The sequence below is a fragment of the Paenibacillus sp. FSL H7-689 genome, assembly GCF_000517905.1.
Taxonomy (GTDB): Bacteria; Bacillota; Bacilli; order Paenibacillales; family Paenibacillaceae; genus Paenibacillus; species Paenibacillus amylolyticus.
Genome location: NZ_ASPU01000057.1, coordinates 57,672 through 173,014, shown reverse-complemented (window position 1 = coordinate 173,014; position 115,343 = coordinate 57,672). Strand labels below are relative to the sequence as shown.

Annotated in this window: 89 protein-coding genes (2 of these 89 cut by a window edge); 65 read left to right on the top strand and 24 right to left on the bottom strand. The window is 43.9% G+C overall.

Annotated features, from left to right (window positions below):
* Nucleotides 1-740: the beginning of a response regulator gene (locus C170_RS25695; protein WP_036615627.1), read on the bottom strand. It extends 901 nt beyond the left edge of the window; 740 of the gene's 1,641 nt are visible here — the first part of the coding sequence; its start codon is at nucleotides 738-740; the stop codon falls past the left edge of the window.
* 11 nt (nucleotides 741-751) lie between these two features.
* Nucleotides 752-2,461: a sensor histidine kinase gene (locus C170_RS25690; RefSeq protein WP_036615626.1), complete on the bottom strand. Its 1,710-nt coding sequence runs from the start codon at nucleotides 2,459-2,461 to the stop codon at nucleotides 752-754.
* 146 nt (nucleotides 2,462-2,607) lie between these two features.
* Here C170_RS25690 and C170_RS25685 point away from each other — a divergent pair, with 146 nt between their 5' ends.
* From C170_RS25685 to C170_RS25650, 8 genes are all read left to right on the top strand, one after another.
* The gene (locus tag C170_RS25685) at nucleotides 2,608-3,558 is read left to right on the top strand and encodes an ABC transporter permease (RefSeq protein ID WP_017688355.1); all 951 of its coding nucleotides are present in this window, start codon (nucleotides 2,608-2,610) and stop codon (nucleotides 3,556-3,558) included.
* 15 nt (nucleotides 3,559-3,573) lie between these two features.
* A complete protein-coding gene (locus C170_RS25680; protein WP_017688354.1) occupies nucleotides 3,574-4,452 on the top strand; it encodes a carbohydrate ABC transporter permease in 879 nt (292 codons plus the stop codon).
* A 43-nt stretch (nucleotides 4,453-4,495) separates the two neighbouring features.
* Nucleotides 4,496-8,953, top strand: a complete 4,458-nt coding sequence (locus C170_RS25675; protein WP_036615623.1) for a carbohydrate binding domain-containing protein — start codon at nucleotides 4,496-4,498, stop codon at nucleotides 8,951-8,953.
* 524 nt (nucleotides 8,954-9,477) lie between these two features.
* A complete protein-coding gene (locus tag C170_RS25670; RefSeq protein ID WP_017688352.1) occupies nucleotides 9,478-10,776 on the top strand; it encodes an NCS2 family permease in 1,299 nt (432 codons plus the stop codon).
* Between the two features lie 165 nt (nucleotides 10,777-10,941).
* Complete coding sequence (locus C170_RS25665; protein WP_036615620.1) at nucleotides 10,942-11,919, top strand: alpha/beta hydrolase; 978 nt, start codon at nucleotides 10,942-10,944, stop codon at nucleotides 11,917-11,919.
* Nucleotides 11,920-12,060: 141 nt separating this feature from the next.
* Complete coding sequence (locus C170_RS25660; RefSeq protein ID WP_036615617.1) at nucleotides 12,061-12,828, top strand: helix-turn-helix domain-containing protein; 768 nt, start codon at nucleotides 12,061-12,063, stop codon at nucleotides 12,826-12,828.
* Between the two features lie 13 nt (nucleotides 12,829-12,841).
* Nucleotides 12,842-13,486: a GNAT family N-acetyltransferase gene (locus C170_RS25655; protein ID WP_036615614.1), complete on the top strand. Its 645-nt coding sequence runs from the start codon at nucleotides 12,842-12,844 to the stop codon at nucleotides 13,484-13,486.
* Nucleotides 13,479-14,495, top strand: coding sequence for an alpha/beta hydrolase family protein (locus C170_RS25650; protein WP_036615612.1), 1,017 nt, complete (start codon nucleotides 13,479-13,481; stop codon nucleotides 14,493-14,495). Before C170_RS25655 ends, C170_RS25650 begins: the two co-directional genes overlap by 8 nt.
* 110 nt (nucleotides 14,496-14,605) lie before the next feature.
* Here C170_RS25650 and C170_RS25645 read toward each other — a convergent pair whose 3' ends face one another.
* Nucleotides 14,606-15,958, bottom strand: a complete 1,353-nt coding sequence (locus C170_RS25645) for an MATE family efflux transporter (RefSeq protein WP_036615611.1) — start codon at nucleotides 15,956-15,958, stop codon at nucleotides 14,606-14,608.
* Between the two features lie 136 nt (nucleotides 15,959-16,094).
* Between C170_RS25645 and C170_RS25640 the strand changes: the two genes are divergently transcribed.
* Nucleotides 16,095-16,778, top strand: coding sequence for a TetR/AcrR family transcriptional regulator C-terminal domain-containing protein (locus tag C170_RS25640; protein ID WP_036615609.1), 684 nt, complete (start codon nucleotides 16,095-16,097; stop codon nucleotides 16,776-16,778).
* 46 nt (nucleotides 16,779-16,824) lie between these two features.
* Here the strand turns inward: C170_RS25640 and C170_RS25635 are convergent, their stop codons facing one another.
* Nucleotides 16,825-17,712 (bottom strand): LysR family transcriptional regulator, encoded by an 888-nt coding sequence (locus C170_RS25635; RefSeq protein WP_036615607.1) that lies wholly within the window; start codon nucleotides 17,710-17,712, stop codon nucleotides 16,825-16,827.
* Between the two features lie 157 nt (nucleotides 17,713-17,869).
* On the opposite strand from C170_RS25635, the gene C170_RS25630 reads away from it, so the two are divergent.
* Together C170_RS25630 and C170_RS25625 are read left to right on the top strand one after the other, a co-directional pair.
* Nucleotides 17,870-18,220 carry an SDR family NAD(P)-dependent oxidoreductase gene (locus C170_RS25630; protein ID WP_081746061.1) on the top strand — a complete coding sequence of 117 codons (351 nt, stop codon included), beginning with the start codon at nucleotides 17,870-17,872 and terminating at the stop codon, nucleotides 18,218-18,220.
* Entirely contained in the window at nucleotides 18,210-19,388 is a 1,179-nt protein-coding gene (locus C170_RS25625) for an MFS transporter (protein ID WP_036615601.1), read from the top strand. The genes C170_RS25630 and C170_RS25625 overlap by 11 nt, the downstream gene beginning before the upstream one ends.
* 29 nt (nucleotides 19,389-19,417) lie before the next feature.
* Here the strand turns inward: C170_RS25625 and C170_RS25620 are convergent, their stop codons facing one another.
* Nucleotides 19,418-19,819, bottom strand: coding sequence for a VOC family protein (locus C170_RS25620; RefSeq protein WP_036615598.1), 402 nt, complete (start codon nucleotides 19,817-19,819; stop codon nucleotides 19,418-19,420).
* Nucleotides 19,820-20,019: 200 nt separating this feature from the next.
* Nucleotides 20,020-20,679, bottom strand: coding sequence for a helix-turn-helix transcriptional regulator (locus C170_RS25615; protein WP_036615595.1), 660 nt, complete (start codon nucleotides 20,677-20,679; stop codon nucleotides 20,020-20,022).
* Nucleotides 20,680-20,844: 165 nt separating this feature from the next.
* On the opposite strand from C170_RS25615, the gene C170_RS25610 reads away from it, so the two are divergent.
* From C170_RS25610 to C170_RS25580, 7 genes are all read left to right on the top strand, one after another.
* On the top strand, nucleotides 20,845-22,203 hold the full coding sequence (locus tag C170_RS25610) for an MFS transporter (RefSeq protein WP_036615592.1): 1,359 nt from the start codon (nucleotides 20,845-20,847) through the stop codon (nucleotides 22,201-22,203).
* Between the two features lie 24 nt (nucleotides 22,204-22,227).
* Nucleotides 22,228-22,563 carry a winged helix-turn-helix transcriptional regulator gene (locus C170_RS25605; protein ID WP_051447400.1) on the top strand — a complete coding sequence of 112 codons (336 nt, stop codon included), beginning with the start codon at nucleotides 22,228-22,230 and terminating at the stop codon, nucleotides 22,561-22,563.
* Nucleotides 22,553-22,912: a HesB/IscA family protein gene (locus C170_RS25600; RefSeq protein ID WP_200868521.1), complete on the top strand. Its 360-nt coding sequence runs from the start codon at nucleotides 22,553-22,555 to the stop codon at nucleotides 22,910-22,912. The genes C170_RS25605 and C170_RS25600 overlap by 11 nt, the downstream gene beginning before the upstream one ends.
* A 21-nt stretch (nucleotides 22,913-22,933) precedes the next feature.
* Nucleotides 22,934-23,221, top strand: coding sequence for a hypothetical protein (locus C170_RS25595; protein ID WP_051447399.1), 288 nt, complete (start codon nucleotides 22,934-22,936; stop codon nucleotides 23,219-23,221).
* 196 nt (nucleotides 23,222-23,417) lie between these two features.
* The gene (locus C170_RS25590; RefSeq protein WP_051447398.1) at nucleotides 23,418-24,782 is read left to right on the top strand and encodes an MFS transporter; all 1,365 of its coding nucleotides are present in this window, start codon (nucleotides 23,418-23,420) and stop codon (nucleotides 24,780-24,782) included.
* Nucleotides 24,783-24,852: 70 nt separating this feature from the next.
* Entirely contained in the window at nucleotides 24,853-26,073 is a 1,221-nt protein-coding gene (locus tag C170_RS25585; protein ID WP_036615589.1) for a macrolide family glycosyltransferase, read from the top strand.
* Nucleotides 26,074-26,211: 138 nt separating this feature from the next.
* The gene (locus C170_RS25580; RefSeq protein WP_036615585.1) at nucleotides 26,212-27,441 is read left to right on the top strand and encodes a multidrug effflux MFS transporter; all 1,230 of its coding nucleotides are present in this window, start codon (nucleotides 26,212-26,214) and stop codon (nucleotides 27,439-27,441) included.
* Nucleotides 27,442-27,608: 167 nt separating this feature from the next.
* On the opposite strand, the gene C170_RS25575 is transcribed toward C170_RS25580, so the two are convergent.
* Nucleotides 27,609-28,583: a helix-turn-helix transcriptional regulator gene (locus tag C170_RS25575; protein ID WP_036615582.1), complete on the bottom strand. Its 975-nt coding sequence runs from the start codon at nucleotides 28,581-28,583 to the stop codon at nucleotides 27,609-27,611.
* Between the two features lie 105 nt (nucleotides 28,584-28,688).
* Here C170_RS25575 and C170_RS25570 point away from each other — a divergent pair, with 105 nt between their 5' ends.
* Nucleotides 28,689-29,168 (top strand): GyrI-like domain-containing protein, encoded by a 480-nt coding sequence (locus C170_RS25570; protein WP_036615579.1) that lies wholly within the window; start codon nucleotides 28,689-28,691, stop codon nucleotides 29,166-29,168.
* Between the two features lie 216 nt (nucleotides 29,169-29,384).
* A complete protein-coding gene (cls, locus tag C170_RS25565) occupies nucleotides 29,385-30,824 on the top strand; it encodes a cardiolipin synthase (protein ID WP_036615577.1) in 1,440 nt (479 codons plus the stop codon).
* A gap of 163 nt (nucleotides 30,825-30,987) precedes the next feature.
* Here the strand turns inward: cls and C170_RS25560 are convergent, their stop codons facing one another.
* Genes C170_RS25560 through C170_RS25550 form a run of 3 tightly spaced genes read right to left on the bottom strand, consistent with a single transcriptional unit; the run spans nucleotide 30,988 to nucleotide 34,650 of the window.
* Nucleotides 30,988-32,109: a Ger(x)C family spore germination protein gene (locus tag C170_RS25560; RefSeq protein WP_036615573.1), complete on the bottom strand. Its 1,122-nt coding sequence runs from the start codon at nucleotides 32,107-32,109 to the stop codon at nucleotides 30,988-30,990.
* The gene (locus C170_RS25555; protein WP_036615569.1) at nucleotides 32,106-33,194 is read right to left on the bottom strand and encodes a GerAB/ArcD/ProY family transporter; all 1,089 of its coding nucleotides are present in this window, start codon (nucleotides 33,192-33,194) and stop codon (nucleotides 32,106-32,108) included. The genes C170_RS25560 and C170_RS25555 overlap by 4 nt, the downstream gene beginning before the upstream one ends.
* Nucleotides 33,187-34,650, bottom strand: coding sequence for a spore germination protein (locus tag C170_RS25550; protein WP_036615566.1), 1,464 nt, complete (start codon nucleotides 34,648-34,650; stop codon nucleotides 33,187-33,189). The genes C170_RS25555 and C170_RS25550 overlap by 8 nt, the downstream gene beginning before the upstream one ends.
* Before the next feature lie 232 nt (nucleotides 34,651-34,882).
* Here C170_RS25550 and C170_RS25545 point away from each other — a divergent pair, with 232 nt between their 5' ends.
* Nucleotides 34,883-37,183 carry a copper amine oxidase N-terminal domain-containing protein gene (locus C170_RS25545; protein ID WP_036615564.1) on the top strand — a complete coding sequence of 767 codons (2,301 nt, stop codon included), beginning with the start codon at nucleotides 34,883-34,885 and terminating at the stop codon, nucleotides 37,181-37,183.
* Between the two features lie 111 nt (nucleotides 37,184-37,294).
* On the opposite strand, the gene C170_RS25540 is transcribed toward C170_RS25545, so the two are convergent.
* The gene (locus tag C170_RS25540) at nucleotides 37,295-37,843 is read right to left on the bottom strand and encodes a TetR/AcrR family transcriptional regulator (protein WP_036615561.1); all 549 of its coding nucleotides are present in this window, start codon (nucleotides 37,841-37,843) and stop codon (nucleotides 37,295-37,297) included.
* Nucleotides 37,844-38,111: 268 nt separating this feature from the next.
* Between C170_RS25540 and C170_RS25535 the strand changes: the two genes are divergently transcribed.
* On the top strand, nucleotides 38,112-39,281 hold the full coding sequence (locus C170_RS25535) for an MFS transporter (RefSeq protein WP_036615559.1): 1,170 nt from the start codon (nucleotides 38,112-38,114) through the stop codon (nucleotides 39,279-39,281).
* Nucleotides 39,282-39,372: 91 nt separating this feature from the next.
* Here C170_RS25535 and C170_RS25530 read toward each other — a convergent pair whose 3' ends face one another.
* Entirely contained in the window at nucleotides 39,373-40,254 is an 882-nt protein-coding gene (locus C170_RS25530) for a LysR family transcriptional regulator (protein ID WP_036615557.1), read from the bottom strand.
* A 179-nt stretch (nucleotides 40,255-40,433) separates the two neighbouring features.
* Here C170_RS25530 and C170_RS25525 point away from each other — a divergent pair, with 179 nt between their 5' ends.
* Nucleotides 40,434-41,819, top strand: a complete 1,386-nt coding sequence (locus C170_RS25525; RefSeq protein ID WP_235200833.1) for an MATE family efflux transporter — start codon at nucleotides 40,434-40,436, stop codon at nucleotides 41,817-41,819.
* Between the two features lie 75 nt (nucleotides 41,820-41,894).
* Here C170_RS25525 and C170_RS31710 read toward each other — a convergent pair whose 3' ends face one another.
* Nucleotides 41,895-42,011: an IS3 family transposase gene (locus C170_RS31710; protein ID WP_370511442.1), complete on the bottom strand. Its 117-nt coding sequence runs from the start codon at nucleotides 42,009-42,011 to the stop codon at nucleotides 41,895-41,897.
* A gap of 132 nt (nucleotides 42,012-42,143) precedes the next feature.
* Here C170_RS31710 and C170_RS25520 point away from each other — a divergent pair, with 132 nt between their 5' ends.
* The 9 genes from C170_RS25520 (at nucleotide 42,144) to C170_RS25480 (ending at nucleotide 59,173) form a co-directional block, all read left to right on the top strand.
* Complete coding sequence (locus tag C170_RS25520; RefSeq protein ID WP_036615554.1) at nucleotides 42,144-43,091, top strand: ABC transporter permease; 948 nt, start codon at nucleotides 42,144-42,146, stop codon at nucleotides 43,089-43,091.
* A gap of 13 nt (nucleotides 43,092-43,104) precedes the next feature.
* Nucleotides 43,105-43,974: a carbohydrate ABC transporter permease gene (locus tag C170_RS25515; protein ID WP_036615551.1), complete on the top strand. Its 870-nt coding sequence runs from the start codon at nucleotides 43,105-43,107 to the stop codon at nucleotides 43,972-43,974.
* A 65-nt stretch (nucleotides 43,975-44,039) separates the two neighbouring features.
* Nucleotides 44,040-45,617, top strand: a complete 1,578-nt coding sequence (locus C170_RS25510; RefSeq protein ID WP_036615548.1) for an extracellular solute-binding protein — start codon at nucleotides 44,040-44,042, stop codon at nucleotides 45,615-45,617.
* Nucleotides 45,618-45,710: 93 nt separating this feature from the next.
* Nucleotides 45,711-47,450: a sensor histidine kinase gene (locus tag C170_RS25505; protein WP_036615546.1), complete on the top strand. Its 1,740-nt coding sequence runs from the start codon at nucleotides 45,711-45,713 to the stop codon at nucleotides 47,448-47,450.
* Nucleotides 47,450-49,060 (top strand): response regulator, encoded by a 1,611-nt coding sequence (locus tag C170_RS25500; RefSeq protein WP_036615544.1) that lies wholly within the window; start codon nucleotides 47,450-47,452, stop codon nucleotides 49,058-49,060. The genes C170_RS25505 and C170_RS25500 overlap by 1 nt, the downstream gene beginning before the upstream one ends.
* A gap of 96 nt (nucleotides 49,061-49,156) precedes the next feature.
* The gene (locus C170_RS25495) at nucleotides 49,157-51,388 is read left to right on the top strand and encodes an FAD-dependent oxidoreductase (protein ID WP_036615541.1); all 2,232 of its coding nucleotides are present in this window, start codon (nucleotides 49,157-49,159) and stop codon (nucleotides 51,386-51,388) included.
* Nucleotides 51,389-51,405: 17 nt separating this feature from the next.
* On the top strand, nucleotides 51,406-52,614 hold the full coding sequence (locus C170_RS25490) for an SGNH/GDSL hydrolase family protein (RefSeq protein WP_036615539.1): 1,209 nt from the start codon (nucleotides 51,406-51,408) through the stop codon (nucleotides 52,612-52,614).
* 270 nt (nucleotides 52,615-52,884) lie between these two features.
* Nucleotides 52,885-57,948 (top strand): golvesin C-terminal-like domain-containing protein, encoded by a 5,064-nt coding sequence (locus C170_RS25485; protein ID WP_036615537.1) that lies wholly within the window; start codon nucleotides 52,885-52,887, stop codon nucleotides 57,946-57,948.
* A gap of 337 nt (nucleotides 57,949-58,285) precedes the next feature.
* Nucleotides 58,286-59,173, top strand: coding sequence for a cation diffusion facilitator family transporter (locus C170_RS25480; RefSeq protein WP_036615535.1), 888 nt, complete (start codon nucleotides 58,286-58,288; stop codon nucleotides 59,171-59,173).
* 126 nt (nucleotides 59,174-59,299) lie between these two features.
* Here C170_RS25480 and C170_RS25475 read toward each other — a convergent pair whose 3' ends face one another.
* The 4 genes from C170_RS25475 to C170_RS25460 form a co-directional block, all read right to left on the bottom strand.
* A complete protein-coding gene (locus tag C170_RS25475) occupies nucleotides 59,300-59,770 on the bottom strand; it encodes a ferritin-like domain-containing protein (protein WP_036615533.1) in 471 nt (156 codons plus the stop codon).
* Between the two features lie 106 nt (nucleotides 59,771-59,876).
* A complete protein-coding gene (locus C170_RS25470; protein WP_036615531.1) occupies nucleotides 59,877-60,317 on the bottom strand; it encodes a CBO0543 family protein in 441 nt (146 codons plus the stop codon).
* Between the two features lie 250 nt (nucleotides 60,318-60,567).
* On the bottom strand, nucleotides 60,568-61,944 hold the full coding sequence (locus tag C170_RS25465) for an MmgE/PrpD family protein (RefSeq protein WP_235200842.1): 1,377 nt from the start codon (nucleotides 61,942-61,944) through the stop codon (nucleotides 60,568-60,570).
* 163 nt (nucleotides 61,945-62,107) lie between these two features.
* Nucleotides 62,108-63,067, bottom strand: coding sequence for a LysR family transcriptional regulator (locus tag C170_RS25460; RefSeq protein ID WP_036615525.1), 960 nt, complete (start codon nucleotides 63,065-63,067; stop codon nucleotides 62,108-62,110).
* A gap of 232 nt (nucleotides 63,068-63,299) precedes the next feature.
* Between C170_RS25460 and C170_RS25455 the strand changes: the two genes are divergently transcribed.
* The 4 genes from C170_RS25455 to C170_RS25440 are packed head-to-tail and all read left to right on the top strand — an operon-like array spanning nucleotide 63,300 to nucleotide 67,780.
* The gene (locus tag C170_RS25455; protein ID WP_036615523.1) at nucleotides 63,300-63,857 is read left to right on the top strand and encodes a DJ-1 family glyoxalase III; all 558 of its coding nucleotides are present in this window, start codon (nucleotides 63,300-63,302) and stop codon (nucleotides 63,855-63,857) included.
* Nucleotides 63,858-63,869: 12 nt separating this feature from the next.
* Nucleotides 63,870-64,424, top strand: coding sequence for a DJ-1 family glyoxalase III (locus C170_RS25450; protein ID WP_036615521.1), 555 nt, complete (start codon nucleotides 63,870-63,872; stop codon nucleotides 64,422-64,424).
* A gap of 27 nt (nucleotides 64,425-64,451) precedes the next feature.
* The gene (locus C170_RS25445; protein WP_036615519.1) at nucleotides 64,452-66,353 is read left to right on the top strand and encodes a glucose PTS transporter subunit IIA; all 1,902 of its coding nucleotides are present in this window, start codon (nucleotides 64,452-64,454) and stop codon (nucleotides 66,351-66,353) included.
* Nucleotides 66,354-66,364: 11 nt separating this feature from the next.
* Nucleotides 66,365-67,780, top strand: coding sequence for a 6-phospho-beta-glucosidase (locus C170_RS25440; protein ID WP_036615518.1), 1,416 nt, complete (start codon nucleotides 66,365-66,367; stop codon nucleotides 67,778-67,780).
* A gap of 114 nt (nucleotides 67,781-67,894) precedes the next feature.
* Here the strand turns inward: C170_RS25440 and C170_RS25435 are convergent, their stop codons facing one another.
* Nucleotides 67,895-69,256 (bottom strand): alkaline phosphatase, encoded by a 1,362-nt coding sequence (locus tag C170_RS25435; protein ID WP_036615516.1) that lies wholly within the window; start codon nucleotides 69,254-69,256, stop codon nucleotides 67,895-67,897.
* Nucleotides 69,257-69,610: 354 nt separating this feature from the next.
* On the opposite strand from C170_RS25435, the gene C170_RS25430 reads away from it, so the two are divergent.
* The 9 genes from C170_RS25430 to C170_RS25390 all read left to right on the top strand — a co-directional run bounded on the left by C170_RS25430 (nucleotide 69,611) and on the right by C170_RS25390 (nucleotide 80,641).
* Nucleotides 69,611-71,425 carry a family 43 glycosylhydrolase gene (locus tag C170_RS25430; RefSeq protein WP_036615513.1) on the top strand — a complete coding sequence of 605 codons (1,815 nt, stop codon included), beginning with the start codon at nucleotides 69,611-69,613 and terminating at the stop codon, nucleotides 71,423-71,425.
* A gap of 232 nt (nucleotides 71,426-71,657) precedes the next feature.
* Nucleotides 71,658-71,972, top strand: a complete 315-nt coding sequence (locus tag C170_RS25425) for an ArsR/SmtB family transcription factor (RefSeq protein ID WP_036615511.1) — start codon at nucleotides 71,658-71,660, stop codon at nucleotides 71,970-71,972.
* Complete coding sequence (locus C170_RS25420) at nucleotides 71,969-74,437, top strand: FAD-dependent oxidoreductase (protein WP_036615508.1); 2,469 nt, start codon at nucleotides 71,969-71,971, stop codon at nucleotides 74,435-74,437. Before C170_RS25425 ends, C170_RS25420 begins: the two co-directional genes overlap by 4 nt.
* 253 nt (nucleotides 74,438-74,690) lie before the next feature.
* Nucleotides 74,691-75,509, top strand: coding sequence for a MerR family transcriptional regulator (locus C170_RS25415; protein ID WP_036616076.1), 819 nt, complete (start codon nucleotides 74,691-74,693; stop codon nucleotides 75,507-75,509).
* A 24-nt stretch (nucleotides 75,510-75,533) separates the two neighbouring features.
* Nucleotides 75,534-76,706 carry an MFS transporter gene (locus C170_RS25410; protein ID WP_036615506.1) on the top strand — a complete coding sequence of 391 codons (1,173 nt, stop codon included), beginning with the start codon at nucleotides 75,534-75,536 and terminating at the stop codon, nucleotides 76,704-76,706.
* A 229-nt stretch (nucleotides 76,707-76,935) separates the two neighbouring features.
* The gene (locus tag C170_RS25405; protein ID WP_235200832.1) at nucleotides 76,936-77,520 is read left to right on the top strand and encodes a TetR/AcrR family transcriptional regulator; all 585 of its coding nucleotides are present in this window, start codon (nucleotides 76,936-76,938) and stop codon (nucleotides 77,518-77,520) included.
* 159 nt (nucleotides 77,521-77,679) lie between these two features.
* Nucleotides 77,680-78,549 carry an NAD(P)-dependent oxidoreductase gene (locus C170_RS25400; protein ID WP_036615503.1) on the top strand — a complete coding sequence of 290 codons (870 nt, stop codon included), beginning with the start codon at nucleotides 77,680-77,682 and terminating at the stop codon, nucleotides 78,547-78,549.
* A 29-nt stretch (nucleotides 78,550-78,578) separates the two neighbouring features.
* Nucleotides 78,579-79,631, top strand: a complete 1,053-nt coding sequence (locus C170_RS25395; RefSeq protein ID WP_036615501.1) for an LLM class flavin-dependent oxidoreductase — start codon at nucleotides 78,579-78,581, stop codon at nucleotides 79,629-79,631.
* 56 nt (nucleotides 79,632-79,687) lie between these two features.
* Nucleotides 79,688-80,641, top strand: a complete 954-nt coding sequence (locus C170_RS25390) for an alpha/beta hydrolase (RefSeq protein WP_036615499.1) — start codon at nucleotides 79,688-79,690, stop codon at nucleotides 80,639-80,641.
* A gap of 139 nt (nucleotides 80,642-80,780) precedes the next feature.
* On the opposite strand, the gene C170_RS31430 is transcribed toward C170_RS25390, so the two are convergent.
* Nucleotides 80,781-80,933 carry a hypothetical protein gene (locus C170_RS31430; RefSeq protein WP_235200844.1) on the bottom strand — a complete coding sequence of 51 codons (153 nt, stop codon included), beginning with the start codon at nucleotides 80,931-80,933 and terminating at the stop codon, nucleotides 80,781-80,783.
* Between C170_RS31430 and C170_RS25385 the strand changes: the two genes are divergently transcribed.
* Nucleotides 80,862-81,041, top strand: a complete 180-nt coding sequence (locus tag C170_RS25385) for an ROK family protein (RefSeq protein ID WP_235200841.1) — start codon at nucleotides 80,862-80,864, stop codon at nucleotides 81,039-81,041. The two genes, C170_RS31430 and C170_RS25385, sit on opposite strands and share 72 nt — an antisense overlap.
* Before the next feature lie 194 nt (nucleotides 81,042-81,235).
* On the opposite strand, the gene C170_RS25380 is transcribed toward C170_RS25385, so the two are convergent.
* On the bottom strand, nucleotides 81,236-82,045 hold the full coding sequence (locus C170_RS25380) for a helix-turn-helix transcriptional regulator (RefSeq protein WP_036615494.1): 810 nt from the start codon (nucleotides 82,043-82,045) through the stop codon (nucleotides 81,236-81,238).
* 135 nt (nucleotides 82,046-82,180) lie between these two features.
* Between C170_RS25380 and C170_RS25375 the strand changes: the two genes are divergently transcribed.
* Entirely contained in the window at nucleotides 82,181-83,602 is a 1,422-nt protein-coding gene (locus tag C170_RS25375) for a family 43 glycosylhydrolase (protein WP_036615492.1), read from the top strand.
* Between the two features lie 122 nt (nucleotides 83,603-83,724).
* Here the strand turns inward: C170_RS25375 and C170_RS25370 are convergent, their stop codons facing one another.
* On the bottom strand, nucleotides 83,725-84,639 hold the full coding sequence (locus tag C170_RS25370; RefSeq protein ID WP_036615489.1) for a helix-turn-helix domain-containing protein: 915 nt from the start codon (nucleotides 84,637-84,639) through the stop codon (nucleotides 83,725-83,727).
* A 216-nt stretch (nucleotides 84,640-84,855) separates the two neighbouring features.
* Between C170_RS25370 and C170_RS25365 the strand changes: the two genes are divergently transcribed.
* The 7 genes from C170_RS25365 to C170_RS25335 all read left to right on the top strand — a co-directional run bounded on the left by C170_RS25365 (nucleotide 84,856) and on the right by C170_RS25335 (nucleotide 94,435).
* On the top strand, nucleotides 84,856-85,731 hold the full coding sequence (locus tag C170_RS25365; protein WP_036615486.1) for a fumarylacetoacetate hydrolase family protein: 876 nt from the start codon (nucleotides 84,856-84,858) through the stop codon (nucleotides 85,729-85,731).
* A 21-nt stretch (nucleotides 85,732-85,752) separates the two neighbouring features.
* Nucleotides 85,753-87,219: an alpha-ketoglutaric semialdehyde dehydrogenase GucD gene (gene gucD / locus C170_RS25360; RefSeq protein WP_036615482.1), complete on the top strand. Its 1,467-nt coding sequence runs from the start codon at nucleotides 85,753-85,755 to the stop codon at nucleotides 87,217-87,219.
* A 16-nt stretch (nucleotides 87,220-87,235) separates the two neighbouring features.
* The gene (locus C170_RS25355; RefSeq protein WP_036615479.1) at nucleotides 87,236-89,212 is read left to right on the top strand and encodes a YjhG/YagF family D-xylonate dehydratase; all 1,977 of its coding nucleotides are present in this window, start codon (nucleotides 87,236-87,238) and stop codon (nucleotides 89,210-89,212) included.
* Between the two features lie 62 nt (nucleotides 89,213-89,274).
* A complete protein-coding gene (locus C170_RS25350) occupies nucleotides 89,275-90,909 on the top strand; it encodes a glycoside hydrolase family 43 protein (protein WP_081746049.1) in 1,635 nt (544 codons plus the stop codon).
* A 271-nt stretch (nucleotides 90,910-91,180) separates the two neighbouring features.
* Nucleotides 91,181-92,404: a sensor histidine kinase gene (locus tag C170_RS25345; RefSeq protein ID WP_036615476.1), complete on the top strand. Its 1,224-nt coding sequence runs from the start codon at nucleotides 91,181-91,183 to the stop codon at nucleotides 92,402-92,404.
* Nucleotides 92,401-93,048 carry a response regulator gene (locus C170_RS25340; protein ID WP_036615473.1) on the top strand — a complete coding sequence of 216 codons (648 nt, stop codon included), beginning with the start codon at nucleotides 92,401-92,403 and terminating at the stop codon, nucleotides 93,046-93,048. The genes C170_RS25345 and C170_RS25340 overlap by 4 nt, the downstream gene beginning before the upstream one ends.
* A 115-nt stretch (nucleotides 93,049-93,163) precedes the next feature.
* Complete coding sequence (locus tag C170_RS25335) at nucleotides 93,164-94,435, top strand: alpha/beta hydrolase (protein WP_051447396.1); 1,272 nt, start codon at nucleotides 93,164-93,166, stop codon at nucleotides 94,433-94,435.
* A gap of 220 nt (nucleotides 94,436-94,655) precedes the next feature.
* On the opposite strand, the gene C170_RS25330 is transcribed toward C170_RS25335, so the two are convergent.
* Nucleotides 94,656-95,015 carry a DUF3221 domain-containing protein gene (locus C170_RS25330; protein ID WP_036615470.1) on the bottom strand — a complete coding sequence of 120 codons (360 nt, stop codon included), beginning with the start codon at nucleotides 95,013-95,015 and terminating at the stop codon, nucleotides 94,656-94,658.
* 173 nt (nucleotides 95,016-95,188) lie between these two features.
* Between C170_RS25330 and C170_RS25325 the strand changes: the two genes are divergently transcribed.
* Nucleotides 95,189-95,491 (top strand): immunity 53 family protein, encoded by a 303-nt coding sequence (locus tag C170_RS25325; RefSeq protein WP_235200831.1) that lies wholly within the window; start codon nucleotides 95,189-95,191, stop codon nucleotides 95,489-95,491.
* 41 nt (nucleotides 95,492-95,532) lie between these two features.
* On the top strand, nucleotides 95,533-96,264 hold the full coding sequence (locus C170_RS25320; protein ID WP_036615464.1) for a hypothetical protein: 732 nt from the start codon (nucleotides 95,533-95,535) through the stop codon (nucleotides 96,262-96,264).
* A gap of 264 nt (nucleotides 96,265-96,528) precedes the next feature.
* On the opposite strand, the gene C170_RS25315 is transcribed toward C170_RS25320, so the two are convergent.
* Nucleotides 96,529-97,143: a TetR/AcrR family transcriptional regulator gene (locus tag C170_RS25315; protein WP_036615461.1), complete on the bottom strand. Its 615-nt coding sequence runs from the start codon at nucleotides 97,141-97,143 to the stop codon at nucleotides 96,529-96,531.
* A 176-nt stretch (nucleotides 97,144-97,319) separates the two neighbouring features.
* Here C170_RS25315 and C170_RS25310 point away from each other — a divergent pair, with 176 nt between their 5' ends.
* Complete coding sequence (locus C170_RS25310; protein WP_036615458.1) at nucleotides 97,320-98,057, top strand: SDR family NAD(P)-dependent oxidoreductase; 738 nt, start codon at nucleotides 97,320-97,322, stop codon at nucleotides 98,055-98,057.
* A gap of 128 nt (nucleotides 98,058-98,185) precedes the next feature.
* Here the strand turns inward: C170_RS25310 and C170_RS25305 are convergent, their stop codons facing one another.
* A complete protein-coding gene (locus tag C170_RS25305) occupies nucleotides 98,186-99,058 on the bottom strand; it encodes an AraC family transcriptional regulator (protein WP_036615455.1) in 873 nt (290 codons plus the stop codon).
* A gap of 208 nt (nucleotides 99,059-99,266) precedes the next feature.
* Between C170_RS25305 and C170_RS25300 the strand changes: the two genes are divergently transcribed.
* The 8 genes from C170_RS25300 to C170_RS25265 form a co-directional block, all read left to right on the top strand.
* Nucleotides 99,267-105,650 (top strand): rhamnogalacturonan lyase family protein, encoded by a 6,384-nt coding sequence (locus tag C170_RS25300; protein WP_036615452.1) that lies wholly within the window; start codon nucleotides 99,267-99,269, stop codon nucleotides 105,648-105,650.
* Between the two features lie 284 nt (nucleotides 105,651-105,934).
* The gene (locus tag C170_RS25295; RefSeq protein ID WP_036615449.1) at nucleotides 105,935-107,647 is read left to right on the top strand and encodes a sensor histidine kinase; all 1,713 of its coding nucleotides are present in this window, start codon (nucleotides 105,935-105,937) and stop codon (nucleotides 107,645-107,647) included.
* Nucleotides 107,644-109,050, top strand: a complete 1,407-nt coding sequence (locus C170_RS25290) for a response regulator transcription factor (protein WP_036615446.1) — start codon at nucleotides 107,644-107,646, stop codon at nucleotides 109,048-109,050. Before C170_RS25295 ends, C170_RS25290 begins: the two co-directional genes overlap by 4 nt.
* A 253-nt stretch (nucleotides 109,051-109,303) precedes the next feature.
* Entirely contained in the window at nucleotides 109,304-111,040 is a 1,737-nt protein-coding gene (locus C170_RS25285) for a sugar ABC transporter substrate-binding protein (RefSeq protein ID WP_036615444.1), read from the top strand.
* 61 nt (nucleotides 111,041-111,101) lie between these two features.
* On the top strand, nucleotides 111,102-112,016 hold the full coding sequence (locus C170_RS25280; protein ID WP_036615441.1) for an ABC transporter permease: 915 nt from the start codon (nucleotides 111,102-111,104) through the stop codon (nucleotides 112,014-112,016).
* A gap of 13 nt (nucleotides 112,017-112,029) precedes the next feature.
* Nucleotides 112,030-112,923 carry a carbohydrate ABC transporter permease gene (locus C170_RS25275; protein ID WP_051447395.1) on the top strand — a complete coding sequence of 298 codons (894 nt, stop codon included), beginning with the start codon at nucleotides 112,030-112,032 and terminating at the stop codon, nucleotides 112,921-112,923.
* 22 nt (nucleotides 112,924-112,945) lie between these two features.
* Complete coding sequence (locus C170_RS25270; RefSeq protein ID WP_036615438.1) at nucleotides 112,946-114,574, top strand: glycoside hydrolase family 13 protein; 1,629 nt, start codon at nucleotides 112,946-112,948, stop codon at nucleotides 114,572-114,574.
* Between the two features lie 52 nt (nucleotides 114,575-114,626).
* Nucleotides 114,627-115,343, top strand: the beginning of a protein-coding gene (locus C170_RS25265; protein ID WP_036615435.1) for a glycoside hydrolase family 13 protein. Its footprint extends 951 nt past the window's final position; 717 of the gene's 1,668 nt are visible here — the first part of the coding sequence; its start codon is at nucleotides 114,627-114,629; its stop codon lies beyond the right edge, outside the window.

Sequence of the window (115,343 nt, the reverse complement as noted above, 5' to 3'; positions counted from 1 at the left end):
TAACTCATCGTTGTGGAATGTTTCATGCTTACCAGAACAACAATGTAATCGTGCACGTCACGTGTATGCCAGATATGAAAATGATTATGCATCACTTCACTTATAATATTACATATCGCATATTCCATTAGGGCTAGGTCGCCGTGTGCCATATCGGATAGATGTTTCTCCATACGGATAATCAACATGCCGAGATCTTCTCCTACGGAGTAGGGAAGCTCCAGCAGATCAAGCTTGTCTGCCAGCGTCTTCTGATCATAGACTTTTCCAGTCAGCAACTCATGCAGCATCGTGGATTGAAGCAATGGCAGATGATCCTGAAAGGCGTGTAAGGCTCTTTGATGAGATGCTGCGGTTTCCCACTTTTCTTTAATTCGATGAACAAGACGTTGCACGGATTCGATCAGATCTTCATCACTAACGGGTTTCAGTAAGTAATCAAAGCTTTCCTGCGCAATGGCCTGTTTCGCATATTCAAAGTCGGCGTGACCTGATAACAGAATCGTCTGCACATGAGGCCACTTTTCATGAATCGCTGTAATCAGTGCAATGCCTGACATTTCGGGCATACGTATATCCGTAATTACAATGTCAATGTCGTGGTTGTCCATAATTTCCAGCGCTACTGCACCGGATAATGCTTCATGAACTGTACCGATCCCGCAGCTTTCCCACGGAATGGTCTCTGCCAGCGTTTCCACGACGGAACGTTCATCGTCAACTAATAATATTTGCAGCATGGGTCGTTCACCTACTTGTCTGTATTGTCGTGCCACGTGATGTTAACTTTAATCCCACCCATTGAAGAATGATCATAAGATAGTCCAGATCCTTCACCGTACAGAAAAGATAAACGCTGATGGACATTCCATGTACCACATCCCATATTCTCATCCAGCGGTTTAAGAAGATTATCTCTCAGATGATCAAGTTGTTTCTCAGACATGCCAAGCCCGCTGTCCTCCACGATAATTGTGTACACATCATCCTCGCAGTCCGCATAGATTTTAATCTCACCATCTACCGATTTGGGCTCCAGACCATGAATAATAGCGTTCTCAATAATAGGCTGGAGGGTTAGTCTGGGAACTGTTTTATCTAAAATATCATGGGGCACGTCGATTGTAAAATGCATTCGTTCCAGACGAAGTGACTGGATTTCCAAATAATTTTTGACCATCGTCAGTTCTTCACGAAGCGTGGCTTGATCCTTTTCGGACCTGGTTATGTATCGGTAATACTCTCCCAGATTCAGTGCCATGGCTACTACGGCCTTTTCATTTTTCATTCGGGCCATGTTCTTGATATAGAACAGACAGTTATATAGAAAATGCGGATTAATCTGCGATTGCAACTGTTTGAGCGTGGCTTCCCGACTTCTTAATTTCTCCTCATATACATTCTCGATTAATTCTTGAATTCGTTGAGCCATGATGTTGAAACGTGCAAATAACAAGCTGAACTCATTGCGTGCAGAATGATGAAGCCGAACGGAAAAGTCCCCGGTGGACAAGCGATTTGTCCCTTTCACCAACTGTAAGAGTGGAAGCTGCACACTTCGGTAGAGTGTATATAATACAACAACGCTCATCACGATCAGAACGGCAATTGAAGCGTAAAAAAGATTCCGGCTACTCGTAATCGGTTTCAAAATTTGCTGCATAGGCACATAGTCAATATAATACCAGCCGAGGCTCTTGGATTGAATGTAGGAGACGTAATATTCCGTTTTGTTCAACGTTGTACTGAAGCCACCGCTGGCCTGCAGTTTTGCTTCTTTCAGGGAAGGCAGAATTGCGTTCAAGGTCTCCTTTCCAGAACTATTGCTGATTAATCCATAATCGGGATGGAACATGAACGGGTCGCCTTTATTATTTAACTTGTTTTGATTAAGAAGTGCAGTTAAGTGATGAACTGGAAAACTGATTTTGGTAATCAATCTGGCTTTGCCAGGTCTCGCCATCGCTGTCGTTGGATCGGTAGTGTACCAGATAAACTGATTGTCAGCATAGGTCCAGGATTGCGAGAGAGGCTCCTTAAATTCATCATCCCTGTACGGAATGTAAGCATAATAATCCGTTGATATCACTTTTTGCATCCTTGGGAAGTATAGTGTGATGGTCGAATGCCATTTGCTTGCTGCGTTGTACAGATTCATTTTCTCCAGAATGGCACTTCCAACTTTCACACGTTCATAGGGAATGTCCTTGTAGTCGGGACGTTGATATTCCTGAATACTCGAATCTTGCCCAATAGACATCCCATACAATGACAGTTGGTAAATGTTGGATTCTACTGAATCAGCAAATGTCGAAAGATGATTCATCGTATTGTTCTGAATCTCGTGTTCGATAACACGCACGCTTTCCCGGTTCGAGTATGTATAGAGAAACAGCACCAGAATAAGCAGCATCACAAACAACAGTGTAATTTTGGTAAAGACATTCAAGCGTGTGAACAAAGTCCAACCTCCTTAATCTTATTAAAATATTGATATCGTTGTTGCAATATTAGGATATAGATCACAAATTTCCATTGCTATAATTTTAATATACAAGTTCACGATGACTTGTAAAATACAAAATTTAGAACATGGGGGATGCAGGAGTGAAGGAACATACGTTAGAAACGCCGCATAAACGGCGCTCCACCAGGGTTAAACAGCGCTGGAATATGCAACGGAACTGGACCTTGCATATGATGCTCATTCCAGCTGTATTGCTGGCACTGGTGTTTCAGTACATACCGATGGGCGGCATTGTAATTGCTTTTCAGGATTTCAAACCATACTTGGGATTTTCTGAATCCAAGTGGGTGGGTTGGGATAATTTCAGATATTTATTCTTATATCCGGACGTAGGTCAGGTGATCTGGAATACGCTTGTCATTGCATTTTTCAAAATCATCGCAGGTCTATTCGCTCCATTCCTGTTTGCCATTTTGCTCAATGAAGTACGCTTGACGGCATTCAAGAGAGTAAGTCAAACGCTTGTGTATCTACCGCATTTCCTATCATGGGTTATTCTCGGTGGTATTCTACTCGATATCCTGTCTCCTCAGGGCGGCATGGTCAACCAGCTTGTCGTAGCCTTTGGAGGAGAACCGATCTTCTTCCTGGGAGACGGTACATGGTTCCGAATAACGCTGATCCTCAGTGATGTGTGGAAAGAATTTGGTTTTGGTACGATCGTATTTCTGGCTTCTCTCTCAGGAATTAATCCTGCACTCTACGAGGCTGCCGAGGTGGATGGGGCCAACCGATTTAAACAGACGCTGCACATTACGATTCCGGCATTAATGCCGATTACAATCGTACTGATGACACTCTCTATCGGCAATATCCTGAACGCCGGTTTTGATCAGGTATTCAACTTGTACAATCCGCTTGTGTATGACAAAGGCGACATCATTGACACCTTTGTATATCGACTCGGGATTCTGAACGGGAAGATGAGTTTTGCCACAGCAGTAGGGTTGTTCAAATCTGTGGTTGCTACCATTTTGATTGTTATATCTTACAGAATGGCTTACAAACTAGCTAATTATCGAGTTTTCTAGAGAGGAGAAAAGGGCTTGTATTATAAAACAAAAGGATACCGCATATTCAGCATCGCTAACTATACTTTTCTTGGGATATTATCGATACTCTGCATTTTACCAATTATTCATATATTGGCTGTTTCATTCAGCAGTATGGCGCCAGCATCATCTAACCTGGTTACCTTCTGGCCCATCGGGTTCACAACCGACGCATATGTAAAAACATTCGGGAATTCAAACTTCATCAACTCCTTGATCGTATCACTTAAACGGACTGTAATTGCGACGATCATTGGTATGGTCATCATGCTCTTAACCGCATTTCCGTTGTCGAAGGAAGATATCAGTTTTAAAGGTCGCTCCTTATATACGTGGTTTTTCGTATTTACCATTTTGTTCAGCGGCGGTTTGATTCCAAGTTACATTCTGATCCAGAAGCTTGGCTTGATGAATACAATCTGGGCGCTTATCCTGCCTGGCGCACTGTCCGTGTGGAACGTTATTCTCATGATGAACTTCTTCCGCGGTCTGCCCAAAGAACTTGAGGAAGCAGCTTATTTGGATGGAGCAGGTCATATCAAAACGTTGATTCTGGTCTACGTGCCGCTTTCACTTCCAGCTATCGCAACCTTGTCCTTATTTACGATGGTGTATCAGTGGAACTCCTGGTTCGACGGCATGATCTATATGTCTGATATTAAAAATTATCCACTTGCTTCTCTATTACAGACCATTATTGTTCAGCAAGATCTCAGCAAAATCAACGTCGATCCTTCCATGTTGGAGAATATCTCGCAGCGAACCGTACGTGCAGCACAGATCTTTATCGGCGCGCTTCCGATCCTGATGGTATACCCGTTTTTACAACGTTTCTTCGTTAAGGGGATCGTTATTGGAGCAGTCAAGGAATAGGCTATGCAAATGCAAGGATAACTGAGCTGAGGGAGGAAGAAGGATGAGAAAAGGACTGGCATGTATGGTGGCATGGAGTTTAATGGCTTCTCTCGTTTATCCAGCAACTGCTGGAGCAGAAAGTGTACAGGGTCAAGCGGAGGTGGGAAATGTGCAGGCAAAAAGCCTGCACTTCTCTGTTCCCTATACAGACCTGACGGGGCATTGGTCACAATCTGCAGTTACACGTTTGCAAAACTTGAATTTATTGAAAGGTTATACGGACGGTACGTTCAAGCCCAGTCAGGTCATTAGCCGAGCTGAATTCGTCATGATTCTGGATCGGGCCTTTGGTTTCACCGGTAATGCGGCGACTGGTTCATATGCGGATATGACTTCAGGCGATTGGTACTATGACGTGATGGTACGAGCGAATGGTTCTGGCATCATCGAAGGGACAGACCGTGAACATCTGTCACCACAACAACCGATTACACGCCAAGATGCAGCGGTTATGGTAGATCGAGCTTTTCAACTTTCAGCGGTTACAAATGAAGATAGTGAACAATTGAAATTTCAGGATGCAGATGATATTTCCGGTTATGCAAAGAAAGCGCTTACCTATCTGGTGAACGAAAATATTCTTAAAGGTTTCCAAGGCAAATTAAATCCCAAAGCACTGATTACACGAGCAGAGACGGCAACAATGTTGTCGGCGATGATTGCAGATGTAAAAAGCACTCCTGGAACATATGAGTCCCGGGTAGATGGCAACTTGATTATTAAATCGACGGATGTCACGTTGAAAAATATGATTGTTAATGGAAATCTGCTGCTGGCAGAAGGCATAGGCGAGGGATCTGTTGTTCTTCAGGGCGTAACGGTTACAGGAAGTGTCATCATTAAAGGCGGAGGCAGTCATTCCATCAACATTAACAACTCCAAGCTGAATCGAGTAGTCGTTGACAAACGTGGGGAACCCGTCAGAGTTGCCATTACGGAAGAAAGTAACATTCAGGAGATGCATGTAAAGCAGAAATCCATTCTGGAGATCTCTTCAAACAGCCTGATTGATTCCATGAATATTCATGCAGAAGCGAGTCAGACTCGAATGGATACCAAAGGTACGATCCAAAAATTGAGTGTAGATGCCGATGATGTTGTGATCAACGGAGAGAAAGTAAAACAAGGATTGCGCACATCCATGGTGGGTGAAGCCCAACAACCTGCTTCATCGCAGCCTGGTGGTTCAACAAGTGTGACAAGTACACCCACACCATCTTCTCCAGACGGGCAATCACCGTCTACACCATCAACACCAAGCAATCCGGCTGGCGAAAAACCGGTTCCAGCAACAACGATTCCACATGATCAATGGGAACTGGTCTGGAATGATGAGTTTAACGGACCTTCGATTGATTCTTCCAAATGGACCGTGCAGGATACAGGACTCGTTTATAACAATGAAATGCAATATTACAGCCCGGATAACACTCGCATTACGAAAGATCAGAATCGAAGCGTGTTGCAGATTGAAGCAAAAAAGGGTCCGAAAAACGGTAAAGATTACAGCTCTGGCAAACTGATCTCCATGGGAAAAGGCGACTGGACCTACGGTAAAGTAGTTGTACGTGCGAAGCTTCCGATCGAAAAAGGCATGTGGCCTGCCATATGGATGATGCCAACAGATGAAGCACATTATGGTGGATGGCCTGCCTCTGGAGAAATTGATATTATGGAGCTAATTGGTGGCAAAGAGAGTAATAACAAGGTATATAGCACATTGCATTATGACAGTGTGAAGCCTGACGGTTCCCATGGACATGATCAGGGAAGCCTTACTCTTCCGAAGGGAGAAACTTTCGCTGACGATTATCATGATTTCCAGGTGGAATGGTTGCCGGGTATGATTCGTTTCTATGTGGATGGAAAGCTGCATCATGAAGTGACCAACTGGCAAACGAAGGCCGCGGGCCAACCCGAGTATTATACGTTCCCTGCACCATTTGATCGTCCATTCTATCTGATTCTGAATCTGGCAGTTGGAGGAGACTGGCCGGGGGCACCTGAAAGCAACTTCACTTCTGAAAAGATGAATGTTGACTTTGTGCGAGTATATTCTTACAAAAATCTAGACACATGGCCTGATGTAACAACAAATCCCATCGAGCCTGCGCAACAGCGTGACCCACAAACCGATGGCAATCAAATCTACAATGATCGTTTTGCGGAAGGGTCTGCAGACAATGGAGTGCCTCTTCAGTGGAAATTCATCACAAATGCTGATGGAGCTGGCAGTGTCAAAGTTGTAACGGATGAGCAGAAAGGGAAAGCAGCAGAAGTTACCATTGATGCATCGGGTACTGAAAACTACTCGGTTCAACTCACTCAGATGCCGATGTACATCAAGAAAAACAAAAAGTACAAGATACAATTTGATGCGAAAGCATCTGCTAACCGTACGATCATGTCCAAACTGAACCAATTCGAAAAAAGTTGGACCAATTATTCGGGTGATAACACCTTTGCACTCACGACAGATTGGCAATCCTATGACTATACCTTCAATATGCGGGATGGCACGGATAACAATGCCAGATTCGAATTTAATCTGGGGTTGGATGATACAACCGTTTGGTTTGCCAATGTCAGGCTGATCGAGGTGGGTGAAGCTGATCCGTTAACTGTCGAACGAAACGCGCTACCTGATGGCAACTTTATTTACAATGGCACATTCGATCAAGGCAAGGAGCGTCTGGGATTCTGGTCAAGCAGCATTCAGGACAGTGCGGCAGCCAATATAAGTGTAAATAACTTTTCGAAATTCCCGATTATGGAGCGTCAGCTAGTTGTTGATGTTACTCAAACGAATGGTGATCCACAGCAAGTTTCGGTGAACCAACCGGATTTGAAGTTGGAAGCGAATACAACGTATGGTTTCTCCTTAGATGCCAAGGCAGATACAACGCGAAGCATCGACATTGATGTTGTCAGCAGTAATGGGCATACAGTACAGGTTCATCAAGGACAAAACCTCTCCTTGAACCAAGAAATGAAAACATTCACTGGAGAAATCATCATTGGAGATGGAGCATCAATCGCACAATCCGAGCTAAAACTGTTATTCGGCAGTTCTAAAGGTAAGGTATATGTGGACAATGTTCGTCTGACGAAACGCGGCAAACCTCTGTCAGTGAATGGCTACGCACATGTTCCTGCAACCGAAGCCTGGATGATGCAGGGCTTACAACTGGAGGACTCCGTAGAAGGAGGAAAACATGTCAGTTACATGGATCAGGGAGATCTGCTGCAATATAAAATCGATGTAGCTCACGACGGAGTATATGTTCTGTCTGCCCGAATGGCCAGTGGAAAAAGTGATTCCAAGGTTCAGTTCAGCATTCAGGATGAACAAGGTACAACCGTTGCACAATCAGACCTGAGTCTCGGAGACACGGGTGGATGGCAAGCATATAAAACGGTGTATTTTCCAGAGGTCAACTTGACAGCAGGCAAACCCTATTATGTGAATTTTGAAGGAGCAGATTATAATACACGTTGGGTGGATATTTCACAAAACAAAATTCAGAACAGTGAGCTAACAGCTGATCTGAATCATTGGGAGCTAACTCCTAATGATCTGACAGCCTCACATGACGAGGGCGCAGGATTAACGATTAAATTGCCTGGTACAAGTGAACATTGGTGGGATGCTTTGTTGCAACAAGGTCAGATCAAACTTGATGCAAACAAAACGTACCGACTTACCTTCGAGGGATCTGCTTCCAGTCCTAAATCCATGCAAGCGGTTCTTTCTCAGAATGCGGGGGATTTTGTGAAGTATTTTGAAGAAGAAGTGGAATTAACTGCGGATCAAAAGTCGTATAGTTATACCTTCACCATGGGAGATACCTCAGATTCGGCAGCTATGCTTGCATTTGGATTAGGATATCCGCTTTCTACAGGTGAACACTCGATTCACATCAATAACGTCCAATTATATGAAGTTAATCCGAATGCAGATCAAGGAGGGCAGCCTGCTCATGTTAATCTTATTCCTAATGGAGACTTCTCCAAAGGTAAGGAAGGTTGGTTTACCCATGCGGACGGTAATGCAGCGGACCTTGAGATGCAAGTTAGCAATCAACAGCTTCAAGCCAAGATTGGTCATGCAGGCCAGCATCCATGGGATCGTCAAGTCATCAATGAAGGATTCGGCATACAGCAAGGTTTTAAATATAAATTAACGTTTAAAGCCAAAGCGGAGAAGTCCAGGAAATTGGGATTGGGGATTGGATGGGTTGATGCAACTGCCAACTATGAATGGCATGGGTTTTTTGGGGCACGAGTTGATTTGACTCCAGAAGAACAGGAGTTCACGTTTACATTTGATGCAACAGAAGACAGCTATGCGAATACTCGAATTTCATTTGATCTGGGTAACATTGATGGTGAGCAAGATGGCAACACAACCGTCTCATTATCCGAGGTCAGCTTGATTAATCTGGGTCCTGCCAATTAACTTCTGAATTCTCTATAATTTGTCTTATATGCTTGCCTAATTCTCTTATTACCTATGCACGCAGAATAAAGTTGTCCAGGAATGACATCATCCCCATGGCAAAATCAAATCGCTTAAAGAATTATCCAGCGAATATGAAGAGAAACCTACTACGAATTAAGCAAGAGACTGTCAGTGAACATTGCTGGCAGTCTTTTCTTCATATATTGCAGACATTGAGCGATACGTACTTACTCTATTCTAAAAACGAATGAATGCAAGATATAATGCCTGTATAGTTCGTAAATAACTGTGAACAAATCGTTAATTCATTGACATTGCATGTAATTTTAATTAGAATACGAAATGGACTTCAGGTTGAAAACAGATATGAGTATCTTTATGTTTAGTTTAGAGCTTAGCTGTTGAATCTTTAAATCCTAACAACGAATATAGGAGCGCGAATATTACAATCCTATATGAAGATTAGGATTTTTTGTTTTTAGCTTTGGAGTATAATTTGAAAGTTGGAGGCTGGCTTTACCATGGACAAATGGTTCAAACTTAAAGAACGAGGCACGACCATCCCCACAGAAATTATCGCAGGGGTTACAACATTTTTCACAATGGTATACATAGTTATCGTAAACCCAGGAATACTCAGCAGCACAGGCATGGACTTTAACGGAGTATTCATAGCAACGGTACTTGCAAGTATTGTGGGAACTCTGATTATGGGAATATGGTCCAATTATCCAATCGTCATTGCGCCGGGTATGGGCCTGAATGCATTCTTTGCCTATAGCGTAGTTGCCGGGTATGGCGTATCTTGGCAGGTTGCACTGGGAGCCGTATTTATAGCAGGGATTTTGTTTATTATTTTATCACTGACTTCATTCCGTTACATGTTATTAGATGCAATTCCTGCTAGCTTAAAACATGCCATAACCGCAGGGATCGGATTGTTTATTACAACGGTAGGTTTGCAAAATGCCGGGATTATTGCCGATTCAGAATCGAATTTGATTACGATCGGGAACTTGGCTGAGCCGATGGCTTATCTGACCATTATCGGATTGATTATTACCGTTGTGCTGATGGCTTATAATGTGAAAGGTTACCTTTTCATCGGAATGGTGGTAACAGCGATACTTGCCTGGATCATGGGACTATTCCAAATGCCGGAATCGATTGTATCCATGCCGCAAGGCCTCGCGTCAACGGCTTTGCAACTGGATCTGGCAGGGGTATTCTCGAATGGCTTATATACAATCATATTTACCTTCTTGTTGATCACGCTGTTTGATACGACAGGCACGATGCTCGGCGTTGCTGAACAAGCAGGATTGCTTAAGGATGGTAAATTCCCACGCTCGCGTGGCGCATTATTGGCAGATGCCGTAGGAACAACCTCAGGTGCTTTGCTCGGAACAAGTCCAACATCGGCTTACATCGAATCCAGCACAGGGGTAGCTGCAGGAGGAAGAACGGGGCTGACCGCTGTAACGGTAAGTGTACTGCTTGCGCTGACCTTGTTCTTCACACCGATCGTAAGTGTAATATCAAGCATTCCGGCGATCACTTCTCCGGCACTGATTATTGTTGGATACTTTATGATTAACGTTATCAGCAAAATCAAATGGGATGATCTCGAAGAAGCATTTCCTGCCTTCCTGATTATCATCCTTACTCCATTGACGCACAGTATTGCAACAGGCATCGGCGTAGGTTTCATCTTTTATCCGGTACTCAAGCTGCTTCGTGGAAAAGGTAAAGATGTTCATCCAATCTTCTACATTTTTGCGGTATTGTTCTTCATTCAGCTTGTGTTCCTGGACCACTAAAACTGTCTTATCCTATGGAGAACTGCTCTCAACAAGCAGCTCTCTTTTTTTATGTAGTTCATACTCCGTTCATATTCCCGTCACGAAGGGGACATCTTTCATGGTTACACTATACCTATGTCGCAAGAGCGGCTCTACAGATATAAAGGACAGGAGAAGATGGATATGGCAGAAGCAGTGGATGTAACAACAACGGGGACTAAGGGCCGTAAAAAACGGTACTTATGGTTGAAAATAATAGGTGGTATTGTCGGCGCGCTGGTGCTGTTCATGGGCATCACGTTTGTCGTTCATACGATAAGTAATGGGGCAGAGAAAAAGAAAATCGAATCGTACGGCCAATATGTCAATGTTGATGGGAAGAATATGAATGTATCCATTCAAGGTAGCGGCGAACAAACCATCGTGTTACTTCCCGGACAAGGAACACCGTCACCAGTACTTGATTTCAAATTGTTAATCGATGAATTAACTTCCGATTACAAAGTTGTAGCGATTGAGCCTTTCGGTTATGGGTTAAGTGACCAAACCGAAACGGAGAGAACCACCGAGAATATTGTTAGTGAAATTCATGAAGCTGTACAGCAGCTCGGTATAGATCGTTATATTCTGATGGGGCATTCCATCACGGGACTGTACGCGGCGACTTATGTGAACACGTATCCGGATGAAGTCTCTGCTTTTGTCGGGATCGATAGCAGTGTTCCGAATCAACCTGGCATGGATGTTAAATTACCTTTGAACTTAATGAAATTCTTTCAAAAATCAGGCTTAATGAGAGTACTCAATAAAGTGAGTGGTGATTCATATGCATCACTTGACTATGATGAACATACCAAAGAACAGATGAAGTTGATTTCGAATCAAGTCTCGACAAATCCGACATTAGTAAATGAGCTTAAACATCTGGGTTCCAATTTCAAAAATGGAGAAAAACTCACGTATCCTAGTGATCTGCCAGTGCTTCTCTTTGTTCAATCCAATAACGAGAAAAACCCGCAGTGGATTCCGTTACATGAAGCACAAGCCAAACAATCCGCGCAGGGCAAAATGATCCCAATGGAAGGTTCACATTACCTGCATCATACGAAATACAAAGAAATTGCCGAGGAATTCAAATCTTACATGAAACAAATCCAATAGGATGATTGATTAATAAACTGCGGTACCGAATCTGGTGCCGTGGTTTTTTGTTATCAGGAGAGGCTAAAATAAAGACTTGACCTTAGGTCAGACCTAAGGTTTATGCTTGTAATGTGAAAAACAGCAAAGGTGGTGAATTGGTTGAGTGATGAAATTACGATTAGTGAGCTGGCAAAGCTGATGAAAGTCTCTGTACATCAAATTCGATACTTCGAAGAAAAAGGGGTGTTACACCCTGCTTATATAGCAGAAAACCAATACAGGATGTATGGGGTAGATGAAATTTACCGTCTATCTCATATTTTATTGCTTCGCAAAATGGGACTGTCTGTTCAAATGATCAAGGAATGTTTGAGTAACCTGACAACCGTTCAAATCTCATCATTATTTCGCCAAGCGTTAGCAGACACGGAAGCAGCCATCACTCAGCTTCAGCAAACAAAGCACCTTATCAGCAAGTTGCTGCAGGAGAAAGATCATATTCCACGTGATGAGGATCAAGTGACTTATTATATTGATACTCGTGAGGAGATTCACTTATCCCTGTGGTTCCATATGGAAGCGCAAGAGTACTTGCAAGCAAGGCAACTGATCCAACTTAAAGAAAACATTCCCAATTTATTTGAAGCCGACATCCATTATGCGTACGATGAGACGGACACCGTAGGAATTTATACACAAAAGGAGGGAGCGAACGATTTAGTTTTGCCTAGAGGAAAATACCTTTCTCGTCATGTATATGTACACATTGAAGCTGAACTCAAAGAACATATCAACGAATTTTATGCTTACGCAGAAGATCAGGGCTATCCCTATCACGGTCCACTTATTATGGTAGAGAAATCTTATTTATCTTTATTCACACCAGAAAAGCTTCATTATGAGCTATTGTTACAAATGATCGAGTAGGGGGAGGCACACAGTGACAACTTCCATTCAGATAGAACCCGTTTGTCCCCAGTTTCATCAAGCTGTTGCTGAACTCATGGCTTATGGTTTTGGACACAAATTTCAAAAGATCACTTCATTGTCCATAACTGATCTGGCTTATGTATTTGAACAGTTGCTCAATCATCCGCCCATAGAACAGAGTACTCTTCGAGTCATTGCTCGTGAAAATGAGGAGATTGTTGGCACCATGTGCTTGAAATGGAAGGAAGCAGATAACAGAGTAGCAATAACAAGCGTTCGTGCCAATCCTCATTGGTGGAGCCAGTGCAATAGAGTTGGCATGTGGAAACTGCTTCAGTTAATAACTGGTTTACATCTGCTGAAGCATACTCCTAAATTAGGCGAATGTTATGTGGAAGATCTGGTTGTACATCCACAGCACCAAGGCAAGGGAATTGGTACGCAGTTGCTTCAATGGGCACAGAAATATATGTTGCAATCCAAATCAATGTCATCTCTTAGCTTGCATGTGGCAAGTCAGAATCATCAAGCGATACAGTTATATGAACGCTATCAATTTCGCAAGCAGTATAGCACAAACAGCTTTCTGACCGGCCTGCTCTTAGGCGAAAACCAATGGCATTACATGATTTACAAAGGAGATAGTTATGTTTAATTGGAAAAAACGATACATCTCAGTTATTGTGGCAATCTTACTGATGGTTGGTGCAGGACTGTACATAGTCGATCAAAGTGATTTTGACATGGAGGAACAAACCATTGAAATTCAATCTCCACAGGGTAAGTTAACAGGTACGCTCACGTTACCCAGAAACCATTCAGGCAAGCTAGGTCTAGTACTGTTTATTCACGGTGACGGTCCGATAGACTCTACTCATGGTGAGGGATACAAACCGTTGTGGGAGCGACTGGCATCGATCGGGTATGCATCCTTGTCGCTAGATAAACGGGGAATCGGGGGTTCAGAGGGAAACTGGCTAGATCAAAGCATGGATGATCGTGTTGTGGAGGCACAGCAAGCTATTGCATGGGCGAAAGAACAATCCATCATTGATGATTCCAAAATAGGCGTATGGGGTGCCAGCCAAGCAGGCTGGGTGATTCCTAAGCTTGCTGGGAAAGAACATCTCGCCTTCAGTATCTTGGTATCACCAGCGATAAACTGGTTGGAACAGGGAGAATACAACACACGCAGCCAAATGGCGAAAGATGGTTATTCCACGGAGGAGATTCAAAATCAGGTCGATTATGAAAACCAGATTAAAGAGATTTTAAAGAAACATGGCACATATGAAGAGTACACCAAGATTGCTCGAGAGCATGATCTGATTTCCAAAGAACGCTGGAACTTCATAAAGAAAAATTTTGCTTCAGATGCCACGGCGGATTTGCATCATTTCAAAACCCCGGTACTCCTTCTGCTTGGAGAAGATGATGTGAATGTGGACATTGTTGATACAGAGCAAGCATACCGTAAAGGAATTCAGCCATCTTCCTTGCTCCATGTAAAAATCTTCTCTAATACAGAACATTCGATGTTACCAACCTCTATTGCAGGCTCGGAATGGAAACAATCACTACGATTTCTGTTTGCTCCGAGAAGCATTACAGTGGATGGGTATATGGATGAAATAGAACATATGTTGACCACTTCTTCCTTATAACAGACGGTTTACGATCTCTTCGTATCACCAGATAGATATTTGTCATTTCGAAATGAAAGAGCAGGGTCAGGGAGCGCCCTTATCCTGCCTTTTTGCGTGTTATACGTTAACTACTGTGCCAAATGTTCCAGATCCGGCTGCAATTTGGTCCGCAAAACATATAACATAATGGCCCCAACTAGGAACGCCACGGCATCCGCAATAACGAGCGACCAGATCACTCCATGAAAGCCATTCATTTGATTAGCGATATACAATATAGGAATTAGTGTAATCCCTTGAATTATGGACATAACAAACGCGGCGGTTCCTTGGGCTGTTGCTTGGAAGATCCCCATAAACAAAGAAGTCATTCCTGTAATAAACAAGGATAAGAAGGTTACATGCAGAATGTAGCTACCCATTTCAATTAATTGCGGGTCAGTCGTAAATAAACCAATCAAGTGGTCAGAGATTAGATAAACGATAACACCAAACAGGACGGCTAAGCCCAAAATAGCTTTGATCGTGAATCCAATCGTTTGTTTCATGCGTAATTTGTTCGCTGTGAATGAGAAGGCAATTAACGGCACAACTCCCTCGCACAAGCCCATCAGAATAAACTCAGGAAATTGCAATAAACGTGATGAGATTCCATACCCCGCAACGGCCTGATCCCCATATTCGACAAGAAAAAGGTTAAGAATAAGCGACATTGCACCCAAGAAGACACTCATAACAAAGACGGGAACACCGATTTTGAACACATTGCTCAGGATGTCCTTGGTCACCTTGAACCATTTCAGGGAGACGGTTAAGAATTGACTCTTATAACTCATATGGTAAGCGTAAAATGCACTCGCAACCAAGTTGGAGATGACAGTAGCAGATGCAACGCCAATTACGCCCCAATGGAAGACAAAAATGAATAGTGCATCAAGGATAATATTTATAACAACACTGAGAATCATACCGGTCATAGAAGTCATTGCTGAACCTTCTGAGCGCACGATATTCTCCAGGGTGAAGAATAAGATGACGAAGGGTGAACCCATAAGCATAATCGTGACATACTCTTTCGTAAATCCGAAGGACTCTGGCGTTGCCCCCAGCCCATGAACGATTGGTTCAATCAGCGGGAGCCCAACGGCCATCACAATAATTCCGAGAACTAAACTGCTGTAAAAGGCAAATGAAGATACATGCTTTAGATCATCTACTTTTTTCTCTCCCAGCAAACGGGAGATGAATGTGCCGCTGCCTATACCAATTAAATTACCAAGGGCCATGATGACCGCGAATAAAGGTAAAGTTAATGCGAGTGCGGTTAACATTGCCGTATTACCCAGTGTGCCAAGGAAATAGGCATTCAAGATGGAGTAAATAACACTCATTGACGTGCCTAGCATCATTGGGACAGCAAAATGAGCTACGGCTTTGGCGATTGGTGCTTTTTCAAAGTAATGGAGGTTTTCTGCATCCATGTGGGTCACTACTTTCTTCGTTAATATTGATCTAATCTAACACCGTTAGATTGAACCTTACAGTGTTAGATGTTATCATGAACTTATGAACCTGTAAAGCATAAACTTACACTGTTAGATAAAAGGGCGGATACTGATGAAAAAACAACAGCCTCAGATTTCGGAAGATAAGATTTTGGAAATTTCGTGGGAGCTTCTCGGGGAAGAGGGCATCGAGAAATTCAGCATGAGACGCTTGGCAGACAAGTTGGGGATTCAGGCTCCATCTCTATACTGGTACTTCAAGAGCAAGCAGACACTCTACCAGCGTCTGGCCAACCAGATATCGAAAATTATTCTGGACGAGTTTCATACTGAAGGGGACTGGAAGGAGCAGATGGAGGGGCTTGCGGTGACGGTACGGAGTGTGCTCAGCAGATACCCGTGCTCCACACAGCTCATGATGATGACGTTGCCCCATGAACCGGACATGATCCGCTTCACCAACCGCATGTTGCTCTGCATGGAATCAACACCGCTAGAGCAAGAGCAGAAATTACAGGCCGTTCTTACACTGGTCAACTATGTATTCTATTTCGTACTCGACGATTATCAGCATCAGCGCAATATCTCTGCTGTTATTAAGGACCAGGAAGCACTTCAGGGTGAAGAGATGATACATCTTCTGGATTCTATGAGTGAGAAGGAAGCTGGACTCTTTAGCAGGATGTATAAGAACGGTCTGTTTGAGGTGATGGGAACCGACAGAGCTTTCGAGTTCGGCTTGAAGCTTATTTTGCTCGGGATTGAACAAGTCATAAAGAAACCCACCGAGAATTAAACTCCGGTGGGTTTCTTCTTATACTAACGTTAATCCCTTTATCAGTCTAAAATTTAGCCTGAATTTCTTTTAAAAACAAATCCGCAGCAGTCGAAAAGACCTGATGTTTTTTCCAAACGATATTTAACCCAGATTCAAGTCTTGGCTCTAGAGGTCTGAAACAAAGATCGCTTTCACTGGACGTATTCACTATTTTATCAAGTGTTAATGCATAACCAATGCCTTCTTCAACCATAATGGCAGCATTATATGCAAGATTGTATGTAGTAACGACGTTTAATTTGTCAAAATCTTCGCCAAACCAATCCGCAAACTCATTTTTTGAAAATGTCTGCTTCATTGACTGTCGTGAACAGATCAGTGGAACATGTAATAAATCTGTAGATCGAATCGTATCTTTGGAGGCGAGTGGACTTTCTTTTCTCATGACCACTCCCCAAACATCCTTGTCGGAGAAATTGATATAGTTATATTTGGAGACATCCGCTGGCTGGATTAGAATACCGAAGTCAAGGAGCCCCTTGTCGAGCCGCTCAGTTACATCATCTTCGTTGCCGCTGTATAGGTGATAGCGTATATTGGGATATTTATTCTGAACTTCTTTTGCCACTCTTGCAATCTGTTTCATGGCTTCCGTTTCTCCACCGCCTATATAAATATCTCCACTTATGGTTTCTTCCATGGATTCAAATTCTGCCTCTAATTTATCAACCATACCTACAATTTCTTCAGCTCTATTTCTTAAAAGCATACCTTCATCTGTGAGAATAATACTGTAACTACTGCGAATAAATAATTTCTTTCCCAACTCTTGTTCAAGGTCTTTCAATTGTCTGGACAAGGTGGGCTGCGTAACATGCAAGAAATCAGCAGCGCGTGTAATGCTTCCTTCTCTGGCGACCGTAAGAAAATAACGCAATACTCTAATCTCCATCGTAACTCCTCCTTTATCCCTTATATTCTACAATAAACCTTACAGAAATGCCTTTCAAGCATAACTTGTTATAAGATATGAGTATTTGCTATGTGGTGTATAAACGCTAAACTAAAAAGCAAGGCAACTGGAGAAGAAATTGAAAGGAATGAATGATATGGATAAGACAAAAGTATGGTTTATCACTGGCGCTGGTCGAGGTATGGGCACAACTATTGCGAAGGCTGCTTTAACTGCTGGACACAAGGTTGTTGCTACCGGCCGGAATCCCGATGCAGTGGTTCGTGCGATCGGTGATTCCGAGAATGTAATGGTTGTCCCATTAGATGTTTGCGAGCCTACAGATGCACTTTCCGCAGTTAAGGCGGCAATTGACGAGGCCCAACCGCCGCAACGCTTCATTGCAGGAGCCGACGCGATAGACATTGCAGAGCAGAAAATTGCCAACCTTCAGACAGAGATCAATGCTTACCGGGATCTCTCTAAATCCATGGCATATGACAACTAAACGAAATCACCTGCTTGTATTCATTCTGACCTTTGGGGTATTCAGTATTTTAAATACGGAGATGGGCGTAATCGGAATCTTGCCTTTGATTGCAGAACATTACGAGGTCAGTATCTCAACCGCTGGTTTGATTGTGAGTCTTTTTGCGCTTGCGGTTGCTATATCTGGCCCCATTTTGCCCTTATTATTTTCGGGCATGAACCGCAAGCATGTCATGTTGTTTGTACTTGGCATTTTTATTGTGGGCAGCCTGGTCTCCGCCATCACATCAAACTTTACGGTATTGGTCATTGCACGTGTCGTTCCGGCTTTTTTCCATCCTGTCTATTGCTCATTGGCATTTACGGTCGCAGCGGCGTCAGTCCCCAAGGAAGAAGCGCCGAAGGCAGTGGCTAAAGTGTTTGTAGGCGTGTCGGCAGGCATGGTACTTGGAGTACCCCTTTCGAGCTTGATTGCCACCAGCACATCGTTGTTCTATGCGATGTTGTTCTTTGCCGCGGTAACGATCGTTGCATTTGTAGCAACACTTCTTTTTGTGCCCTCAATGCCAGTTACGAAAAGAATCTCTATGGGTACTCATCTGTATGTATTGAGAAGATCCGTGATGTGGCTTTCCATTGCTGGTGTGATTTTCATGAACGGAGCTGTATTTGGGGTCTATAGTTACCTTGCCGAGTTTCTGAAAACCGTGACAAGATATGACTGGAACTCCGTCAGTGTGTTGTTATTTCTATATGGCTTGGCCAATATGGTTGGGAATATGATAGCAGGGAAACTGCTCGCTAATTTCCCTTTAAGAACGATCAAGATGTATCCCATTGCATTAATAACGGTATACATCTTGTTGTTCACCTTCGGACAATTCAGTGTGCCAACAGCCTTCCTTATTTTCATTTGGGGGATCATAGGAGGCATAGGGGGCAATATCACTCAATATTGGGTGGTATCGGCAGCACCAGAGGCACCCGAACTGTCGAATGGGATCTTTCTAACCTCTTCCAACCTGGGAACAACACTTGGTGCTAGTGTATGTGGACTAATCGTAACTGGAATAAGTACACAATATATTGTAGTTGGAGGAATCGTGTTCCTTATCTTTAGTATCGTAACGAATTACTTCAGAATCTCCATGTCTGGCCGATTCGAGGGTTCCAAAATTGGAGGATAAGAGGCGGATGTAGTGTTAGCCGTTATACATTACCGTTTCGGCATTTTACTCTCATCCATATACAACAGGTTCCAGCGGTGACCGTCCAGGTCGGCAAATCCCGCGCCGTACATCCAGCCGTCTATTTCACCAGGCTTGCCAAAGATGGTTCCTCCAGCTAACTCGACTTTTTTAATAAAAGCATCAACTTCTTCTCTGCTGTCAGCACCAATGGAAAATATCACTTCTGCGCTATGGGAAGTATCTGCAGTTTTGGCACCTGTAAACTTCTCAAACGTTGCATCTGGAAACAGGAGAATCGTTGTTGAGCCTATGACAAGCTGGGCTCTCTCGTTGCCAACATTCTCCCCATGGAATCCAATCTCATTGAAAAAGGTAGTGGATTGCACAACATCTTTCACCGGCAGGTTCATCCAGATTTTTTGTGACATGGCAGTAGCCTCCTAGAGTATATTTTCGACACTCTTACTATACTCTACCTCAATTCAAAATTACATAATCGGGTACATACGATTATGAAGGAGTTAGAAATAACTAATATAATGAAGGATAATTTAGAGAAATCTGCATCGTTCTAATCAGTTCAGAACCCAAACCAAAAGAGCAATCTCCAATGAGGTTGCTCTTTTGGTCATGGCTTATTTTGCCTAACGGTGTATACGCAGTTTCTTCCTCCGGCTAGAATGTATTCTCCCCGTTCAATATGAACATTATCGCCTAGAACTGTTTTGAATAAATGTAACTCATTCTTGCATAACCCGGTACATACCGCGGCCGCTTCACAGATCGGACAATGCTTCTCAATGAATAGGAGACTGCCATCATCCTGCTCCTTAACCTCGGCCATATAACCTTCATTCGTACGAATTTCGGCCAATTTCTCCAATTTCTCTCTGACTCCTGATGCATTTCCAAGCTGCTGAAGATATCGTTCTTGCATATTTTTATTCCGAACATCCAACAGCTTGTCCAGCCCTTCATTACCAAAGGCTTCCTTCATCGAATGGATGAGGCTGACGGATAAATCCGAATATCCGCTTGGAAAAAAACGATTAGCCGCGGGAGTTAATATCCATAGCTTGGTGGGGCGACCCATGGGACGGGCCTCTTCCACAGTGGTTACCAATCCTTCTTCTTTTAGCGCATTCAGATGTTGCCGAATAGCCATTCCAGATAACGAAAACTGAGTGGAGAGAGTGACAACATCCATTCCCCCGCGCTCTTTTAACAGATTAATAATTGCTCTCCGGGTACTGGTCGAGGCATCCTTTTTGGTTTGATTTCCGCTCATGGTGCACCTCCTTTTGAAACAACTGAATCTTCTTGACTAATTACATTTTAAACAAAAATGTTGACAAAGTCAAAGTCTAACTGTAGCTTATACATTATAAACAAAAATGTTTACTAAGTATCCGGATACGATGTATGCATACAAATTTCTTGGAGGTTACATTTCATGTCGTCTAATCATCAAAGTATTTTCAGCCCGCGTTATTTTGCACTAACCATAGGAATTATTTTATCAGTGATGGCCGTTGGATTCGAAGGTCTATCCGTAACCACCATTGCTCCTTCGATTGCTGGAGACTTGAACGGCCTTAGCCTGTTCGGATGGATATTCAGTACATATCTGCTTGCGCAGATTATCGGAACGCTGGTTGTCGGTCGAATCATTGATAAAAGAGGACCTGCAGCACCGTTCACTTTTGCACTTCTGTTGTTTATCGTAGGGCTGATCGCTGCCGCAACCGCAGGCGACATGTATACCATGATAGGATCACGGGCTCTACAGGGTTTGGGTGCCGGAGCTATGATGACTTGTGTGTATACAGCTATATCGTTAAGTTACCCAGATGAGTTACGTGCCAAAATTCTTGGAGCATTTGGTACTGCCTATGTTCTTCCGTCCATGCTCGGTCCATATGTAGCAGGAGTTATCGCAGATCAGTGGTCCTGGCGCTTTGTTTTCTGGGGGATCTTACCTGTGCTGGTGGTTTCAGCATTGCTTAGTTTACCTGCCTTTAGGAAATTGAAAGTGCAGAAGACGGGAGGGGATAGCGGATCTTCATCCACTTGGATGGCGTTACTCTTAACGTTGGGTACAGGGATTTTCCTGGTTGGTCTAAGTAGGCTTCCGAGCATTATGGGATTTGTTTTAGTCGTGATTGGCCTAGTATTGATGATATTTCCTCTCCGTAAATTGCTACCGAAGGGAACACTTACGTTGCGCAGAGGAATGCCAGCTATTTTGGCAACACGTGGATTGTTCTTCGCTGCCTATACTAGTACACAGAATTTCCTCGTATTGGCTCTAATCGATGTGAAAGGAATTACACCTTCTCAGGCCGGATTAATTGTGGCGAGTGCTGCATTAAGTTGGTGTATCATTGCGTATCTGCAAGGACGGTGGGATGCGGCAGATCAGGGCAGTGGACGTCATATGAGAATTATTCTTGGCGTAATGTTACTTGCCATAGGGATTGCCATCGTATTTTGGGTACCTGTTGTGACCGTTACCATTGCAGTTATTGGGCAGATCATTGCAGGAGTTGGTATTGGATTGGCGCATCCGATTAGTGGTGTTGTCGCATTTTCCCAAACGGGGGAAGAAGGCGTGGGCCAAACCTCGGCAAATCTGCAATTTGCAGATTCTTTTACACCTGGTGTAGTGATCGGCATTGGTGGTTCCATTCTTGTCGTGTGTCAGGCTGGCGGTATGTCACTTCAATCCGGCTTAATTGTAGCCATGGGTTTCCATCTCTTGTTGATCGTCACTAGTATCATTGCCAGCACTCGGATCTCAACACGCGGATGAATAAGAAAGTGGGTGTACAGACCATTGTTCACTGAAGACCCGAATAAACTATTTACAGCTTATCGCATCATCGGAACGAAATGGACGATCCATATTTTATGTGCTCTGTCTCAAGGCCCGAAGAGATTTGGTGAAATATTCGATATCATTCCTTCCATTTCCGAAATGATCCTCTCCAGACGTTTAAAGGGTCTTCAACTTGATCATTTGGTCAAAAGAACAATAATGACACGCCATACACAAATTATTTATGAACTTACGCCAAAAGGAGCTGCTCTTGCGGCATTCATACCCTGTCTAATGGACTGGGATACCAAATTTCAAAATGATACCACCGGGAGGAATAAAGATGATCATTGAGGTCAGTGATATAGCATCGGACAAAATCGTTGAGATCTTATCAAGTGCGGATATCCAAAATGCCTTCCTTAGAGTAGGCGTTGATGAAGGGGGATGCAGTGGTTTATCTTATACCCTTATTGTGGATGAACAACAGGCAGAAGAAGACATTGTGTTAAATAAAAAGCAATTTAAGATATTGGTTCACGCGAACAGTATTCCATATATTGATGGTCTTGAGATTGACTATGAAGAGAGCGGAATGTTAGGCGGATTCACCATGAATAATCCAAATGCCAAAGTTTCGTGTGGATGCGGAGCCAGTTTCAGAATGGCCAATTATCGTGGCGAAGTGAAAAAATGTGATTAATGAAGGAAGGAGTGCAGAGCAATGATCTCATTTGTAGTATCTGAACAAGCAATCGATTCATTTAAGAAAGAATGGGAATTGGAAGAGGACCAATATGTAAGGATTTATGCAAAATATGTTGGAGGAGGCTCCGATGCTTTTACAATTGGCATCAATGCGAGTGCTACACCGGTCGATCCCGCTTTGGTTCAATCCATTGGAGGATTTCATTTCTTTGTTGAAAAAACAGATGCCTGGATCCTGGAGGATGAACTTCTCCAAATTGACTGTAATGAAGATGGCATATTTTCAAGCAAAATCTCCTATTGAACATGGGGCACCTATTCTAGACCATAATCTTACTTTTTAAACATTTAACTTTACAAAGTATAACACTTCATGTATATTCAGGAAGTGAAAAGGTTTATTTTACCATAATATCCATCAAATTATGGAGGTGTAGAAGACAAACAACAATCAGATTGGGATTTTTGATGCTCAGTACAGGGCGCCTACAATTGGGATTATGCTGGTTCTGGCAACCGTAGCTTTTGAAGGACTGGCTATCACAACGATTGCCGCGAAAATGGCACAAAGTTTAGATGGCATTCATTTATACGGTTGGATCTTCAGCGCATTTTTGTTATCTCAGCTTATTGGAACTTTGGTTATGGGTCAGCAGATTGACAAGCGCGGTGTTTTTACATCCATGCTGATATCTTTTAGTGTTTTTGTATTAGGAACTGTGGTCTCCGCTATTTCTTTCGATATGCACATGCTTATTGCCGGAAGAGCCCTTCAAGGTTTTGGAGCAGGGGCCCTGATCACGTGCGTTTATACCTGTGTGACGTTACATTATCCAGATACGCTTCGTACTCAAATCCTGGCCGCATTCTCCATGGCATTTGTCCTGCCTACCTTAATCGGACCTTATGCAGCAGGCCTTATAGCTTCCTACATCTCGTGGCGATATGTTTTCTGGATCGTTTTACCCTTGATTGGAATAGCGCTCAGTCTCACATTCCGTTCTTTCCGTAATTTGCAGCTTCAGCAAGATCTGTCAGGTCCAGCGCGAGCAACCGACTCAAAGATTATGTATGCGATTCTGCTTGCGGTTGGAACGGGGCTGTTACTCACAGGACTTGGTATGATAACCGATTGGAAAGGCATAGTACTCACTTTGGCTGGATTAGTCATCATGATCCAACCAATGCGTAAATTGCTTCCAGTAGGGACTTTTTCGGTAAAAAAAGGATTGCCTGCTACTTTGGTATCGAGAGGGCTATATGTTGCTTGTTATTTTACAACGGAAAGTTTTGTGATCTTGGCACTAACCGAAGTGAAGGGGTTATCAGCTGACCTTGCTGGCCTCATCGTAGCAGCAGGTTCTCTGAGCTGGTCCGCCGCAGCGTGGTTACAAGCCAAGCTTGATGCACGAGATCAAGGTCGTGCCCGAAAGGGTAGGGTTATGACGGGCATTGGGATTATGATCGTTGGAACTGTACTTGTGATCATGGCTCTTATTTTGACGGACGGCGGGATTATACTCATCCTTCTCTCACAAATGATTACAGGGTTCGGTGTTGGATTGGCCAACCCTACAACGGCAGCCATTGCTTTACAACATGCCTTGCCCAGGAAAGAGGGCGAAATGTCCGCGAATCTACAATTTGTGGATTCCTTCTATATGGGTGTAAGCATTGGCGTTGGTGGCGCTCTGATTGCCTTGTCCGAAACGTTACAGTGGGGCATATCGACAGGTGTTTTGATCGTGTTAACACTCCAATTATTATGGGTCTTGTTAAGTTTCTTAGCATCACTACGAATTACCAAACTCGTTCATCAAGAACATCATCCAATCAACCAAGTGAAGGACAACATCTCCATGTAACGGATGACGACTGCGTCGTTAAATACATCATGAAGAACGGGGGGACTAATTGCATTGGGAGGTGGGTAAGATGGCACGTGTATTAGTAGTCATTACTCCAGCTGAAGGACATGTGAATCCATCGTTAGGGTTAGTTACTCAGTTGATAGACAATGGTGAGGAAGTCATCTATGTGTGCACGGAGGAGTACCGTTCCCGAATTGAACAAACCGGTGCCCAGATCATTACCTATCCGTTTCCACAAGATGCCTTCTCTCATGATCCGGTGTTGAAACCCCAGGAATACAAGCATCCGTATCAGTTCATTTATATGATGGTAAGTATTATTCGGAGGATCATCCCCAATGTGCTGCAGGTGGTCGAGGATCAAAAGTTTGATTATATGATCTTTGATTCCCTGATGGGATGGGGAGGGACTATTCTTGCAGAAAAACTGGGAATTCCTGCGGTGTGCTCGATTGCGTCCTTTGCTTTTGTGGAGCCTCTGGGATCTAGCTCAGTTCTGAATGAGACGGAGACGAAGGAGCTTTATGAGGCTACGATGAAGATCACAACGGAGTTAGCTGAAGAGCTTCAAGTGAGTATTCCAGCCATGGAAGAGATTCCGGCACATACAGGTCAGTTAAAGCTCGTGTACACCAGCCGTTATTTTCAGCCGCAGGCAGAAAAGCTGGATGATCGTTTTATTTTCACGGGTCCTTCGATCATAACACGTCAAGATGCTCCGACCTTCTCGTTTGAGTTGCTTCGTGAACGGTACCCGCAAACCGTGTACATTGCTATGGGTACGATTCTAAATAAAAATTTGGATTTCTATCAGCTTTGCTTTGAAGCATTAGGGGATCTACCCGTGAATGTTGTTTTATCTTCAGGAAAATACACGGATATGGAGCCGCTGGCGGATCAAATACCTCCTAATTTTATCGTCAAGCCATACATTGCCCAGTTGGACATGCTGCAGCATACCGATGTGTTTATTACACATGCTGGAATGAACAGCACAAGTGAGGCGTTATATTACAACGTTCCAATGGTGATGATTCCATTAACATCGGATCAGCCTCTTGTCGCCAATCGGGTACAGGAGTTGGGCGCGGGTATTACTTTAAATAAACATAACCTCAGTGCAACTAATTTGAGAGAGGCATTAACAGAAGTGCTACACAATTCACTTTATAGACGGCAGGCTTACCTCATTGGTGAATCTTTAAGGCAGGCTGGCGGTTACACACGAGCTGCCGAAATGATCATGAGTCATATGGGTTCAGGCCGGGGGAGTTACACAATTTAAATGGTTTTCCATTCAAAGTCGCTTAATAAGCGGCTTTTTTTGGTTTTAATAGTCTTAAGACTTGACCTACAGTTAACTCTATGTCTTATACTCGATTAGGCTTGCAAATTATATAAGGAATTGGAGATTTTATTTATTATGGCGAAGAGCACGAATTGGAATGTTTTTGGACTGGCAATACTACTAGGTTTATTTTCTACATTAGGTCCATTTACGATTGATATGTATTTACCGGCTTTTCCGGAGATTGCACAAAATATGAATACAACGGCATCACTTGTACAATTTAGCCTTACTGCCTGTTTATTAGGACTGGGTGTAGGACAACTTGTTATGGGTCCTTTGAGTGACGCGTACGGTAGACGTAGACCATTGTTGATCTGTATGGCAGCCTACATTATTTGTTCCTTGGCATGTGCTTTTGCTCCGAATATCGGACTATTAATTTTGTTTCGTTTCACGCAAGGATTTGCGGCATCAGCTGGAATTGTCATTTCCCGTGCGATAGCTAGAGATCTATATAGTGGACATGAACTCACTAAATTTTTCTCTTTGCTGTTGCTTGTAGGGAATCTGGGGCCTTTGGCAGCACCGATTGCGGGAAGTGGGGTTCTTTCCTTCACAACATGGATTGGCGTATTTATCTGCCTTTCATTCTTGGGGATTTTCTTATTAATCATGACAAAGTGGAGCTTAAAAGAAACACACCCCGTCGAAAGACGTATAGTTCCTGACTTCAAACAGCAATTGGGTAATTACAGAATGCTTCTGCGTGACCGCAAGTTTGTTGGTTACATGCTGGCACAGGGAATCATGACGGCAGGGGTCTTTGCTTATGTGGCCGGAACCCCATTCATTTACCAAAATATATATGGAGTTACACCGACGGTATTTGCTATACTGTTTGCTTCAAACGGCATCAGCTTGATCATCGGATCTCAAATCGTGGGTCGATTGGCCAAACGTATCCCTGAGCAGACGCTGCTATTATCTGGACTATGGCTTGCTATAATAGCAAGTGTGGCTGCTTTGGTCGTAACCCTGGCTCATGGTCCACTTTTCGCATTGGTGATTCCATTGTTCTTCTTCGTATGCTCGATCGGCATTACGTCTACAGCGGCATTCCCACTTGCCATGGAGAGTCAAGCTAAGATGGCCGGAAGTGCAGCAGCACTGCTTGGAGTCGTTCCTTTTCTTCTGGGTGCACTGGTTGCTCCTCTGGTCGGCATCGCAGGTGAGGACACTGCCGTCCCGTTAGGACTCACTTTGTTAATGACCAGTATCATTGCCATTGTTACTTATTTCCTACTCGTTAAAAACGTCCCGCAGCATACACCTAATCATGCCCAGTCTAATGCTGACTTCTAGTATAGAAGGAACAGCTCGCCAAGCATTGGCGTGAGACATGAATGAATATGATTCCATTACAAGTCGCTAACACAGCGGCTTTTTTTTGGTTTTCCGTACTGAACCCTCAGCCTGAATTCAGGTAAGGCATTGTTAGATAATGGAGAGACTAGGTAGGAGGGGGCTGCTCACTGCTTCATTTGATATAAGCTTAATCTATCTTGTACAGCATTCAGGGCTTCTTTCGGAATTTCCTTCACCTTGATATCTTCTCCTAGAAAAAGCAACCAATTGGTGATTTCGGTTAACTCTTCTGAGTTATGAACATTCATAAATGCCTTTAGGAGAGCCGTAGTCTGGTATGGATTTGTATAGGCAATTGAAAACTTTAAAGGATGGTATTTTTTGAATTGCGCAATCGCCTTTGGGCCAAGTTCCAGGACAAGGTTGATAACTTCTTCCTGCGTATTTCGTTTGAGTTGTTCTACAATCTTTTTTGTACTCAGTCTTTTTTTCGCCGGGTATGCTTCGACATGGATGAGGTTGTCAACGGATACGATTCGTCTTTTTTCTTCCTCCAAGTCAAAACCTTCAATGATCCAATGGCCTTTTTGATGATGAAGGTGCAAGAGAACAATGGGATAGGATTTTGTTTTCTTCTCTTCTTGGACAGTAACTAACAAATAACGTTCTATAAGAAGAATTTGGATGAGTTTCTCCAAAGTAGGGTGAGGCAGGTCTGATAGATCAAGCAAGTCTGGATTACGGGGATTGGTTCCTTCAAAAAGCAATATTTGATTCAAATGTACAAGGTCATCTTGCTGATTTTCTGAGATAAGGCCCAATAATTTTTCAGCCAAAGATTGACGACTCTTCAGATAAGGAAGCTGTTGATTTCTTGTCGCCATAAAAGCAATGAATAACGCTTTGATTTCATTATCGGTAAACCGTACCGTGGGCAGGAGGGAGTTGTTCATGACAAAATAACCCCCGGCCCGCCCAACTTCAGCGACAAGTGGCATTCCCATGGCTTCAATTTCTCTGATATCTCGAATGGCTGTCGAACGAGAAATATTAAATTCTCGCATGATTTCAGAGATGGTAAAGTGTGCACGGTTATTGATATACCGCGTGATGGTATTAATGCGTTCAACTTTTTTCATTGGGCCCCCTAAACAGTATCATATTCTGACATGATTTAAGGTTATTATAAACCTATCAAGTGAAAACACAAATCAATTGAAAATTGAAAGAGGACGGTGTAAACCATGAGTAATTATCATTTCGAAGAAAAAGAGAGCTTTATCGTGTTAGGTATTGGAACGGATCTTAAGAGCGACTATACAGACTATGTTGGCATCAGCAAGGAGAAGGCGGATTTTTGGTCCACGGTGAAAGAGGATGGAAGCCTGGACAAACTAAAGTCTCTGGCAACAAACGACTACATTTTTGCAGTAAACGAAGCAGTAAATAACCAGATGATGCATTATGCTGGTGTCATGACAGCAGAAACTTTGCCAGAAGCAACGAGAGTAATCCAATTTCCTAAGGGAGAATACCTGGTTGTGAAGGGCGAAGCTGAAACGGCTGATGCGCTCAATAATATGCTTACTGGCATTGCCTTTGGTCAAGCCCTCCCCGTAGAAAAAGATTATGCCTATGTTGGCGGTCCAAATACAACAGTTGAAATGGGAGAGAAAAACCGTTTGGTATATGGTGAAATGTGGGTTCCTGTTGTAAGGAATTAACTTAAGCATAAACATTCAATGCAAAAGAATCCCTTCTTTTAATAGGAAGTGGATTCTTTTTTAGTTCGATGTCTAGTGATTATCATTTAATAGATTTAGTATTCCTCAAGTATGTTATCATATTCTTTGTGATGAAGGCTTCATTCGAGAATAGCTAAGTAATAAGCACTTTTTATTATTTACATAAAGTCAATGGAAGGCAGGAGATATAACAGTATGGTCACGCTGATACTTTCACTCGTTATGATTATAAACATATTACTCTCAGCGGTATTTTTGTTTTTTGAAAGGAGAGACATTGGTTATACTTGGGCCTGGCTCATGATATTTTACTTCATTCCTATTTTAGGTTTTATCGTTTATCTCTTTCTGGGACGTAACCTCAAAAAGAAAAATTTCTACGGACTTTCAGCTGAAGAGAGAAACTCCCTAAAGTTAATTGTCGAGAACCAGTTAGTGACATTGAAGGAGCAACGTAAGCAAAACAACCCACTGCTCATGAAATATGCTGACCTGATTCAATTGAATCTCACTTCATCCAATGCAATCCTAACCAATGACAATGAGATATTCATCTTCGATGATGGACAAGAGAAATTTGATTCATTATTTGCTGATATCAAGGAAGCCAAGAAAGAGATTAACATCCAATATTACATCATTCAACCGGATTCCTTAGGGAAGAAATTACGAGATGAATTGACTATAAAAGCTAAAGAAGGCGTAAAAGTGCGAGTTCTCTATGACGAAATTGGTTCAAAGAAACTTTCATTGAAGTTTTTCAGAGAACTGATCTCTGCCGGTGGAGAAGTAGAGGTCTTTTTCCCGTCACTGATTAGGCCATTAAATTTCCGTATGAATAATCGAAATCATCGAAAACTTTGTATTATTGATGGGGAGATTGCTTATATTGGCGGATTTAATCTGGGAAATGAGTATCTAGGCATGGATAAAAAGTTTGGATACTGGCGTGATACACATTTTAAAATGCACGGGGATGCCGTTAATCATATTCAAGGCAGGTTTATTTTGGATTGGAAACACGCCAGCAAATCCGATCAAGTAAGTTACGAACAATACTCCTTCAACACAGCAAGGCTTGATGGTTCAAGTCCGGTTCAGATTGTGTCTAGTGGTCCTAACTCACAGGTGGAACACCTGAAGAATATGTACATCAAGCTTATAGTAAATGCCAAAAAGAGTGTGTATATTCAAACGCCTTACTTTATTCCTGACAGCACTTTTATGGATGCATGTAAAATCGCACTCCTATCCGGGGTGGATCTGCGCATTATGATTCCCAATAAGCCCGATCACCCGTTTGTATATTGGGCGACTTGGGCGTATGCTGGTGAATTATTGGACTATGGAGCCAAGATTCTGTTATATGATAATGGATTCTTACACGCAAAGACCATTGTAGTAGACGAAGAAGTCGCTTCAGTAGGGACGATGAATATTGATTCCCGGAGCTTTAGGTTGAATTTTGAGGTGAATGCAATTGTATATGACGAGCGAGTTGCGAAACAACTTCAAGAATTGTTTCATCAAGATAGCCAGTTAAGTACAGAACTTACTTCTGATCGTTATAGAAACAGGTCCCTTATTATCAAATTTAAAGAAGGAATATCACGTCTTCTTTCACCTATTTTATAGCTCAGCTTCACTGCCGATGTTATACTCAACCAGGCAAGATAAAGCTTTTCACTGAAGTGCTTCTTAACGACTAGAGTATTAGCAAATCCTTCTTTTTACGTCAACAGTCAAAAGCTCTCTTCCAAATGGAAGAGAGCTTTCCCAATTGCACGACAGCATGTTATTAATTTAGAACGCCGCTGCCGACTATTGTAACCTTTACTTCCGGGTGAAAACGAACTTGGGCATATTCTTTATTCCAGTTTAGGCTTTTCCATAAGTCCGGGTAATGGGCAATTAAATGTCTGCCAATACCGAAGGAATCACAACCACTTTGCTGAAGTGTCTTGATAATTTGTTCTGCGTCCTGAGTCATGTCATCGGATAACTGGCTGTTCAGACGTTCAATTGTGTCTTTATCCTGAAGATGATTCATTGCATACTCAACGATCGTTACTGGAAGTTCGATACGGAGGTTCACATCAATTTGGCTATCACTTGCCACCTTTACCGCAAGTTTGCGCTTAATTTGTGCGATATTTGCTTCATAAGTGACATAGTTCCGCGGGTTGTTGGAAGGCCCTGGGTGGACCTTTTTGACAAAACGCGCTGTTTTATTCCATTTCCCACTCATAATAATGTATAGAGGAGCCTGTTCGGTCGTAAGACTCCCATTGAACCTTTGCCCATGAAACAGGGCGATTCCCCTAGCATCAATCTCCTCTCCATCCTTATATAGATAAGGCAGTGTAAAATCCTGTCCCGGATCCAGCATGGGAGGGAGAAGGGTCTCTAACGTCATTTCCGGAAAAATACATAATTCCTCCAGACTCTTAATTTTTTTGGTAATAAAATCACCAATCAATATGCTGCCAACTTTTTTTTGGTGTAACAGATCTCCGGCATCGCCATCCACAATAGCAATTTTCACATGTGATGTTGGGTAATCGGGTTCCCGATATAAGACGTCCAGGTAGGGGTAGATATCATTTTGTGCGAGTTTGTTGCCGTATAAGATCATCCCATATTTGAAAAACCGGATATCACCAGTCACTTTAGCGCGAATTCTATCTGTACTTTGACGGACGGATCTCCCGGTGCCTGAGTGGACTTCATTACCGCTGCTCCCTTGTTGACTCTCAGAATCATCGACAATTTCAAGCGTCTGTTTAATTTCACCCTCTGAGGTGATGTCAAACGCCGAAGCATTAGCCAGTCTTGCATCTTTTAAACTATCCTGATCCCAACATCCCGTCATCACCATGAGCAGGGTCAGCAGGATGAGGATTTTCCCCCGTTTACTCATATCATCTTCTCTTTTCGTTTCATTATATAAGATAGAACCAACAGGAGCAGAGGCAGGATCATGAGAAAAAAGTATGCCGATCTGTTGGCTATCGTACTAATTAACTCAAGTTTTTCCTTCTGTTGTGGCAGATACGCAATTATGCAAGAAGCAAGAACGACATAAGGCACGGCTTTTTTATGGTGTTTTTGTTTGAAGAGATAACTTATACCATAAGATGCCGTATAGTAATAGCCACATATGGCCCCAAAAATGGATATTAACCAGATAGGGAGGAACAGGAAATCGGCCCGATCCATTGTTCCGAGTGGGATAGAGCGGAGCAGATATATGACCGGTTCAGGCATTAAGTCAAGTTGCTGGGGGCTGAACGCCGTTGAACAAATGAACACGGTGAATGCATACAACACCACAACTACAGCACTTGCTAAAGCAACAGACTTGAGTTTGCCACCGCTGCTACCTTCAACCATAGGAAACACAACGAGAAAAAACTCGAATCCAAACATAGCCATTAATGTTTCGGTTGATCCACTAATGATATTGGGCCATCCTGCTTCGGTTAAAGGCAAAAGATATAACAGATTAACTTCCTTGAGTCCATAACTGATCAATACCATCATGGGCAAGACCAAAAAGGAGATGAGTACAAGTACTCGGGCAATGATTCGTAATTTTTGCCGAACCAAATAGATACTGCTGAACAAGAAGAGGGCTAATATAGCCCACCGAGGCGTATCCTGCAGCATCCAGCGGTTAATCACACTGTAGGCGTTCACCAGAACAGAAGTACCCATTAACAGGAAATATCCAACGTAGGCAATGATCAGCAACTTGCCAATCCATTTCCCCGTAATCAGCGTTACAATGTCATAAATGGATGAACTCGGGAATCTTCGCATCAAAAGCCAGCACAACAATATGACAAGTTGGATCAGGAACCCTCCAAGGAATACAGAGATCCACCCACCGCCTTTAGAGAGAAGGTGTATACGGTAAGGGAGGGACAAGATATCTACACCAATTTCAAATTTCAAAATGAGCAAGAATAATTGTCCCCGAGTAATTGTTGTTTCCTTATTCACGTTTTTTCCAACTCCTAGAGAACTTCTGCTGATTCAGCCGCTGCGGGCGGGCATCATGAGGACGCCCGCGAAGCGCCCAGATGGGAAATCGAATCCATACATCCTTCATGTCAGCTAATCGGAAAGGGGCCACTGGAGCAAAATAAGGCGATCCGAAGTTTTCCATCTTACAGAGGTGAATGGTTAGAATTACCAGACCAAATGCGATGCCGATATATCCAAAAAGCGCCGCTCCAATCATCATTGGAAAGCGGAGAATACGGACTGCCGAACTCATCTCATGCGAAGGCACCAAAAACGACGAGATAGCGGTTAGTGAAACCACAATAATCATTGTATAGGATACAAGCCCCGCACGAACGATAGCATCTCCGATAACCAAACCGCCAACGATGCCGATGGTCTGGCCCACACGGCTGGGAAGTCGGACCCCGGCTTCTCTTAATACTTCAAAGATCAGTTCAAGTAACATTGCCTCTACAAGTGCAGGAAAGGGGATGTTCTGTAATGATTTCTTGATCGTGTGTGCCAGTTCGATCGGTAAAATAGCGGAGTGAAAAGAGATGGTTGCAATATAAACAGCAGGTAATGTAAAAGCAATGACAAAACTCATCATGCGAATTAAACGTAAAAAGGAACTGACAATCCAGCGACCATGATAATCATCCGGACTTTGATAAAAAGCAAAAAACGTAACTGGAGCAATAAGAGCTGAAGGACTTCCTTCGGCAAGTATGGCGACACGTCCTTCCATCAAGTTGGCAATAACCCGGTCAGGTCTTTCTGTATTGAGCTGCTGGGGAAACAGAGAGAAGGGGTTATCCTCCATAAACTCTTCAATAAAACCTGGAGCGAGCACCATATCTGAAGATATGGACGTGATTCGCTCTTTTACTTCGTTCACTAACTCCGGATTGGCCAAGTCTTGAAGATATACAACTGCAATTTTGGTATGTGTCTTCTCGCCGACGTTAAAATATCGAACGATTAAGGATGGACTAATAATTTGTCTACGGATCAGATTCAAATTAACCGAAAGCTGCTCTACGAATCCATTATGCGGCCCTCGAATAACGCCTTCATTCTCCGGTTCGGTTGTGCTTCGGACATACATTTTCTCGGTAGAAAGAATGTAAAACTCCGGGTACCCATCGATTATGTAAAGACTTTTCCCTTGAATAAGTGAATCTATTCCACGTTGCAGATCCGTATCTTTTCGACTTTCTAAAGTCGTGAACGATGGGTAGATTTCCGAATGAGCTTGGCCATTCAGTGCTGTTAAGACATGTGTTTGAATGATCTCCTGATCTACAAGTGAATCGATATAGAGAAGCACACTCTGTACACCATTAAGTAGAAGCTGTTGTTGTTTCAAATCGTCAGTACAGTAGAGGGACTGTTCAACATAAGAAATATTCATTTTTAATTCAGAAAAAGCCTGATTGGTTGGGGTCATTGATCCACCTCTTTATAAAATGCGACATGGATTATCTTGTGCAAAATCAAGACTATTATGCAATAGGCGCTTCTTATTCAAAGAACTTATAACCAAACATTGAAAAAATAGTTGCACAAAAATCCATAATTTACAATTCAATTAGAAACTTTTTCCTAAATCTAGCGTCTAATACTATGACTTTTTGAGGGGTTATACATTACTAGAGAGTAGAAGGAGCCAAAGACAACACATGAATATGAAGAAGAAATTATCCATTTTTACCGCTTTAGCCGTTTTTCAAGCATTTGCAGTTGGTTCTGTGAGTGCGCAATCAGCACCGCAAGGTGACACCGCGTCAGTAAACACAGCCAATGTAGAATCAGTTGAGGTGTTACAGCAAGAGCAGCCGATTGCAGAGCGTGAAGTGAAGACGGAGAGCAATAACAAATCTATCAATACTCCGCCCACTGAAACCAAGGACACTCAAACCTCAACCGGCACTGAGGCAACACCTAAAACAGAGAGCGAGAAACCTGCATTGGATGGGGGAGAGACGACTACAAACGAAACGGGTGAAAAACCTGTAGTTCAAGAGGAAACCCCTGAGAAGGTTGAAACGCCAGCTACGCCTGCTCAGATAGAGCAACCATCCATTGATGGAACGTCTCCTGCAGCAGCAGGTGGGAATCTGACGTTGTACATGAATAGCAACAAAATGGAGCAGGATGGAAAAACGTATCTTGCTGGACAGCCAATGGCTGTAAAAAACGGTGTATCCTATGTTGCAATCCGTGCGCTGGTTGACCGTGTGGGATACGGCGTCAAATATGATAACAAAACCAAGGAAACCATCATTATTAGTGGTGAAGATGAACTCCGATTCAAAACTAACAGCAAGGACTATACGGTAAATGGAGAGACCAGAACGATGAAAGGCCCTGCTTATCAGCAAAAAAGTACATTCATGGTGCCGTTAACTTCCATTACTCAAGCTCTGAACATCACCTATAAAGTGAATCAGTCGGCTAAAACGGTTGTGTTGAATCTTAATACAAAACCTGTTGCAAGCTTTACCATTTCCCAAAAGGAAATTTTTGCGGGTGATCAAGTAGACTACGTGACTTCTTCCAGTTCACCTAATGGAATGGATATCGTTGACGAACGCTGGACTGGTCGCCAGGATTCATTTGATCAAGCAGGTACATATACGATTTCATATCAAGTACAGGATTCCAATGGTCAATGGAGCGATCCCTATTCAACTACGATTGAAGTTTTGGCTCCTAATCTTCCTCCTGTAGCCATGTTCGCCACGGATAAAGAAGAGTATAAAATGGGCGAAAAAATAACATACACAGACCAAAGTACAGATGATGAAAATAATATTGTTAAAGCGGCGTGGGAGAACAATTCACTTGCGTTCTTTGAACCGGGTCCAAAAACGGTGACTCTTACGGTAACTGACAATCACGGTGCTACGAACACGTACTCCAAAGTCATCACCATAACCAATGAGACCTTATATTCATTTACCGATTTTAATTTACTCTTCACGCCGGTAGGACAGAAATTCACCTTTAACGGCGGCGAAGTGACTACGATGGAGAAAGTGCCTTATACGTACATGGATGAGCCAAGTTTGCTGATCCGCAGTAACAGTCCGGAAACTGTGAATACGGAAGGCATTGTATATAAAGAATCATCTTCGGGGCAGACCCGTTTCATGATTCACCACGTGAACAATACAGGCAAAAGAGTAAAAATGTATGTGATTGCAACCAATAACAATCTGAATCCAGCCGTATTTGAACAACAGAATATGGGCTTTGCCGGACCTACACCGTATGCTACCGTAGCTGGGAAATTGTCTATTGATAAATGGTTCAAGTCGATTCAGACTGGAGCGGATCAAAAGAAAGAGTACCTTCAACCTGGGGAAAGCAAACTGATTTTGACAGAACTTAATAAAACGCCGATGAAAGAAGGACAAGTAATCTCCCTCTATTCGGACGCTTATAGTGATTATTCCTTAGACTATAACGTTATCCTGGTGGAAGAAAATAAAGATCCTTTCGAGGCTTTGTCATTGCTACCTGTGCTGGATCGTGACGGAGTACACAACCGGGGTACGTACCCGAATGCGACTCGCATTATAAAGTACGATGAGCACGTGGGAATCAAACCTGCCCGTCTGCCACTTGGTGACAATTCAAGCGATCCCAATCTGGTAGGAACAGATCCGATGGCTTACACAGACGCATCCAATGCGGGTAATTTCGGCGTATTGTACAAAATTACGCTGACCAATGTTGCTCCGCGTACACTTATCTCCTTTAACCCTCGTGGAGGGAAGTACTCCGGAGTAGCTCTGGTGAACAATCAGTTGGTATCGATTGCCGATGGTAACGTTGCGGTTGCCAATTCAAGTGAACAAAGCGTGCTTTACCGCACCGGTTCAACTGGAGAGAGCGTAACCATTCTATTCTCTGCCGCGCCGGGAAGCAACCTGCCGGTCAATCTGCTCTTTACACCACTCCCATCGGAGAAGTAAAGGTATATAAAGTTTTATATCTAAATCAAAGGCAACCGAACAGGAATGATTCGGTTGCCTTTTTTTGCGTTGGAAGAAATCAGACTATAGTTGGGAATGAATCATCTTTGTTTAGGAGAGGTTATTTTCCAATAACATTCCCACTTGTTTTCCCATAACTTGAGGTGAATAGGGCATGTCATTAATAAACCACCATTCTACAATTCCTACATAAGCTGGTGAGATAAATTGAATAAGAAGCTCTTCATCTATTCCTTGTTTTTTTCCCTCGGACATATCCCAACCATTCTTAATATCGTCTGTGACAAAATCGAGGAACCTGCTACGGAAAAAAGGAGCTCCTTTACTAGTTAACATTGCTGAAAAGAATGAATAATGTTGTTCAAAATATAAAAACCATGTTGCACTACCCTCTAATGTATCCGTTTCAGCTTCCAATTCACACAATCTCTTTAATTCCTCAATATGCTCTTCAATAAGCTTATCCAGTAGATCGTACTTATCCAAGTAATGCAGATAGATCGTTCTACGATTAACATTAGCTTGATCAGCAATATCCTGAATCGTAATGTCATCAAAACTTTTTTCAGACATGAGTTCTATCACTGCTTTTTTGATAGCTTCTTGAGATTTCAAACTTCTTCTGTCCACTTTAAGCATGTACATCCACCTAACTTTCTTGAAAAGTAATTCACAATTTGAGTCGCGTTGTGTATTAATGCACGAATCCTGATGTTTTGTGGTTGTTGATACATTTTATTTATATATAATAATACACGAATGAGTATTAAGCCCTCAATGTGAATTTAAATTATTATAAATGATTACAGCCAAAAGGAGGAGAGTTTGGTTTCAATCATTTGAATATCATCTTGGGCGGAGTACAGCATGAGAAAGAGAATATGGAGCAACGGTGGGGGTAATAATCATGTCTAAACGAAATAATTTATTTATATTTATATTAACTTTGGGTGTCTTCGGAATCTTAAATACTGAAATGGGCGTTATTGGGATATTGCCTCAAATTGCTGAACAGTTCAATGTTAGCGTGTCTCAAGCAGGATTGCTAGTAAGTCTGTTTGCACTTGCAGTTGCGATATCGGGTCCCATTCTGCCTTTAGTGTTTTCGCGTTTTAATCGCAGAGGGGTAATGCTACTTGTACTCGGTGTGTTCGTGATTAGTAACATTTTCTCTATATTTGCAACAAACTTTACATTCGCAATAATTGCTCGTGTTATCCCGGCATTTTTACATCCCGTCTATATCTCGATCGCTCTGACAGCAGCAGCTAGTTCGGTTAGTGAGAAAGAGATTCCTAAAGCAGTGTCAAAAGTCATTATGGGCGTGTCTGCTGGCATTGTGCTAGGTGTACCCATCACAACTTTTATTGCCAGTATCGCTTCAATTGATGCTGCTATGACTTTTTTTGCTATCGTGAATGCAGTAGCATTCATTGGTGTATTGCTATTTGTTCCATCCATGCCTGTCAGAGAAAGGCTTTCATACGGATCTCAACTACGTGTATTGAAGAAAGCAATAACTTGGCAATCTATTGTTGCCGTTATATTTGTAAATGCAGCAACGGCTGGAGTGTATAGTTACTTCGCCGAATATCTTGCGACCATTACTCATATTTCTGGGAAAGGCCTCAGTCTAATGTTAGTTATATTTGGTGCAGCCAGTTTGTTTGGTAACGTATTAGGAGGAAGATTGCTTTCCAAAAATGCAATTAAGTCCGTAATGATCTATCCATTTGTATTTGGAGTAGTCTACATCTTCCTGTTCTTTATGGGCCAATTCACTGTCCCTATGTTCATTATTGTTGTTATATGGGGAGTGCTGTATGCAATCGCAAGCAATATTAGTCAGTATTGGATTACGTCAGCAGCTCCGGAAGCCCCTGAATTCGCGAATGGATTATTTCTAACATCTGGTAACCTGGGCGTAACCATTGGAACAACTGTTGGAGGGTTGTTTATATCAGGAATGGGGGTTCGGTACATTGTAGTAGGTGGACTGTTATTTTTGATATTGAGCCTGGCGTTTATCCTATTAAGAATTTATATGTATACTCCTAAAAAACAAATCTCTCATTGAGAATTTAACCTTTTGTTATCTTGGGGACACGTTAATAACGTGTCCTTGTTTTATTGAAGAATAACCACACTAAAGGTAAAGCGCACTTTTATTATGAACCATAGATATCCTTTATAAATTGAATAAAGTGAGCGGTAGCTGAGCTAAATATCCTATTCTTTTTCCAAGCGAGTACATGATTTGTTATTCGTTCAGGTTCAAAGGGAACAAAACATGTGCTATTACTTTCCCGGATTGTATATGATCCGCTTACACATATGGCATACCCCAGTTTCCGTTCTACCAACTGCATCGCATTAGTCAATAAATTATGGGAAGCAAAAATAGTAAGACGATCATTCTCCACACCAAGCCAACTTGCAATCTCATTCTGCACAATTGTCCGACGGGGTGGAATTAAGGGTAATGAAAGTATTTCTTGAATCCCAATGGTTGATTTCTGAGCAAGAGGATCATCTCGTCTCATCAGAATGCCCCACTTGTCCGGATAGGGTAATCGAACATAGTCATATTTTGCAGTTTCAATGGGTTCCAATAATATGCCAATATCGATATTTCCTCGATCAAGCTTTTCTCTAATGTCATCTCCATCTGCACTATACAGTTCATATTGTACTCTAGGATGCCGGTTAGAGAATTTCTCTACAATTTCTGCCAACGCTTTGGATACAATGGACTCCACACATCCAATAGAAACTACTCCACCAATTAAATCCTTTTGTTCTGCCAGATCTCTTTCTGTCTTGTCTAAGAGGGAAACGATCTCTTTTACCCGTTGCTGATACAAGAGACCGCTATCTGTTAGTGTAATCTGTCTTTTTCCTCGTATCAACAAACGCGTACCCAGTTCTTCTTCAAGATCCATAAGCTGCCTGCTTAGTGTTGGTTGCGTAATATGAAGGATTTCTGCTGCTTTTGTTATATTGCCTACTTTAGCCACAGTTAAAAAGTATTTTAAAACCCGAATATCCACAACTTATCATCCTTTCATAATGCATCGGATAAATCATTCACAGATGATTATACGATACATATTAGGCATGATACAAAATACACCATAGGTATTAGTAATTATACAGATAGGAATTTACAATGAATGGAGAACGTGACTTGAGAGTTATGTAGTGAATAATAGAATATGAGGTTGAAACTATGAATAAATCGAAAATGCCATTTTCGACCCCGTTGTTATTTACGGATAAAGATTTAATGAAAATATTTATTCCGTTAATTATTGAACAAATTTTAGCATCTTTGATCGGATTGTCAGATTCAATCATGGCAGCTTCTATAGGAGAGTCAGCCGTATCTGCAGTTTCTTTAGTCGAAATGATTATGTTACTGTTAATAAGTTTATTCGCAGCTTTAGCTATGGGTGGCACAGTGATTGTAGGGCAATATCTCGGAAAAAAACAGGAAAATCAGGCCAGAGAAGCCTCGAATCAATTAGTTTGGTTTGCTGGAGCAGCAGGGCTTGTTATTATGATTTTTATTTATCTCTTTAAAAGCTTTATTTTAGATATTCTCTTTGGCAATATCACCGACGAGGTATATAACTATGCCAACACTTATTTATTGATCATCGGAGCTTCTATTCCTTTTTTAGCTCTCTATAACGCTGGAGCTGCCATATTCAGAACGATGGGCAACTCCAAATTGCCTATGAAAATTATGCTGGCTATGAACATTCTGAATATAGCGGGCAATGTCTTGTTCATATATGGGTTCAATATGGGGATTGCAGGGATTGCTATTCCTACTTTAATTTCCAGGATAGGTGCTGCAGTATGCATTCTAATTCATCTAACAAATCCTAAGCAAATTCTTCATCTGAATAAAACCGTAAAGCATAAGTTTAATTCAATGATGATTAAACAGATCATGCGAATTGGTGTACCTTATGGAATAGAAAATGGAATATTCTATTTTGGACGATTGTTGATACTAAGTTTGGTATCTACATTTGGAACAGCTGCTATAGCTGCAAATTCGGTTGGCAGTACGATTACTTCATTGCAAGCTTTACCTGGAATGGCCATTGGTTTAGGTATGTCCATAGTCATTTCCAGATGTGTAGGTGCTGGAGATTTTACACAGGCTAGATACTATACGAAAAAGATACTTGGTATCATTTTTGTGGCACAGATTGTGAGTTCCGTGGTGAGTTTAGCCTTGTTCCCAAGTATACTGAGCATTTATAATTTTTCAGTAGAAGCAACGCAGTGGACTACTGAGATTGTGTGGAGCCATGCGATTGTCATGATATTGATTTGGCCTTTCGGCAATGCACTTCCATCGGTATTTCGGGCTGCTGGAGATGCAAAATACCCCATGCTAGTGAGTATGATTACTATGTTTTGCTGTAGAATTATGTTCGCTTATATCTTGGTATACCTATTTGATATGGGGATGTTTGCAACATGGATAGCTATCTATTGTGATTGGTTGATAAAAGGAGGGCTGTTCATTTGGAGGTATGTTAATGGGAAATGGACTACATTCCAAGCTACCGAGCTAAATGGCAGGAAAGCTGAATAATTAATCGAATTGCTTGAAGGAATGGCTTTAAGCATCGAAGTTCACAAAAGCGCTCCAAGCTGCGGCGCAACGAATTTAAGAAGCTACGGGCGTTTCCCGGTATTCAACCGAGGAACGCCCGTTTAGTCTTTTCTGGAATCGGTTCTGGTTATAGAACATAGTATATTCGCTCACTTGCTGCTCAACCTCCACTTGGCCGGGATTAGCTGTTGGAACGAGCCAGGCACACTTCCTTAAAATCTTATAAGAAATTCTTGATATTTCAGAAATTTATCCGATAGGCGGGTGCTATTATACAAATACAAACAAAGACGAGGTGATGAAATGCAAGCAAAATTGGCAGCGGACGCCATTCCCATCTCCAAAAAGCGAAAGACATGGATAAGGACGATACAAAAGCACAAAGTGATGTATGCTCTCTTATTACCAGCTTTAATTTACTTTGCGGTATTCAAATACATTCCTATGGCGGGAATTATGATTGCTTTTAAAAACTACAACCTGGCTTTGGGACTATGGGATAGCCCATGGGTGGGATTCAAAAATTTTACGGATTTTATGAACGGCGTTTATTTCTGGGACATCATGAAAAATACGATTGTTATATCGCTGTATAAGCTATTGTTCGGTTTCTCCGCGCCCATCGTACTTGCTTTACTCCTCAATGAAGTTTACAGCCAATGGTTTAAGAAAATCGTACAGACGATCACTTATTTGCCTCATTTTCTATCATGGGTCATTGTGTATGGAATTATGGTAGCATTACTAGCCCCAGGCGATGGTCTCTTTAACATGATTTTGAAGGATTTAGGTGTTGAACCCATCTCGTTTCTAACGGAACCTGCCTGGGGCAGAATGCTAATCATCTTATCTGAAGTATGGAAGGATATTGGATGGGGGGCGATTTTGTACCTTGCCGCCTTGGCAGGAATCGATCCAAGCTTATATGAAGCGGCTCGAATGGATGGTGCTTCCAAATGGAGACAGCTCTGGCATATCACGTTACCTGGTATTCGAGGAGTCATTATTCTGATGCTGATTCTTAAATTAAGCCATATCCTGGATGCAGGTTTTGACCAAATATTCATGTTTGCCAACACCTTTAACCAGGAGAAGATCGATATTATCGACACATGGGTATACCGGGAAGGGTTGGAGCGTCTTAAGATTGGCTTGGCTACTGCTGTAGGATTGTTTAAAGCTGTCATCGGATTTGCTTTAGTGTTGGCAGCAAACAAGCTCGCCAAAAAATTCGATGGGCAAATCTGGTGAGGTGGTCTTTAGAATGATCCATATGACAATCGGGGAAAAAGTCTGGCAAACCGTCGTTTATGTAGTTCTTATTATATTATCCCTACTGTGCGTGCTGCCCTTTCTATATGTGGTTGCTGTCTCCGTAACACCTGAATCGGAAGTATTAAGAAGGGGGATTGTGATTATACCAGAATCCTTTACCTTTCTGGCCTATAAAGAAGTATTCATTTCTCATGGAATCTGGCAGGCGTATAAAATTACGTTGTTCCGAACGATTGTAGGGACTGCGTTAAACGTGTTTTTTACGGTAATCGCGGCCTACCCGTTATCCAAAAAATATTTGCCCGGAAGAAGTCCATTTTTACTCTTCATTGTGTTTACCATGATGTTCAGTGGGGGATTAATTCCGACTTATTTACTAATCCGCTCTTTGGGATTGTTAAACAGTCCTTGGGTATTGATTATTCCAAATCTCATTAGTGCATTTAATCTGGTGATCATCAAAGGTTTTTTTGAACAATTACCTGGTGAAATTGAGGAATCAGCGAGGGTAGACGGTGCCAGTGAACTTCAGACGTTATGGCGGATCATTTTACCCCTGTCCTTACCCGTCCTGTCCACCATTTCCTTATTTTACGCAGTCGGGCATTGGAACAGTTATTTTGATGCCATTGTATATATCAATGATTCCAACTACATGCCACTTCAAGTGATTTTGCGCAACATTCTGCTTAACGTTGCAACTCAAAGCGCTGATTCGCTCGCCAATTCCGGGGCTGTCAGTACGTTCGCTGTGCAGATGGCTACAGTAGTTGTAACTACAGTCCCGATATTGATCGTTTATCCATTTTTGCAAAAGCATTTTACCAAAGGTGTACTCCTGGGATCCGTTAAAGGATAAAAGGTGTACCAACCTAACTTATTACGGGGAAACCGTGATAATATACAAGCAAAGGAGAGGTCAATATGCAGCGTAAAAAAATTTCATTTGCTATTCTGTCGGCAATCTTAGGACTTGGAACGCTATTGTCAGGATGTGGGGGAAATGAAGAAATTACATCGACAACTTCGGGTAATTCGCAAGGCCAGTCTGCAACCAAAATGAAAATCTCAATGTTTAACCAAGGCACTTTTAATGCTGCTGCTCCGGTACCTCCACGTGATGAAGATATTCAACGCCAAATGTTGGAAGAAGAGATGAACATCGACTTGGAGATGATGATTCCTCAGGCTGGTCAAGCAACAACCAAACTGAATACACTCATTGCAGGCGGGGATATTCCAGACTTGATCTTCTTGAAAAGTCGTGCTGATCTTGCGCAATATTACGACCAAGGTGTTCTTGCGGATTTAACACCGTATTTGGACCAATTCCCTGAACTACAGAAACGATTTGGCACCGACTCATGGGAGGCAATGTCCTATCAAGGGAAAACCATTGGAGTTCCAGGTTATGATAATGTAAACGGTATCAGTCGAAGCTTCTTCATCCGCAACGATTGGCTGAAAAAGCTGAATATGGATGTACCAACAACACCTGATGAGTTGTTCGAAGTTATGAAAGCCTTTACAGAGAAAGACCCGGATGGGAATGGTAAAAACGATACGTACGGATTCATCGGCGGTATGAATAAAGAAGGTAATCTGCAAACCTACGGCTTTGATAGCTTGATGTGGATGTTTGGTGTCAATCCTCCTTCAGCCGTTGAGATAAAAGATAATGAACCGGTATTTCTGTTTATCGATCCCAAAATGAAAGAGGCGCTTGCTTACATTAATAAAATGATGGCAGCCAAGGTGGTTGACCCGGACTGGGTGACGATGAATTCGCCTGATCTGTTGGACCAAAAGATGTTTAAGGGTAGAGTTGGCTTCATGATCAGAGATGCTCGTAGACTGGAGCCGGATTATCAACAGAAAATGAAAGAAATTAGTGGAGAGGTGCCCGAATGGATCGTTATTCCTCCGATGAAAGGTCCTTACGGGGATCAAATTGTAGAGAGAAAATCATTTCAGGGCAATTCATGGGCCATATCCGCAAAAGCGGACGAGGACAAAATCATTCGGATCTTGTCCATGTTAAATTATCTCTTTACGGATGAAGAAGCCTATCCGAACTTTGCATACGGAATTAAAGGCATCCATTGGGATGTTGTAGACGGCAAGATCAAAAATAAAACCTCCGAGTTATCGAAGGAAATGAAAGAGAAGTACCTATGGGTCGATCATTATAGAATGCCGCGCCGTGGTGATGATGCGGAGTACTTCAGCTTCCAGAATCCGAAGACAGCGGAAGCTTTCAAGGACAATCAGCAATATGTGGGGCCAACGTTGCCCGGAAATTTATTGACCCCAGACCCTAGCGATACCTTGGATGCTGACCGCACTCGTTTCATTAATGAAAGCTTGGTTAAATTTATGACGGGCAAAGAGCCTCTTTCCAACTGGGACAATTTCCTCCAGACGCTGGACACCAAGTTTGACATGCAGAAATATAAGGAAACAGCAATCCAGCAATTTAAAGAAGCCGGCCTTATCAAGTAAAAATAAACGAAGAGAGAGTGGCTATTCGTAGCCCCTCTCTTTATTAGCATATGCTATTCTTAGTTTAAAACGGAACTAAAAGGAAGATGATCGATGCGAAGAAGAATCAGCTTGCCTTTAAAATTATTTTTTATCGTATTTGCCTTTGTATTAGGCTGCATCATCTTGATAAGCCAATTGTCTTATCGTTATGTCCAAAAGGAAATAAGAACCAATGACATTTTTTACACCAATCAAATATTAGACAAGGTAGACCAGTATTTTACCGTTAATTTTTCCTCCTTCCAGACGATTCTCTTCTCAGTCGAAACATCAGTGAAAGCCAACATTAACAATACCGAAGTGATTAAAAAGCAATTAAGAGAGCTGTATGAACTCAACAGTATTTATGTCAGTAATATTTATTTGATCAAAAGCGATTTATCCATTCTGGGTGGAAGTACACCTACTCGAATATTCGATGAACCTTTATCTGAAAGAGCACCTTTATTTGATGCGGCTGACAAAAATAGAAGGACTACCTTTGTTAGTGAACCTTACAAATCGAAGTATTCCGGCTGGACCGTTACGATGGTTCGATATCTGAACGGTGCTCCGTTTCCTATGGCCATTGCGGTTGATTTGGATCTAAATGCCATTGAAGAAACCTTATTCAAGATTAATAAACAGGAACAAATGAATCTGGCTCTGATCACTGCGTCAGGTAAGATCATTGCCGGATTTTCTGAAAATAAAGGACCTCTGAATATTCAAGATCATTCTTTTTCGATCGGAGAGACGTCAGCGGAAGAAATTCTGGATACAACAGAAACAAACCTTCAACTGTCTACCAACGATGGTACTCCGGTCTCCCTTTTGAAAAAACCAACGGAGAAATTCAACTGGAGCATCATCTCGATCAACGATGAATCACGCTTAAAAGCAGCGTTGTCCAGATTGGAAACCTATTACCTCGAGCTGCTCGCTGCAGGTCTTCTTTTAAGTTTGTTCATTTCTTTTTTGGTTGCCAAATATATAAGAAAACCACTTTATACGCTCAAAACAAAAATGAAGCAGGTAGAGCAAGGCATCCTCACAACAACAATAACCATTAATCGAAACGATGAGTTTGGAGATCTTTCACGAGCATTCGATCGTATGCTTCAGCAAATTGTTGAACTGATTCGCCGAGCTGAACTTCATAATGAACTTGAGCGGAAGTTGGAAATCCAGGTGTTACAGTCTCAAATTAACCCTCATTTTCTATATAACACACTTGGTTCGATCAGCAATGTGATACGTCTCGGACAAATAGAGAAAGTAGATGTGGTGATCGGGTCGCTTATTTCATTATTGGAGTACGGGATAGACGATGCTTCTGAGAAGGTTTCCCTACGCCAGGAATTACGCAATGTAGCGGATTATATCGAGATCCAGAACATTCGGTATAACCGAAACTTCAACTTAATTGAAGATATCGAAGCAGGGTTAATGGATTTTCCGGTTTTCCGAATGCTACTGCAGCCCCTTGTGGAGAATAGCATCTTCCATGGTTACAACGGTGGGGGAATTGAGGGACCTATTACGATTCATGCGTACAGGGAGGACGGCATCGTCATCATCGAAGTTGTTGATCAAGGTGAGGGAATTCCAGCTGATAAAATAAAACATATTTTAATCTCAGAACCGAGTGAAGAGGAAGTAAAAAGAAAAAGAATCGGGCTGAACAATATTCATGGGCGAATTAGACTCCACTACGGAGATCAATTCGGGCTGGATATCATTAGCATACCTAAGGAAATAACCCGTATACGCGCTGTATTCCCGGCAGAATTGCCAAAAGGAGATGCATAATGGGGAGAGACTATACCTGCTTCATTGTTGACGATGAAGACCTGATCATTCAACGTTTGGAATTGTTTTTTAATGAACTCTCTCATAGGGATAGACGTTTTGTTCTGGTGGGCAAAGCGAATAATGGGCTGGATGGGATCGAGGAGATCATAAAACTTAAACCGGACATCGTCATATCCGATATCGTTATGCCGCGAATGGATGGAATCTCCATGATTGAGCAGCTCAAGGCGGAGCTCCCCCATACCCAGTACATACTTCTGACCGCCTATTCATCCTTCGAATACGCTCAGCGGGCGATTCAAACCAACGTATTGGAGTACATTGTAAAGGTTCCGCTGAGGGAAGCCGATTTGAATCGAGCGTTGGATAAGGCAGCCGGAATTTTAAATGAGTTTGAGAAAAAAGAGGCGGAGTTTCACTCATTAAACGTATCCGTGCTTGAAAATAAATACAGAGTCCGCAAGCAATTTTTTAACGAATTGATCCGAGGTGAAATTCCTTCTCATCGGGCATCGGATTTTGCCAATCGCATGCAGTTTCATTTCTTTCAAGCGAACTATTGCTGCTTCATCGTTGAGATGAATACGTATGAAAGTTTCCGAAATGAATACGCGGCCGCAGATCAAAACATCTTGAAGTATGCGATTACAAATATCATCGAAGAAACGGTGATGAATGGTAGCAGTGGCGTAGCTGCGGATCTGTCGGATAATCGTTTTATTGGCTTTTTATCCTGGGAAAATAACCGCAGTGATATGGAAACGGAATATGCTTGCCTATCTTTGGGAGGGCAGATCATCTCTCATTTGCATCAATATTTGAATAAAAGGGTGTCTGTCGCTTTTGGAAGTCCACACCGAGGCTGGGAATCGATCAAACAGGCGTACACGGAAGCTAAAAATGTGAGTGAGGATTTCTATTATCATACCGAGAAAGTCGTAAAAACACCGATGCATCGGTTCCAATACCATAATGACAAAAAAGCAGACTTTCAGCAGAAGCTTGCTGATTTTCTTATACGCCTGAAGAGGAAGATTTCCAAGGAAGAGCTGGACAATGCACTTGCCGATCTGTCGCAATTTGTTACCGACCATAAAATTCACAAGTCTATCATGGTGCCAATGATTAGAGACTTGTACAGAGACATTACCGTGAAATTTAAATCGGGGAATAAGATGGCCACGGAAGTTCCAGACTTCCCCATGGAATTTATGGCTTTTCAGGAGCAGCTCGCCTATATTGGTGACTTCACATTCGAATACGTGCATGCGGGCCAACTATTACATCGTGCAGAAATTATGAGTGCAATGCATTATATAGAGACAAACCTGAAACAACGTTTAACGTTGGAGGCAATTGCGGAGGAAGTGAATCTAGCGCCATCGTATTTTAGCAGCTTATTCAAAAAAACAATGAACGAAGGCGTGATCAGCTACATCAACCGTAAAAAAATCCATCTCGCCCTCGAGTTGTTAAACGTTCGGGATTATTCTTTATTGGAATTGTGCGAGGAAGTAGGTATCGTCAATGAAGGGTACTTTTGCAAACTGTTCAAAGAATACACGGGGGATACACCCAAGCAATATCGGATAAAAATGACACGGTAGGAATTCAACTAAGGATGCAAAAAATGTATGATTTTTTCGCGAAATCCTGTAAAAAAAAAGGGGCCAAAACCATTACCATGATAGGAGCATCTAATCATGGAGGTTATCAAAATGGAGCTTATGAAATCAGATGTAACCGTCATAGGTGGAGGAATTGCCGGGATATGCGCTGCCATTGCTGCCGCACGCCAAGGGTTGCTGGTTTCACTTATCAATGATCGGCCAGTTCTGGGTGGAAATGCGAGCAGCGAGGTCAGAGTTCACATTAACGGGTCGGCATATCTCGGAAACAGTCCATCCTATTATGCTCGCGAAGGCGGGTTGGTGGAAGAACTCAAACTGAAGATCTTTCATTATAATCCGTTATACAACAAAAAACTTATGCTTTCACTTTCGGATACGGTCTTGCTTGACATGGTTTATGATGAACCCAACATTTCTCTATTTCTGAATACATGTGTGCATGAAACGGGCATGGAGAACGGCAGAATTCAATGGGTGGAGGGCCTTCAATTGGCTTCCGAAAGAAAATTTCGTTTTGAAAGCCCAACCTATATCGATTGCTCCGGTGATGGAATTGTTGGATACCAAGCAGGTGCTCACTTCCGATGGGGAAGAGAGGCGAAGCATGAATACCAGGAGGAGCTCGCTCCAGAAGTGGCAGATCATTACACGATGGGTGATACGATTCTGTTTCAAGCCCGTGACGTAAACTATTCCGTTCCTTACAAAAGGCCAGGCTTTGCGTATGATATTACGAAGCTGGAGTTTTTTGATAGTATCAGAAAAGGATTAAACCATCGATCTTTTCCAAGGAAAATCAACGGGCTTGGCGGATTGTGGTGGCTGGAATACGGCGGACATATGGATATTATCAAGAATAATGAAGACATCGCCTTGGAACTGCGGAAATTGGTGTACGGGATCTGGGATTATATCAAAAATAGCGGTGAGTTTGATGATGTAGACAACCTTATCCTGGATTATGTATGCCCGATTCCGGGAAAGCGAGAGTCGAGACGGTTTATAGGTGAACACATGCTGTCTCAGAACGATCTTACAACAAAGACTCATCTCGAAGATGCGGTATCCGTCGGAGGCTGGTATATGGATCTGCATGCAAATAAAGGCATCTACGATGAAGGGCCGGCTACAGCATGGAATTTTGTGCCGGGATTGTATAATATCCCGTTTCGCAGCTTATTTTCACGCAATATTCCTAATCTCATGTTCGCTGGCCGTAATATAAGCGCTACACATGTGGCTTTTGGATCTACAAGGGTGATGGCAACCTGTGGTTGTATGGGGCAGGCGGTAGGAACGGCTGCTGCGTTATGCGTAAAATATGATACAGACCCTGCGGACATCGTCAAAGCACATATGGATGAGCTTCAGACGCAGCTGCTTCGCGACGGGCAAACGATTGTAGGGCTTCAAGAGCCGTTGGATCCTTATTTCGCAGACGGATTAACGATTCGTGCCTCGTCTCAGCGAAGCTATGAACAAATTCATCCAACCGAAGAAATCTCCTTGGAGAAAGCGTTATGTTTGGTCTTGCCGATTAAGACACCCGTGGTTGAAAGCCTGCAGATCAAAATTAAAAATAGATCCGAGCATTCGGAAACGTTGCAAGTGAAGCTGTTTGGCGGGGATCGAAAGGAAAACTATATTCCCACCAGCGAGCTGAAAGGCTACAACTTGGTGATTTCAGCGGGTCACGATGACTGGATTACACTGGAACTCAGCTGCAAGAAGCCAGCAGACGACAAAATCTATATCGTATTGGAAGGTACGGCGAGCCTTACCGTACACAACAATGAAGAGAAAATGACTGGAGCGGTGAGCTTCCTTTATAGACCGGAAGAGCCATCCAGGCTGAAGAAGCTTAATAAGAGCATTTGCTTCAAAGACCTGATACCATCCCAGGATATGTATAATCCCGCGAATGTCGTCAACGGTTTCTCCAGACCTTATGGTCTGCCTAACGGCTGGATTTCGGAACGTACGGAAGGACAGGAATGGTTGGAATTTGGTTTTGCAAGCCCCAAGAATCTGGATGAAATCCATCTTGTTTTCAATTCGCAGCTGAATTTGGAACATTTCGACGATCCGATCGAGCCACTGATCCAGGATTATGATGTGACCTTAACCTTAGAAGATGGAAGCGAGAGAGAAATTAAAATCCGCGGTAATTATCTTTCGTTGAACAAACATAAAGTGCATGCCAACGGTGTAACCCGAATCCGGTTTGATTTCTGTGCAACGTATGGTTCGCCATATTATGAAGTGTTTGCTGTAAAACTTTTTGCTCCTAAAAACGCTAAGTGAGGGCGGGTGAAGTCGTGATGAAGGAATTTTTCCCACGAAGAGGGCTGCCTAATGTCATTCAAAAGTTGGAAAATGGAGAAACCGCGACCATCGTTTATTTTGGCGGTAGTAATACACGTTCTGAAGGATACAGGGTCATGACGGCGGATTGGCTGCAAGGGCAATATCCCCATGCGAATATCCGCGCTGTGAACGCAGGCATTGATGGGACCGGATCGGACCTCGGCTGCGCCCGTTTGGAGACGGATGTACTGCGTCATCAGCCTGATCTCGTATTTGTTGAATTCGTTGGAAACGATGGGGGAGTGCCCGAATCCAAAGCGCGGATCGAAGGCATTGTGCGACAGATTCGCAAGCGGAGCCGGTTTACCGATATCCTGTTTGTATATACGGTTAAGGAGCGGGATTTGACTTCATTTCAATCCGGCGAATACCAGAAGGGCGCTCTTATGCAAGAGGAAGTCGCCGACTATTACGGCATTCCTTCGATTCATCTGGGCGTAGCGGTCAGTCAATTGGTTTCGGATGGAAAGCTCATTTTCACCTCAGGGGCAGATGTGTCCATTCCCGGAGCCGTTATTTTCACGCATGATTCGATCCATCCGACAATTCCCGAAGGACACCAGATTTACACGGACACAATCACACGGTCATTTAAGAAAATCAGTGAACTTCGAGATCACGTAGGAAAAGTCGAACATCACTTGCCGCAGGACCCCTTGGTCCCGGCCAATCCTTGGGAGTATGCAACCATGTTGCCACTGGATCGTCTTACTCATTTCTCCGCAGGGTGGTCTTACGTGACCCCTGATGATTTTCCTTTAGTGCGTGAGTACGATTGGTTGTTCCCCGGTCTGTGGCGAGCAGTTGATCCTGGAGAGGCGATCACAGTGGAGTTTGAGGGTACCCACATCGGGCTATTTGATATCGGGGGGCCGGATTCTGGCAGATTGAAGGTGACTGTGGATGGAGGGGAACCCTTCCTTGTTGATCGATTCACGCTCTACAACGATCATAATAGAAATCAATATATTTTCTTGCCGGAGCTACCAAATGGGAAACATACAGTTCTCTTGGAGATCGATCACGAGAAAACTGACAAAGCGGCCGTGTTTGAGGCAAGTGGTAATGAACGAGGTATGGAACATGTTCGGCAACATCCAGCTTGGTATGATCAAACCGTCATTCAGCTTGGAAAGTTGTTATTGGTGCAGCCGCCTTTATAATTGATAAGTCCTCTTGGAACACTTGAAAGACCTATATTCTATCTGACTGCAACTGAGCAATCAATTAGGATGTAGGTTTCTTTTTTTACTTAAAATCGTATAAGAAATTCTTAAAATGAAAGAAATTTCACCGTCATGTAACATGCTAAGATAAAAACGACAGAGCGGAATTAGACAGAAGGGGAAGGTTAATTGCTTTTTTACAATCATTTGAGCAAAAGGCAATGCATTTATGGAAGCGTTATCATTTAAGGAGAGGCTGTGAATTGTATGGTCAAAAGGAAGCTGCTTTTCTTCATCGTTTTCATGTTGACGGTCGTAGTTCCTTCCAGCCTGATCGGAATAAGGGCCGCTGATGCGGAGACCTTACCTTATCAGACGATTATCATCGATGACGGGAGTATCAAGATCAATGATGTTGTGACACCTGATGCGGGTAACGAGAACAATGGATATGTGGCTCCAAATTGGACTACAAGCACAGGGGTGAAGGGGTATGATCTTTCCAGCACCAAATATACGAGTACAGCAGGCAGAACGATAACATGGAATCCACGCTTGGAAGAAGGAACGGCGAAAATATCGTTTTATAAGTTGGATTGGGCGGATAAGGCTGATAGCAATGTAAAAATCGAAATTGTTCATAATGGAACAACGGATGTAGTCTTTATGGATCTAAGACCCTCATCTGGCGCTCCAGCAGGGTGGGTTGATTTGGGAGAGTACTATTTTTCTGGAGTTGGTGAAGAATTCGTTCAATTGACCCGTTCTACCGGCACCACAAACACGATCCTTACACGCGCGGATGCGGTCAAGTTCGAAGGGAATATAACGCAGAAAGAGCCACATAAGACAATCATCATTGATGATGGGAGCCTCACAATTGATCATTTCGTTACGGTTGATTCCGGCAACGCTAATAACGGATTCTCCGCTCCATATTGGAGCACAAGCGCGGGAGTGAAGGGATACAATAATTCCAGTTCCAAATTTACAGACGCTGTAGGTAGAAGCATCACCTGGAATCCACGCTTGGAAGCAGGGACGGCGAGAATATCGTTCTATAAGCTGGATTGGGCGGATAAAGCAGATAGTAATGTGAAAATTGAGATTGTTCATAACGGGATTACGGATGTTAAGTTTATGGATCTAAGACCTTCGTCAGGTCCATCGGTTGGATGGGTGGATCTGGGGGAGTATGAGTTTAGTGGTAATGATAGCGAATTTGTCAGGCTGACTCGAACACAGCCTTCTACGGGTACAATTATTACGCGGGCTGATGCAGTCAAGTTCGAGGGAAATATCCGTCAACAGGCACCACCGTTGCCCCCGCTGCGGAGCCGCACATTAACGAATCTCAGTTACACAGAAAAAGGCAGCATCGAAAATGCTAACTACAAGGCAACCTTCTATGAGGCAGCATGGGATGGAGGCAAATCCATCGTTCGTGACATGTTCTACAAGAACACGGAAACGGGAAACTGGATGCCAATCAATAATGAATCGGAAAGACTTGAGGAGCAATGGGTTTTATTAGATGGGAACGCGGGCAGCAGAACCAATTACTACGATACGATGAACAAACGCTGGATTACATTCGACGGGGTCCATTTTCCAGACAGCCAGACGGCGGTATTAACCGATTCTCGGCATGGCAGTGATTACGATTTTGAAGTGAACTGGTCCATGGCAGGGGATAAACCAGATGTTTCTTTTGCCTTTACGCCTCGCCGCGACGGCAATTATGTGATTGGATATCAGTCCTTCACAACAGAGGCAGTCTCGGGCATCAATGAAGTGTTAAATGGATTCAGGTCACATGCCAAAATGGTAGGTACGGTGGAATCAACAAGTTTAAGAGAGCTGAGCGCTCCGATGAGCCTGGTTGAGAAAAATGATGGTTCAGGAAATCCATTGACGTATGGCGTATTTGTACCTTCGGCAGAGCTTCCGGTTGAATTTGAACCGACGGGAGGTGTTACGAAACAACGGCTTGGCATGAGCCTGGTTAACAACGAAGGCAGCGTGCAGCCAATCCTGTATGCGCCTCAATTAGGGACTTATTCGCAAATGACCGCAGAAAGCACTTATCAATTTCATATGGGGCTAATCGCTCAAAAAAGCAATCTATATGAGTCCTACGTGGATATTCTTCGCAATGAGTACGATTATTCGGCATACCGGGAAAATGTGTCAGATCAGTCGCTTACTGACGCGATGTTTAATATGATTGATCTACTTAAAATTGAGCCGCAAGGGGACGACTCTGTGAATTATGTACCATCACCCAGCGGGTGGTGGAGCCGTGCCAAGGGTTTTATCGATATCGAAAACGAGGATAGCGTCCGAACAAGCTCGAATGCGGTTCTTTTGGGGGCTTATTATTTAACTGGAGATGACCAGCTATATGATACGAGAGCACTGCCGTCCGTCCAGTATGGCGTATCCCGAAATGGTATAGGTTGGTCACCAACGCAGAAAAAAGTATACGGTGTGCCTTCGTTATGGAAAATGGCTACTCTGCCGTTTGATGTTTCAAGCGTAGCCGCTGTCAATCAGATGATGGGCACTTCGGCAGGAATTGGGGCATTGGCACAGGAAGAGTATCTTGTGCGTGACCCGGATCAAAAAGACCGTGGGCCTGTCATTCAGCCCCTGATGATGTATCGGATGACGGGAGATGCACAGTATTTGCAAGCTGCGAAGGATGCAGCCGACAGTTATATCACGCAACATATCGATACGCCTGCATCCGTCGATGTGAGTAAAAATGAGTTCATTTATTATTACAGCAAGCTGTGGATGGAGATCTTGGAGCTTTATGAGGAAACTCAGGATCCCAAATACTTGGATGCCGCCTATAAGGAAGCCAAACGGTATGCAACGATGTTTGTTGCTCGTCCAGTTCCTGAAGGTAACGTTACGATTCCTCAGCCGGAGACATATAATTACGCGGAGTCGTTCCATTGGCCGGAAAGTGGGAAATTTCAATATCCTAGGCTCAAGCTTCCAGAAGATATTGCCGGAGGCGTTCAAGCGGAGCGTTGGCTTGTTTCACCGAGCGGACTGACGTTTGAAGCAGGAAGTACAACCGGCTATTATCGGATGAATGCTCAGGAAGCTCCGTTCATGCTGAGATTGTCGCTCTATACAGGGGATGAACTGCTGCAGGATATTGCTCATAATGCGGTTATTGGACGATATTCCAGTTATCCAGGTTATTATTATAAAGGCTTCGCCGTTAGCCAACTTGAACCGGACTTTCCACTGGAAGGCCCCAGCGGGGCTACATCCATCTATTACCACCATATTCCGGGGCAGCTCGGGCAAACGATGGATTATTTGATCAGCGAACAATCATTGAAATCGAACGGCAGTATTACGTTTCCTTCCGTTTTTGAAACGAATTTTTTATGGTTCAAATATCACCTCTATGGGAATAAACCAGGTCAATTTTATGGTAACTCCGACGTTTGGCTTTGGATGCCTAAGGGGATTATTAAGACCAACCATCCTCAATTGAATTGGATAACGGGTGAGAGCGGGGATAAATTCTACATCGGATTAAGCAATGCATCGTCTGAAGAAGTTCAGACTCCGATTGAATTGAATGAACAGATCATTGGATTCAATCCGGCGCAGGATTATACCGTAACGATCATCCGCGACAATGGCACACCAGAGCAAACGGTAATGAGTGGCGGAATCATTCAAGCTACGGTTTCAAGCAAGGGAATCACCGCGATCATTGTCGAGGGACTCGATATTGATGTACCGCTGCATCAGGTTAGAACGGCTGATACATCGGATGCAAGCTATTTTTTCGACATCCACAGTCCAATTGATGCGGTTAAAGGCATGCTGATGGTTAAGCCCGACGAAACGGTCTATGATGCTTATGTGCAGGCCAAAACGACAAAACCAGCGACAATCCATTATTCCTTGGATGGCGGGGCCACGTACACGACCATCCCAGATACGATATACCCGATGGAATGGTCGATACGAGTGAATGATTTATCCCAAACTTTCACGTATTACGTGGAATCGGAGGGGAAACAGACCCGCAAGCGGACACTTTATCTGCCTGATCAGGTAACGGAAACTCCAGTCCAACCCGATGGGCAGGATAGCTCAACCATCATTGTGGATAATACAGAGGCGGAGACAGAAGGCGTCTGGATAAGGGATACGACGGCTAACGATTATTATTATGATAACTATGTGTATGCCAAATCTACGACCGGCACAGCGACAAGCAAAATGAGATGGCGGCCTGAGCTGCCAGAAAGTGTCACTTACAGTGTGTATTACAAGATTCCGCAAATCACTGTTGCGAGTGAAAATTGGGCAACAAATGTCTCATTTACCGTTTATCATAGCGGAGGCTCCGAGACGGTGACAGTTGATGAGACAACAGCGAATGGTACTTGGGTGCACCTGGGGGATTATCCTTTTGCTGAAGGCGATAGCGGGTACGTAGAACTAACCAATAAGGCCAACAAGTCCAGAGTCGTTGCCGATGCAATCATGTGGGTGGACCCAAACAGGATACCGCAATTGGAGTCTGCTGTGATCATATCCGATCGGAACGAGCTGCAGATGACTCAAACCGCACAACTGAGCGTAACCGGTTATTTGGATAACGGTTTGGTCGGTGATCTTACACAGGCCGATGTGCAATATTTCGTTGATCGTACGGATCTGGCCGAAGTGAATAGCAGTGGGGTGTTGACCCTTCTTAATCTTGATGGAGACACGGATCACATTGAGGTATGGGCTACGGTTACGATTGACGGAGTGACCTTAACCACACCACCTTTGAACATCACGATCAGGGACCTAACGGTTATCGTCGATAGTACAAATACAACGGGGTTATACACGACAGAAGGGTCGTGGAGCCAAAGCAATTTAGCCGGATACAAAATTGGGGTTAAATCCCGCTATTCAACAGTTCAAGGATCATCAGCAACGTGGAAAAGCGAGTTTCCAGAGGGGAAATATACGGTCTCGATCTACAAACTTGTCCATACGACGGCCAACGATAATAATGTCAAAGTGGAAGTGAAGCATAAAACGGGTACCGAGGTCATCTATATGGATGCAACGGTCGGCTCATCGGGTTGGGTTAATCTGGGAACGTTCGACTTTACGGGTGACGGCAGCGAGTATGTCCGGTTAACCAGAGTTACACCTACAACGGTAGACCCGCCAACGCTTCCTGCGGATATGATCTATACGAGGGTTGACGCTGTTATGTTCGAACGGCATTCCGATGATTCGGAGCTGCTTGCAAATGAGGTGCAAGGTGAACCGACACTTTCTGAATGAGGGCAGTGAATTATGAATGGAAGTGGAACAACGGTAAGTGATGTTATACAAATGATTGCAAAATAACGTTAAGAGCCGAGTGGATCAAAACGATCCATTTGGCTCTTTTTGTCTAAGTGCAAGAAAGTGTGTTTACAAGGGAAGCAGTCGGCCACCTTCCTCTTACCACCCATTATTCATTTAAGTTTGCCAAATCCAACTTTTTTGGATGCTCGTAAAAAAATTGCCGCGTTCAGATTATGTTTCGTCACACTCAAAACGTTTCTCTAGACCCACACAAATCTTCAATGGTACCATCATACACGTGCTTGAATTGAAGATTGCAGGAGGATATCATGTGGATCAACTTAAATACGATAATCTAAAGCTGGGGGAGCGCGGAGCTATCATCAGCATTATCGCCTACATATGTTTGACCGTATTAAAACTGATCGTTGGCAATATGGCCGGATCAGAAGCACTCAAGGCGGATGGATTAAACAATGCGACCGATATTGTGGCCTCAATAGCTGTACTGATCGGTTTGAAGCTTGCCCAACGCCCAGCAGACACAGATCATACATATGGTCACTGGAGAGCAGAGACCGTTGCGTCACTTGTTGCTTCTTTCATTATGATGGCAGTAGGTTTACAAGTACTGTTTCAAGCCATTGGTTCTGTGTTTCAGGGTACACATGAATCTCCGGATATCATCGCTGCGTACACAGGCATTTTCTGCGCGGTTGTCATGTATCTGGTCTATCGCTATAACAAGAGACTTGCTTCCCGTATTAAAAGTCAGGCAGTCATGGCTGCGGCTCGTGATAACATTTCCGATGCCTGGGTGAGCACCGGTACGGTCATTGGGATCGTGGGTTCCCAGTTCGGCCTCCCATGGCTGGACCCTGTAACGGCTGTCATCGTCGGTTTCCTGATCTGCAAGACCGCTTGGGACATTTTCAAGGAAGCCACACATCATCTGACGGATGGTTTTGATGTTGAACTGATTCAGGAGTACAAAAAAACGATTGCCGGAATTGACAGCGTAGAGACAGTTAAAGACGTGAGAGCGCGGAATTATGGCAATAACGTTGTAGTAGACGTTGTCATAACAGTCCATGCTGAGCTGGATCTTCAACAAGCACACGATATCTGTACAGACGTGGAGAACGAGTTAATGGAGGAACATGACGTATACACCGTTCACGTTCATGTGGAACCTGATACGTTGGAAGAGTGCATTTAAACTCAGGATTATAAAAGAGCGACTCGGCAAAGCAAAAAACCAGTGAGCTTTAATTATTCACTGGTTTTTTGCTGATTTCAATTTTCATTTTTAAAAGAATACGCGCGTTGTTTATCCCATACATGACTATCTCGGCAAATTATAGGTAATCAGATTGTTATATTTATCCGCATGTTTCTGTTCGTCCAGGATGATTCCCCACACCGTGTCTTTATATATGCCATAAGGGAGACCAAACCATATTTTTCTATACTTTTCCACGGCCGCCAATTCACCCTGAAACGCCTTTTGCAGTCCGGCAAGATAAGAGGTGACCGTCTCAACCGGCTCACTGCTTATGCCCATAATCTCCTGACCTGTCAGATCCTTGTACATTTGGCGGAACATTTGATTATGTCCTCGTTCATCATTGCGGATGCTCGTGATGATGGCAGCCTGATTGGCATCAGGTGACAACTGAATCAGTGAATCATAGAACACCTCATCGTTTCGTTCTCCTTGCACAGCCGTTTTGATTAATTCAAGTGCTTCGGCTGATGATGTTGCCCATACCGGAGTAAAAGTGTACCTGTAACCATAAGGATATGCCACATACATTAAGAATCCCTCCAAGACAAATATGAGTTAAGATATGCACGTATGCCCATCAGCGTTAACCCATATCATCTGTCCTGCCTTATTTGTGGAAAGCTTCAGTAAAACTTCACTTGGTATACCTCAATATTTTACTGTAACCATAAGCAAGAACAAATGGCAGGAGGTATGACACAAAGGTCCAAATTATGTTCCATCCATTAAAATAGATGACATGCCCCATCATTTTGGCAACCCATTCGATTAATGTCAGCGACAATGATGCAACAAGAATCGCCAACCATGGCTTGGTGCCTTTTTCTGAAATCATATACATCATCAGGCAACCAGCGATCGGATAGACTCCAAGATCCATTGGAAGAGCAGCCAAGGATTGATTATGAGTATTCGGCAGAATATTCCAGAAGTAATTAAACCCGATATTGTTGATGGATGCTGAAATAGCCACACCAAGTGGATAATATAGAATAAGGATTGTAAAGTTCCGACGCAGAATCCATACACCCAATATAATGGGAATGACCATACCCAACAGAATGTTTCCTAACATGCCATTTTCCTCCAAAGCTTTGTTACTTCTGTAGTTTCACTATAAGCCGCATCAGCATTTATCGGATTTCTCTCACTTCAATACAAGTGGTGTTGTATAAGTTAACCAACTCCATGGGATATAATGCATATTAGCAAATTCGAAATAGGCTTGTGTGAGTCCAAACGTTAAAAAGGCCGCTTATCCAACAAGGGTAAGCGACCTTTTTTAGCGCATTTAGTAAACTTACATTAATGCAGTTTAAATTCGTTTAAAAACGGAGCAGCTTATCCACATGATTCATATGTTCCAGATTACGAATAAACTCGTATCGTTCTTGTTTTGTTCCATTAAATGGTGTTTCTAAAAGAAATTGATTGAATTTCTGTTCAAGCATATTCCAGCCAAACGGAGTTTCCATATCGCCTAGAGGTACAGGCATCCACCGTTCATATATATTGCCATCATGTGTTGTTATAACAACATGGGCAGCGCAAAAATGAGTTGGATGATCAGCCAGATATTGCTGCACTTCATCATCCAGGGTTACTGTAATTTTTTGCACCAGCTCCTGAACCTCTGGATCGGTGAAGCTATTGAATATTAATTCCTCTGAGTCCATACGACCGTATTTGAGAGCCACGGCTGAAGTGAATTGTGTGCTGGCCTGTGCTCCGATTGCGGTCTTGGGCTTAGGATTTGTCAGACGATATACAAATGAAGAGGTCCTCACATCAACAGACTTGATCTTGGATGGTGTTAAACTATAGTCTTCACTAAGTTCCAACATAGCATCCAGAGTGGCGTGTAATCCACGCTGGCAGGCATGACGTTTGAAATAAATGTCAGTCACTTTAAAATCAGTTCCCAGTCCTTCCAGCACATGACTTGTGTCACAATGACCGCTTGTTCCTTTGAAGGCCTGGAAGAATCCATATTTTCCTTCCAAAGCTGCATCAGGACCTGTGAAACCACAGGATGCCAATCTCACGGCCCTTAATCCGGTCAATGCCGCCCAGCCGCTGCATAAAATTTTCCCTGAAGTTCCATCATTCTGATATTCAATCAAACCTCCTGTGAACAGAGAAGCAATCCCCATCGCATCCTTGGTCTGCTTGGCATCTGCATTTGTTAATTTACTTACCAAGGCCGCTGCTGCGACAGCGCCGCATACCCCGGTAGCATCAAATCCTCTTTCCCGGTACATAAATGGATTGATCGCTTCGCCTAACCTAGCATATACGTCATAAGCCGCAACAATGGCGGTGATCATCTGTTTCCCATCGTTTCGGTGGAGCTGAGCCATACTTAGCAGGAGCGGAACAAGCACAGATCCAGGGTGGCCCATGGCGTGGCGATAGCCGTCATCCAGGTCTGCACAACGTGCCATCATGGTATGAATGAAGACAGCATGATCTGTGCTAGTGCGGACATCCTGTTCACCAATCAATGAGACCAAGTCTTCATTTTTAATAATAGAGTCTGCCAATCTTGCGTATTCCAAAATACGTTCACTTGTTTCAGAGTATCGACCAAATACCATATTACCGTAAGAGTCCAGTATTACCTGTTTACCTACTTCGATAGCCCTCTCGGAGAGATCCTCATATTGAAGACGGGTTATGTAGTTGGCAAGTTCTACATTCATATGATTCACAACAGTTCACCTCGTTATTTTGACTTCAATCCGCAAATACACGGGAAGTTTACATAACAGAAATATAAAGTTGTCATGATGTTGAACTCAAGCACAAGTTAACTGCACTAACTCAACTTTTGTATGCACATAAGTAATTGAACGCCAATATGATTCAATTGCTTTGATGTAATGAAGGGGTGCAATAACGTTTGACTATTTTTTTAAAATCCTCTACGTAAGAGGGGAAAATTTTAGATTTGTGATAGATCAATGCGAGCGGGTGAAGATAGGAAAAATCAGCGATTGGAAATACATGAAGGTGAGAATTCGTATGATTAGACTCATTTAATGCATGAATCCCTGAAAGATACATCGTTAATGAAAAACTGGCCGCGTAATCCTCAGCACACAAAAGGTGATGGATATCCGGTTGCGTCAATTCGTTAATACAATGCAGGGATATGTTACGTTCAGCGAGATGTTTATCGAGCAAAATACGGGAATTGAAGTTTTTCTTATTCAGAACAAAGGGTACATGTTGAAACAGACTCAAATCCGCACCCTGGTTAAATGTTTCGATGCACTCGGGATATTGATCAGGGAAATACTGCTTGAGCAAATTGTCCGAGATCACCATGTACATCTGCTCAAGCAGAATCGTTTCATACTTTACATTTTGCGTTACGATATTGTCTACACCCGAGAGAAACAGATCCAGTGAATTGTTTAACACCATCTCCTGCATTTGCGGTGAGGTTGTACGATGAATTTTAAGCTCCACTTTGGGATGCAGGGCATAAAACTCTTTTAATAATTTCGGCACGATAATGGGATAGCGGCCTTCGGTAATGCCAAAATGAATCGTGCCTGACTTATCCTCTTTAAGATCAGTAAGTTGATTCTCCATATTTAGATCCAGCAACTCAATTTGACGTAGCGTATCTTGCATAATTTTCCCCGCTGCTGTCAGCGCAATTTTAGGTTTTCTTTCGAAGAACGCAACACCATGTTTTTCTTCCAAGCTTTTTAGGTATTTGCTGAGTGATTGATGGGAAATATATAGTCGTTTCGCTGCATTGGAAATGTTTAACTCTTCGGACAGAACCAAAAAATATTTATAGTTATTAAGCATGCATACCTCCTGAGGTAATCTTTTGTGTGACTCTGATGTAAACACTATAGATGCAACACGGTTAAAGATCATCATACTGCAACTATTAGTTACATACAAGCAATCTAAATGTGCTTTGGGGTTGCGAATATCTATGATAAATTATGAATGTATTCACGATGTCCATAGCGGTGTAAGCGTGAGCAATATGCAAATGTCTGCTCCAAAATATAATTAACAGGAGGTTATGTGCGTGAGTAAAGTTGCAGTTCTATTAGCAGAAGGATTTGAAGAAAGTGAGACACTGACGATTGTTGATATTTTGAGAAGAGCACATATCGAATGTCACATGATTAGTACAGCGGGTGAAATGGTTCGTGGTAGTCATGACATCGTGGTCAAGGCTGATGCGCTCATCAGTGAAGATGTTAAAACTTACGATATGATCGTACTTCCTGGAGGAATGCCTGGGGCCGCTAATCTTCGTGATGATGAACGCGTAATTCAACTTATTCAGGAAATGAATCAGTCCGGCAAATATGTAGCAGCCATGTGTGCAGCACCTCTTGTACTAGCCAAAGCAGGTGTGTTGGAGAACAAAAATTTCACAGCTTATGTAGGTTATGATCAGAAAATTGAAACCAGCGGTACTTTTAAAGAAGATATTGTTGTTAAAGATGGAAATCTGATTACAAGCCGCGGCCCCGCGACGTCTTATGCTTTCGCTTTTGCATTAGTGGATGCCTTAGGCGGAGACAGTATGGCTGTCAAAAATCGTATGGTTTATTTCAATGCATTTGATGCTGAATAGGAGGGAACTGAAATGACGAATAAAGTAGCAGTATTGATGGCGGAAGGTTACGAAGAGGGAGAAACGCTGACGATTGTTGATATTTTGAGAAGAGCTGGATTAACCTGTGACACGTTTTATTTTGGCGATAAGCTGGTTAAGGGCATGCACGGCATCTTTGTAGAAGCAGACAAACCTTTTGGCGAAGAAGTAAAGCAGTATGACATGATCGTTCTGCCGGGAGGCCGCCCAGGTGGACAAAACCTGAAGGAAAATCCGGATGTGATTGACATGGTGCAGTACTTCAATCAGAACAATAAGTACATTGGCGCAATGTGTTCCGGTACGGTGGTACTGTCCGATGCAAAGGTCATTGAGGGAAAACAGGTAACAGGTTATGTAGGGTACGCTGAGAAATTGATTGGCGGCATCTTCAAGGATGAAGTCGTCGTAGCTGACCAGAATCTCGTTACAAGCCAAGGGCCTGCAACACCTTATCCATTTGCATACAAAATTGCAGAAATCTTCGGCAAAGATACATCAGGCCTACGTGAAAAGATGTTATACAACTTTGCCGGAGGCAAGTAAAGACAGCTAAGAGGGCGGGGGAATCATATGAAAACAGAGGAATTGGCTAAGGAGATTATCGCTAACATTGGACAGGATAATATTACGTATGCCACGCATTGTGCAACCAGATTGAGATTCAACGTAAAAGATGAGTCTCAGGTTAACTTGAAAGCGCTTGATCGACTGGAAGGTGTCCTGCGAGCCCAGTTTAACAGCGGTCAGTTACAGATCATCATTGGCGCAAAAGTGAAAAGCGTTTTTGACGCAGTAAGTGAAAAGCTTGACTTGGAAAATCAGGACATTGAAGTGAAAGCAATACAACAAAAAAAGAATGTGATTTCCCGAGTCGTGGAAACGGTGGCAGGTATATTCGGGCCAGTCATTCCAGTGTTGATTGGGTGCGGTATGGTGAAGTCTGTGCTTGCAATCCTGACGACAATGAATCTTCTTGAGACAACAAGTGGTGCGTACCAAACCTTTAGTCTGATTAGTGATCTTATTTTCTATTTTTTCCCCTTCTTCCTTGCAGTCAGCGCGGCCAAGAAGTTCAAAACCAACGAATATCTGGCTGTGGCCCTTGCCGGGGCTTATATGTATCCCACCATTATGGAAGGTGCAGCAAAAGTGGCAGAGACGGGTGTTACCAGTTTAAGCTTTTTCGGCCTTCCATTATTGCTCGTGAACTATAAGTCAACGATCATTCCGATTATTATTTCGGTTTGGGTGATGAGCTACGTCTACCGGTTTGTTAATAAACGAATACCCGATATGTTTAAAATTTTGTTTGTGCCGATGATTGTGTTGTTCATTATGGTTCCACTTGGATTAATTGTTTTCGGACCTTTAGGAACCTACTTCGGCAGTGGAGTTGCTCAAATTGTAACGTATTTGTATACGGTGAATGGCGTCATTGGTGCATTTTTGTTTGGAACATTCAGACCCCTTCTAATTATATTTGGCATGCATTACGCAATTACTCCAATTAACAGCCAGCTCATTGCTGAATATGGATACTCGGTAATTTCACCTGCGAACTTGACTGGAAATTTGGCTCAAGCCGGGGCATGTATTGGTGTATTCCTCTTATTGAAACATAAAGCGAGCAAATCCAGTGCTTTATCCAGTGGTGTAACGGCGATGTTTGGTATTACCGAACCGGCTATCTTCGGATTCAACCTTAAGTACAAGCGCCCATTTATCTGTGCGATGCTTGCAGGAGGTATCGGAGCAGCTTACATCAATTTCTGGGGTGGAGGAGCAACGGCTCTGATTCTGCCAGGTATCCTGGCCTTGCCAACCTATATCGCTGACAGTTATATACACATCATTATCGGGGTAGCAATCAGCATTACGCTTGCACTGGTTGCCGTCTTGATCTGGGGAATTGAAGAAGAGATTCCAGCTCCAGTTACTGCAAGTGTTGGCAATGGAACAGATGCTTCTGCTGCCGCTAATGTGATTGCGGCGACCTCAGAATCTCATGCTTTGACTCGACCAACCGGAACACTAATCATTGGCTCTCCGATTAACGGAACAGTTAAAAATATAACGGAAATCGACGATCCCATCTTTGCTCTGGGGAGCGGTGCCGCAGTTGAATCAATCGACGGCAAAGTATACGCGCCATTTGACGGAAAGGTTGTATCGCTGTTCCCAACCAAACATGCCATTGGACTGATGTCGAATGAGGGTGTGGAGATGCTTGTTCATGTAGGCATTAACACCGTCAAGCTGAAAGGAAAGCATTTCACAGCTTATGTGCAGCAGGATCAGGTGATTAAGCAAGGAGATCTGTTGATCGAATATGATCATGAAGCTATACGCGCAGCAGGATTTGATACGGTCGTGCCCATCATTATATCAAATACTTTTGAATATCAGAGTGTTGAGCAGATTGCTGAGGATCGGGTTGTCCAAAACGAAGCATTATTACGCATTCAAGCTTAGAGGTGGTAAATATGAGTAAATTATCTAAAGACTTTCTTTGGGGAGGCGCTGCAGCGGCCAACCAGTTAGAAGGTGGATGGAATGAGCGCGGCAAAGGAGTCAGTGTTGCAGATGTCATGGCAGCAGCAACACATGGCTTGGAGCGAAGAATTACACATGGAATTGAGGAGAATGTATATTACCCTAGTCATCAGGCTAGTGATTTTTATACAAGATACAAAGAAGATATTCAGTTGTTTCATGAGATGGGATTCAAATGCTTTCGAACCAGCATCGCGTGGACTCGGATATTTCCAAACGGAGATGAGACGGAACCGAATGAGGAAGGTCTGCAATTCTATGATGACTTGTTTGACACCTGTTTGGCATACGGGATTCAGCCAGTAGTCACCATATCTCATTTCGAAATGCCATATCATCTAGTGACGGAATATGGGGGATGGCGCAATCGTAAATTGATTGATTTTTACTTAAACTTCTGCGAAGCAGTCTACACCAGATATCGGACTAAGGTTAAATACTGGATGACGTTTAACGAAATCAATATGATTGTGCGCAAGCCATGGAAACCGGGAGGCATTCAGTGGAATGATGGGGAAAACAAACTTCAGACCATGTACCAGGCTGCGCATTATATGCTGATAGCCAGTGCCAAAGCAGTCAAGCTTGGTAAAGAGATCAACCCGGACTTTGTGATCGGCGGCATGTTCCTTCATCCAACATCATACGCAGCTACATGCGACCCTGATGATGTGCTTGCCCAGGTCAAAAAACTTCAACAAGCTTACTTCTTTCTTGATGTACATGTCAGAGGCAAATATCCACGCTCATATTATGGGTTCCTGAAGCAGCATCAATTGGAAATTGAAACTGCTCCTGAGGATGAATTGATTCTGAGAGAAGGAACCGTAGATTATATCGGATTCAGTTATTACTCCAGCTCTGTCGTTATGGCTAATCCAACCGATCAGGACAAGAGTGAGGGGAATGAAATAAGCGGTTATAAAAATCCGCTCTTGCCTGCCAGTGAATGGGGATGGCAGATTGATCCGGTAGGTCTCCGGATTACATTAAACTGGCTGTATGATAAGTATCAGATCCCGCTATTTATTGTAGAGAATGGTTTAGGCGCAGTGGATACGCTCGAAGAGGATGGGTCAGTGCATGATCCGTATCGGATTGATTACCTTAGACAGCATGTGAGTGAGATGAAAAAAGCCATTCTGGAAGACGGGGTCGAAGTGATAGGTTACACTCCTTGGGGTTGCATTGACCTTGTCAGTGCCGGAACAGGAGAGATGAAAAAGAGATATGGCTTAATCTATGTCGATAAAGACAATGATGGAAAGGGTTCATTAAAGCGAGTTAAAAAAGATTCTTTCTACTGGTATAAAGAATGTATTAAAAGTCAAGGGAAGATAATATAACACTTCGTCAAGTACACGAATGATCAATTAAAAGCCCTTGTCTCCATCGGCAACAACTGGAGACAAGGGCTTAAGCTTTTTCAAAGTTTTACCCGAAATTTATTAGGTTTTTTTTTACTGGTGCTTGCTGAGAATATCAAATATGATCTTGGCATTATCTGTGTTGTCGATCAAACCGGCGAAGCGATGACTTGCCGGACCGTAGGCATAGACCGGAACATCTTCACCTGTATGTCCACCTGTTGTCCAGCCGGTAAATGAACGGTTATCAATAATCGCTTCAATAGCATTATCAATCTTTGTTACATCCGCACTTTTGGCTGCTTCGTTCACCGATTGAATCTCTTCAGGTTTCAACTCCAGTTTGAGATAACTTTTCAGTGTTTCTTCAACCGAAGCACCTTTTGCAATTTGTGCTGCCATGAAGTCAGGTGTGCGCAGTGCAGCTTTGATTGGGTCTACGAAGAAGTTGTATTCTCCGTCTTTTCCAAGCGTAAGTCCGCCCGTGGAGTGGTCGGCAGTAGCTACGACAAGTGTTTCACCGTCTTTTTTGGCAAAATCAATAGCTGCCTGAAATGCTGCTGCGAAATCATCCATTTCACTCATCGCGCCAACGATATCATTATCATGTCCTGCCCAGTCGATCTGGCTGCCTTCGACCATTAGAAAGAATCCTTTGTCGTTCGAACTGAGGCGATCAATCGCTGTATTGGTCATCTCAGCTAATGATGGAGTTGCAGCAGTACGATCAATCAACTTGTCCAGCCCTCCGTCCGCAAACAGTCCAAGAACTTGTTGATTCTTATCCGCAAGGAGAGAGGAACGATCCGTCACATAGCTGAATCCGGCCTTCTGGAACTCCTTCGTCAGATCACGACCCTCGCGTACAAAATTGGATTTCCCTCCACCCAGAAGTACATCCACCTTATGCTTGCCATTAATCAACTCATCATAATAATCGTCCGCAATTGCATCCATATTTTTTCGACTGATATCATGGGCACCAAATGCAGCTGGTGTGGCATGAGTGATCTCCGATGTAGCCACGAGTCCGGTGGCTTTCCCGTTTTCTTTGGCCTGTTCAAGTACGGTTTTGACTTCCTTCTGCTCAGGGTCAACCGCAATGGCCGCATTGTATGTTTTCACGCCCGCGGACATGGCCGTTGCTGCGGAAGCGGAATCCGTCACATTTTGTTTATCATCATCCGGATAGGTCATTTGTGCTCCAACCAGATAAGGGTCGAATACGGTTTTATCCATGCCCTTCGTCGAAGGATCATCTTTCATATAACGGTAGGCGGAAGTATAAGAGGTCCCCATGCCATCCCCAATGAGGAAGATGATGTTCTTGATTTGTTTTTTCTCCACACTTACAGCTTGAACCGCACTTGCTTGTCCTGCAGACAAGAGAGTAGAAGCCGATACAGCCAGAGTCAGCGCTACCGCTGGTAATACTCTTTTGGATAATTTCACAATGATTCCTCCTCGTAATATCTCAACAACAAAAATGAATGCATGAATCTATATTCATTTGTTCATCATTAAGAAGATTAGCATTTATATGTAAATGAAAACCAAGAACTTTGTATACCTGAGGTAAAATAAACATAATAAAGGCGATGTGATAATTCTTTGCATGAGGAGCAAGTCAAACATTCCAATTAGGGCATATGTTTCCGGCGAAAGATTCACATGATCTTTTACATACGAGATTACAAAAATATACTCATTCCGCTGTTTTTGAAGTATGATACAACATAAGTAGAACGCTTTCATTTTTATATTACTGTTAGTATACAATCAATTTCATTTTCAGGAGGCTCTTTACCATTGACCAAAACAACTCCAAATTATGATGGGTATCTCTTTGTACATTTTATTGGCGAACAACCAGACGGAGAGCAGGTTTATTTCTCCTATAGCGAGGATGGTCTTCACTGGAAGGACCTTAATGGCGGATCGCCTGTGCTGTATTCCGACCTTGGAGAAAAGGGGGTACGGGACCCGTTTCTGGTTCGTTCAGTCAAGGATAATAAATTTTATCTGATTGCTACGGATCTCCGCATCGCAAGCGGCAAAGGATGGACTCATGCCGTTAATGCCGGGAGCCGTGACGTAATTATATGGGAATCCAGCAATCTCGTGAACTGGTCATCCCCATGGAACGTTACACTAGGTGTGGAGGGCGCTGGATGTGTCTGGGCACCAGAAGCTGTGTATGATGAGATGGCAGATGAGTTTCTTGTATTCTGGGCTTCTGCGACGCAGGAACCACAGGAGCAAGAACGAAAACAAAAAATATACAGTGCTCGCACAAAAGACTTTCGTACGTTCTCTGCATCGGAAAAATACATCGAGCGGGATAATCATATTATTGATACAACGATTCTTCCTGCGGATGGCTCTTATTATCGATACTCCAAGGATGAAACAACCAAAAACATACGGGTAGAAAAAGGAGACTCTCTCGACAAAGGGGCATTTGTTACACTTCAAGCTCCGGTACTGGAGGCTATGGCAGGTGTGGAGGGACCTCAAATCTTTAAATTCAATGACCGGGAGGAATGGTGTCTGATTGTTGATCGATTTGCTGAAGGCAAGGGTTATCTTCCTCTGCTGACTACAGATCTGGGAAGTGGAGAATTCCGAATCGTCCCTGATGGTGAATTCGATATGGGAACGACTCAAAAGCGGCATGGAAGTGTCCTGCCAATCACAGCTGAGGAGTGCAGCCGGCTTCTCGCGGCTTTTGGGGATGGTCATCAGGTGCTTCCCGGACAATATGCCGATCCTGATGTCGCACAGTTTGGGGATCGCTACTATATGTATCCAACAACAGATGGCTTCGAGGGGTGGTCGGGGACACAGTTTAAGGTGTTTTCTTCTTCAGACCTGAAGCATTGGCAAGACGAAGGCGTGATCCTTGATCTGGAAACAGAGGATGTCGCCTGGGCAACCGGTAATGCCTGGGCGCCGGCAATTGCCAGTCGAAACGGAAAGTTCTATTTTTATTTCTGCGGAAAAATGCGGAACGGAGAGAGTGCCATTGGCGTTGCTGTAGCAGATACACCGATTGGTCCATTCCTGGCCGAGTCGCAGCCTTTAATCACAATGGAGCAGTTGAAACGTCTGGGCATTACTATGGGTCAAGCGATTGATCCCTCCATCTATATCGAAGATGATGGAAGACCGTATCTGCTATTTGGCAATGGACATGGTGCCATTGTGGAGCTTGGTGAAGACATGATAAGTGTCGTGGAGGACACAATGAGCAATCTGGCGGGCTTGCATGATTTTCGTGAGGCGGTAACCGTGTTGAAGCAGGGTGGACTATACCACTTTACATGGTCCTGTGATGACACAGGCAGCGAAGACTATCATGTGAATTATGGTACGGCAGAGCAGCTATATGGTCCAATTACCTATCGATACCCAATCCTGAGCAAAAATGTGGAGAAGGGCATGCTGGGCACAGGTCATCACTGTATATTTAATGAAAATGAAACCGGTCAACTACGGATTGCCTATCACCGTTTTGTAACGCCACTGTCCAGATTCTCCTCTGGAAAGGGGTATCACCGCGAAATATGTATGGACCCGATTCTTTTTGGTAAGGACGGACTGATTCAGCCGGTCATACTCTAACATAAGATGTTCAATTAAATCACTATTTTATGAAGAACTGATACAGCATGATTGCCTGTCAAATGTCGCTTTTAGCGGTTTTGGCAGGCCTTTTTATCATCCACCTGGAACAAGCCAAAACCGTAGGGGTGAGCGTGTATGGAACTTATTAAACGCATTAACTCCAGAATACATTTGACAGGAGAATCAATAAATCGTATTATTACGATATAACGATTTAGGAGGAATACTTTTGAACACTCCCGCTTTTGACAGCAATAACATTAAACAGTTCGATGAACCAGCTAATCTGCTGAAAGCTCTGTCTCACCCCATTCGTTTATGCATTGTGCGCGGACTGATGATGAAAAAAAAATGTAATGTTTCTTATATGCAGGAATGTCTGGATCTTCCCCAATCAACAGTCTCACAACACCTCCAGAAACTTCGTAGTGCAGGTATTGTTGCTACGGAGCGGAATGGTCTTGAAGTGAACTATGTGCTTGCCGATCAACGGGTTGAACAGATTATCAAAACTTTATTTGAAAAGGATGATTGTGAATCATGAGCAAAAAAGTACTTATTGTTGGCGGTGTAGCTGGAGGTGCATCTGCAGCTGCACGTCTTCGCCGTCTGGATGAACATGCCGAAATTATTATCTTTGAGAAAGGGCCCTACATTTCATTCGCCAATTGTGGTTTGCCTTATTATATAGGTGGCTCCATCGATGATCGAGAGCGTCTGCTGGTGCAAACGCCAAAAGGGATGGCAGATCGCTTTTGTATCGATGTGCGTACAAGAAGTGAGGTTATAGCTATCGATTCGCAGAAGCGAGTGGTTAAGATACAGTCCCAGGAGCGCGGTGCATATGAAGAAAGCTATGACGAGTTGATATTGTCACCAGGTGCTAAACCAATCATTCCCGATCTGCCGGGCAAGGACAATCCACTAATTTATACCGTACGAAGTATTCCAGATATTGATCGGATCAAAGACCAGGTGAGTTCGTCTAACAACCAATCTTCAATCGTGATAGGCGGTGGGTTTATAGGCGTGGAAATGGCTGAGAATTTAAAGGAAGCTGGTCTGGATGTAACGCTGATTGAGGGGAACGCACAAGTACTCACACCCTATGATACCGAGTTAGCAGCCGCATTAGCACAGGAAATGGAGAATCATGGTGTAAACCTGCTGTTTTCCAAACGTGTTCAGGGATTTCATTCCTTAGAGCAGGGCATAGGGGTTGAACTTGCCGATGGTCATGTGTTGACAGCTGACATGGTTATTCTTGCGATAGGCGTAACGCCGGACACCTATTTTTTGAAAGATAGCGGCGTTTCGCTGGGTGCACGTGGACATATTATCGTAAATGAAGCCTTGGAAAGTAGTGTGCCACATATCTATGCTGTTGGGGATGCCATCGAAGTAACGGAAACCATACATGGTACGAAGGCAACGATACCACTTGCCGGACCTGCCAACAAACAAGGTCGTATTGTTGCCGACCGTATCGCAGGGCTTCCTTCTACCTATAGAGGAACACAAGGTACGTCCATTATCAAAGTATTTGGAATGACCGCAGCGACGACAGGCAGTAATGAAAAAACACTACAGCGTCTCGGCATGGACTATCAAACCGTTATCGTACACCCTGCTTCTCATGCATCGTATTATCCGGGTTCAAGTGCAATTACTCTTAAACTGCTGTTTACTCCGGAAGGCAAAATTTTAGGCGCACAAGCAGTCGGTTATGATGGAGTGGATAAACGAATTGATGATATTGCTGTAGCCATTCATTTTGGAGGACATGTCCGGGATTTAACAGAGCTTGAACTGAGTTACGCGCCTCCTTATTCGTCTGCCAAAGATCCCGTGAATATGGCTGGATATGCAGCAGAGAATATGATTACCGGACGTGTTCAGACGTTCACCTATAATCAACTGGCTGATCGTCAGCCGGGGCAGTCGATACTTCTGGATGTACGCAGTGAAATTGAGCATCAAAATGGTCATATTCCGGGTTCACTCTCTATTCCAGTTGATGAGCTTCGTCAACGTTTAGATGAATTAGACCCATCCAAAGAAATCTGGCTATACTGTCAAGTCGGCTTACGTGGTTACACTGCTTCGCAAATTTTGCGTCAGCATGGTTTTAGTGTAAAAAACTTGAGTGGTGGTTATAAAACATACCGTCAAGCCCAGTTTAAGTCTGCTCCATATACTGCTGCAAAACAAGATCATCATGATCCTGTGATAGACGCAAAGGAAAAGGAGTCTATTCCCACTTCCTTAACACAGCCGCAACGTATTGATCATGAGTTGAACGTATGTGGATTAAGTTGTCCTGGTCCCCTAATTCAGGTTAAGCAGAAAATGGATCAACTAGCGAACGGAGAAACCCTTCGCGTGAAAGCTTCCGATCCAGGATTCTATGAAGATGTCAAAGCATGGGCCACAATGTCGGGTTCCACAATCTTGCAGTTGGAAAGACTGAAAGGCGGTACAATTGAGTCTGTCATTGCCAAAAATACAGCACAACCCGTATCCAATGCCCCAATCAGCGATCCTGCCAGCACGATGGTTGTTTTCAGTGGTGATCTGGACAAAGCGATCGCTTCACTCATTATTGCAAATGGGGCAGCAGCCAGTGGACGGAAAGTAACCCTATTTTTCACGTTTTGGGGATTGAGTATTATTCGCAAGCAGCAACCGCAGAAGTTATCCAAAACTATGATCGGCCGTATGTTTGATATGATGTTACCTCGCGGGAGCCAGAGGCTTGGCATGTCCAAAATGAATATGCTCGGAGCAGGCCCGAAGATGATCCGTGGTTTGATGAAAAAACATCATGTGCCTTCGTTGGAAGAATTGATAGAGAGCGCAATTGCACAAGGAGTAGAGATCGTTGCCTGCCAAATGTCTATGGATTTAATGGGAATTCAGCGTGAAGAATTAATAGACCAAGTTAAAATTGGTGGTGTCGGTTATTATCTTGGACAAGCATCACAAGCCAATCATAATCTGTTTATTTAAAAAATTAATAATGCTGAGCAGGTAAAATGAATGAGTACCGAGAGGATGCCACCATGCGTGGCATTTTTTTGTTCAAAAATAATGAACGTTTCATTCAGAAACGGTTCTTTGACTTACCCATAACAGCAACATAGAGTGATGACAAGGACGGTGATTGATTTAGCTATAAAAATGAGAATCATATACACCCTTGACTTTCCCCTGTACGGGAAACTATATACTCGCATTATGTTAAAAGATTGGAGATGATATGTTGTTCAAAATCAGTGCGTTTTCCAAGCTAAGTAGGGTCTCATTAAAAACACTGCGTTATTATGACCAAATTGGCATACTTAAGCCGAGAAAGGTAGATCACGATACGGGTTACCGTTACTATTCCGCAGATCAGCTTCTCGAGCTTAACCGAATCTTCATTTATAAAGAATTGGGGTTCACGTTGCCACAAATCACACAGCTGTTACAGGAACATATTACGTTGGAGAATATTCAAGGCATGTTTAAGCTGAAAAGAAGCGAAATTCAGCAGATTATCGATACGGAACAAGCCAAACTTGTCCGGATTGAGGAACGCATGCAGCTTATAGAGGAAGAGGGGCACGTCGAAACTGGACAAGAAATTCGAATCAAAGAGGAGGGTGCTCGGCAGTTTCTTTTTCAGACAGGGTGCGGGAGGGAAGAGGATATCCCGAGTTTATTTCATCAGTTTGATCAATCATTAACAAAAGAAATGCGCCAACTGATCGACGGACCTCAGGTTGTTTTGTGGAAAGAAATCGCAGGACAAGAGGAAGAGTTCGAGTTTGAAATAGGTTACTTCTTAACCTGTGAGCTGCGATCACCTCCCGACCCATTTCAACAGCGGACTCTTCCTGCCGAGCCCATGATGGCCACCATAGCTTATCGTTCCAATGCCATCTTTGCCTGTAAAGCCTGTGTTCATCTAGCTACATGGATTGAGAATAATAACTATCAGATCAAGGAGAACGGAGCTGGTAGGGAATTATATTTACCCTTATCTCAAGAACAAGATGTACAGTTTATAGAAATACAAATTCCAATACTAAATAGATAACTAGAGAAGACGGAGTGGATTAAAGTGAAAAATAAATGGATTATATATATCTTGGCATTGGCTGTTTTTCTGATTGGAACCCTTGAATACATTATTACAGGAGTCATTGAAATGATCGCCTCAGACTTGAGCGTATCTACTTCCGAAGTGGGTTTACTGGTGACTGTATTTGCTCTGGCAGCGGCCATTATCGCTCCGATTCTCATTGCAATTACAATAAATATGGATCGCAAGAAGTTACTGTTGTCCGCCCTCAGTGTGTTTATTGCCAGCAACGGACTTATGCTTGTTGACCTTTCTTATGAAACTTTACTATGGGTGCGAATTATTCAAGGGGCTAGCGGAGGAGTGGCTACCGTAGTAGCGATGGCCGTATCGACACGACTGGTTGAAAAAGAAAAAAGGGGCAATGCCATCGGCATCATTTTGATGGGGCTAAGCAGTTCGCTAGTGCTCGGTGTCCCATTGGGCACATTTTTTAGTGAAATGTTTGGATGGAGAGTTCTATTTATATTCATTGGATTGTTAAGTGTTCTTCCATTACTTATTATCTACAAAAAGGTTCCGGCAATCAAAGAGGAAGAAAAGATCACGCTCAAAATGCAACTCTCCATTTTAAAAAATCCACTCATTCTGACTGCCTTGCTTATTACATTATTGTATATCGGCGGCTATTCGACACTGTTCACGTATATTACGCCTTTCTTGCAAGCTACATCCACTCTTACCATGACAGAGATAAGCGGTGTTCTGTTTCTCGCGGGAATTTGCAGCTTTGTCGGATCAAAAGTGGGCGGACAATTGGCAGATGCAAAGGGATCAAAGTTTACAATCTGTCTAGGCCTTCTGTTACAAGGCGTAACTCTTCTTTTGTTTGCTCTAGCTGGAGTTAATCTTATCATGTTAATCTTGGTTTTAATGATTTTTATGTTAGCAACGTGGAGCATATCTCCGGCCCAGCAACTATATTTGGTTACACTGGCACCTCGTAATCCCGACATTGCCCTTAGCGTAAATACGTCATTTATCCAATTTGGTTTTGCACTGGGTTCTGGATTAGGTGGGATTGTGATCAGTCGTTCATCTGTCATGTATTTGAATTGGTTGGGTTTTGGAGCTGTAGGAATTGCTTTCCTTCTTGCCATACTGCTATTTAAGAAATCGAGAAGCAGGACTGGAACTCCAGATCCAGTGTAATTTCAGTGATGGGTAATTCTTGCTTATGAGTAAAATAAAAAGAGGATCTCTTCAGCATTTACTGCTCAAGAGATCTTTTTGGTGTATAACAAAGTTAATATTTTTGGAGTTAGATGTAAAATATAGCCCATATATTATTCAATGGATAAATTTTTAATAACGATTAACAACCGGCAAAATTCTTTTCTGGACTGATCAGTTCAGATATGTTATATTTCTGAAACGGGAGGTGTTACTTATCGCCAGGACTAAAGAATTTGACAAAAATCAAGCGTTACACGAAGCGATGCTGTTGTTTTGGAAAAAAGGATACGAGGCTGCTAGTATACCGGATTTACTGGAAGTGATGGGCATTAGCCGATCCAGCCTTTATGATACTTTTTCCGACAAGCAAACCTTGTATAGAGATGCCCTGGAGCATTATAAAAAAGGGAGTTCCAATAAACAGACCATTCTTGAACAAGCGTCCAACGTTAGAGAAGGAATTCTTCAATTTTTTGAGTATCATATTGCTTCAGCATACGATACCAGCCTACCGGGCGGATGTTTTGTAACAAATACAGCAACAACATTGGAGTCACCAGATGAACAGATAAATGTCTTGATACAGACTAGTTTTTCGGATTTGGAACAAGCATTTTGCGAGCTTTTGGAAAAGGGCCAACAATCGGGAGAGATAGATAAAACAACAGATATCAAAACATTGTCTTATTTATTGCTGAATTTACATCAAAGCATAAATATTATGGCCAAAACAGGTCAAAATCCAGAACGTGCAAAAGAGATGATTAGCTTTGTAATTGCAGGGATATAATTTTTTTTAGCAATATTGGAATGATTGTTCCGTTATTATATTCCTCATATTTTGAAGGTGCCATTTGAAAAGTATCTGCAAGACCATAATTTTTTTAATCATTCTGGAACATTCATTCCGTTATCGAAACATTCCATCAACAATAAGGAGATGCAACCAATGAAGGTATCGTTTATTGGACTTGGTAATATGGGGCTTCCAATGGCACAAAACCTGTTGAACGCGGGGTATGAATTAGTCATCTTTAATCGGACCCCTGAAAAAGCTGAACCATTAATAAAACAGGGAGCACGGTATGTCCAAACACCTCTAGAGGCAGCGAAAGAAAGCAATCTTGTAATTACCATGTTATCTGATGATGCTGCTTTGAGAGAGATTGTCGAGGGACCAAATGGAGTTCTGAACGGATTATCTGAAAATGGAATTCACGTATCTGCCAGTACGATCAGCGTAGATCTGGCTCGAAAATTATCCGCTTTGCATGCGGAGAGACACCAGCACTTTGTGTCTGCCACCGTAATGGGGCGCCCGGATGCCGCTAAAGCAGCTACATTGCGCATTATTTTAGCTGGTCCGGAACATGCAAGACAACGAGTACTTCCCATGTTAACAGTACTAGGTCAAGAGATATTTGAGATTGGGGATCATGGCGAAGAAGGTAACATTGTCAAAATAGGCGTTAACTTTCTAATTGCTTCAATGCTGGAAGCATTGTCGGAAGCGCAGCTCATGGTTGAAAAGCACGGCATTAAGCCGTCCCGATATATGGATGTTGTGAATGCTCTTTTTCAATCTCCGGTATATCAGAACTATGGAGCGATCATGACCGAACAGCGATTTGAACCAGCCGGTTTTAAAATGACGCTCGGGTTAAAGGATGTTGCATTAGCTATCGAGGCAGCCAAGTCAGTTCAAGCTCCACTCCCTTTAGGTCAGCTTATTCATCAACACCTCTCTGAAGGAATTACCCATGGTTATGGTGAGTTGGATTGGACGGCTTTAATCCGTTGTCTTGAGCATTCCTCTTAAGGAAAGAAAAATATAAGGAGAGATTAATTATGGAAATAGGTGTTACTTCATTCGTAGAAACAAAGCCTGATACTAAGACCGGAGTTGTGATGAGTCACGCACAGCGATTGCGAGAAGTCGTGGAAGAAATCGTCCTTGCAGATCAGGTAGGACTTGATGTGTTTGGCATAGGTGAGCATCATCGTGATGATTATGCAGCATCTTCACCAGCAATGGTGTTGTCCGCTGCCGCGCCCCTCACAAAACGGATTCGATTGACAAGTGCTGTGACGGTCCTATCTTCAGCAGATCCTGTCCGTGTGTTTCAGGATTTTGCCACGCTTGACGGTCTCTCCAATGGACGTGCCGAGATTATAGCGGGTCGAGGTTCCTTCATTGAGTCCTTTCCACTGTTTGGTTATAACCTGCATGACTACGAGGATTTATTTAATGAAAACATTGAATTGCTTCTTAAATTACGGGAATCCGAGAAAGTAACATGGAATGGAGGCCATCGACCAGCGATACATAATCTGGGGGTATACCCGCGTCCTGTTCAGAATTCTATACCTGTATGGATCGGTAGCGGAGGTACTCAGGAGTCTGCCATACGTGCTGGAATTCTAGGTCTGCCACTTGTTCTTGCAATTATCGGTGGTAATCCAACGAAATTTGCGCCACTTGTAGAACTGTATAAAAAGGCGGCAACTCATGCTGGTCATGATGTATCACAGCTTCGGGTAGGTTCACATTCTATCGGATTTGTTGCAGAAGATACAGAAAAGGCCGCAGAACTCTTTTTCCCGTCCACTCAGTACGGCATGAATAAACTCGGCAAAGAGCGGGGGTGGGCATATTACGATCGTTCCAGCTATGACGCTGCCCGCAGCTCTGATGGTGCGTTGTATGTAGGGGATCCGGAAACAGTTGCTCAAAAAATTATTCATCTGCGCAAGCATGTAGGAATTACACGTTTCATGATGTATGTTCCCTTAAGCACGATGCCACATGAGTTGGTAATACAGGCTATAGAACTGCTCGGTAAAGAGGTTGCACCGCGAGTACGAGAGGAAATTTCCAAGTGGGAAGCTGAAATGAGATAAGGATTAACTAAAAAACATAAATGAACGAATTCATTATTATATTTGGAGGAATTATCATGAGTATTGAGACACGTATATTACCAGAATTAAGAGAGGTATATTCACAATTTCCAGGGTTTGAATTGGAGAAAAATTTAGAGTGGAGCAGAAACTTAGTATCGGCTGCATCGGTGAAAAAATCAGAGCATGTAAACACAACTAGCCGGAAAATTCCGAGGGATGGAGGTGAGATGCTGGTCAAAATTTATGAGCCAGCCGAACGAACGAATGATTTACTACCAGCCATGTTATGGATTCATGGGGGTGGGTACGTGTTAGGACATCCAGATATGGACGACAAATTGTGCGAACGTTTTGTTCAGACAGCAGAATGTATTGTCGTATCAGTCGATTATAGGCTCGCTCCTGAGCACCCTTATCCTGCGGGGATTGAAGATTGTTATGCTGGATTGGTATGGATGACGGAGGAAGCAGCAATGCTTGGCATTGATGTTAATCGGGTTGCGATTGCCGGTGCTAGCGGTGGCGGAGGACTGACAGCAGCACTCGCGCTGATGGCACGTGATAAAGGAGGTCCGTCTATCATCTTCCAAATGCCATTGTATCCGATGTTAGATAATCGTAACATCACGCCATCTAGTCATGAGATTACAGAAGAGGGTTCAATCTGGAACCGAACGGACAACTTAGCTGCTTGGAATATGTACCTTGGTGATGAGAACGATGTCATTGAAAGTTCTTCTTATGCAACACCTTCTAGAGCAGAGAGCTTGGCCGGATTGCCGCCAGCCTATACTTGTGTAGGTCAGCTCGATCTATTCCGGGACGAGACGATGAAGTATGTGGCACGACTAGCACAAGCAGGTGTGGATGTTGAATTTCACCTCTATCCAGGTTGCTTCCACCTTTTTGAAATTCTTGCTCCAGAAACAGAAGTGAGTCAACGCACTGTTCAGGGTTATATGGATGCAATGGCTCGTGCACTTCATCCCAATAGAACCCTTAATTAAGGATTGATGAATCAGAACCTTTTAGGTTAAATAAAATTTATAATAGGAAACTTTATGTCAGAAGAAGTCACTAAATTAGTGACTTCTTTTGTTTGGAGATATAAGTATAGATAAATAATCCAAAAAGTTCGAAATGGGGTTAAGCTCCAGGATTCCAATCAGGAAGACTCTTGGATTTGGTCTTTCCAATGTAATCAATCTGTTCAATCCAGAAGTGATTATTGTTGGTGGAGGAATGTCGGCAGCCGGTGACCGCTTGCTGAATACAGTACGTGACACGGTTAAAAATCATGCATTGCATCTCTCATCCGGTGTATGTCCTATCGTACAAGCAAAGTTAGGTGGGCAAGCAGGAATGATCGGCGCGGCTGCATATGCAAAAAATAAGATGCCATTATAAGGTATCACAATATGATAATTGATCAATCATGCTTGAGAATATGTCATTGCATCATACAGTCTAAAACCTTAACTTAAAATGACAGCAGAGAACGCTAACAACCTCGATGACGTTTATACCGATTAAATGGCTAAAGTATGTAAACGCCTATTGGACAGAGTGGGAATTTTTCCATTGATCTAAGTACATCCCCCTTAAAAGTGAGATTTATATCCCAACTCTGTTAAGTCAGACGGGACACCTTCATGTCGTTTATGAAACTGTTTAGGCGAGGAACCGGTCATTTGTTTGAACTGCCTGCAAAAATGCTCGACATTACGGTAACCGCATCGATCGGCAATCTCTGCAACCGTATACAAATGATGTCTGAGATATTCTTTGGCCAAACGTATTCTGCTATGAATAACATCCTCCATACACGAGAGGCCAAACGATTTCTTGTACATCAACTGCAGGTACCCCGGACTGACGTTTATGATCTTCGCCATTTCTGATATTGTCCAAGGATGGCTGGGATGGTTATGAATTGCCGTTCGAAGCTTCAACAGAGGATAGTGCTGAGGACTAATATCCTCTTGGACACAAGACTCAAGCAATTTATTGAACAAGGTTCGCAGCAGGCAATTGATGGATGATTCCCGGTAATCGTTCTGAAAAGAATGCTCTGCAACAAGCAATTGGAACAGCTTATGACAGTATTCCGGATCATCCAGCGGGAAAGGTGTGCCTAGCGGAAGGGAGGTATCGGTTACAAACGGTTCATCACTTTCAAAACGAATCCAATCATTTATATAGCGCTCTGAACAAGCCCGGTAATATATTTTTTGATACGGTTTGAAAAGTACAGCACAATGAGCCGGGTATTCCTTAAGTTGTCCATCAACCCAAAACTGGGCAGGGGTCTGTGTAATGACTAATAACCAGGCATCATGTCCTTCAGGGATATCAAAAACAAAATGATTCTGATGTACCGCGTCACATTCAACGTAAAAAATAGATGTCATGGTTCTTCCCCTTTATATTTAAGTTGTAGAAAAGAATAACCCATACTCTACTTAAGCTATTTTCTATTATACGAGAGTTATCTTTATTTCATAGAACGAATGTACTATTACGATGATATGAGGAGTGTAGCTGGAATGAACAAGCAGGGGTTCAACCCATATCTTCCATCCTGGGAGTACGTACCTGATAGTGAGCCTTATGTATTCAATGAAAGAGTGTATGTGTATGGTTCACATGACCGTTTTAACGGACATGCCTTCTGTCTGAACGATTATGTATGCTGGTCTGCACCCGTGAATGACCTGGGGAATTGGAGAAATGAAGGGGTGATCTACCGAAAAACAGATGACCCGCTGAATCCGAATGGCCATATGTGTTTATATGCGCCAGATGTTACGCTGGGTCCCGATGGGCGGTATTATCTGTATTATGTGCTGGATAAGGTACCCGTTGTTTCGGTGGCTGTATGTGATGCACCTGCCGGTAAATATGAATTCTATGGTTATGTACAATATGACGACGGCACTCGTCTGGGCGAAAGAGAAGGGGACGAGCCCCAGTTCGATCCCGGCGTGATGACTGAAGGACAGCACACTTATCTGTATACCGGCTTCTGTGCGGCCGGAGACCAATCAAGACATGGCGCGATGGCCACGATGCTAGGTCCGGATATGCTGACGATTGTGGAAGAACCCATATTCGTAGCACCGAGCGAGCCTTACAGTGAGGGCAGCGGTTATGAGGGCCATGAATTTTTTGAGGCTCCTTCCATCCGGAAGAGAGGTGATACCTACTATCTGGTGTATTCCTCCATCGTTATGCATGAATTATGTTATGCCACCAGTCGATTTCCAAATAAAGGATTTACATATCAGGGCGTCATCGTAAGCAACTGTGATCTCCATATCGACTCCTACAAACCTGCTGACAAACCCATGTATTATGGAGGCAATAACCATGGCAGCATTGTGGAGATCAACGGAGACTGGTATGTCTTCTATCACCGTCATACCAATGGGGACGCATTCAACCGGCAGGGCTGTATTGAGAAGATATCTTTTGAAGAGGACGGCAGCATTCCTCAGGTGGAAATGACCTCCTCTGGTCCAAGTGGGAGACCGCTTGAAGGGAAAGGCGAGTACCCCGCATATCTTGCATGTAATCTTTTGACCAAAGATGATCAGAAGTACACTGGAGGTTTCGGGGCAGGAGCCTGGCTGGACAGCCGCTTTCCAAAGATCACCCAGGATGGTAGAGACGGTGATGAAGAAGTCGGATATATCGCCAATATGGTTGAATCCGCAACGGCAGGTTTTAAATACTTTGATTGCCGAGGAATTCGCCAGGTCTCGATCAAGGTACGGGGATATTGTCACGGGGTATTTGAGGTCAAAACCGCATGGAACGGTCCTGTCCTGGGTACAATCCCGGTACATTTCACCAATCATTGGAAACCCTATTCAGTCGAGATGACCATTCCGGATGGTATACAGGCTTTGTATTTTACGTACAGAGGTTCTGGAAGTGCAAGCCTTGCATCATTTATTTTAGCGTAATCCTCAAACACATGATCTGAGCAATCCAGACAAAACAAAACAGCTGCTGGTCATCCAGTAGCTGTTTTGTTGACCGATCAGCCTATGCGGCTCAGACAATTGGGGGGGTTATGATTAAACTTTTAGTCATCCACAACGTTGGCTTCTCCTGCCTGCTGCGAATGGCTGCGATATTCGCTTGGCGCGATGCCTGTCCACCGCTTGAACTGGCGGCTGAAATGCGCATTGGTCTTATACCCCAGCATCATCGCAATATGGTCTATGTTCAAGTCGGTTTGCTTTAACAGCCGCTGCGCTTCGTTCAGAAGGGTTTCGGATAGAAACTTGCGTGGAGCGATGCCGTATACCTCCCGAAAAATACGATTAACCTGTGACGGGCTTATGCTCAGCGATTTGGCAATGTCCTGAATCCAGGTTCGATCGCTCTCCTGAATTTCCCCGTGAAGATGGATATACCTTACCGAATCCTCAATGTGCTCAGCAATCTGATGGGCAATGGTTTCTTTTCTCGACAACGTAACGGAGGCTTGCTGAGATAACTGACCGACCAGGGAACCGAGCAGTTCAAACACGGCGGCATGTACCTTCATTTGTTTGGAGGAAGATAGTGAGCTAGACAAATGCTCTGTGGACAGGCCATACAAAGTAGACAGGGAAGGGGAAAGCCCCAGAGCCAAATTCGAATTTGCCGGATAATAGATGTCTTTGCAACGGTTAAGTTCTCTGCAAAAGGATGTATCGTGTATGCTGAAATGCACGGAAAAATAAGTGAACCCCTCCGGTCCGGCTCCGGTGCAAGAGTGGGTCATACCAGGCCGGATGAACAGAAGGTCGCCAACCGACTGCCGATAAGACTGCCCGTTGACAACCATGTTCATCTGCCCGTCCATCATCCAGTGGACTTCATACATTGAATGTTCATGAGACGGATAAGTCCAGCTGGAATCTACCTTTCTTGCATGCAGCCCCAATAATTGAAAAGACATGCGAACATCGGGTAGACGACCTAAATACACAGCATCCGAAAGCTTGGTCACAGCAAACCAACCCCCTTGTACTATTCTATATTCCAACATCCTGTCATCGGAGTGTCCTCGTAAATTATCTTTAGTTTAATGGATCTAACCTCATCTTAACAGAAAAAAATGCGTGAAAAGGGTAAATCGTCGGAGTGATTAGAACATCGTCATGAACCATAGCGGGTGCTATGGTAGTATTATCAACCCGATGGGGAAAAATGGAGGCAAGCTTGAATGAGAATTATTCGATTTCTGGACGGACAACAGAAGTGGCTGGCAGCCGTTACGGATGATGAACAAGCCTATCGTTTGCCACAAGCAGATTTTATGACTTTGATCCATCAAGCAAGAAAGCAGGGGATTTCTCCAGTTCAACTTGTTGAAAGCGCTTTTAAACCGTTAAACAAGTTAACTGACGATTGGACTTCCTTACATCTAATCACTCCATTGGAAGCTCCGGAAGTATGGGCGGCGGGTGTGACTTATCAGCGCAGCCGGGAAGCGCGAAATTATGAAGCAACGGAAGGCAAGCTGGATGCAAAGACCTTTTACGATAAAGTTTACGATGCCGAAAGACCGGAGATCTTTTTTAAATCTACAGCAGCCCGCACCGTCGGGCCCAATGAGGCTGTCACACTTCGCAGCGATTCCAATTGGCAGATCCCTGAGCCGGAGCTGGGGTTGGTGCTTTCCGGGGATGGCAGCATTGTGGGATACATCGTTGGCAATGACATGAGCTGCCGCGATATTGAAGGGGAGAATCCGCTGTATCTACCGCAAGCAAAAATGTGGCGCAATTCCTGCTCGATAGGGCCAGCCATTCGTCTAGCGGAAACGGTGCAGAATCCATATGCGTTCAGCATCGTCTGCGAAATATATCGCGAAGGTGAAATAGTTGTCAAAAGCGAGGCAAGCACAAGTGAGTTAAACCGAAAACTCGATGAGCTGGTCTCTTTTCTGGCCAGAGATAACGATCTCTTTGACGGTACGGTGTTATTGACAGGAACTAGCATTGTGCCACCTAATGATTTTACACTTGCACCCGGGGACCGCATTGAAATATCCATTAGCGATATCGGGACACTTATTAATCCAGTCATTTCAAACTAATGTACAAGGAGGATGAATGCGATGACCACATTTCAGGTAGAGCAGACATACAGCAATTACATTAACGGAGAATGGGTGAAGGCGACGTCCGGTGAAACCGAACCGAGCATCAACCCGGCGAATCGGAAGGAGGTAGTTGGCTACGTACCCACCTCAGGCGTAGAGGATCTGAACCGGGCTGTTGCAGCCGCGAAGGAAGCAGCAAAAGATTGGCGGAGGTTATCGGGCGCGGAACGCGGGAACTATCTATTTCAAGCAGCCAATGTGCTGGAACGCCGGGCCGATGAAGTTGCAGAGGCGATGACCAGGGAAATGGGCAAAACACTCCCAGAAGCTAAAGGAGAGACACTGCGCGGTGTAGCAATCTTAAGGTATTACGCCGGAGAAGGCATGCGAAAAACTGGGGATGTCATTCCATCAACGGACAGCGAAGCACTGATGTTTACGACTCGCGTACCCCTTGGCGTTGTTGGGGTTATTGCTCCTTGGAATTTCCCAGTAGCCATTCCGATTTGGAAAACGGCTCCGGCCTTGATTTACGGCAATACGGTTGTGTTGAAGCCTGCTCAGGAAACTGCGGTCACTGCTGCTAAAGTAATGGAGTGTTTTGAAGAGGCGGGCATTCCGGCAGGCGTTCTTAATCTGGTATGCGGCAGAGGCTCAGTGATCGGATCTGCACTTGCTGAGCATCCGGATGTGGGCGGAATAACGTTCACAGGTTCCAATGAAGTGGGCAAACGGGTCGGCGGCGCAGCACTGGCACGTGGGGCCAAGTATCAACTTGAAATGGGTGGGAAAAACCCGATTATTATCGCGGCTGACGCCGACCTGGATTTGGCTGTGGAAGCCACGATCAGCGGTGGGTTGAAATCGACCGGGCAAAAATGTACGGCCACCAGCAAGGTCATTATTGAACGAAAAGTATATGATGCCTTCAAAGAAAAGCTGCTCTCGCAAATCCAGGAAATTCGGCTGGGTGACGGCATGTCTTCTGGAAGCTGGATGGGTCCATGTGCAAGCGAAGGACAGCTCAATACCGTGCTGAGTTATATTCAAAAAGGCCAAGATGAAGGTGCCGTTCTGCTCACTGGTGGAAAAAGAGGGGACCGTCCGGGATTAGAAGAGGGATTCTATGTGCAGCCGACCGTATTTGAAGGGGTCGAATCCCATATGTCCATCGCCCGGGAAGAAATCTTTGGCCCGGTTCTGGCCTTGATTGCGGTAGATTCCCTGGAGGAAGCCATCGAAGCGGCTAATGATAGCGATTATGGCTTGAGTGCTTCCATCTATACACAGAACGTCGGAGCCATGTTGTCTTTCATCCGGGACATGGATGCAGGACTGGTCAGAATTAATGCAGAAACAGCCGGCGTAGAGCTGCAGGCTCCGTTTGGAGGAATGAAGATGTCAAGTTCACACTCCAGAGAACAGGGGCAAGCGGCTATCGAGTTTTTCACGGCCATCAAAACGGTCTTTGTGAAGTCATAAACTGTGGGAGGCTATCATGTACGAACAGATTACGTCGATTATGGGAGAGACCGCGTCCAACTGCTTCGATATCATAGCACATGCTCCAGGGGCTGCCGGACGTCTGCCTTTAACGGATGATTTGCTGCGGAATGCTCCAAGCGGCGACTTGTTCGGCATGTCCCAGAATGTTGGAATGGGCTGGAAGCCCGGGGAATTGAACGGAAAACAATTTCTGATCTTGAGTACACAAGGTGGCATACGCAATGAAGACGGCAGCCCGGCAGCACTCGGTTACCATACGGGCCACTGGGAGGTCGGCCTGCTGATGAAGGCTGCCGCAGAAGAACTGTCAAGCCGGGGAGGAATCCCGTTTGCCGGATATGTCAGCGATCCGTGTGACGGCAGATCACAGGGGACGACCGGCATGTTTGACTCGCTTCCGTACCGGAACGATGCCGCTATGGTATTTCGCAGACTGATTCGCTCGCTGCCAACTCGTAAAGGCGTGCTTGGTGTCGCCACTTGTGACAAAGGTCTTCCAGCGATGATGCTCGCACTTGCCGGCATGCCGCAATTGCCTGGTGTAATCGTTCCCGGTGGCGTCACACTTCCGCCTACCGACGGAGAGGATGCCGGTAAAATTCAGACCATTGGTGCACGGTACGTCAACGGGGAACTTTCTCTGGAAATGGCGTCGGATTTAGGATGTCGAGCTTGTGCTACACCGGGAGGAGGCTGTCAGTTTCTAGGTACCGCGGCTACGGCCCAGGTTGTAGCAGAGGCACTGGGTATGACAGTGCCTCATGCCGCGCTTGCACCTTCCGGGCAGCCCATCTGGTTTGAAATGGCGCGCCAATCGTCACGTGCACTCATCCATATGGAGTCACAGGGGATGAGGATGGAAGACATTGTCACCGATGCATCCATTCGCAATGCGATGACCGTTCATGCCGCGTTTGGCGGATCGACCAATCTGCTTCTTCACATACCGGCGATTGCCCATGCCGCCGGTTTAACCGTACCCACGGTACAGGACTGGATACAGGTCAACAAAAATGTTCCAAGGCTGGTTAGCGCCCTGCCAAACGGACCGATCTTTTATCCGACCATACGTGTCTTTCAGGCAGGAGGTGTACCGGAGGTCATGCTACACCTCAGACAGCTTGGTCTGTTGGATGAGTCTGTACCAACGGTTACAGGTACTTCATTGGCTCAGGTACTGGACTGGTGGGAATCGTCGGAACGCCGTCATCTCATGCGGAAGCAGTTAAAAGAGCAGGACGGCATTGATCCGGACAGTGTCATCATGAGTGTAGAACACGCTCAGCGGCTTGGAATCTCATCGACCGTAACATTTCCAACCGGGAATATCGCTCCAGAAGGTTCTGTCATCAAATCCACCTCTATTGATCCTGCTGTGCTGGATGAGCATGGCGTATACCGTCATCGTGGCAGAGCAAAGGTGTTTACCACCGAACGTGAGGCGATCCATGCGATTAAGACCGGAGGTATTCTGGCTGGCGACGTTGTTGTGCTTCTCGGGCGAGGTCCATCGGGAACTGGAATGGAGGAGACGTACCAGCTTACATCTGCGCTTAAACATTTGCCTTTTGGCAAATACGTGTCACTGATTACGGATGCCCGGTTCTCCGGTGTTTCCACCGGAGCGTGTATTGGTCATGTTGGCCCCGAAGCGCTGGCAGGCGGACCGATTGGCAAGCTGCGGAACGGAGACCTGATTGACATCGCGGTTGATCGTAACACGCTGGAGGGTAGCATTAACTTTGTCGGAGAAGGCGAATTGGAGTTTTCACCGGAGGAAGGTGCTCTCATCCTGGCACAAAGGCCCTTTCATCCAGATATGAGGCCTGATGAGGCTTTGCCGGATGATACAAAGCTCTGGGCTGCATTGCAATCGGTCAGCGGTGGGACTTGGAGAGGGAATGTATATGATGTAGAGCGGATCGTAACCGCCCTGGAAGCCGGCAAAAAAGCGCTAGGCTGGTACTGATATCTACCTTTCGTGAATCTGCTGTTGTAGTGATCATTACTTTCATACCGGAGGTTTCTTCCATGAATAAGATCAAGAAAATGATCACCAATCCCATCCTGCCCGGTTTCCATCCCGATCCGTCCATATGCCGAGCAGGGGAGGATTATTATATCGCCACTTCCACCTTTGAATGGTTCCCTGGTGTACGAATTCATCATTCCCGGGATCTGGTTCATTGGCGGCCCATCGCTTCTCCGCTGACTCGTGTAACGCAGTTGAACATGGAGGGCAACATTAATTCCGGAGGCGTATGGGCACCCTGTCTTAGTTACAACAACGGTGTGTTTTACCTGATATACACCGATGTCAAAAGCCGGGTAGGCGCTTTTAAAGATACCCACAATTACCTTGTGACAGCAACGGATATCGAGGGACCTTGGTCCGAGCCGCTTTATCTGAACAGCAGCGGTTTTGATCCTTCCCTGTTTCATGATGAAGACGGACGTAAATGGCTGGTCAATATGATATGGGATCACCGTAAGGGCAAAAACCGGTTTGCAGGCATCGTTCTTCAGGAATATTCCGTCCAGGAACATAAGCTGATCGGACCGGCCGTTAATATATTTAAGGGAACAGAATTAGGCCTGACCGAAGCACCCCACCTGTATAAACACAACGACTATTATTATCTCATTACGGCTGAAGGTGGAACCGGTTATGAGCATGCGGTTACCGCAGCACGTTCCCGTACGTTACAAGGTCCTTATGAGGTCGATCCTGTCAATCCGATCCTCACTTCATACGGCAGACCAGATTTAGCTCTGCAAAAGGCAGGCCACGGTAGTCTGGTCGAAACGCATACCGGCGAATGGTACATGGCTCATCTGGTCGGACGACCCGTTCATCACAAATATTGCATTCTTGGACGTGAGACCGCACTTCAGCCATGTACGTGGAGTGAGGACGGCTGGCTGAGACTTGCGAGCGGTGACCGATATCCGGAGGTTCAGGTGCCTGCACCGATGATCCAGTCCCATCCGTTTGAGCCGATTGCTGAAATGGATGACTTTGATCACTTTGATCACTTTGATCACTTTGAGCTTCGGCATGATTGGAATACACTTCGCATTCCACCCGATTCGACTTGGCTCAGCTTGACGGAACGTCCCGGTTACATACGATTGCACGGCATGGAGTCGATGAGTTCAACGCACAGGCAAAGCATGATCGCACGGAGACTTCAGGCCTTGAAGTGTGAAGCCGAGACGTGTCTGGAATTTGCGCCGGACCATCCACAGCAAATGGCCGGATTGATTTTGTACTACGATACCCAGGACTATCTCTACTTACGTGTAACTTATCATGAGGAGAAAGGGCTCTGCCTGGGGATCATTCAGTCCAAATACGGGGTATACGACGAACTGCTGGAGGATATTCCGCTAGAGTTGGTGAGCACGCTCCGTTTAAAGGTTGTGGTGGATCAAGATCGCGCCCGCTTTTATTATGCGTTAAATACTGATTCATCCTGGAATACAGCAGGCGAGTGGGTTGATATCACACATCTGTCCGATGAATCTCCAGAGTATATCCGGTTTACGGGAACCTATATCGGTCTTTGTGTGCAGGATCTAGGTGGAACCCGAAAACATGCCGATTTTGATTACTTTAAATATAAAGAAACAAAGCATGCAGCTGGTGTATTGGAAAACATGTGACGGTCTTTTTGGAAGGAGCAGAGGACCATGAAATGAAATTGGGTAGTATAGCAGCAGAATAGAGGAATACATGCTCACAGAAGAAATGGATGATGGGATAGTGCGGGGCGGTAAGGCTGCGTGGAATTGTGACGATTCTGCTGGGGCTGGACTTCGAGACACTTCGTACATTAACATAGATGGAGTGAGTCAATGATCGGTACAGTAATGTACCGTTTTTTTGTGTTTAGAGAGATTGTTTTGAGATAGTACTTGATAGAGGTGATCAAGCATGAGTGATTATTCGAAAGACAAACCGTATACAAGCTCCCGATCTGATATTCAAAATGTTCTGCGTGATTCTCGTCTGCCTGCTTTGATCTGGGGTATTCTGATTTATTTTTCTGCATTGTACTCCCAGCTACCGATGTTGCCCACATGGTTTGAATTTATGATGTTTACAGCTCTCATTCTGGTTCACGTTCTGCTGCATTGGTATGCAGGATACGTTGTCGATCGAAGACCCTGGATTTATTTTGTGACACAAGGATGTATTGTCTGGGGGTGTGCGTTATTCATGCCTAATGCTCATTCTCTCATTTTTGTAAGTCTATTGACGGCTTTGGCCGGTCAGAGTATTGGCGTATACGCTCAACGGATGAAGGTGCTTCTGGTATGTACCTTTTACTGTACCTTGTTTTCTGCCTCCCTGGTTTGGCTCGGGACTACCGAGGATTTGCCATCTACAGTACCATCGCTCTTCTTCATCATGTTTTTCGTAATCGGCTATGCTGCTTTGTTCTATAAACAAGTTCGTGCCAAATTGCGGACCCAGTCGTTTTTACGTGAATTGGAACGAGCGCACAGGAAAGTGGAGGAGCTAACGATTGCCAATGAACGTCAAAGGATGGCCCGTGATTTACATGATACCCTTGCACAAGGGCTGGCAGGTCTTATCATGCAGCTTGATGCCGTGGATGCGCATTTAGAAAATGATAATAACCATCGTGCCCACGAGATTGTTCAGTTGTCAAAAGCCCAAGCAAAGCGCACGCTTTCAGAAGCGAGAAGCGCAATTGACGACTTGCGTTCGTATTCTGCAGAGGTCATAGATATTTCTAAAGCAGTGAAGGAAGAGGCTGAACATTTCTCACATATAACAGGGATTCGTGTTGTCACTCGGTTATCGATGCCCCATCTGGTGGTGCCGAAGTTGATCTTCGAACATAGCTTACATATCATCCGAGAATGCTTGGCCAATACAGCTAAATATGCTAATGCTACGAATGTAGAAATCGTGGTTGCTGCACGGGAAAAGGAAGTCGAGCTAAACATAACGGATGACGGAATAGGGTTCGATACCAACCTCATCGAGAAACAATCCGGTAGTTATGGTTTAATTGGTTTATATGAACGAACTCGAATTATGGACGGGGAGATCGAAATTGAAAGCGGAAAGCAAGGAACCCAAGTTTCTGTTCGCATCCCATTACAGCAGGAGGAAACCAACGCATGACAATCAAGATTCTTATCGTGGACGACCATTTCGTCGTTCGGGAGGGACTTAAGCTGATCCTGGAAACCAATCAAAGGTACGAGGTAATTGCAGAAGCATCTAACGGTAAGGAAGCGATTCGACGGGTAGATACTTACAATCCGGACATAATTCTATTGGATTTAAACATGCCTGAAATGGGCGGCCTGGATACCATGACAGCGCTCAGAGCTAAAGGAATGGATATACCGATCATTATTTTGACTACATATAACGAGGATGAAATGATGATCCGCGGGCTGGCTTTAGGTGCTAAAGGGTATTTGCTAAAGGACACGGGAAGAGAGATGATATTTCGCTCGATTGATGCAGCGATGCGGGGGGAAACGTTGCTACTTCCGGAGATCAGCGAGAAAGTATTTGCTCACAAGACATCAGAAAAGGCGAAAGAGTCATCCTCCGCGAGGATATCTCTTACAGACAAAGAGCTGATCGTGCTTCAAGCAATTGCCCGTGGCTCTCGAAGTAAAGAGATCGGCTTTGATATGGGCATATCCGAACGGACTGTAAAGACTCATTTAACGAGTATTTACAATAAATTGGGTGTGGATTCGAGGTCGCAGGCCGTCGCCGTCGCGGTAGAGCGTGGAATATTGCATTTATAATCAAACATTTCATAGATTTGCCCGATCGTACACTTGGGTCTTGCCCTTTTGTACGATTTTTTATTTTTCTCCTCCGTTTATGATAGTTGCATGAATACAAATTGGAGGAGAAATGATGAAAAAAAGACTGACAACGATTCTGGCAACTGTTCTCTCACTGACCATGCTCTCCGCTTGCAGCATCACTAATAGCGGGACTTCAACACAGGAGGAAATTCCGAAACCTGAAAATAACGTTGCTTCCGCACAGAATGAGTTTCCGAAACCAATGGGAAGTTATACGGTCGGGCGTACACAGATGGACTTCAAGTACACAGCATCAGACCATTCAGAAAGAGAACTGACAGCATTATTTTTCTATCCGTCCGACAGCAATGAGGGCAAACCAACGGCAGAGTATGCATTTCCGGAGTTTCATTCACTGAGGGATGAGCTTTTGGTTAGATTAGGGGGCACCGCGGGTGGTGAGCAGCTTTTTGATTCCAATTTCAAGACATGGTCTTACGACGATCTGGCCTTGTCTGAAAAGGAAAAACAATATCCGGTTTTATTCTTTGTTCATGGCGCCGGCGCTTACCCACAGCAAGGCACTTTGTTCGCACAAGACCTGGCAAGCGCCGGCTATATTGTGGTATCCATCGGCCATGCCGAAAGTGGCGTGTACAAACTTAAAGATGGACGAACGATGGGTATGTCAGAGAAATTTATGGACGAAGTAACGAAATACGGAATGGAAGCGGCCACCCTAACCCCACCTGAAATTGTGACAGAGAAGCTTGAGGAAGAAGAAGCTATTGAGATTGCTCGCAAATTAACTTCCGCGCCTGAAGCAGTCAAGTTTGCTAACTATGCCGTTTTACAGAGCGAGGATATTCGATATGTTGCAGATAACTTGTACAAAATGAATACAGGTGACATGGAATCTATGTTTAAAGGCAGATTGCAGCTTGATCTCGGTATGGGTGTGTTCGGACATTCTTTTGGAGGAACGACAGCGGCAATTGTTAGCCGTGACGATGACCGATTTGTCGGCGCTGTAAACCTTGACGGTAATATGTTAGGTGCCTTGGATAGTGATTTTAAGAAACCCTTCATGCAGCTCAGCACTGTACTTGCCTATAATACGAATGCATTTCTTCTTGAATCCAACAGCAAGGACACCTACTTTGCCATTATTGATAATGTAGTCCATGGTGACTTCTCCGATTCCTTGTTTACAACTACGGATAAAGCATCCAGAGGAACCCGGGACGCGATGGAACAGCGCAACATTATCACTTCTTATACAAAGGCGTTCTTTGATAAATATATGTTGAAAAAGGATGCGGATATTGATAGCCTTACCTTTGACGGCGTAGAGATGATTAAAAAACCTCAAAAGCCTTAGTATTGATTTGCCTGAATTTCGGGAGGGTTTATCGCGTAATAAAAGGAGAGAACCGGGTGGTCGGATTTAACTGCACGTGATTCAACTCTGATCTTGAAATTAAAATGATAAAGAGACCTTACTTTTGCTTTAAAACGTTAAGGTCTTTTTATCATTTGGGGAAATATATTTCGAATGAGAGAATGATACATAACTTAAAATAGTTCATATTTAATAAGTTTTAATCATTGATTTTTTCAATACTCACAACCGTTCTAATGGGTGGCGAGGGTTCTAGTTGGTCAAAGCCAGTAGTAATTCTTACTCTTTGCCCTACCTCAATTGTTTCATATGTTTCTCTATTGACCAAATAATACGAAGCTTCCTGGTCTTGTGCTAATTCTATAAAATCCTCGAGATTTCCATTTTCCAGGTCTTCCTTACTTACATTTTGAAGAACAAGAAATTTGTACTTGTCATTTTCATCTGTTTTAAATACTACAGTGCCCTCGAAAACTGGATAATTCTCTTTCTCATCCTTGTTAGAACAGCCCGAAAGTATAATCATACTAATGAAGATAAACAATATTATTTTATTCATAATGACCTCCTTGATTTGAAATAAAGTTTTCCCCTTGCTTTTAAGTATACCCTACGTAAAAAAAACAAATTATTACTAAAAGGTAATTCATACGAAAAAAGTATGCAACATGGCATGAGAATTCCTTTAAATAATAAGTCCCTAGAGTAGAAAAAACAAAAAAAGAGGTCACGATGATGGATATCCTAAAATGGATTCAAAGCTGGTATTATGAAAACTGTGACGGTGATTGGGAGCATTTATACGGTGTGCGAATTGATACGGTGGATAATCCTGGTTGGTCTGTCGAAATCGATTTGACGGATACCTATTTAGAAGATGTGCCATTTGATTCGATTGAAGAAGAGAGAAATGACGAAGATTGGTTCTACTGTATCGTGAGAGATGGAGTGTTTCACAGTGCAGGGGGAGCAAAAAATTTAGAAGAAATGCTTAATTGCTTCAAAAATTGGGCTTCAAGTTTGGATAGAAGTTAATAATGCACTAACCATCGGGAGTAATCTAAGGAGCGAACCAGATGTATCTAAAAGGATTCAATTTGGATTTACCGTATATTGTAGATGATGAAAATATTGAATCTATAATGAAAAAACAAAAATGTGAGTACAACGAAGCAACAAAATTAGATTATGCGTTGAATTGGAAATGGAAAAGACGCTCTTTTAGTTTGGAAACTCGCTGTATTACAGCGATGTATGAACGTCTGTTGGGGAAATACAAAACGAAAGATTGTTGGAAAGTCCTAATAGAGTGTGTAGAAAACATTACGGATGAACGTATTGTTAACGATTCTGGTGTGTGTTCGGTACCGATCCAATTTAGTTTGAATGACTTTAGTGCAAAAAATGAGTTGGAGAAAAAAAAGGCTACGCTTCGCCTGCTAATGGAAGGCATAGAGAAACTTGCTCTACGTAATAATTGGGATATTGATCCATTTAGGGAGATAGCTTTGCAAATAGAGGAGTTAGATTATGTAAATGAATGGACTTGGAAAATAGACGTGAAGAGTCCTAATAAGAAGTACAATGCTAGAGTCATTTGTCATCATAATGTAGATAGCATGGATATATTCCTATCTATTTTACAACGTGATGGTACGCAAGTACATTTAGAGAAGGTCATATCAGAACAACCAGATGAATTTGCCTATGCTGAACATCTAGGTGAACTTACATGGGTATCTGATTTTGAAGTTGCTTTAATTAATAAAACAGGTACTAAAAAATTTTCTACAAAACTAAAACATTAATTATTTTGCCTCTAGAAAACATTGTCCACCTGGTGTCATGGTCTCTTTTATTATTAGGCATGCATTTACCTTGAGGTTTTTATTCCTCTCGTATAAATGACATGCCCGTTTTTATTTTGCTTTAAATCCCCTTGTGATTTTGCGTCTGTTGGTGTCTGGGCATGTCCCTGAGTAATCAGGAGCATCTGCTCCATCTGCAACTAGCCTGTTATCTAAAGCAGACATATCGTTCATCGTGATGTTCACAAATCAACTTACTTGAGATCAAGATTCAAACGTGTTACCGACATAATGAAAAGAGTGAATATGCGTTTTGGTGAGATCAATCACGTTTTTGATAAATGCCTCACGTGATTCACGATATCCGCTTAATATCCAATTGTTTAATAGTCCAAAAAAACCGTAGGCGGTATAGTACTTGAAATAGTCCATGTTCACTGGGGAGTTGTTGATCGTCTCAAAGACAAATTGCTCCTGATAGATTTTGAGTATGGTTTGTGGAAAGCCTGTATGTAAACCGGGTAACGTATCATCGTATTGAATCAGTTCGAAGAAATCACGGTGCTCGTAAATATAATCCACGATTTGAAAAGATTCGGCATCCAGCTTGTTTGTTGAAACCTTTTGACCGTGCCAATAAGGTTTGCCTACTGCGCCCCTCAATCCTTCGAGTGTCATAATTAACAACTCTTCAGCGAGAATATATTTATCCTGGTAGTGTAAATAAAACGTGCTGCGATTATAACCGGCCTGATCAACGATGTCTTTGACAGAAACACCATGGAAGCCTTTCTTCTTAATGAGCTGAATCAGAGCAGTTTTTAGGTGCTCCTTGGTTCGATTACGATGTTGAGATGTCACAATAAGTTCATTATTCATTCAAAAAAACTCCTATAAATATAGACATAGTTTTATAAAGTGTCTACGAGGTAGACACTTGGTCACATCTTAATGATTGGATTGTTACAATTTTAAGCATAGAATTAGTTTTGTAAACATCATATAGCACTATTTATATAGGCGCTATTCAAAATATTATACTGGGGGATTTATTCATGGGCAAACTTCAAGATAAAGTTGCAGTCATCACAGGAGGAGCATCCGGGATTGGTGCAGCGACAGCTCGCTTATTCGTTTCCGAAGGAGCTAAAGTGGTCTTGGTGGATCTGAATGAAGAAAAAGGTAAGGCGTTTGAGCAGGAACTGAAAGCGCTTAAAGCAGAGGCTCTCTTTATTAAAGCAAACATAACAAGTGAAGAAGAGGTTTCTGAGATTTTCAAACAAACCGTAGAAGCATTTGGTCAAGTCGATATCGTATTCAACAATGCGGGAATCGGACGTGTTCATCCTACGCATGAGCTTGATTATACCGAATGGCGCAATACAGTCAATGTTGACCTGGACGGCGTATTCTTGGTTGCACGTGAAGCGATTCGCGAAATGCTCAAAATTGGTGGAGGTACAATCGTCAACACGGCTTCCATGTACGGATGGGTTGGTTCACCTGGCTCTGCAGCCTACAATGCAGCTAAAGGCGGCGTTGTGAACCTGACTCGTTCGCTCGCGTTGGAGTATGCTGAGCAGAATATTCGGGTGAACTCCCTTTGCCCAGGCTTTATCGATACACCGATTATCCCGGAAGAGAGCAAACAAGCACTTTCAGCGGCAACACCAATGAAACGTCTGGGTCAAGCAGATGAGATGGCAAAAGCCGTTCTGTTCCTGGCTAGCGACGATTCTTCATATATGACAGGAAATAGTCTCATCATAGACGGAGGATACACCGCTCAATAAGTGCAGCAATTATCGAAGCACACAAAGAACATATTTCCATTAAAAGTCGCTATTCTAGCGGCTTTTTTTATTGTATTGGTATAAGAGCAGTTCCCAATTCAAGGACAACTAGCAAACAGCGAGGTTAGCTATTCATAATAGATGGCCTCATAAGGAAACTCTAACTTATTCAAGCGATATTCTTTGGGCGACATGGACATATATTGCCGAAAAACTTTGCCGAAATAGCTGGGACTCTCAAACCCGCATTGTTGACCAATCTGAGAAATCGGAAGTTCCGTTGTGCGGAGTAGTCGGATTGCAACCTCAATGCGTCTGTCTTTAAGATAGGCTAGCGGTGATGTTTTCTCGGATTTCTGAAATAACCTGCACAAGTAGTGTTTATTGATATCGCAATGGCTGGCTAGAAGATCCAACGTCAATGGAGATGCATAATTCTCTCGGATGAACTTTTTACATTTCTCAATCGTTGTTATGGATAGGGCACCGATATCCTTCTCCGCATCCCGACTCGTCTGTACCAGGATAAGCAACCACCGATAGATTTGCATGGACAAGCGATACTTGTCCGTAACCTTCTCTTGATGAATCAAATGGATAATTTGCCATAACTCTTGAATCAAGGGAGAGTCCGCGTTTCGTCGAATGACATGTCCCTCATTATCATGCATCATATCCCAAATTCGGTTAGCTTCATCCCCGCGAATGTTGATCCATATAAATTCCCATGGTTCGTTGTTCTCTTGTTTATAGTAATAGCAATGTTCTCCTGCAATTTTGACAAGTAGGGCATTTCCCTTCGGTAAAGGGAGCGTTTGATTGTCAATATCCAGATAACCCTGGCCATTAAGTGTGTATTGAAAAACGACATGCCCCGGGTCCGGTCTATCATCACTTGGACAACGATATTCCTCGCTAGAGACGATCTGCCATCCAATAGAGTCCAGTGTCATGATTGATGTATCGTCATTACGAAAAGCATAAGAAACCGTATGAACCATCGTTTCATCTCCTTCCTAAAAAAGTCAATTATCTTATATAATACGTCACATTTTTTAGATTGTCTGTCTTTTTTTAGACCTGTAAGATAAATGTAAGCGGTAACATAAAGAGGAGGTGGCTGTAAATTGTGTTCATATGACAACAAGCTGGGCAGGATCGAACTGATGATTCTAAAAATGAATTTTTAGATAAGGGGGAGTTAATCGAATGATCCGAAGAACTGTTTCCATCCAAAAATCGATGTTTGTATCTTTTTTAGCACTCCTTATGGTTATTTCACTGGCTGTTCCTCCGGCGCCGATACGTGCAGAGTCATCAAGCAGCCTGCCGGGTCGCCAAGCAGAGTATCTTAACCGGGGATTGGTTGCGGTTCTTGTAGACAACGGCGTTTTTTTAAGCTGGAGGTATTTAAACAACGATCCAGATGATATCGCTTTTAATATATATAAAAATGGAACCAAAGTGAACGCATCGCCCATAAGCGATGTGACCAACTATGTGGACACCACTGGTTTCGACAGCTCGCAATATCAGATCTCCACCGTTATTGCAGGCAAAGAGCAAATGCAACCGGAGGTTGTATCGGTCTGGCATAACGATTATCTGCCTATTCCGCTCGATAAACCGGCCGATGGCCGGACTAAGGATGGTGGAACTTACTCCTATTATGCAGGAGATGCTTCCGTAGCTGACTTGGATGGGGACGGCGAATATGAAATTGTCTTCCTGTGGAGTCCGAGCAATTCCAAGGACAATTCGCAGGCAGGTTATACCGGCAATGTGTATATCGATGCTATCAAACTGGATGGCACCAAGCTGTGGAGAATTGACCTGGGAGTCAACATCCGCGCCGGAGCGCATTATACGCAGTTAATGGTGTATGACCTGGATGGCAACGGAAAGGCAGAGGTTGTTGTCAAGACCGCGGACGGCACGAAGGATGGCCAAGGCACAGTCATTGGTGATGGCACGAAGGATTATCGCAACGACGGCGGATACATACTGTCAGGTCCAGAATATCTCACGCTGTTTAACGGTGAGACTGGCGCGGCTGTATCCACCGTGAATTATGATCCGCCAAGAGGCAACGTCAACGATTGGGGTGACGGCTATGGCAACCGTGTAGATCGGTTTCTTGGCGCGATTGCTTATCTGGACGGTACGAAGCCAAGTGTTGTGATGAGCCGGGGGTATTATACCCGCACAGTGCTTGTTGCTTATGATTATGTTGGCGGGGAACTCGTCAAACGCTGGACGTTCGACACAAACGAAGCAGGATCACAATATCAATCACAGGGCAACCATAATCTAAGTGTGCTGGATGTCGACAAGGACGGCAAGGACGAAATTATGTTTGGCGCCTTGGCCATTGATGATGACGGCAGCTTGCTGTACAGCACTGGACTCGGCCACGGTGACGCCATGCACGCCGGCCAGCTCGATCCGAACCGGGAGGGCTATCAGGTCGTAAGCGTGCATGAACATTCGGATGCAGCATACGGACTGGAGATGCGCAATGCAGCAACAGGTGAAATCCTCTGGGGTGAGAAAACAGGTTTTGACACCGGTCGCGGGATGTCGGCGGACATTGACCCGAACTATCCAGGTTACGAATCATGGGCCACGACCGTTACCAACGGGCAAAGTGTACCTGTAACCAATACCTATTCAGCAGCAGGAGAGGCTATCTACACTGTGGACGAAGGGCCCAAAACCGCCAATTTCGCCATCTGGTGGGATGGCGATCTTCAGCGGGAGCTGTTGGACCATGAGTGGGATAATGGCACAGCCAAAGGAATTCCGCTCATCTATAAGTGGGATTACCAAAACAAAAAGCTGAATGAAATCTTCCGGGCGACCGGTACGTTAACGAACAACCATACCAAAGGCAATCCGGCACTTCAGGCGGACATTCTGGGCGACTGGCGTGAGGAGCTTCTGCTGCGGAGCGAAGATAGTTCGGAGTATCGTCTCTACACAACGACCATTCCTTCAGACTATCGCATCCCTACGCTGATGCAGGATCCTGTGTATCGACTTGGCGTAGCCTGGCAAAATGTAGCCTACAACCAGCCGCCTCATACCGGCTTTTATCTTGGAGCGGAAGCTACAGCATTCCCTAAAGCCGATCTGGCGCTGACTCGCGAAGCTGAAATGCTGGAGCCGGTCTACCGATTTAATTTCGGTACAGAGACTGTATCAGGAAGTACGAACATACAGGATACGCTCTACGCACAAGATCCGGGATACGGCTTCAAGGATACAAGTGGTGTTACGGTAGGGGCAAATCAGGTCTCGGTCGCTACAGGTACGACATTTGCTGTTGACCTGCCAAATGCAAACTATAAGGTGACGCTGCGATTGGGCAATGATGCAAATGACTCGAACGTTGGAGTCAAATCCGAATTCGTCCAGAAGCTTGCCTTAACCAATGTGACAGCAGGAGCACCACTGGAGTATTCCTATGATGTTGCATTGGTGGATGGACAGCTTGATCTTCTCTTCACGGGTACAGCCATAGACATCCAAGACGTCATCATCGAGAAATACCCAGAGAAAGCGGCTGGTGCGGCAACAACGATCTATATGGCTGGTGATTCAACCATGCAATCTTACAGTGAAGCGCAGGCTCCTCAAGAAGGATGGGGCCAACAGTTCGGACGTTATTTCTCCAATGGGGCAGTCGTCGTGAACGATGCGATCGGTGGCCGAAGCAGTAAATCGTTTATGGTAGACGGTCGTCTCGATACGACCCTGCAGCGAATTAAGCCGGGGGACTTCTTCTTCATTTCCTTTGGTCATAACGACGCGAGTGCAGGGATACCGGACCGTTACGCATCACCAGAGGACTATAAGATTTACTTGGCTCGTTATGTAAATGGTGCCAAACAGCGCGGCGCTACACCGGTATTGCTCACTCCGGTTGGACGCAGAGATTTCAACACGGTGACTCAAGAATTCAACGTCAGCTTCCCGGCATACGTTCAGGCTGCCAAAGAAGTGGCGAAGGAGCAGGACGTGCCGCTGATTGATCTCAGCAAGTTGAGTATTGCTTACTACGATAAAATTGGAAATACAGCTACGGAAAAAGTGTTCCTATATGCTAATCCGGGTGAATATCCAAAATACCCGAATGGGATCAACGATAATACGCATTTCAGCAGCTATGGTGCACAGAAAATTGCCGGACTCGTTGCTGGTGCAGTCAAAGACATGGAGCTGAGCATTTCATCACTGGTCATCGACCCGGATATTTCCGAGCCAGAACCAGAACCGGAAGCCCAGCTATATGAGGAGGACTTTGAAGGCGACGCTGCCAACTACCAGTATGCGATGGTCAATGCCACGGGTATTGCAGGAACCATGACGGGAACCGTTGTTGAACAGTCTGGAAATAAGGTACTGTCCGTCGCGGGTTCCGGATCGGGCAATCGGGCCAAGGTATTCCGTCTGTTCGATGCCGTAAACGGCGATCAGGTGAACGTGAACTTTGACTGGCAATCCGGTAATGTGAGTGCCTATCCATCAGAAGGTCATCTCACAATACAGGATTCTAACGAAAACGCCCTGTTCACGCTGTATACCAAGACCGGAAGCACCAAAATTCATTATTTTGTCGGTGCATATAACCCAGACTACGGCACAGGGGATACAGCCATACCCGAAGGGGGAACGGCTACAGATATTTCCAAGAACCAGTGGGTCAATGTGGATGCAACCGTTAATTTTGCCGAGAAGACATTGGATCTGACATTAACGAACCTAGCCGATCCGACAGTTACCCAAACGATTGCAGATATCTCGCTGAGTTCCGCCGCATATGCGGACAACGTCAGATCCATGCGGTTCCTGGGAACAAGAAAAGGCGGTGGAGGCACGTTGAACTGGGCTACCCAGATCGACAACGTGCGTATTGAAGGCACTCAGCTCTCTTCAGAGAGTGGCGATCAGACGGCCTTAATCGCTCTGTACGATGAGATTAAAGCACTGAATCTGTCGGATTATACAGATGCATCGAAGGCCGTGGTGAACCGGGCTTTGGCAGCTGCGGAAGCTATATTCAATACGGAAGCTACCCAAGCTCAAGTTGACCATACGTTTAACATGCTAACTGTTGCGAAGGATTCATTGACAAGTGAACCGAGCGAAGAGACAAGTGAATACAAATTTGACTTTGGTGCCGGCAGCGCAGCCGACGGATACATCAAGGTAGATGCCAAAAGAGCGTACATTGAAGGCAACGGGTACGGTTTTGCCGATACTGCACTCACCAAAGATGAGAACCGGGAAACCGGAGATTTGCTCAAGGAAGATTTCACACGAGTAAACGGTACCTCTTTCCTGGTGGAAATGGAGCCGGCGAATTACCGGGTAACGATGACCATCGGGGATGCGGAGGAATTGACCAGCGCAAATGTCGTTGTAGAACAGATGACAAAGCTGCCGCTTACAAGCATTGCCAAGGGCGAATTCAAAGAAATCACGTATGACATTGCCCTGATCGATGGGGTCTTTAACTTCAATCTCACCGGAAATGCACCGAAGATCAATGCGCTGAAGCTGGAGCGTTTGCCAGATCACAGTGCAAGCGATAAACCTGTTATTTATTTGGCCAGCGATTCCACTGTGGCCAATTACGCGGAGAACTACCGTCCGCAAGCGGGCTGGGGAGAAACGTTAGGTGGATTTTTTGATCCAAATGAAGTCAGTATTGATAACCGGGCAGTTGGAGGTTTGAGCAGCAAAACCTTCCTGGTCGGTGGATATCTCAACGATATTTTACTCGACATTCAAGAAGGCGATTATCTGTTCATGCAGTGGTCTCATAATGATTCCACACCTTCACGTCCAGAGCGTTATCTTACGCCTGAGCAATTTAAGGTATATCTGAAAGAATACATTAACGGTGCTCTGCAGAGAGGGGCAATTCCAGTTCTGGTCACGCCAGTGAATCGTCGTGATTTTACCGGAGAGGTGCTAAATAAAAGCTTCCCGGAATACGTACAGGCGATGAAAGAAACGGCGCAGGAAACGGAAACGCTTATCATCGATCTGAACCAAGCCAGTTGGGAGCATTTCCAGGAGCTTGGCACAGAAGGAACCAAATCGATATTCATGTGGGTAGGCACAACGGAAGACAATACACATTTGCAAATGAACGGTGCAATCAAGGTGTCTGAACTCGTAGCACGCCTTGTGAAGGAATTGAATATACCTTTATCTGATTTTGTTACGTTGGAAGGAGAATCTCCGGAGCAGGAGGCCCCGCATACTACGGCAACTGTGGAAGGAGAATTGCAGAACGGCTGGTATACTTCTCCGGCACAAGTAACCTTCACAGCAAGCGATGAAGATTCCGATATTGAAGGGACCTATTATCAAATTAATGGTGGCGAAACGGTAAGTGGTACACAGTTGACTCTAACTGAAGAAGGTACACATACCATCACCTACTGGAGTGTCGATGTCGACGGTAACAAAGAGAGTGAACAGTCTTTGTCCATATCCATTGATCTCGTACCTCCAACCATTGAAATTCATGGTCAAACCGAGTACACCATTGATCAGCAGGTGGAAATTGGCTATACAGCCTCCGATTCGGTATCCGGTGTAGAAGAACCAGAGGGTGTGCTTCTCGACACTCCTGCGTATACATTGGAACCCGGACTGAACCAGGTTACGGCAACCGTCTCCGATTTGGCTGGGTGGGAACAGACGGTAGAATATAGTTTTGCAGTTATTACTACATTCGACAGCCTGATTAATCTGACCAACACCTTTGCTGATGAATCGATCGATCCTAATGCCAGCATTCTTGCTGATCAGCTCACAAACACGTTACAGCAGGCCAAACAGGCAGCAAACGATCGTGAAGGAGCAAAAGCGCGTCAATTGCTTGCAGCCTACGCTAATGACGTTCAAGCAGTTAGAGGAACCGTATTTACGGATGAGCAGACAAGTGTGCTGATTAAGTGGGAGGAATGGCTCCATCAGACAACGCCACTTGCAAACGGTGCCCCAGGTACTCCGGTGTTATCTGATAATAATGGTTACGTCACGGGGCTCAAAGACGGAGACTATACAATCACTATGAATCTGTGGTGGGGGAATAACGGCAATCAGTTCAAGCTGTATGAGAATGGTGAATTGATTAAAGAAATTTCTCTGGTCGATCAATCCCCGTCCGCCCAATCTGTTCAAGTTGATATTACTGGAAAGAAAAATGGCACCTATATCTATACTGGAGAATTGATCAATGCACTGGGTTCAACCATGAGTGTTCCACTGACAGTCATCGTCACGGATGCTTCCCCGGGGCAAGCTGTTCTGTCGAACGACAACTGGGATGGTGACGGCAACTATAATGTCACCATGAATCTGTGGTGGGGAACAAACGCAACCGAATACGAACTTTACGAAAATGGAGTATTGATTGACACACAATCGCTGCAATCTCATTCTCCTGTTGCACAGTCTGCGGTTACCTCAATCTCTGGAAGGGTACCTGGAATCTACGAGTATGAAGCTGTACTTCGTAATTCTTCAGGGGAAACCAGATCACACAAATTAAATGTGACGGTACGAGAGTAGACTGAAATGTTCGAGCATTCCATTAACAAGAAGTGATACAACTGAAGTAAGGTACGCATACAAAAGTGCTATTCCTCATCATTTTGAGGAGTAGCACTTTTTATATGCGCACAGTATGAAAGCGTTTGACTTATTTGAATATCAATCTATAATGATGAAAGGAAATTGGACTTGGACGAGGCCTATGGAGAAAACGATAACCGGCATAGCTGTATGTATATCCATAGCAAGCTTCCATACGCAGGAGGCTTGCTGTTTCATTTTCAGAAGGAGAATAGGTTCCCATGACACTTAAAAAAAGAATATTTTTACTGTTCTTTCTCAGTGCGTTTATCCCCTTTATCAGTATATTTGCGATTTCTTATTATACGATCGACTCCATTTTCGCAAATAAGATCGATGATGGTATCCGTAGCAATTTACAGCAGGTGACATCCTCATTGGAGAATTCCATCACCAATCTGAATCATGTGACGCAACAATTATCTTACAGGGGTACTTTAGGCAAAAGAATGGATGAATTCTTGAATCCGTCCTCCGATATCTTCGAACTGATTGAGGCCAGGGACGAATTAAAAAACGAGTTAAGTGTTGTGACCTTCACCAATCCTAATATCGGATTGACCCTATATTACTTTCAAAAAGAAGGTACTACTCAGTTCGGCAACTTTCCGATCAAGGATCGTTTCTCTCCTGAGTCTCTGCCTGTGCTCTTCCAAACCTATGGCATTAAGTACTATGGCCCCCATATGAGTATGAACCGATTTGATGATCAACTCGTTCTGTCTGCTATGCGCAAAGTGCAACTATCCGAGAGGAACGACGTGTTCATTTACGTAGAATCAGGCTTTCGCCTCACTCAAGATATCTTGGGTTACAATCAATACAACGGCGCATTATCTCATCTCATCCTGGATGGTGAAGGCAACATTGTGTACAGCGAAATACCGGAAGCCATGAAGGTAGGGGAGAATTTCACCAGCTTAACGGTCGATCCTGCCAAGGACGGAATATCCCGCGGGTATCACTGGTTCAAGGAGGATTCCTCACAGAAATGGAGTGTCGTATCGGTCATTTCGCAGTCTCAATATCAACAGGAGAAAAACCAGTGGTTGCTTCAAATTTTGCTGGTCGCTTTATTTTTCCTCGGCTTTACCGTGTTTCTCGCTTGGCTCCTGTGGAAGATGGTGTACAAACCACTCGGTCTGTTCCATTCGGAGATCAATGGAATGTCCAAAAATCCACAAACAAAAGGGAGCCGAGCTCGCACTCAGATTCCCGAATTTGATTTTCTGTTGGGTGAATTTTCGAACATGCAGCATCAGATTGGTGACCTCTTCAAGGAAGTACAGCAGAAAGAGAAGATTCGTGCAGACCTGGAAGTGGAAAAGCTGCTCTATCAGATCAACCCGCACTTTCTGATGAATACGCTCGATACGGTGCACTGGCTGGCCGTCATGAACGGACAAGGGGAGATCGACAAGCTGGTACAATCGTTGAACAAGCTGCTCTATTACAATCTAGGCAAATTAGGGCAAGTATCCACCATGGAAGAGGAGATCGATGCGTTAAGACAGTATCTGATTTTGCAGCAAATTCGCTATGACTTTGAATTTGACGTCCGCATTACTGCAGATGAACAAGTGCTTCAAATTGCTGTGCCCCGCTTTATTCTGCAACCGCTGGTTGAAAATTCGTTATATCATGGATTAAGTGACGAAGGTTTTATTCAGATTGAAGTGACATGCACTTCAACGTTGAACATTATGATACAAGATAATGGTGCAGGTATGACTGAGGAAACCATTCATAATCTGCTGAACAATCGTGAAGCTGAACAACAAAAAGTAGGGATGGGCATCGGACTCAATTACGTTCACCGCATGTTGAAAGCACAGTACGGGGACCAAGCACAACTGGTGATTGAGAGTGAATTGGGAACAGGGACAAGCATACTGCTCGTATTGCCTATTAAAGGAGAAGATATCTCGGCATGATTAAGGTATTGATTGTAGATGATGATAAGCTGGTACGCAAAGGTATTAGCTCTGCGATGCCATGGAACGAGTTCGACATGGAGGTTGTAGGGGAAGCAAGCAACGGGGCGAAAGCACTGGATTTTCTGAAAACCCAACCGGTCGATCTGATGCTAACGGATCTTGCGATGCCCGTCATGTCAGGGATCGAACTGATGCGAGCTGCGAGGCAGCTCTATCCCGAACTTCATATCGTTGTGTTAACACTGCATCAGGATTTCGATTATATCCAGGAAGCACTAAGACTCGGAGCCATCGATTATATAGCCAAAGTGCAGCTGGAGAAAGAGCAATTCGAACATGTTCTGCAACGAATTCATACCCGAATTAACGGGTTGACAAGCACCATAAGAAAGATGCCTTCGCTGGATGAAATCAATGTCCATTATCGAAATGTGTATGCACTTGTTTCACAGGAGCGGAAATCAGAGCATAAGTGGCCAACGGAGTTAACTGCGCATGAAGATGAGATAAGGTGGGAGGTTGAGCGTAATAGCTGCATGTGGGCTGCACCCCCGTCCGAAGAGGATCAACTATTTCATCAATTGAAGGAATGCCTGCATCAAGTTCCCCAGTGTACGTTGTTAGTTTTGTCTGATGTACAAGAGCGAACATGGTCGCAAATCAAAAACTGGATTATGAGTTATACAGAGTCGTCTTTATTCTATGTTTACAACCCCAATAACCAAGTCATTACCATTTCCATGAATGAGGAAGATACATGTTCAAATGAACCGCAAGATGAGGACCTTGACCGGATTAAACAAAGTTGGTTCCAAACCCCATGGACCCACCATGAGAGTTACTATAACCAACTCATTGACCAGTTTATATCCTTACGATTACATAAAGGTCAGTTGATGGGATTGCTGTACTCAATCGTGATGGAATGGAACCGTATTTTTGCCCAAACTACGCTTGGAAGAATCGCGATGATCCATTCTTTCGAGTCTTGGTACGAGGTTGAAGAATGGATCAAACAGACTGCTGCAAGCATTCGAAAGGCTGATGAACAGACTTCGTACTCACAGGAAATCATCGATGCCGTGAAAAAAGCGGTGATGATCGTGCAGCAGGATTTGGAGCAGGCCTATACAGCTTCAGGTCTCTCCCAACAACTCAATATCAGCCGAAGTTATTTCAGTCAATGTTTCAAAGATTTGATGGGGAAAACCTTTAATGAGTACTCCCGCTTCATCCGGGTAGAGAAATCCAAAGAGTACTTGCTCAATACGAATAATACGATTTTCTGGATTGCGGAGCGAGTGGGTTATTCGGATGAAAAATATTTCAGCCGGATTTTCCGCGAACTGACAGGTCTTCTGCCAAGCGAATATCGGCAGCTAGGTAGAGGAAATAAATAGCCGACAGTCTCCTGTTTTAGGAGCTGCCGGCTTTTGTTTTTTGATCGAGAAGAGGGGTAGATAGACAAATGTTGGTCAGTAGGTAGGGTAAATGATCACAAGTTAACCATACTTCATAATACGGACTGAAAACTGTAACCATTTCTCTATCCAAACGGACGTGTAATCCCTATCTCGATTGGCCTTCACTTCATTTTATAATGAAAGCGCAAACAAATATATTGAACATCAGAATAAAGGGGAATCGAACTAGATGAGAACAAAATGGTCTATGAAAAGCAAGCGGATGACAAAGCGTCTGGCCGTGCTGTCCATGTCCGCCTTGATGGTTGCAGCCCTAGCGGCATGTGGAGACTCTTCCAATCCTCCTACTGCAGAGGAAGCAGGCAAATATGAGGTAACGCCGGGAGATCCGTTCAGTGCCTATAAAGACGAAATCACCGTAACCATGGGACGGGTAACCACAGCCAACCCAAAACTGCCGGCTGGTGATACCTATGAGAACAACGCATATACTCGGCTGGTCAAAGACACGTTTAACGCTCAGATTACAGATCAATTTGAAGCCAATGGTGAAGATTATAGTCGTCAAGTATCGCTTGCCATTGCATCCGGGGAATTGCCTGACATGATGCGTGTTGATTCCAAAGATGAACTGAAAGAACTGGTGGATAACGATCTGATTGAGGATCTGACGTCCATTTACGATCAATATGCTACGGATAACATCAAGCAGATGTACGATTCCTATGATGGACGTGCATTAGAAAATGCAACGATTGATGGACGTTTGATGGGACTTCCGGCGACTTCCCTGGATTCCGCACCAACGATGGTTTGGGTTCGTCAAGATTGGCTGGATCTGCTGGGGATTCAACTGGATGCAGACGGAGACGGTGCCCTTTCACTGGATGAAGTGGAGAAAACAGCGCTGGAATTCCTGAAAAGAGATCCTGGCCAATCCGGGAACCCGGTAGGTATTCCATTTGTGAACACGATGAATACAACAGATTATAATGGATCTGCTTATACGATGCTGGGTGTGGCCTCAACCGAGGGAGCTTTCCCGCAATATTGGATGAATGGTGAAGACGGCAAAATCGTGTATGGTTCCACGACAGAAGAAACGAAGAAAATGCTGGGCACCATGGCAGATTGGTTCAAGAATGGCATCATTGACCCGCAATTCGGAACCCGCACGTTTGATGATATTACCGCACTCTACGCCAATGGCCAAAGCGGTATTGCCTTTGGACCGTGGCATATCCCTGACTGGGGACTGATCAGTGCAAAACAGATGGATAAAAATGCGAAATTTTCGGCTTATACGCTGGAGGATGCAAACGGCAAGGTCAACGTGGCGCATGCCAACCCATCCAATCAGTTTATCGTGGTGAGAAAGGGATATGAACACCCTGAACTGGCGGTTAAGATTGTAAACCTGTTCTACGATAAATTGGCAAATGATAAAAATGCCGCAGCAACCATGCCGGAAGCTGCCAAGTATCAGGAGACCGGGGTAGACGGTTCAACGAGACCGTTTAATATCGAAGTCAATTCGGCTACATCGCTACTGGATGATTACTCTGACGTTGTTCGCGGGATTAAAGGAGAGATCAGCCTGGATGAGGTTCGCACTACAGAATCGAAGAACAATATCGGAAGCATCAAAACCTATTTGAGCGACATGGATACGGATGATGTGACTGCTTGGTCCAAATATCATTCGCGGATCAACGGAGTGGGACTAATCGACAAACTGACACAAGAAAACAAATTTGTCTGGATGACACCTGCTTTCTCTGGCACTACACCAAGCATGAAACAGACGTGGGCCAATCTGACAAAGTTGGAGCAGGAGTCGTTTATCAAAATCGTAACGGGTTCAGAACCGCTCGATTATTTCGAAACATTCGTGAGTAACTGGAAGAAACAGGGTGGTGATCAAGTCATTCAGGAAATTGAAGACGAGATCGCATCGAAAAAATAAACATCCATGAACAGTAGCAGGGCTGCGATACGCAGCCTTTCTTCAGAAAAGGGGTTCATCCATGAAACAGGGGAATTGGAAAGCGCGAGGGCGGCTCGGCCCAGGTGCCATGTACCATATGATGATGCTTCCGGGCATTTTGTTTTTGCTTGTATTCAGCTATGTTCCAATGGTCGGCATCATTACGGCGTTTCAGGACTATATACCGGCCAAGGGCATGTTTGGCTCCGAATTTGTAGGCCTGAAGCATTTTATGTATATGTTCAAGCTGCCGGATATCGCGCAGGTCGTCAGCAATACGTTGGTGATTGCGATTGGCAAGATTCTGCTCGGAACGATGATGGCCATCATTTTTTCTGTTTTATTAAATGAAATTCGTATCAAATACGTTAAAAAATCTGTGCAGACGATTGTTTATCTGCCGCACTTTCTATCCTGGGTTGTACTGGCATCGGTTGTTGTCAACATGTTCAGTTTGGATGGCATTGTGAATCAAATGTTGGCGTTCTTTGGCCTCGAAAATATTAATTTCCTTGGCAGCAACACCTGGTTCCAGCCACTGATTATAGGAACAGACGTATGGAAAGAGTTTGGTTACAGTTCCATCGTTTATCTGGCTGCGATTACGTCCATTGACCCCGGTCTGTATGAAGCCGCAGGCATGGATGGAGCCAGTTGGTGGAGAAAAGTGTGGCATATTACATTGCCAGGCATGTTACCTATTATTCTGCTCATGGGTGTAATGAGCCTGACCAACATTTTGAGCGCCGGTTTCGACCAAGTCTATAATCTGTATAACCCGGTTGTCTACGAGTCAGGCGACATTCTGGATACTTATGTCTATCGGATCGGTCTCGTTGGGCGACAGTATAGCTTCGGTACAGCTGTTGGTTTGTTCAAGTCCGTAATCGGCATTGTTTTGCTCTTGTCTGCCAACCAGTTGGCCAAAAAATATACGGATCGAAAAATATTCTAAGGAGGCCAAACCTGTGTCCTATTCTGCAAACTTCAAAGATCGAATTGGCCGGTTTGCCATCTATGCCATCGTCATCATGCTGGCATTGGTCTGCCTTCTTCCGTTATGGAATATCGTCGCCATTTCATTCAGCAGCAGCGAGGCAGTATCCGCGAACGCAGTAGGTCTCGTTCCGGTCAATTTTACAATAGCGGCTTATAGCAAAATTATTGATGATGCACAGTTCTGGCGTTCCTTTGGCATATCTGTTCTACGTGTCGCACTTACCCTTGTGCTTAACATGATTTTGATTATTTTGATGGCTTATCCGCTATCCAAATCGAAGAGGGATTTCAAAGGCAGAAACATTTATATGAATATCATGATTTTTGCCATGTTGTTCAGCGGAGGCATGATTCCGAGTTACCTGCTGATCAAAAACCTGGACATGCTGAATACGATATGGGCACTTGTTCTGCCAGGCGCTGTCCCCATATTCAGTGTCATTCTCGTGATGAATTTCTTCTCCGCTGTACCTAAAGCGCTTGAAGAGGCAGCATTCATCGATGGAGCAAATCCCATTCAGGTCTTGTTCAAAGTGTATGTCCCTGTGTCCATTCCTGCGCTGGCGACAGTCGCCTTGTTCAGTATCGTGGGTACATGGAATGACTTCTTCAGTGGTTTGATCTATATGACCAAAGTTAGCAACTACCCGCTAATGACCTATATTCAGTCCCTTAACGTGAATATTGCCGATTTGCTTCAAGCCGGCACGAATTCCAGCGAACTCAGTAATCTGACTGAAATATCGAACAAAAACCTGAATGCAGCCAAAATCGTAGTCGCTGTTATCCCGCTATTGCTGATTTATCCCTTGCTGCAAAAATACTTTGTGACGGGCATTGTCGTAGGATCGGTCAAAGAATAACCTTAGAAAGGTTGAATGGAACATGGAAAATAAAAAATGGTGGAAAGAAACCGTTGTATATCAAATATATCCACGTAGCTTTCAAGATCGAAACGGTGATGGAATCGGAGACTTGGAGGGCATAGTGTCCCGATTGGATTATTTGCAGCAACTCGGCATTGGTGCGATCTGGTTATCACCCGTGTGCAAGTCTCCTCAAGATGATTTTGGATATGATATTTCAGATTATCAGGACATCGATCTGATGTTTGGGTCTTTGGAAGATATGGAAACATTAATTCAGGAGGCCGGGAAACGAGACATTCGAATCATTATGGATTTGGTGTTGAACCATACCTCGGATGAACACTCCTGGTTTCAAGAAGCCAAAAAAGGTAAAGACAATCCGTACCATGACTACTACGTCTGGAGAGATGGTGTTGAAGGAACACCTCCAAACGACCTGGGGTCCACCTTTGGTGGTTCAGCCTGGGAATGGGTGCCTGAGATCGGGCAATATTACTTACATCTATTTTCCGTAAAACAGCCAGATCTCAACTGGGAAAACCCCAAAGTCCGGCAGGAGATATACAACATGATTAACTGGTGGATCGACAAGGGTGTGGGTGGTTTTCGCCTTGACGTGATCGACTTAATCGGTAAAGAACCGGATTTGAAGATTACGGGAAACGGACCTAATCTGCATAAATATATCAGGGAACTGAGCAAGGAGACGTTTCAAAAAGCGGAAGACCTGCTAACCGTTGGAGAAACATGGGGCGCCACTCCGGAAATCGCCAAACTGTACAGTAATCCAGACGGCAGTGAGTTTTCAATGGTCTTCCAATTTGAACACATCAGCTTGGATGAACAAGAAGGCAAAGGAAAGTGGGATCTTAAACCTTTGGATGTGATGGCATTAAAAACAGTGCTGTCCAAATGGCAGACAGAGCTCAAGGGTGACGCCTGGAACAGTCTGTTCTGGAACAACCATGACTTGCCTCGAATCGTGTCACGTTGGGGAAATGATGGAGAATTCAGAGTTGAATCGGCTAAAATGTTGGCTACCCTTCTTCATGGCATGCAAGGTACGCCTTACATATATCAAGGTGAAGAGCTGGGTATGACGAATGTTCAATATGCGATCGAGGATTATCGGGATATTGAATTGCTCAACTTTTATAAGGAAAGAATGGAGAAAGGTTATCCTGAACAAAGCGTGATGGAGTCGATCTACGCCAAGGGCCGCGATAATGCACGCACACCTATGCAATGGGATACTTCCGATAACTCGGGTTTTACACAAGGGGAACCTTGGATTAAGGTGAATCCAAATTATAAGCAGATCCATGCCGAGGAAAGTTTGAATAACCCTGAATCCATATTCCATTATTACCGGAAGTTAATCCAACTCAGAAAAGATCATGAAGTCATCGTATATGGTGATTATGAGCTGATCTTTCCAGAGAACCCAGACGTGTTTGCTTATACCCGAACGTTGAATAGTACGACAATTCTTGTGGTATGCAATTTCCAAGGATATACGACTGAACTTCCGCTTCAGGAGCAATTGACAGGGTCCTATCAGCTTTTGACAGCTAACTATACAGGTGAACTCTCGGAGGGCGAATTACGTCCATATGAAGCCAGAATGTACCTTATCCATGATTAAAGCATATTACGTTATATAATGTTCAGTTCTCAAGAAAGAAGGATTATATTCAATGAAAAGAGTATGGTGGAAAGAAGCAGTAGCTTATCAAATCTATCCGAGAAGTTTTATGGATTCCAACGGAGATGGGGTTGGTGACATCAAGGGGATCATATCTAAACTGGATTATATTCAAGATATCGGTATTGATCTGATATGGATCTGTCCGATGTATAAGTCACCTAACGACGATAATGGTTATGACATCAGTGATTACTGTTCCATTATGGATGAATTCGGCACGATGGCGGACTTTGATCAATTGCTGCATGAAGTTCATCAACGCGGCATGAAACTCATCATGGACTTGGTGATCAATCATACAAGTGACGAACACCCGTGGTTTATTGAATCCAGAGCTTCGCTGGATAACCCCAAACGGGATTGGTACATCTGGAGAGATGGGAAGAATGGAGACGAACCAAATAACTGGGAGAGCATCTTTGGCGGTTCTGCTTGGGAATATGATGAAGTCTCCGGACAGTACTATCTCCATCTGTTCTCCAAGAAACAACCGGATTTGAATTGGGCAAATCAGGAAGTTCGGAAATCCATATATGAAATGATGAATTGGTGGCTGGATAAAGGGATTGATGGTTTCCGTGTGGATGCCATCAGCCATATTCACAAAGAAGAGGGCCTCTTGGACATGCCAATCCGAGAAGGCGTCAAGTACATCTCCTCTTTTGAAAAGCATATGAATGTGAAGGGAATCCAGAGTTATCTGCAA

Bases quoted from the DNA above. Each gene is read 5' to 3' on its own strand.
- C170_RS25675 (WP_036615623.1), top strand. From the start codon at position 4,496: ATGAGAAAAGGACTGGCATGTATGGTGGCATGGAGTTTAATGGCTTCT.
- C170_RS25670 (WP_017688352.1), top strand. From the start codon at position 9,478: ATGGACAAATGGTTCAAACTTAAAGAACGAGGCACGACCATCCCCACA.
- C170_RS25665 (WP_036615620.1), top strand. From the start codon at position 10,942: ATGGCAGAAGCAGTGGATGTAACAACAACGGGGACTAAGGGCCGTAAA.
- C170_RS25650 (WP_036615612.1), top strand. From the start codon at position 13,479: ATGTTTAATTGGAAAAAACGATACATCTCAGTTATTGTGGCAATCTTA.
- C170_RS25645 (WP_036615611.1), bottom strand. From the start codon at position 15,958: ATGGATGCAGAAAACCTCCATTACTTTGAAAAAGCACCAATCGCCAAA.
- C170_RS25640 (WP_036615609.1), top strand. From the start codon at position 16,095: ATGAAAAAACAACAGCCTCAGATTTCGGAAGATAAGATTTTGGAAATT.
- C170_RS25635 (WP_036615607.1), bottom strand. From the start codon at position 17,712: ATGGAGATTAGAGTATTGCGTTATTTTCTTACGGTCGCCAGAGAAGGA.
- C170_RS25630 (WP_081746061.1), top strand. From the start codon at position 17,870: ATGGATAAGACAAAAGTATGGTTTATCACTGGCGCTGGTCGAGGTATG.
- C170_RS25625 (WP_036615601.1), top strand. From the start codon at position 18,210: ATGACAACTAAACGAAATCACCTGCTTGTATTCATTCTGACCTTTGGG.
- C170_RS25620 (WP_036615598.1), bottom strand. From the start codon at position 19,819: ATGTCACAAAAAATCTGGATGAACCTGCCGGTGAAAGATGTTGTGCAA.
- C170_RS25615 (WP_036615595.1), bottom strand. From the start codon at position 20,679: ATGAGCGGAAATCAAACCAAAAAGGATGCCTCGACCAGTACCCGGAGA.
- C170_RS25610 (WP_036615592.1), top strand. From the start codon at position 20,845: ATGTCGTCTAATCATCAAAGTATTTTCAGCCCGCGTTATTTTGCACTA.
- C170_RS25600 (WP_200868521.1), top strand. From the start codon at position 22,553: ATGATCATTGAGGTCAGTGATATAGCATCGGACAAAATCGTTGAGATC.
- C170_RS25595 (WP_051447399.1), top strand. From the start codon at position 22,934: ATGATCTCATTTGTAGTATCTGAACAAGCAATCGATTCATTTAAGAAA.
- C170_RS25590 (WP_051447398.1), top strand. From the start codon at position 23,418: ATGCTGGTTCTGGCAACCGTAGCTTTTGAAGGACTGGCTATCACAACG.
- C170_RS25585 (WP_036615589.1), top strand. From the start codon at position 24,853: ATGGCACGTGTATTAGTAGTCATTACTCCAGCTGAAGGACATGTGAAT.
- C170_RS25580 (WP_036615585.1), top strand. From the start codon at position 26,212: ATGGCGAAGAGCACGAATTGGAATGTTTTTGGACTGGCAATACTACTA.
- C170_RS25575 (WP_036615582.1), bottom strand. From the start codon at position 28,583: ATGAAAAAAGTTGAACGCATTAATACCATCACGCGGTATATCAATAAC.
- C170_RS25570 (WP_036615579.1), top strand. From the start codon at position 28,689: ATGAGTAATTATCATTTCGAAGAAAAAGAGAGCTTTATCGTGTTAGGT.
- cls (WP_036615577.1), top strand. From the start codon at position 29,385: ATGGTCACGCTGATACTTTCACTCGTTATGATTATAAACATATTACTC.
- C170_RS25560 (WP_036615573.1), bottom strand. From the start codon at position 32,109: ATGAGTAAACGGGGGAAAATCCTCATCCTGCTGACCCTGCTCATGGTG.
- C170_RS25550 (WP_036615566.1), bottom strand. From the start codon at position 34,650: ATGACCCCAACCAATCAGGCTTTTTCTGAATTAAAAATGAATATTTCT.
- C170_RS25545 (WP_036615564.1), top strand. From the start codon at position 34,883: ATGAATATGAAGAAGAAATTATCCATTTTTACCGCTTTAGCCGTTTTT.
- C170_RS25540 (WP_036615561.1), bottom strand. From the start codon at position 37,843: ATGCTTAAAGTGGACAGAAGAAGTTTGAAATCTCAAGAAGCTATCAAA.
- C170_RS25535 (WP_036615559.1), top strand. From the start codon at position 38,112: ATGTCTAAACGAAATAATTTATTTATATTTATATTAACTTTGGGTGTC.
- C170_RS25525 (WP_235200833.1), top strand. From the start codon at position 40,434: ATGAATAAATCGAAAATGCCATTTTCGACCCCGTTGTTATTTACGGAT.
- C170_RS25520 (WP_036615554.1), top strand. From the start codon at position 42,144: ATGCAAGCAAAATTGGCAGCGGACGCCATTCCCATCTCCAAAAAGCGA.
- C170_RS25515 (WP_036615551.1), top strand. From the start codon at position 43,105: ATGATCCATATGACAATCGGGGAAAAAGTCTGGCAAACCGTCGTTTAT.
- C170_RS25510 (WP_036615548.1), top strand. From the start codon at position 44,040: ATGCAGCGTAAAAAAATTTCATTTGCTATTCTGTCGGCAATCTTAGGA.
- C170_RS25505 (WP_036615546.1), top strand. From the start codon at position 45,711: ATGCGAAGAAGAATCAGCTTGCCTTTAAAATTATTTTTTATCGTATTT.
- C170_RS25500 (WP_036615544.1), top strand. From the start codon at position 47,450: ATGGGGAGAGACTATACCTGCTTCATTGTTGACGATGAAGACCTGATC.
- C170_RS25495 (WP_036615541.1), top strand. From the start codon at position 49,157: ATGGAGGTTATCAAAATGGAGCTTATGAAATCAGATGTAACCGTCATA.
- C170_RS25490 (WP_036615539.1), top strand. From the start codon at position 51,406: ATGAAGGAATTTTTCCCACGAAGAGGGCTGCCTAATGTCATTCAAAAG.
- C170_RS25485 (WP_036615537.1), top strand. From the start codon at position 52,885: ATGGTCAAAAGGAAGCTGCTTTTCTTCATCGTTTTCATGTTGACGGTC.
- C170_RS25475 (WP_036615533.1), bottom strand. From the start codon at position 59,770: ATGTATGTGGCATATCCTTATGGTTACAGGTACACTTTTACTCCGGTA.
- C170_RS25470 (WP_036615531.1), bottom strand. From the start codon at position 60,317: ATGTTAGGAAACATTCTGTTGGGTATGGTCATTCCCATTATATTGGGT.
- C170_RS25465 (WP_235200842.1), bottom strand. From the start codon at position 61,944: ATGAATGTAGAACTTGCCAACTACATAACCCGTCTTCAATATGAGGAT.
- C170_RS25460 (WP_036615525.1), bottom strand. From the start codon at position 63,067: ATGCTTAATAACTATAAATATTTTTTGGTTCTGTCCGAAGAGTTAAAC.
- C170_RS25450 (WP_036615521.1), top strand. From the start codon at position 63,870: ATGACGAATAAAGTAGCAGTATTGATGGCGGAAGGTTACGAAGAGGGA.
- C170_RS25445 (WP_036615519.1), top strand. From the start codon at position 64,452: ATGAAAACAGAGGAATTGGCTAAGGAGATTATCGCTAACATTGGACAG.
- C170_RS25440 (WP_036615518.1), top strand. From the start codon at position 66,365: ATGAGTAAATTATCTAAAGACTTTCTTTGGGGAGGCGCTGCAGCGGCC.
- C170_RS25420 (WP_036615508.1), top strand. From the start codon at position 71,969: ATGAGCAAAAAAGTACTTATTGTTGGCGGTGTAGCTGGAGGTGCATCT.
- C170_RS25400 (WP_036615503.1), top strand. From the start codon at position 77,680: ATGAAGGTATCGTTTATTGGACTTGGTAATATGGGGCTTCCAATGGCA.
- C170_RS25395 (WP_036615501.1), top strand. From the start codon at position 78,579: ATGGAAATAGGTGTTACTTCATTCGTAGAAACAAAGCCTGATACTAAG.
- C170_RS25390 (WP_036615499.1), top strand. From the start codon at position 79,688: ATGAGTATTGAGACACGTATATTACCAGAATTAAGAGAGGTATATTCA.
- C170_RS31430 (WP_235200844.1), bottom strand. From the start codon at position 80,933: ATGATTTTTAACCGTGTCACGTACTGTATTCAGCAAGCGGTCACCGGC.
- C170_RS25380 (WP_036615494.1), bottom strand. From the start codon at position 82,045: ATGACATCTATTTTTTACGTTGAATGTGACGCGGTACATCAGAATCAT.
- C170_RS25375 (WP_036615492.1), top strand. From the start codon at position 82,181: ATGAACAAGCAGGGGTTCAACCCATATCTTCCATCCTGGGAGTACGTA.
- C170_RS25365 (WP_036615486.1), top strand. From the start codon at position 84,856: ATGAGAATTATTCGATTTCTGGACGGACAACAGAAGTGGCTGGCAGCC.
- gucD (WP_036615482.1), top strand. From the start codon at position 85,753: ATGACCACATTTCAGGTAGAGCAGACATACAGCAATTACATTAACGGA.
- C170_RS25355 (WP_036615479.1), top strand. From the start codon at position 87,236: ATGTACGAACAGATTACGTCGATTATGGGAGAGACCGCGTCCAACTGC.
- C170_RS25350 (WP_081746049.1), top strand. From the start codon at position 89,275: ATGAATAAGATCAAGAAAATGATCACCAATCCCATCCTGCCCGGTTTC.
- C170_RS25345 (WP_036615476.1), top strand. From the start codon at position 91,181: ATGAGTGATTATTCGAAAGACAAACCGTATACAAGCTCCCGATCTGAT.
- C170_RS25340 (WP_036615473.1), top strand. From the start codon at position 92,401: ATGACAATCAAGATTCTTATCGTGGACGACCATTTCGTCGTTCGGGAG.
- C170_RS25335 (WP_051447396.1), top strand. From the start codon at position 93,164: ATGAAAAAAAGACTGACAACGATTCTGGCAACTGTTCTCTCACTGACC.
- C170_RS25330 (WP_036615470.1), bottom strand. From the start codon at position 95,015: ATGAATAAAATAATATTGTTTATCTTCATTAGTATGATTATACTTTCG.
- C170_RS25325 (WP_235200831.1), top strand. From the start codon at position 95,189: ATGATGGATATCCTAAAATGGATTCAAAGCTGGTATTATGAAAACTGT.
- C170_RS25320 (WP_036615464.1), top strand. From the start codon at position 95,533: ATGTATCTAAAAGGATTCAATTTGGATTTACCGTATATTGTAGATGAT.
- C170_RS25315 (WP_036615461.1), bottom strand. From the start codon at position 97,143: ATGAATAATGAACTTATTGTGACATCTCAACATCGTAATCGAACCAAG.
- C170_RS25310 (WP_036615458.1), top strand. From the start codon at position 97,320: ATGGGCAAACTTCAAGATAAAGTTGCAGTCATCACAGGAGGAGCATCC.
- C170_RS25305 (WP_036615455.1), bottom strand. From the start codon at position 99,058: ATGGTTCATACGGTTTCTTATGCTTTTCGTAATGACGATACATCAATC.
- C170_RS25300 (WP_036615452.1), top strand. From the start codon at position 99,267: ATGATCCGAAGAACTGTTTCCATCCAAAAATCGATGTTTGTATCTTTT.
- C170_RS25295 (WP_036615449.1), top strand. From the start codon at position 105,935: ATGACACTTAAAAAAAGAATATTTTTACTGTTCTTTCTCAGTGCGTTT.
- C170_RS25290 (WP_036615446.1), top strand. From the start codon at position 107,644: ATGATTAAGGTATTGATTGTAGATGATGATAAGCTGGTACGCAAAGGT.
- C170_RS25285 (WP_036615444.1), top strand. From the start codon at position 109,304: ATGAGAACAAAATGGTCTATGAAAAGCAAGCGGATGACAAAGCGTCTG.
- C170_RS25280 (WP_036615441.1), top strand. From the start codon at position 111,102: ATGAAACAGGGGAATTGGAAAGCGCGAGGGCGGCTCGGCCCAGGTGCC.
- C170_RS25270 (WP_036615438.1), top strand. From the start codon at position 112,946: ATGGAAAATAAAAAATGGTGGAAAGAAACCGTTGTATATCAAATATAT.